A 115,343-nucleotide genomic window follows, 5' to 3' on the forward strand; every position below is an offset into this window, starting at 1 on the left:
TCGTCCATCAGGGCCAATTGCAGTGCGGCGAGGGCGAGGAGCGGCCGTTGTTGGCGACGATCCCGTGCGGGCATGGCCGCTGCCGCCTCGCTGATGGCAACGCGCGCGCGCGCGTGCTGAAACTTCATGAGTTCGACGAACGCGGGGGAGTACTTGCCGTTCTGGAGATCGGCGGCGGTCACACCGAATTGCTGTAGCTCGTTGATGGGGAAGTAGACGTAACCGGCACGGGCATCGACGCCGGCGTCGGTGATACGTCGACCGAGCGTGATCGCGTGGCCGAGCGCGTGGGCGCTGGCTGGCGTTTGCGAGTCGTCGAAGCCATAGACATGGGCCGCGAGTACGGCGGGCGCACCGCCGGCGGCGTCGCAATAGTGGGAGAGGCCTGCGAAGTCGAGATAGCGCATTTGGGCGAGATCCATCTCCGCGCCATGCAGGACGGCGTCGAACGTGGCGTGGGCGAGGCCGCGCTGTTGGACGACGGGAGCAAGCGCTCGGGAGACGGGGTGCGCCGGGGAGCCGGAGAAGAGTCGCGCGAGTTCCTGGCGCCACCAGTCGAGCTTTGCGTGGGCGACGCCGGGGTCATGCACGGCGGCGTGGATATCGGCGATTTCCTGACAGAACGCGTGGGCGGCGTAAGCGGCGTCGCGTTGGGACGGCGGTAGCTGGAGTAGTGCGTAATAGAGGGCGGAGCCGGGAGGGCCGGCTTTCTGGCGGCAATATGCGTTGGCCTGCGCGGGGCTGGCGGGGGTGCCGGAAGTATCGTCGGCGGTCTCGTGGGGTTGCATGCGAATGGGGTATCGGTTGGGTCAGGTGCCCGGGTGCCGGTGCGCGGGCGCGCCCGTGGGGCAGATGCCATGAATTGGGGCGAATTCTAGCATTGAGGGGTTGGCGGTGCCGGTGGCGTTGGCGCGGAAAGGGCGGGGCGGCGTTGATGCGGCATGAGATTGCCGGTGAATATCACTTCGTGTAGAATTCTCGCCTGCTTTGACGCATGCGAGCGGGGCGGCGACGAGTCGCCCTTTTTCATGTCCGACAGGACGCATGCCGTCGACCCGATGCTGGGGTGTCGTGCCTGACCAGGGCGACCGACGCCCACGGGCTGCGAGGATGGCGAAATTGGTAGACGCACCAGGTTTAGGTCCTGACGCCCGCAAGGGTGTAGGGGTTCGAGTCCCCTTCCTCGCACCAACTCCCCGTTTTGGCATCGGTTACGTAGGTCTCACTTCTTCCCGGAAAATCTCGCAAACGCTCGCTGAATAAGGCGGAGCGGGGGCTGGGAGTCCTCGCTCGTATCAGGCGTGAATAGCTCGATCTGGCATCGTCGACAGCTTGATGCCCAGCGCATGCATGACGCGCAGTATCGTGGAGAAACGCGGCTGTGCGTTTGGGGCGAGTGCCTTGTAGAGACTCTCTCTGCCGAGCCCTGCCGCGGTTGCGACTTGCGTCATGCCTTTCGCTTTGGCAACGTCTGCAATCGCGGACAGAAAGATCGCCGGGTCATTTTCTTCGAGCGCGGCGTTGAGGTATTCGGCGATCATTTCGTCGCTGTCCAAATACTCGGAAGCATCAAAGCGTGTGATGTCGGCTTTACTCATTTCGATCACTCCTTCGTGGTGGTTTCCCACAGTGCCCTGGCCCGCGCGATATCGCCTGGCTGAGTCGACTTATTCCCTCCGCACAAAAGCAGGTAAGTGATCTCACCCGCTTGCCCGTAATACACGCGGTATCCCGGACCAAAGTCGATTCTCATTTCCCAAAGCCCAGCCCCAAGCGATTTCGAATCGCCAAAGTTGCCGAACTCTGCGCGCTTAAATCCCGATGCAAGACCAGAAGCTTAGAAAGTGCCAACGCCGCTGAGGTTACTGGCGAGCAAATGGTAGCGGGTCTGGTGCCCGCTTCGCCTCCCCTGCCACGTCCACCGCCCACCTCGGGGAGCTCAGGCGATGACCGGCTGCTCCGCGGCAGCCTGCTCGCGCATGCGACGAGCTTCGTCGCGCAGGAACTGCTGGTAATCGTCCAGATCGCCGTCGAAGGGCTCGACGCCGCCCTTGGTGACCAGCCAGAACTCATCACACACGGCGCGCAGGAGCGCCCGGTCGTGACTGACCAGCATCACCGTACCCTCGAATTCGTTGAGCGCCACGGCGAGCGCTTCGCGTGTGGCCAAGTCGAGGTGGTTGGTCGGCTCGTCCAGCAGCAGCAGGTTGGGGCGCTGCCACACGATCATGCACAACACAAGCCGCGCTTTTTCACCGCCGCTCATCGTGCTGACCACCTGATGGACCATGTCACCACTGAAGTTGAAGGTGCCGAGGAAGGTCCGAAGCGATTGTTCTGTGCCACTCTGGCCCGGGGCGCGCATGTGCGTCGGTGTGTCCCTGGCAAGGCGAATCATGTGTTCCATCGGCGTGTCGAGCGGACGCAGCACGTCGAGTTCCTGCTGTGCGAAGTAGCCGATGTTCAGGCCCTTGCCTTCGCTGATCTCTCCGTCAATCGGCGCCAGCGCGTGCGCCACCGTCTTCACCAATGTGGACTTGCCTTGGCCATTGGCGCCAAGAATCCCGATGCGCTGCCCCGCCAGCACCGAACGGTTGATGCCCCGCACGATGACCGTGGGCGGCGTGCCCGGCAGCGCGCCGGTCGGCGCGGGGTAGCCAAAGCTTGCGTCCAGCATCGACAACAGCGGGTTCGGGACGTTGAGAGGTTCCTTGAACTCGAAGTTGAACTCGGCATCGGCAAGCACCGGTGCGATCTTCTCCATCCGTTCGAGCGCCTTGACCCGGCTCTGCGCCTGTTTCGCCTTCGAGGCCTGAGCCTTGAAACGGTCGATGAATTTCTGTAGGTGGGCCATCTTCTCCACCTGCTTGGCCATCGCGGCCTGCTGCAACACGAGCTGCTCAGCGCGCATGTCTTCGAACTTGCTGTAGTTGCCGCCATAACGCACCAGCTTGGCGTTGTCGACGTGCACCGTCACCTGCGTCACTGCATCGAGGAATTCGCGGTCGTGGCTGATCACGACAAGGGTTCCCTGATAGCGCTTGAGCCACGCTTCCAGCCAGACCAGCGCGTCGAGGTCGAGGTGATTGGTCGGCTCGTCGAGCAGCAGAAGGTCGGATGGGCACATGAGCGCGCGCGCCAACTGCAGTCGCATGCGCCAGCCGCCGGAGAAACTGCTGACCGGCTGGCTAAGCTGCGCCGCACTGAAGCCCAGACCCAGGATCAGCGCTTGGGCACGTGCGGAGGCATCGTGCGCCCCGGCGTCGTGCAGGCTCATGTAGGCGTGCGCCATGCGCATGCCGTCGTCGCTGGCCTCGGCGGCGGCCACTTCTGCCTGCGCGGCCAGCAGCACGGTGTCACCCTCGACAACGAAGTCGGTCGCGCCCTGCTCGGTCTCCGGCATCTCCTGCGCGACCTGGCCCATCTTCCACGTAGTGGGAATCGAGAACTCCCCGCTGTCTTCATGCAGCGTGCCGTTGAGAAGACCGAAGAAGGAGGACTTGCCGGCACCATTGCGGCCAACGAGGCCAATTTTTTCGCCGGGGGCGAAGGTGACGGACGCGCGGTCGAGTACGACATTGGCGCCGCGGCGCAGCGTGAGATTACGGACGGAAATCATAAGGGGCTACTTCAGGGAGGACTGGCATGATAGCCGACCGGACGTGCAGGGCGTCGATTTTCTGATCCGCTTGCGCTTTGCTTAGCGAGCGAAATAGTGGGGAATGACAGCGCTTGGCCAAACCCGGAAGGTCGTCATCAGAATCTCCCAGGCATTTAAGAGGGCTCCATTCGCTCAAGTGTTTAGGTCCCGTCAAATCCCGAGGTGGTTCGCGTTCGACGCCCCTCGCGTCGCAACAACGCTGCTTCCGCGCGGCATTTGAGGGCTGCCCGGGTCTTGCTGGGGGAAGTCCAGCCAGCACCGCCAAGTGACGCCCCGGATACCCTGCCAAGCATCGGAAATCTGCGTTTGTGCTATTCTTGAACTATTCATGAATTATTTAATTTGCCGCGAAATGGGGGGCATATGGCTGATGAGCTGCTTCGTGTGGACGAGATGCGTCGTCTGCTGCGGCATGAGCCACGGACGGCGCAAGACATCATGTCGGCGTTGTCCATCAGCCAACCGACGCTATCGCGAACGATTCGGGGAGCCTCCGAAGTATTCACGAGCTTCAGGGTTTCCGGTGAAAGAACGCCAAAGTATGGCCTGTTAAGGCAGCTTCCAGGGGGGCTCAATCCGCGACAAACGGTATATCGCGTGTTGACCGACGGGGCGATCGAGCCGTTTGCTGGCGTCGAGTTCTTCAGTGGTGGCACCACCCTGGAAGTCTCCGGTCACGCAAACACGCTGTACGACGGTTTGCCGCCATACATGGCGTTTGTTTCCCCCTCGGGATTTCTCGGTAGAGAAGTCGCTCGGACGGCGGCGCTGGAAATGCACTTTCCGGAGAGCCTTAGAGACTGGCGCGACGAACATCGCATCGCCTACCTTTTTATGCGAGGACTGAACCTGCCCGGGAATCTGGTGTACGGGGACACGTCCTTGCAGAAGGAGATGGAGTTTCGTCAGCTTCTGCCAATCCCGTCCGAGCAAAAAACAGAGCAGTACGACGGCATGGCCAACCAGCTCAAAGACGCCGCGTTTGGGTCGAGTGCTGGCGGAGAACAGCCAAAGTTTCTCGCACTCACCGAAGACGCAGGGCATGTGATCGTTAAGTTTGCCAGGCGGGGGAGTCGCATGGCCGACCTCCTTTCGTTGGAGCAACTGGCGTCGCAATCGCTTCGCGTCGCCTCGGTGCCGGCCGCGGAGTCGACGATCATCGCTTCGGATGATTATGTTTTTCTGGAGGTGCGGCGCTTTGATCGTGTGGGGCGCCATGGTCGTATCGGGATGCTGTCCGCAGGGGCGGTCGACGACGAGTATTTCGGGAAGCGCGACACATGGTCGGAATTTGCGGCGCGCTGCGAGCAGGCGCGATACCTCTCCGAGAACGATGCATCGACGATTCACGTCATGGCAGCGTTCAGCGAACTTATCGGGAACGGAGATAGGCACTTCGAGAATATTTCAGTGCTTTTGGACGAGCGCGGGAGGTTCGATCGCGTGGCCCCGGCGTATGACATTCTGCCAATGCGTTATGCGTCATTGGGGGGAGGCGTGGATCCCGATCTTTTGCCGATCACCCCGAAAGTCGGCACTATCGGCGCAAGGCCGTTCGTGTGGGGCAGGGCGATCGAGGCAGCCAACGCATTTTGGGCAAGTGTTGCGCAAAGCGATTCCCCGTTGATTTCTCGCGAGTTCAAAGCGCTTGCGCTAATCAATCTGCAGGTGGCGCAGGACTTCATCGCGCCATTGGTGCCTGGCGGGCGCAATGCCAACAGGTAACGTCGCTTTGAATCCCCTAGGGGAAGGGGACAGTTACGTGTCAGATTCTCGTTGCCACCGCGCGATTCATGTATCGCCACTTGCGGCCGCGGGCGACAACCGGGTACAGGTCTGGTAATATACGTTTCATAGCCATTTCGTATATAAAGGTCCCCAACATGGGTATCGTCAAGATATCGGAGCAAATGCACGCGGCGTTGCGAAACACCAGCGGCGCGCTCAGCCGCTCGATCAACGCGCAAGCCGAGCACTGGCTGCGCGTCGGCATGCTCGCCGAACTCAATCCCACGCTGAGCTACGGCGACATCTGCCGCAAGCTCATCGAATCCGATGGCGTCCAGACCGGTGAGGTCGAGGTCGCCGCTTCCCCAACATCCGGTGCCCCCGTCACCGTATTCAACAAGGTGGCGTAATGGTGCGCGAACGCGTTGTCATCCGATCCCAAGAAGAAATTGCGCTGTCGCGTCGCGCAGGCGACATGGCCGCGCAGGTGCTTGCGATGATTGCCGAGCACGTCAAGCCCGGCGTCACGACCGATGCGCTCGACCGCCTCTGTCATGATTTCATCGTGGACGAACTGAAGGCGATTCCCGCCAATATCGGCTATCACGGCTATCCGAAGACCGTGTGTGCGTCAGTGAATCACGTCGTCTGTCACGGCATTCCCGGTGAAAAGACGCTGCATGACGGCGATATCGTGAACATCGACGTCGCCCTCATCAAGGACGGCTGGTTCGGCGACACGAGCCGCATGTATTACGCCGGCAAGCCGAGCATTCTTGCCAAGCGTCTGGTCGATACGACCTTCGAGGCGATGCTCGCAGGCATCCGGGCCGTGCGTCCGGGTGCAACGCTGGGTGACGTCGGCTACGCGATCCAGACGGTGGCGCATCGCGAAGGCTTCAGCATCGTGCGCGACTATTGTGGGCACGGCATCGGCACGACCTATCACGACGATCCCCAAGTGCTGCACTACGGGCGTCCGGGTACGGGGCTTACGCTGCGCCCCGGGATGATCTTCACCATCGAACCGATGGTCAATGCCGGCAAGCCGGACACGAAGCAACTGGCGGATGGCTGGACAGTCGTGACGCGCGACCGTTCGTTGTCTGCCCAGTGGGAGCACATGGTGGCCGTGACGGAGACTGGTTTCGAGGTGCTCACGCAATGGCCCGACGGCCTTGGCGAGTACGCTCGCTTCGGCACGCTCGACGGCAGCGCGGCAACCGCCAACGCCGCCTGACAACGGATGGCAGCGGCTGGGGCGCGCTGTGCGCGCCTCAGACGTCGTCCGGTGCGTCGTCGAGCGTCAGCAGTTGATTGGCGAAGCGACGGTACAGCCATGCGGCGCTCCCCGTGGAGACCGCGATCCATGCCACCGACATCACCGTTTGAAGCACTAGCGTGCCGAGCGCTACCGACTTGGCGGCCGGCGCGACGCGCAGCAATACGGTGAACAGGGCCGTCGCGACAATGCCCGCAATCATCAACGGCAACACCGTCCCTATCGTTGTGCCGAACATCGTCCAGAAGTGCCCGCGCGAATCCTGCCAAGCGGCGCGCCAGCGCTTGCTGCGTCCCGCGCCAATCTGCGCAAAGATCAGCGATACGCGCGTCAGCACGTAGAGCACCGTACAAATCAACAGCACGCAAAACGTGGCAAGCCCGGCATACGAATTGCCGTGTCCCGTCGCCCGCAGCGCCAGCATCGCACCGACGCCGACGATCAGCCAAACCGTAGCGAAGCCGACGAAGACCTGGGTCGATGTCCAGAGATAGCGCCAGAGATCGCGCCCATACCACCGGCCTTGCCGTGCGGCGTCGGGGCCGAGAATCGTGTAGCGAAAGACATGGATGACGAGCACGGAGAACGCGACCACGTTCACGAAAAAGACGCCGAACGACATGAGCGCAATGCGCAGACGGTAGAGGGCGGGTTCGCCGACTTGCGATGCGGTCCGTGCGAGCTGATCGAGCGAAACGCTAAGTCCAGACGTCACGAGGAACACGACGGCAATCGCCAGGCATAGCCATGGCCGTTGGCGCAACGCGTTGAAGCCGTCGCGCCATGCCCCCTTGAAACATTGTTTGAACGTGATCGGTTCCATGCTCTCCCTTGAGCGAATTTCGCTTCGTTAAACGAAGCACTGCGGCGTCGGTACGTCACGCTGCCGCCATTCTTGCAGATCGGCTCAGGACTGACAATTGCACGCAGGGAGGAGGGGGCCGGCGGCGCCAGCACCACGACGGGCGTCGGATCAGGGTGGGGCGGAGGAAGCTACGCCTGCGCTGCTTGATGCGCATCGCAGGCGTTTGATGCTCAGTGCTCAGTGCTCAGTACCTGGCGCCTGGCGTTTCACGCGGCCATGACCTTGCGAAGCACTTCGGCGTGCGTGACAACGCCCACGAGCCGGGCGGCTTCGTCGAGCACGGGCAAGGTGCCGTGACGTTGCGTCATCAGCAGCGGCACCAACTCCGAGAGCGGCATGCCGGCCGTCGCCGACGGTGGCTGCGCTTGCATGACGTCGCGAACCGCCGGGCGCTGCCCCGTGCCGATAGACATGCCAAAGCGCGGCCAATGCTGACGGCGCGCACGGCGCGTGTGAAGGTCGTGGCGCGTGATCAATCCAATGACGCGGGCGTCGCCGTCGACGACCGGCAGGGCCTCCAGCCCGTGGCGCTGCAACAGACGCCACGCCGCCGGCGCTTCGTCGTGCGCCTGAACCTTCGCCAGCGGCGGCGTCATGACATCGGCACAGGTCAACTCGCGGGCGCGGCGCGCATAGGCCTCGCGCTGGGTGTCGCGGAGCAGGCTGGCGAGATCGTCAGCGGAAATGTCGAGCAGTTCGCTGCGGCGAGCCAGCGCCTTCTCGGCGTCGGCCGTCGTGACCGGTATGGCGGACGCGTTGACCGGACGCACCGTGGCCTGCGCACGCATGGCGTGCGGGTAACGATGGCCGGTGAGCGCGTGATAGCCGATGGCCGCGCTGAGCAGGACCACCGACTGGACGGCAATCGGCTCGAGGACGAAACCGTATCCAAGGGCGTGGACAGCCGGGCCGCCGAGCACGGCGGTCAATGCCACGGCACCCGACGGCGGGTGCACACAGCGCAGCGTAAACATCAACGCGATAGACACGCCGACCGCCGTGGCCGCCGCGGCGATCGGCGACGGAATGTATATTGCGCACGTCACCCCGACGATGGCGGCGACCAGATTGCCGCCGAGTATCGACCAGGGCTGGGCCAGAGGACTGGCCGGCACCCCGAAGAGCAACACGGCGGACGCGCCCATCGGCGCAACGAGCCAGGGGATATACGTCGCGGGGCCGAGCATCCACAGCATCAGGCCGCCGGTCAGTGCAATCCCGCACAGCGCACCAAAGCCCGCGCGAAGCCGTTCGCGCCAGTGAACGGCCACCACGGCAGGCAGGAAACCTGCCAGCCAATCCCTCACGTCGCGTCGTGTCATTGCCATGTCGTCCCGCTCCACCATCTGCACCCGTTTAGGGCGGCGTGTTGATATTTTGTGCATGATATATCGTATATCGATGGATTGGGAGAGTATGAGCGCGAGATTTTAATGCTGCGCCGCAGCGAAATCTCGGACAGGAACCGGTTGACACTGAAGCGGCGCACCAAAATCAGGAAAACGAGACGCGAAAGGCGTGAACCTTGCCGGCAGGGGAAGCGGGGGCACTTTCCGGCGGATGGGCAGACGCGAGACGTGTGCGTTCATCCGGTGTGCGCCCGTAAAAAAAGCCCGGGCATGCCGAACGTCGATTGACGCAGGGCAGGCACCGGGCAAGCAGGGACGCAGGGAAGAAACTTTGACGCAGATGAAATCTATCGGGCGGCTACCGTGGCGTTGGCAGCGGAAGTCGCCGCCGTCGGGCCGTTGGCCGGCCCGTTGGGCGCCCCCGGTGTTGTCGACGTCGCTGGGGCATCGGCCACTGGCGCGTCACCCCAGCCGCCGCCGAGGGCGCGGATCAGGTTGACGGTCGAGACCGCGTTCGCGCCGGCGAGTTGGACCGCACTGCGCCGCGCCTGGAGCACCGTACGTTCCGCATCGATGACATCGAGATAGGCAATCGAGCCTTCCTGATACTGCATGCGCGAGAGTTGTGCGGCACGGTTGGACGCTGTCACCGCCTCGTTCTGCGCCCGCGTCTGCGCGGCAAGCAAGCGGAGGTTGGACAGGTTGTCCTCGACTTCCTGGAACGCGACGAGGACTTGCTGGCGATAGTTCGCGACGTCTTCCTCGTAGCGCGCCCGCGCCCGCGATAGATTGCCGCTGCGCGCGCCGCCATCGAAGATCGGCATCGAGAGCAGTCCGCCCACCACCGGTCCGAGCAGGAAGGTACGGCTCGACCAGTTGAACAGGTCGCCCAGCGTGGCCGCTTCGAAGCCACCCGCGCCAGTCAGTGACAGCGACGGGAAGAACGCGGCTTTCGCCACCCCGATGCGCGCATTGGCGGCTGCCATGGCACGTTCGGCCGCCGCGATATCCGGACGCCGTTCGAGCAAGGCAGACGGCAGACCCGCCGGGATGTGCACGGCGACCGGCGTGAGCGGCGACGGCGCGAACGTGAACTGCGCGGGCGCCTTGCCGAGCAGAATCGCGAGGCTGTGTTCCGAGGCTGCCCGCAGACGCGCGACCGCCAGCGCGTCGGATTGCGCCGTGGCCAGCTCGGCCTTGGCGCGCGCCACGTCCAGCTCGTCGATATCGCCTTCGGCAAAGCGTCGCTGTACCAGCTTGAGCGCTGCTTCGCGCAGCGTCACCGTTTGCGTGTAGAGCGCCTGTTCCGCGTCGAGTTCGCGCAGACTGAAGTAGTTCTGCGCGACATCGGCTTGCAGCGCAAGCTGCACCGAACGGTAGAGCGCTTCGCTCTGCTCGGCGTCCGCGCGGGCCGCGGCCACGTTATCCGACACGCGTCCGAATAAATCGACTTCATAGCCAACGCTCGCTTGTGCGCGCCACAGGGTGTAAGGCGCGATGTTCGTGCCGTCGGGCTGCATCTGCGAGGCGGGCGAGAGCTTCTGCCGCGTGGGGCCGAACCCGGCGTCGAGCGTCGGGAACAGCGCCGCACGGGCCTGACGCTGCACCCCTCGCGCTTCCTGCACGCGGGCGGCGGCCGCCTTCAGGTTCTGGTTGGCCGCCAGCGCATCATCCTCGAGCGTGTTCAGCGTGGCGTCGCCAAATACCTTCCACCATTGGCCGCGCGCCATTGCTTCGGCAGGCTCGGCAGGCTTCCACGTCCCGGCTTCACCCGCCGGGAGCGACGCTTCCTTGAATGCCGTCGGCGTCCCCTTGTCGGTCACCGTCGGCACTTCGTACGTGGGGGCCATCGAGCAGCCCGCCACCACCAGCAGGGCCCCGAGCAGGCTCGAGATACCCAGACTTCGTTTGATCCATTGCGATTGCATGATTGGCATCCTTCAGACTTCGGCCTTGACGTTGGCGGGCATGGTCGATGCGTGAGCGCTGTGCAGCGGCTTCTTGCCCGCCAGCGTGCGCAGCAACACGTAGAACACCGGCGTCATCATCAGACCGAAGCCGGTCACGCCGATCATGCCGAAGAACACGGCAACCCCCATTGCGTGACGCATTTCCGAGCCGGCGCCGGTCGATGTCACCAACGGCACCACCCCCATGATGAACGCGATCGACGTCATCAGAATCGGTCGCAGACGCAGGCGGCTTGCCTCGATCGCGGCGGCCACGGGACTGCGGCCTTGCATTTCCAGCTCTCGTGCGAACTCCACGATCAGGATCGCGTTCTTCGCGGAGAGCCCCACCAGCACCATCAGACCGATCTGCGTGAAGATGTTGTTATCTCCTCCGGTCAGCCACACGCCGAACAGCGCGGACAGAATGCTCATCGGCACGATCATGATGACGGCGAGCGGCAGCGTCAGGCTTTCGTACTGTGCGGCGAGCACCAGGAACACCAGCAGCACCGAGATCGGGAACACCCACAGCGCTGAGTTGCCCGCGAGAATCTGCTGATACGTCAGGTCCGTCCATTCGAACTTCACCCCGCGCGGCAGCGTCTCGGCCGCAATGCGCTCCACGGCAGCCTGCGCCTGACCCGACGAATACCCGGGGGCCGGGCCGCCGTTCACGTCGGCGGCGGTGTAGCCGTTGTAACGCACCACCATTTCCGGGCCGAACGTTGGCGACACTTTCACCAGTGACGAGAGCGGCACCATGTCGCCATGGCTGTTGCGCGTCTTGAGCAGTCCGATGTCATCGGCATGGGCGCGGAACGGCGCATCGGCCTGGACACGCACCTGATACACGCGCCCGAACTTGTTGAAGTCGTTTACGTACAGCGAGCCGAGGTAGATCTGCATGGTGTCGAACACGTCGGTGATCGGCACACCCAACTGCTTGGCTTTCACGCGGTCGAGATCCACGTTCAACTGCGGCACGTTGATCTGATACGACGAGAACGTCGGGCCCAGTTCCTTCGTTTGCGAGGCCTTCTTGATGAACGCCTGCGTGGCGTCGTTCAAGGCGGCGTAGCCGAGCGCACCGCGATCTTCGATTTGCAGCTTGAAGCCGCCCAGCGTTCCCAGACCCAGCACCGGCGGGGGCGGGAAGACGGCGATGAACGAGTCCTTCATCTTCGAATACGCGCCGTTGAGCTGCCCGGCGATGGCTGCCGCCGAGAGCGTCTTGTCGTGACGCTCGGCGAACGGCTTGAGCGTGACGAATACGATGCCGGCCGACGACGAGTTGGTAAATCCATTGACCGACAACCCGGGGAAGGCCACGGCGCTCTGCACGCCCGGCGTTTTCAAGGCAACGTCGGTCATGTCGCGAATCACCTTTTCGGTACGATCGAGCGACGCGCCGTTCGGCAACTGGGCGAACGCGACCAGATACTCCTTGTCCTGCGCCGGCACGAAGCCGCTCGGCACGACCTTGCTCATCAGCATCGTGGCGCCGAGCAGGACGGCGAAGATCGCCATCATGATCGCCTTGCGCCCGATCACGCGCGTCACACCTTGACCGTACTTCTCCGAGCCGCGATGGAACACGCGGTTGAACGCGTTGAAGAAGCCCCCCAGGTATCGGTTCATCTGCCGCGTAAGCCAGTCGGGCTTGGCGTGATGGTCCTTGAGCAGCAGCGCGGCCATGGCCGGCGACAGCGTGAGCGAGTTGAAGGCCGAGATCACCGTCGAGATGGCGATGGTCATCGCGAACTGCTTGTAGAACTGGCCCGTGAGGCCCGACATGAAAGCGAGCGGCACGAACACGGCCACCAGCGTGAGCGCGATCGCGATAATCGGACCGCTCACTTCGCGCATGGCCTGATACGTCGCCTCCTTGGGCGAGAGCCCGGCCGCAATGTTGCGCTCCACGTTCTCGACCACCACGATGGCGTCGTCCACGACGATACCGATGGCGAGCACCATCCCGAACAGCGACAACGCGTTGATCGAATAGCCGAAGCCGAGCAGCAGGGCGAACGTCCCCACAATCGATACCGGCACGGCGAGCAGCGGAATGATCGACGCGCGCCACGTCTGCAGGAACACGATCACCACCAGCACCACGAGGGCGATGGCTTCGAGCAGCGTGTGCACCACGGCCTTGATCGACGAACGCACGAACTGCGTCGGGTCATAGACGATGCGGTATTCGACGCCCGGAGGCATGTCCTTTTGCAGCTCCGCCATCGCTTCGCGTACTTGATCGGAGATCTGCAGCGAGTTCGCCCCCGGCGACTGGTTGATCGCCAACGCCACCGCCGGCTGGTTGTCGAGCAACGAGCGCAGGCTGTATTGCGAAGCGTCGAGCTGCACGCGGGCCACGTCGCCCAGGTGCGTGACGGCACCGTCCGGCGAGGTCTTCAGGATGATGTCGCGGAACTCGTCTTCCGTGTTCAACCGGCCACGCGCGTTGACATTGAGCTGCAACGGCGTGTCTGGACCGGCCGGCGATGCGCCGATGACACCCGCCGCGACCTGTACGTTCTGTTCGCGAATGGCCTTCACCACATCAGAGGCGGTCAGGCCCCGTTGGGCCACCTTCGCCGGATCGAGCCACACCCGCATCGAGTAATCGCCCGCGCCCCACAACTGCACTTCCCCCACGCCCTTGATGCGCGAGAGGCGATCCTTGACGTTGATGAGCGCGTAGTTGCGCAGATAGGTCATATCGTAGCGCTGGTTCGGCGAGAGCAAGTGCACCACCATCGTGAGCGTGGGCGAGGACTTGATCGTCGTCACACCCAGACGCTGAACGTCGTCCGGCAGACGCGGCAGCGCTTGCGAGACACGGTTCTGCACGAGCTGCTGGGCCTTGTCCGGGTCGGTGCCCAGGCGGAAGGTCACGGTCGTGGTGAGATTGCCGTCGCTGTTGGCCTGCGACTGCATGTAAAGCATGTTCTCCACGCCGTTGATCTGCTCTTCGAGCGGCGCGGCAACGGTCTCGGCGATCACCTTCGGGTTGGCGCCGGGGTATTGGGCATGTACCACGACCGACGGCGGAACCACTTCCGGGTACTCCGAGATCGGCAACTGGAACACGGCGATCAGGCCGGCCAGCAGCGTGATGACCGAGAGCACCCCCGCGAAGATGGGCCGGTCGATAAAAAATTTTGAGATGTTCATGACGAGACTCTTGGGGGTCGTTCAGGACGCGGTTCGTGCGTGCGCAGGCGTGCCTGGGCGCATTTCACGAACGCGTCGCCGTGGTGGCCGTGGCGACCGATCGGGTCGTGCCCGGCTTGGCGCTCGCGCTGTCCTTGGGAGGGGCCTGAGGGGGCCGGCTGGCGGTGCCGGTATCGGTGGCGTTGGTGGCCATGGCCGGCGCGACGATGTCGTGCCCGTCGCCCGTGTCGCCGGCCATCTTCACGGCTTTCGGCGTGACGGGATCGCCCGGACGCACGCGCTGCAGACCGTTGACCACGATGCGCTCGCCGTCTTTCAAGCCACCGGCGATCTCGATGAGGCCGCCGTGGCGCTCGCCCAACTGGACTTCGCGATACTGCACCTTGTTCTGCGGGTCGACGACGAGCACAAACTTCTTGCTCTGGTCGGTGCCGATGGCTGCCTCGTCGACGAGCAGTGCCGGGTGAGGCTCGCCCCCGCCCACGCGAATGCGGGCGTACAGGCCCGGCAAGAGCGCGCCGTCGGCGTTATCGAAGCGCGCACGCACGCGGATCGTGCCCGAGGTCGTATCGAAACGGTTATCGACCGAATACACGGTGCCCTTGCGCGAATAGCCGGACTCGTTGGCCAGGCCCAGGTCGACGGGGACGCCGTTCGGCTTCGCGGTATCGCGCGCGAGATAGCGCAGATAGGTCTGCTCATCGACGTCGAACGCCGCGTAGATCGGCGAAACGGAGACCACGGTGGTCAGCGCAGGCGATTGGGCGCCGGCCGATACCGTATTGCCCACCGTGATTTCCGCGCGCGAGACGCGACCTGCGATCGGTGCCACGATTTGCGTATAGCCGAGGTTGATGCGAGCGGTTTCGAGCGCGGCGCGCGCCGCTTTCACGTTGGCGGCGGCCTCGCGCGCGGCGTTTTCCTTCTGGTCGAAGTCCTTCTTCGCGATGGCGTTATCCGCGATCAGCCGCTGCGCGCGGGCGAGGTCGGTGCTGGTGAAGACGTCGCGCGCCTGCGCCGACGCGAGTTGTGCCGCCGTGCGGTCGACTTCGGCCGCGTACGGACGCGGATCGATCGTGAAGAGCGCATCGCCCTTTTTCACGAGCTGTCCGTCCCGGAAATGCACGGCGGTGATGGTGCCCGACACGAGCGGCTTGATGTCGACGCGATCCACAGCGTCGAGGCGGCCGGAATAGCTTTGCCAATCGGTCACGGTGCGTGAGATCACGTTGGCTACGTCGACTTCCACTGTCGGCATGACTTGCGCGCTGGGAGGCGTGCTGGCGTCGACGCGCACGACCGTGAGCGTGCCCAGGGCCACGAGCGCGACCGTAACGGCGGCGGCAATAAGAACGGGTTTGCGAGCGAGGGTGGTCATTTTTTTAAAATCTCCGGAATCGGATGGACTCACTGGGTGGCACCGGTGGCGGGTGGCGCCAGCCGGCGTGTCAGGAACGCGGCCACTTCCCGCAGTGCGGCGGGCAGGGCGGCCAGGCCGTGATGGGACGCGCTGCGATGGCGCGTGACCTGTGTCGGCACGCCGGCGGCGATGAGCTCCGCCGCGTATTTTTCGGCTTCGACGTGCAGCAGGTCATGTTCGGCAGAAGCGATCAGCGTGGGCGGAAGGCCCGCGAGACGGCGCGATTCGAGCGGCGCGGCATACGGATGCAGACGCTGTGTGGCGTGCGGCAAATAGGCCCGATAGCAGCGGGCGCACTCGCTGGCTTCGATATCGCTTGGCGTGCGCCCGTCGGCCAGGCGCGTCATGCTGGGGTCGAGCAGGGGGGCGAGCAGTACCTGTGCCGAGATGGCAATTTCACCGCGATCGCGCGCCATCATCGTCAACGCTGCGGCGATGTTGCCGCCGGCGTCGTGCCCGGCCACGGCAAGACGGCGCGGACTGGCACCGTAGCGCCGGGCGTTGCGGTGCAGCCAGCGCGCGGCGCACCACGCATCTTCCGGCGCGGCGGGGAACGGGTGTGCCGGGGCGAGCGAATACCCCACCGAGACCACCAGCGCGGGGATGTGCAGGGCAAGATAGCGGGCCGCGGCGTCGCCGTCGTTGAGCGAACCGTGGCAGAAGCCGCCGCCGTGGAAGTACAGCACCACCGGCAAATGCGCTTCGAGCGGCACCACGACGCCCGCCGCCCCGGCGCGCGCGGCGTCGGCGCCGGCGTGGCCGGTCGGCCGATACAGACGCAGGGTGACCGGGCCGGCATGACCGGCGATGCTCACCTCTTCGATGCGCAGTCCGTCGTCGGTGCGGTGCGTTTGGCCCGGACGTCCCGAGGGCGACTTGGGGGTGGCTGACATATGGCGTTGGGCTCGCGAGCGCGATACCCCTCTGATGACATTCGATGGATCGAAGTCTAGAGGCGACGGACATCGGGATAAACGCCTATAATTTGGCAACACTATTCGGTCAGATCGACTAATCGATGTCGGCCTTGCCGGTATTGGCTTCTCCCGCCGACCAATTTGCTTATGCACTTGCGATGCGCGTGAAATAAGCCGGATTGGCTGATGCAACCACGTTTTCGAATGGGGAAATGTCATGGATCGCTTGCAAGCGATGCAGGTATTCACGCGCGTCGTCGAGGCAAACAGCTTTTCACGCGCGGCCGACAATCTCGGTTTGCCGCGCACCTCGGTGACCACGATTATTCAGAACCTCGAGGCGCATCTGGGGACGCGGCTGTTGCAGCGTACGACCCGGCGGCTCAACCTGACGCCTGACGGGGCCGCGTATTACGAGCGATGCCTGCGCATCCTCGCGGATATCGAGGAGACCGAATCGTCGTTCCGGGAGAGCAGCCAGCGCGTGCGCGGCAAGCTGCGCATCGACATGCCGGGTTCGCTCGGCAAGCTGGTGGTGCTGCCGGCGCTGTGCGAATTTCACGAACGCTACCCGGAAGTCGAACTTATGGTGGGCATGGGCGACAAGCCGGTCGACCTGATCCAGGAGGGCGTCGATTGTGTGTTGCGCGTTGGCACGCTTCAGGATTCGAGCCTGGTCGCGCGACGCGTGGGCCTGTTCCAAAGCCTGACGTGCGCGTCACCGGCTTATCTCGAGCGCATGGGCATGCCGCATTCGCTCGACGACCTGCAACGGCACACAGCGGTGCACTACTTCTCGAGCCGAACGGGGCGCGTCGTCGAGGACCAGTTCCTGGTGGACGGCAAGGAAGTCGAGATTCCCATGCCGGGGGCGGTCGCGGTCAACGACGCCGAGGCGTATCTGCAACTGGGACTCGCGGGGTTCGGGACGGTGCAGCTCGCGCGCTTCATGGCGCTGCCGTATCTGCAATCGGGCCAATTGGTCGAGATTCTGCACCAGTGGAAGCCGCCTCCCATGCCGATTTCGGCCGTGTATCCGCATAACCGACACCTATCGCCGAAGGTTCGCGTGTTTGTCGACTTCATCGCGGAACTCTTCGAACGTTGCCCGTTGCTGCAAGGGCTCGACGAAACCGCAGGCTCATGCAAGCCGACCGTGGCGGCCGATGACGCCGACGGTCACTGGGCCTCGTACGGCACGCAAATGGCGCCGCAAGACGTCGTGGTCTGACGGATTCGCCGGCACAGTGCCGGTCCACTTCGCAACGCTGGAAGACGCGCGCGCGCAGCCGCCCATCAGGCGCCGCGCGGGCGCTTCGTTTTGGGCAGGCCGGCGTGGAGTGGGGCGCGGGCCACGATGATGGGATGCCGCTGTCACAGTGATTGGCAATGCGGGCATGGCCGCATTCAACTCGCCAACTGTCGCTACCTTCGCGGCGACGCAAAGCGCACCGCGCTTGGGATAATTCTTAATCGAAATAAACCAAACGTGTCGCGGCCGGATTTATTTCGTATCGCGCTTGCCGCCCGGCGCCGTGTGCCGCGATGCAGTAAGGCGCCAGCGCTGCTGCGGGTGAGCAACAGTCGCACGTCCCTCTATTGCGTCTCCTTCCCGACTTGAATCGATGGCTCTCGCGGCGCGTTTGCGAGACGACACGCCGTTTGGGGCTGTCGGAATTCATCAGAATCGCTTTCGCAGGTGTCCGATGTTTAATTGATTCAAGGAGCGAAGCACCATGAACGAGAACGATCTGGAACTGCAACTCAACGAAGACCAAATCCGACACATTCAAGCGATCACCGGGCAGCGCATCGGCGCGATCCGAGTCGTGTCGAGCTTTCCCGAACTGCGCGGCGTATACGGCGGGCAAGGGGCCGGGGTGCAAGGCCATCTGAACGGTCAGGGTTTGCAAGGCGCGCAGGGCGTACAAGGTGTACAGGGCATACAGGGGGCGCAAGGAATGCAAGGTGCTCAGGGTATGCAGGGCCCGCAAGGTATGCAAGGCGTCCAGGGCATACAGGGTCCGCAAGGCGCTCAGGGCGTGCAAGGTCCTCAGGGGTATCAGCACGCTCAAGGCATTCAGGGCATGCAGGGTCCACAAGGTATGCAAGGTGCTCAGGGCATGCAGGGTCCACAAGGTGTGCAAGGTGTCCAGGGCATTCAGGGACCGCAGGGTATGCAAGGCATGCAGGGTCCACAAGGTATGCAAAGTGCTCAGGGCATCCAGGGACCGCAAGGTATGCAAGGTGTCCAGGGCATGCAGGGACCGCAGGGCATGCATGGTGCTCAGGGCGTGCAGGGCCCACAAGGTATGCAAGGTGTCCATGGCATGCAGGGCCCGCAAGGTATGCAAGGTGCTCAGGGCGTGCAGGGTCCGCAAGGTATGCAAGGTGTCCAGGGAATGCAGGGACCGCAGGGTATGCAAGGTGTCCAGGGCGTGCAGGGCCCACAAGGTATGCAAGGTGTCCAGGGCATGCAGGGCCCGCAAGGTATGCAAGGTGCTCAGGGCGTGCAGGGTCCGCAAGGTATGCAAGGTATGCAAGGTGTCCAGGGCGTGCAGGGTCCGCAAGGTATGCAAGGCGTCCAGGGCATGCAGGGTCCGCAAGGGTATCAGCACGGCCAAGGCGTGCAAGGCGCTCAGGGTATGCAGGGCCCGCAAGGCGTGCAAGGCGCTCAGGGCATACAAGGTCCGCAAGGCATGCAAGGCATGCAAGGCTCGCAAGGACTCCACTGATTCGACGTGACACCTTGGTCGGACACGGGCGCGAAACCGCAGAGGTTCTCGGCGGCTTGTGTCTTTTGCGTGTGATGCGGCTCGAACCGGTTGTGCGTCGAGTCGCGAATTCCGGGTGCTCCGGCGGGCACCCGGCATGGGAGCCGCTGTCATGTCGTCAACGCTCTTACCTTTATCAGCAGAACAGCGCTCGCGGTTGTTCAACGCGACCGGCGCGCCGTTACGCAGACTCCGTGTGGAACCTTCCACTGGCATCGGCGTTGCCGTCGATCGCTACTGTGCCCGGTGCCTGCTCACCGAAGACCTGCCTGGCGTGCATATCGAAGCCGACGGCATTTGTCAGGCCTGTCACGCGTTCGCGGCAGAAGCTGCTCGTGGCGACTACACGCAGCGCCGTCTACTGGACGTTGTGCAATCCTGTCGCGGCGAAGGCACGCCCGACGCCGTAGTGGCCTATTCCGGGGGCAAGGACAGTGCGCTCACGCTGCTCCTTGCTGTAAAGGAGTTGCATTTGCGCCCCATCGCCGTGCTCGTCGACAACGGCTTCATTCCCGATGAGGTCAAGGACAACGCGAGGACATTCTGCGCGCGCTTTGGCGTTGAGCTGGTGATCGAGACGATCGACATTCGCCAGGTGGCCCGCGAATCGCTGGCGTCCAGTTCCGGCAAGATTCCGTGTACCTCGTGCATCGGCGGCGTGTTCGCGGCGATGGCGAAGACGTGCAGAACGTACGGTGTCCGACTCATTCTCAGTGGACACCGATTTCCGCCGCTGGCGTATCCGGTGAGCGGATTCACGAAGCGTGACGCCGACAACGGCTTCTTCTGTGCCTCGCCGTTGCTCGCGCGAGGGTTGAGCGAGGCCGAGCAGATGCAGTGGATCCGGGACGCCGGTTGGCAACCCACGGCCATGGCGGGCAACACATCGAACTGCAAGCTGATCGGGGTGGTGGAGCAGCATCTCTATGACGTGCAAGGATTCAATCCCCACATCTACGAGGTGTCGAAGGAGATTCGCGCCGGCTTCTACGATCGACGCACGGGGTTTGGCAAAGTCGATCGTCCGGAGATATCCGCCGAGCAACTGCAATGGGTGCGCGAGCGAATGCTGCCGGATGCGCCCGAGACGGCGACCTCACGCGACGCTGACAATGTCCCGGGGGAGGCCGCTGTACGAGGGCGCCAGCGCGACGAACCGGCTACGCCAAAGTGAGCGCCATGCACGACTCCATCATCGTGACCGACAATTTCTATCGCGATCCCGCCGACGTGCGCGATTTCGCGTTGAAGCAGACCTTCGCGGTCAAGGGAAACTATCCCGGTGCGCGTACCGAGGCGTTTCTTCACGACGGCGTCACGTCGGCAATCCAGGACATCGTGAAGTCTCCCATCACCTATTGGCCGGTCGACACCTACAACGGTGCGTTTCAATACAGCGTGCAGCGCGATATCACGTGGGTGCATGCCGACCACACCACAGTGTGGTCCGGCGTGGTCTATCTCACGCCCGACGCACCACCGACGGCAGGAACGGCCTTCTTCCAGCATATCGAAACCGGCCTCGACCTCTACCCCGAAGACGACGACCAGCGGCAACGTTGCGACGCCGATGCCGCCGCATGGGGGCGCTGGGAGATGACCGACCGCATCGCGAATCGCTTCAATCGCCTCATCCTGTTTCGCGGTAGACGGTTTCACGCGAGCCAGGGGCATTTCGGCGACTGCAAGGAGAACGGGCGCCTGTTTCAAACGTTCTTTTTCAACACGCAGTATTGACGTTCCCCTTCCTTTCGATCGGAGGTACTTTCATGACGGCTTCGGAACTCTTCTTCCCAGTGGGTTCGCTCGACCTGAGCGAGGCGCAATCAGCAGAGATCAAATCGGCGTTCGGACATGAGATGGCGGCCGTGCCGCTCTATCGTGTAGTGCCCGTGTCGTCCAGTGACCGGTACGTTGCGTTGGAGGGCGTGCCGGGTTTGCCGGGAATTCTGGTGCACTACCGCGACGAAGATCCTGCCCAAGGCGGAAAGATCATCGCGTCGGTCAGGGCGGAAATGGCGCGCGCACCGGACGACTCCGCCGTCTTCGCGGCACACACGAAGCTGATGGCGCCGCGAGCCGAGAGCGAGTCCGCCAAAAACGGGCCGCCGGCGGCCGGCAAGCGCAAGTGAGCGGCGCCGCGCGTCGTCCCGCACCATGCTGACCTCACCCGGCGCGACGGCGCACGGCAACGCTAACGCTAACGGCGATCTGTTGGTGATGGTCAAGGTCGCCGAGCGTTGCAATATCGACTGTCGCTATTGCTACATGTATCACGGTGTCGATCAGGGCTGGCGCGAGCGGCCGAAGCGGTTGCACGCGTCCCACCTCGATGTGCTGGTAACGCGTCTGGCGGAACATCGCAGTGCGTTTCCGACGGGGCGCATGACGCTGGAGGTTCACGGGGGTGAGCCGCTGCTGCTCGGCAAATCCCATACCGAGCGCTTCTTCTCGAACTTGCGACGGCGCCTGCCGGCGTCGGACCTCGCCATCATTACACAGAGCAACGGCGTGTTGATCGACGATGACTGGCTGGATCTTTACGCGCGGTACGACGCGAGCCTGGGCATCAGCTGCGATGGGCCGCCCGACATGCATGACCGGCATCGGTACGACTTCGCGCGACAAGGTACGGGCGAGCGCGTCGAGCAGGCGATTCTGCGATGCCTTGCGCATCGCGCATCGCAGCGGGTCTTCAATGGGGTGCTGGCGGTGATCGATCCGAATCATGACCCGGTGCGCATGCTCGATTACTTTCGGTCGCTCGGACTGACGGCCATCGACTTCCTGCTCCCCGATGCCAATTTCGCAGCACCGCCCCGTCACATTCAGGCGTACACGCACGCTCGGCTGCTCAGCTTCCTGTGTCGAGGGTTCGATGCCTGGCTTGCCATCGACGATCCGGGCTTCAGCGTACGCATCTTCGAAACGTTCATTCGCGGCGTGCTCGGTCGTCGCTCGGAACTCGATGCCTTTGGCGGGGCGCTTGCGCCGATCGTCGTCGTGGAGAGCGATGGCAGTTATCGCTTGCTCGACGTGCTCGCCATCTGCGAGGAGGGGGCCACCCACACGGGGTTCAACCTCACGTCTCACCCGTTGCAGGCCTGCAGCGATTACGCGCGCACTCGCTACCCCGAGCCCCATGCGGCTTGCCAACAATGCGAGGCATTTGCGGCGTGCGGCGGGGGATACGTTGCCCATCGATTCGACGGGCGCAGTTACGACAATCCCAGTTTTTATTGTCACGCGCTGCTGGGCTTTTATCGCCACGTCAGGGCGCGGGTGCAGGGGGTGACGTCTCCGATCTCGCTCACTGCAAACCCAAAGGGCTGAGTCTGTGAAACATCGAACTCAGCCCTGCCTGGCTCAACGGTGCGAAAGCGTGTTCAGGAACTCGCCTGCGCCACACGTTCCGAGAGGTGCGCGAGGGCGTCGTCGACCTGATCGATGAGAATCAGGCAGAGATCGCCGGGTTGCAGGCGCGCGAGCGCCGTGTCGATGGCCACGAACTCGCCGTGAATCTCGTCGATGTGGCTGGCCCGTCGCGCGCCGACCAGACCTTCGCGCAACAGACCCAGCACTTCGCCGTCTTCGCGGCCGCGCTGACACTGATCCTGGTAGAGCAGCACGTCGTCGAACGCATCGCCAAGGATCTGTGTCTGACGGCGGATATCCTCGTCACGACGGTCCCCCGCGCCGGAAATCACGACTGAACGGCGTCGCGCCGGCATCGTCTCGACCGCCTGCGCAAGCGCGGCAATGGCGTCCGGATTGTGGCCGTAGTCGGCAATCACGGTCGCGCCGCGGTAGTCGAACACGTTGAAGCGCCCCGGCGCGGTGCCAGCGTCGTTCACGAAGGTGGCCAGCCCGGCCCGGATCGTCGCCGGATCGAGATTCAGCGCCCAGGCCGCACCAATGGCCGCCATCGCGTTCTCGACCTGGAAGCCGATGCTGCCGCCGCGCGTGAGCGGAATCGCGGCGAGCGCGTAGCGGGTCTGGTTGCCGCCGTGACACGTCACGATATTGCCGCCGTCGACATAGACCACGCGTTTGCCCTTCGCGCGATGCGTGGCCAGAACCGGATGTGCAATGTCCATGGCGAAGAAGGTCACGTCTCCCGGGCAGGCGTCGGCCATGCGCGCCACCATCGGATCGGCGGCATTGAGTACGGCCATGCCGCGCGGTGCCACATTGCGCACGATCACACTCTTGAGCACGGCGAGGTCTTCCACCGTGTTGATGTACGACAGGCCCAAGTGGTCGCCCATGCCGATATTGGTCACCACGGCCACATCGCAGCGGTCGTAGGCCAGGCCTTCGCGCAGCAAGCCGCCACGCGCGGTTTCGAATACGGCGGCATCCACGTCCGGATGCATCAGTACGTTGCGCGCGCTGCGCGGGCCGCTGCAATCGCCCGTGTCGATGCGCTGGCCGCTGATATAGATGCCGTCGGTGCCGGTCATGCCCACGCGCAGGCCTTGCTGGCCGATGAGGTGGGCAATCAGACGCACCGTCGTGGTCTTGCCGTTCGTGCCGGAGACGGCCACGAGCGGAATGCGGCCATCGTCACCGTCGTCGAACATCGTCGAGACGATGGCTTCGCCGACTGCGCGGCCCTTGCCGTAAGACGGCTGCAAGTGCATGCGCAGGCCCGGCGCGGCGTTGACTTCCACGATGCCGCCCGCCTGATCTTCGAACGGCTTGATGACGGTCTCGCACACGGCATCGACACCGGCGATGTCCAGCCCCACCTGCTGCGCAGCGGCGATGGCGCGCGCGGCGATTTCCGGATGGACGTCGTCGGTCACGTCGGTGGCCGTGCCGCCGGTCGACAGGTTGGCGTTGTTGCGCAGCACGATTCGCGCACCGGCCGCTGGCACGGAGTCGGCGTTCAACCCCTGCTTGGCAAGCGTGGCGAGTGCGATGTCGTCGAAACGAATCTTGGTGAGCGAGGTCGCATGGCCTTCGCCACGGCGTGGATCGGCATTGACCGTCTCGACCAACTGGCGCACGGTGTGCACGCCGTCGCCGGTCACTTGCGGCGGATCGCGGCGGGCAGCGGCGACCAGCTTGTTGCCGATCACGAGCAAACGGAAATCGTGCCCAGGAATGTAGCGCTCGATGATGACGTCGCGGCTGATGTCCTGCGCGGCTTCGAACGCTTTCTCGATCTCTTCGCGCGTGCGCAGACGCACGGCCACGCCCTTGCCCTGGTTGCCGTCGCGCGGTTTGACGACGACCGGCGCGTCGATATCCTGCACCAGCTTCCACGCGGCTTCGATATCGCGCACGGTGCCGCCCAGCGGGACCGGCACGCCGGCGGCGTGCAGCAACGTCTTGGTCAGATCCTTGTCTTGCGCAATCGACTCGGCCACGGCCGACGTGCGGTCGGTCTCCGCCGCCTGAATGCGCCGTTGCTTGCTGCCCCAGCCGAACTGCACCATCGAGCCTTCGGTCAGGCGGCGATACGGAATGCCGCGTGCGACGGCGGCATCCACGATCGAGCCGGTCGACGGGCCGAGGCGCACGTCTTCATCGAGATCGCGCAGACGATAGAGGGCATCGGCCAGGTCGAACGGACCGTCGTCGAGGGCGGCGTGGATCAGTTGCTGCGCCAGTTCGAAGGCGAGGCGTCCGACAGGTTCTTCGCTGTACTGCACCACCACCTGGAACGTACCGGGTTCGATGGTCTGCGTCGTTTGGCTGAATGTCACCGGGCACCCTGCAGCGGCCTGCAGATGCAGGGCCGTCGTGGCGAGGGCGTCTGCCAGCGACACCGGACGCTCTTCGGCGTCAGGCGTCAGCGCGGGCAGTTCGGGAAAGCGTGCACGCAGGCGAGCCTCGAAACCGGCCAGATTGCCGATCGAGTATTCCAGATCGGTGCACGTCACGATCGCCTCGATGGCGGTGTGACGGCTCCAGAGGTTGGGCCCGCGCAATGCGCGGATACGGGAGACTTCCATAAATTGCAATCCCTGTCTGTCCACTTCGCGTCCCTGTATGGCGGTGGGTTGGCGAGAAAAACGACTGTGGCTTGGGTATTCGGTAACGGGCTAAATACGCGAGGGGACGGCGGCAGATAACCCTGCACGCCGCCACTCGCGGCTCACGTCGGTCAGGCCGCCAGCGCACGCATCGGCTGGCCCATCCACTGATGCACCAGATCGAGCATCGCGGCCGGTCCGCCTTCGTCGGCTTGCAACACGAGCAGGTCACCGCTCACGAGCTGGGCGAGCGCCGCTTCGGCAGCGGCACGTCGCTCGCCGGCGTCGATCACCTGCACCTTGCGCTCGGCGTCGATGCCCGCGCGCAGTTGCGCACGCGACTCGGCCAGCGGGCGCTTGCGCTCGACGCTGAGGTCATCGCACAGCATGACTTGATCGAACGTCTGGGCCAGCAGTTTGCCCTCGGCTTGCAGGTCGTCGTCCATCCGGTCGACGCCGGGGCCGTACACCACCATGCGCCGCTCGGCGGGCAGGGTCGCCAGTGCCGCGGCCAGCGCCGTGAGCGCCGGGGCGTTATGGGCGTCGTCGACAATGACCGTCGCGCCTTGCTTTTCAAACAGCGTGAAGCGGCCCGGGGCGTCGACCTGCCCCACGTCGAACGTGGTCACGCCGGTGCGCAGGACGTCGAGCGTCACGCCCATTGACCAGGCGGCTGCGACAGCCGCGAGTACGTTTTCGATCTGGAAGCCGACACGGCCGGCATAGGTCAGCGGCATCGTGGCCGTCGCGCCGAGCGTGGTTTCCTCGGTACCGTTGGCCAGCATGACATCGCCATTGCGCACAAACACCGCGCGCTTGCCCGCCGCGCGATGCGCCACGATGGCCGGCAGGTGTTCATCCAGCCCGAAGAAGATCACGTCGCCATCGCACAGCTCAGCCATTTCCACGACGAGCGGATCGCGCGCGTTGAGCACGGCCACGCCGTCGGGCAGTACCACGTCGATCTGGGTGCGCAATACGCTGAACATCCGGTCGACGTCTTCGACGAAATACTGGCCCAGATGATCCGGCCGGTCGATGTTCGTCACGATACCGACCTGGCAGCGGTCGTACGCGAGGCCTTCCGAGAGGATGGCGGTGTTGTCGTTCTCAAAGACGGCTGCCGTCACGCTGGCATTCATCAGGACACGGTGCGCGGCGTCCCAGTTGGCACGGTCGCCGGCTTGCACCAGGCGCTTGTCGAGGAACAGGCCGTCGCTGCATGCGAGGCCGGTACGCTCGCCCGCGAGTTGCAGCAGGTGCGTGAGCAGGCGCGCGGTCACGGTCTTGCCGTTCGTGCCGGTAATGCCGACGACCGGAATGCGCCCGGCGTCGCCATCGGGGAACAGATGGTCGACGATGGCGCGACCGACGGGGCGCGGCACGCCATCGGCCGGCTTCAGATGCATGAGCAGGCCCGGGCCGGCGTTGACTTCGACGATGGCGCCACGCTGTTCGACCAGCGGGCGCGAAATGTCTTCCGCCACAAGATCGACGCCGGCGATGTCCAGACCGACGATGCGGGCGGCCAGCGACGCATGCGCCGCCACGCTCGGATGCACGCGGTCGGTGACATCGAACGCGACGTTGCCGTTGCGCTGGATCAGCACGTTCTTGCCCTCGGGCGGCACGGCATCGGCGTCGAAGCCCTGGCGCTTGAGTTCTAGGCGAGCCGACGAGTCGATGCGCACGCGATTGAGCGGCTGATCTTCGGCGCTGCCGCGGCGCGGGTCGCTGTTGATCTGTAATTCGATGAGTTCCGAGACGGTGTGCTGGCCGTCGCCGACCACCGTGGCCAGTTCCCCCATGGCCGCAGCCACGACGCGCCCGCCCACGACCAGCAGACGGTGTTCCAGGCCCGGCACGAATCGCTCGACGATCACGCCGCTGCCTTCTTCCAGCGCGACTTCGAATGCCGTGACGACTTCGTCGCGCGTGGTGAGATTGATGAACACGCCGCGGCCGTGGTTGCCGTCGTATGGCTTCACGACGACCGGCAGGCCGATGTCTTCGGCGGCTTCCCACGCATCGTCGGCGTTCTCGACCAGACGGCCTTCCGGCACGGGCACGCCGCACGATTCAAGCAGTTGCTTCGTGAGATCCTTGTCGCGCGAGATGCTCTCGGCGATCGCGGGGGTACGGTCCGTTTCGGCGGTCCAGATGCGACGGGCGGCGGCACCGTAGCCCAGTTGCACCAGATTGCCGTCGGACAGGCGAATATGGGGGATGTCGCGGTCGTCGGCGGCGTCGACAATGCACGCCGTGCTTGGGCCGAGGCAGTGTTTGTCGACCAGGCCGCGCAACGTTTCCACTGCGGCATCGACATCGTAGGGGCGGTCTTCGATGGCCGCCATGACCAGATCGCGGGCCGCGAACAGCGCGGCGCGGGTCACCTCTTCGTGCCAGGCCCGCACGATCACTTTATAGACGCCTGAGATCGGGGTTTCACGCGCCTTGCCGAAGCCCCCGGGCATGCCGGCGAGGTTTTGCAGCTCGAGCGTGACGTGCTCGAGAATATGGCCGGGCCAGGTGCCTTCACGCAGTCGCTGAAGGAAGCCGCCGCGCTCGCCGATGCTGCAACGGTGCTCGACGAGGGACGGCAGCCATGCCGACAGTCGCTCGGGGAATCCAGGGATCTTATTGGACGGGAACGCTTCGAGTTCGCCGATATCGACCCATGCCTCAAGCACCGGCCGATATGTCCACATATTCGGGCCGCGCAGCGACAGGACATCGAAAATCTCAATGTCTTTCTTTTTCATACTCAAGGCAAATTCACGCATCAAGGCGGGGTTCGGAGAAGCTGGCCAGGCCGCTTTCAGGCGGCACGGCCGCTTGTGCTCGTGCAGTTAACTGGTTACTTAACGTAAGAATCCGTAAACGGTTGACCGTCGCAACAATATTTCCATGCTGCACCGTGTCATCGCGGAACTCCACGCCGCAAAAGGCGTCGCTGTGGTTATACTTGCGGCAATTTCGCGGACTGACAGGGAAAGTCCGCCTCGCTATTTCCTCGTTTGCCTCGATGTCCGCCCCTTGAGGACACGTCTGCCGCAGCAATGACCGACATCCCCACTCCGACAGCGCCCCCCGCGGCGGCCCCGACTGCCCCTTTCGAGGGTGGCCCTTCCGGCGCGGCTGCCGAGTCCTGGTATCCCGACGTCGCTTCGCAACTGGCCGACGACGAAACCGTACTGGCCTGGTTGACGGTCGATCTCGACGCACAACTGCATTTCGCGCATGGCGTGGTGGTTGCGACCGAGCGCCGGATCCTGGCGCTCGACGCGCGTCGAGACGCGCATGCGCAAACGGGCAGCCAGCCGGGTTGGCAGTCGTGGCCCTATCGCGCCGACCTGTCGCTGACACATACCGATCATGCGGGCGTTGGGACGCTGGAATTGTGCGACGCGCGCGAAAAGCTGGCGAGCTGGCGCTATACGCTGGGCCATAATCCGGCCGCGCTGACGCTGTTGGACACGGTGTTACGGCAGCGCGACGCGCGGGTGGCGGGCCATACCGCCAGCGAGGTACCGAACGAAGTGGGCACCTGCCCGATCTGTCAGGCGGAACTGCCGCCGGGTGCCGACGAGTGTCCGCAATGCAACCCGGAAGTCGAGCCCCCACCGTCGACATGGGCATTGCTGCGCCTGTGGCGGTTCGCGCGGCCATACCGCTTCCAGTTGCTGGCCGGCTTCCTGCTCACGCTCTGCGCCACCGGGGCCACGTTGATCCCGCCGTATCTGACGATGCCGCTCATGGACAACGTGCTGATCCCGTTCCAGAACGGCAAGCCGATCGATTACCACCTGGTGGGAATTTATTTGTCGGGCCTGATGGGGGCGGGCGTGGTCGCCTGGATATTGGGCTGGGCGCGTACGTATCTGCTGGCCAAGGTGTCGGAGCGCATCGGTGCCGATCTGCGCACCGCGACGTACTCGCATCTGTTGCGCCTTTCGCTGGAATATTTCGGCGGCAAGCGCACGGGCGACCTGATGGCGCGTATCGGCTCGGAAAGCGACCGCATCTGCGTGTTCCTCTCGCTGCACCTGCTCGACTTCGCCACCGACGTGCTGATGATCGTCATGACGTCGGTGATTCTGGTGTCGATCAATCCCTGGCTGGCTGCCGTCACGCTGTTGCCACTGCCGTTCATCGCCTGGCTGATCCATCTGGTTCGTGACCGTTTGCGCCACGGCTTCGAGAAGGTCGACCGGATCTGGTCGGAAATCACCAACGTGCTGGCCGATACCATTCCGGGCATTCGCGTGGTGAAGGCATTCGCTCAGGAAAACCGCGAGGTCGCGCGCTTCAAGGAAGCCAATCGTCACAACCTGGTGGTCAACGACCGTGTGAACAAGGTGTGGTCGCTGTTCTCGCCGACGGTCACGTTCCTCACCGAGGTGGGGCTGCTCGTCGTGTGGATCTTCGGCATCTGGCAGGTCTCGAAGCACGAGATCACCGTCGGGGTGCTCACCGCGTTCCTCACCTATATCAGCCGCTTCTACACGCGTCTCGATTCGATGAGCCGTATCGTGTCGGTCACGCAGAAGGCCGCGGCCGGTGCGAAGCGCATCTTCGATATTCTCGATCACGTCTCGAACGTTCCCGAGCCGGTCAACCCGGTGCACCTGAAGGAAGTAAAGGGCGCCATCGATCTGCGCGACATCGGTTTCCGCTACGGCAACCGAGCGGTGATCCGGGGCATGGACCTGCGCATCGCGCCGGGAGAGATGATCGGTCTGGTGGGGCACAGCGGTTCGGGCAAGAGCACGCTGGTCAACCTGATCTGCCGTTTCTACGACGTGTCCGAAGGTTCGATCCAGATCGACGGCGTGGACATTCGCGCGTTGCCGGTATCGGACTTCCGCCGCAACGTCGGCCTGGTGTTGCAGGAGCCGTTTCTGTTCTTCGGCACCATTGCCGAGAATATCGCGTACGGCAAGCCTGAGGCGACGCGCGCCGAGATCGTGGCGGCCGCGCGCGCGGCACACGCGCATGAGTTCATCCTGCGTCTGCCGCATGGTTACGATTCGCTTGTCGGGGAGCGCGGACAGGCGCTGTCGGGCGGCGAGCGTCAACGCATCTCGATCGCTCGCGCCCTGCTGATCGACCCGCGCATCCTGATTCTCGACGAGGCGACGTCGTCGGTCGATACGGCCACCGAGAAGGAAATTCAGAAAGCGCTGGACAACCTCGTCAAGGGCCGCACGACGATCGCCATTGCGCACCGGTTGTCGACGCTGCGCAAGGCCGACCGACTGGTGGTGCTCGATCGCGGCAAGATCGTCGAAGTGGGCAACCACGATGCGCTGATGGCCCGCGAAGGCGCTTACTACACGCTGTACCAGGCCCAGCAGCGCAACGTCGACACGGATATCGACGCGGCCCTCGAGACGGTCGAAGCCGCCGCCGTGCTGGCGGCCGTGACCGCGGCACCGGCCCAGCCGCTTTCCGCCAACTGAACGTTCGCGAAGACACTCATGCAGATTGATTTCACCTTGTCTCGTAACGCGTTCGGCCGCCTGGTGCTGACCGACGCGGCTGGCGTCGCCCATGAGGGCGTGGTGCCCGTGCGCGCGTTTCCGATTGCGGCGCCGCAGGACGGCCTCGCGCTTGTGAGTCAGGAGGGGCGCGAACTGGTCTGGCTCGACTCGCTCGACGGACTGCCCGCCGCGATGCGCGCGCTGTTGCAGGACGAACTCGCCGCACGCGAATTCATGCCGGAGGTGTTGCGCATCAAGAGCGTTTCGACCTACGCGACGCCCAGCACATGGACCGTCGAGACGAATCGCGGCGAGGCGGCGTTCGTGTTGCGCGGCGAAGAGGACATTCGGCGCCTGGGCGGGCAGACGTTGCTCATTACCGATAACCACGGCATTCACTTCCTGATTCGGGACACCGGCACGCTCGACAAGCCGAGCCGGAAGATCCTCGATCGCTTTCTCTGACACGATGCGCGTTGCCGAATTTCGCCGTGCCGCCCGGCACTGGTAAAATCTCGGCTTTTGCTTTTTGCGGTGATGCCGATGTGGTTCAAGAATCTTCAGTTGCACCGAATTCCTGCCGGTTGGTCCATGAGCGTCGCGCAAATGGAAACGGCATTGGAGAAGCACGCCTTCTGCGAAGGCGGTAGCCTCGAAATGCAAGTGCAGGGCTGGGCGCCGCCGCGTGAGGGGGGCGAACTGGTGCACAGCATCAACCGTCAGTTTCTGCTCGCCTATCGTGCCGAGAAGAAGCTGCTGCCGTCCACCGTCGTGAATCAGGTCACGCGCGCCAAGGCGGTCGAGTTGGAAGAGCAGCAAGGCTTCAAGCCGGGCCGCAAGCAGATGCGTGAGCTCAAGGAGCAGGTCACCGACGAACTGCTGCCGCGTGCATTCGGCATTCGCCGCGACACGCGCGTGTGGATCGACCCGGCCAATCGCTGGCTCGTGATCGACGCCGCGTCGCCCGCCAAGGCCGACGAAGTGCGCAGCCTGCTCCTCAAGACGCTCGACATCACGCTCGAGAACGTGGAACTCAACGAGGCGCCCGTGGCAATGATGACCTCGTGGCTCGCGGGCAATGACGCGCCGGGCGGCTTCACCGTCGACCAGGACGTGGAGTTGCGCTCGAATACCGACGAGAAGGCGGCAGTGCGCTATGTGCGCCACCCACTCGACGGGGCGGACGTGCGTCAGCATATCGAGGCTGGCAAGCGCTGCACCAGGCTGGCGATGACGTGGAACGACCGGATCTCCTTCGTGCTGACCGACGCTTTCGTCATCAAACGTGTGACGCCGCTCGATGTCATCAAGGATGCCGCCGATCCGACGGCCGAAGGCGAAGCCGAGAAGTTCGACGCCGACATCGCGCTCATGACCGGTGAGCTCGCCCGCATGCTCGACGATCTGGTCGAGGCGCTGGGCGGCGAGCGTCAAATGGGTCAGATGGACAAGGCCGCCTGAAGCGCAGGCGTCGCTTGCCGCAGGACGACGAACGCCGCGAGGCCCCTGAGGGTGTCGCGGCGTTTTTTCGTGGCGTGCCGGGTTGAGCGTTGGTGGCTACGCCGCCGGTTCCTGCAGGTACACGCTCAGCGACAGCGCTTGCTTGACTTGTCGCGTGCCTTCGTCGACGCAGACCTCCTCTTCGCCTGCCTCGATGGCGTCGTAAGCCTGACGCACCACGTCGGCCGGGTCGAGCTTGTCGGCGTCGAACCCCCGAGTCAGGTCGGTATCGATGTAACCTGCGTGCAAACCGACCACCTGCGTATTTTGGGCACGCAACGCGTTGCGCAAGCCATTGGTCAGCGACCACGCGGCCGACTTCGTGATGGAGTATTCAGGCAGCGCGTCTGCGCTGATCCAACTCACGATCGACAGGACATTGAGCAGTGCGCCACCGCCGTTGCGTCCCAGGGCCGGGGCGAACGCCTGCGTCATGCCGAGTACGCCGAACAGGTTCGTCTCCAGCGTCTCGCGCAGCAGCTCGGTGGCGCCCGGGCCGGTCAGCCCTTCGGTGAGGCGTGCAATCCCCGCGTTGTTGATGAGCAGCGTGACGTCGCCCGCCAGACTTGCCGCAGCCGCCACCGCCTCCGGGTCGTTGACGTCGAGCTTGACCGGGATGACCCCCGGCAGCGTGACCTTCGACGGATCGCGCGACCCGGCGTACACCTTCTTCGCGCCACGTTCGAGCGCCTGTTTCGCAAACGCCAATCCCAGGCCACGGTTGGCGCCGGTCACGAATACCACGGCATCTTTGATCTTCATTTCAGAACTCCAGCAGGGTCATCGAGTCACGTCGACCCTGTGGAAGACGTGAGCGTTGGGTTATACTTCATGACGATGGTGATCGTAATCGTCATCGTTGACGCATTGTGCCGAGTCTGGCATCGATATGTCAATGGTGATCGTCATTGTCTTTGTCGATGACGACGATAGTTCGATGGTGAGAGCGCGTCTGGACGAGCGTTGCGAGTCCTGAGGAGCGGGGGATGGGAATTTCAAGAGAGCAGGCTGCGGAAAACCGCGAGGCGATCGTCGCGGCGGCGGAACGGCTGTTTCGTGAGCACGGCGTTGACGCCGTGGGGCTGACGGCGCTGATGAAGGCCGCGGGGTTCACGCAGGGGGGCTTCTACAACCACTTCAAGTCGAAGGACGCACTGGTTGCGGCCGTGATGTCGCGCGCGGTGGCGGCGAGCAACGGGTTGCTGGCAGGCGGCGACGCGGCGGCGGAGGCGGTGTTGTCGCCCACGGCGCGCGTCGAGCGGTATCTGTCGATGGCGCACCGCGATGACGTGGCGTGTGGCTGCCCGATGGCTGGATTTGCGGGGGATGCCCCGCGCATCGGCGACGAAGCGCAAGCATGGTACGCGAAGGGGCTGGCCGACATGATCGAGCGAATGACGCAGGCCGGTATCGAGCAAGGCCTGAGTCGGGCGCACGCGAATCGGGCGGCGATGGCGCGCTTCGCGCAAATGGTGGGCACGCTCGTGCTGTCGCGCGCGGTCGTCAGCGCAGATCCGGCGCTCTCGGAGGCATTGCTGGCCGCCGGACGTGACGCGCTCAACGGACGCGACACCGACGGCGTCAAGTGAAAGCCGCGAGGCAGCGCGCCGTGGGGGAGGCACGCCAGACGCTGCGCAATGCGTGAATCCCTAGTGCTGGGGCCAGCGCCATGCGGCGCGCAACCCGTCCCGTAGAAAGTCAACGAAGGCGCGTGTGCGCGGTGCGAGATGCCGGCTGTGCGGATACACGGCATGCAGCGGCGACGCCGGCATTTGCAGCGAGGGCAATACGCGCGCAAGACGTCCCGCCTGGATATCGTCCCCCACGTCCCAGATAGATTTCTGTGTGATGCCCGCACCGTGCAGCGCCAATTCGTGCGCGGTATCCCCATCGTCGACAACGTAGGTATCGCGGACCTGGATGCGCAACGTTTCGGATTGCCACACGAATCGCCAGTCGCCGTGCGGCGCGTGGCCGAACAGAATGCAGTCATGCTGTTGCAGATCGCCAGCGTCATGCGGCGTGCCACGCCGCGCCAGATAGGTCGGAGACGCGACCAGCACGCGGTAGTTCGGGGCGAGTTCCTGCGCGACGAGGCTGGAATCGGGCAGGGTGCCGACGCGGATGGCCACGTCGATGCCGTGCGCGACCAGATCGACCCATAGGTCGCTGAGTTCGAGATGCACTTTCAGGGCGGGATGCCGTTCGCGAAACGCGACCAGCAGCGGCGCCAGATGACGACGGCCGAAGGCGCGCGGCGCGCTGATGCGAAGCACGCCACCGACGGTGCCCGCCTGTCGCGTCATCAGCCGCTCGGTCTCGGCAATTTCCGCGAGGATTCGCTGGCAGCACGTATGAAACACCTGCCCTTCGTCGGTGAGCGCCTGTTTGCGGGTGGTGCGATTGAGCAGGCGAACGCCAAGGCGCTGCTCGAGCAGCCCGAGCCGCTTGCTCACGACGGCAAGCGACAGCCCCATCTCCCGCGCGGCGGCCGACATGCTGCCCGTGGTAACGACACGGTCGAATACGGTGAGATCCAGCGTCTGGTCGATCATCTTGTGCAGATTCTCAATGAATTGTAGATAGTCATTCAGTTTTCAACGGGATTATCGTTCCATGAGATGAGTATCACAATAGCGCCGTGACATCGCGTGCCGGGGCTGGACGGTCAATCCACCGGCGGCCACCGGCAGGTGGCGCGATTCCGCCCTCGTTCCGATCGTTTTCAGGAGTTTCATCATGTTCAATTTCGAAGGTCAGCGTGTGTTGGTCATCGGCGGCAGCTCCGGCATTGGTCGTGCCGCCGCCCAGGCGTTCGCCAAGGCAGGCGCGGCCGTGACCATTGCCTCGCGTAGTCAGGCGAAGCTCGACGACGCGCTTGCCACGCTAGGCCCGACCGCCCGCGCTCTGGTACTGGACACGGAAGACGCGGCTGCCGTCGAACGGTGCTTCGCCGACCACGCCCCCTGGCAACACGTGGTCGTCTCGGCCGCGCAAACCCCGACCGGGCAGGTGCGCAAGCTCTCGCTGGACGACGCGCATGCCGCCTTTGACAGCAAGTTTTGGGGCAGTTACCACGTCGCGCGCTATGCGCGCATTGAAGACGGCGGTTCGCTCACGCTGACGTCGGGCTTTCTGAGCGTGCGCCCGAGCACGTCGTCGGTCGTTCAAGGCGCAATCAACGCCGCCATCGAGGCGCTGGCGCGAGGGCTGGCACTGGAACTGTCACCCGTGCGTGTGAACACCGTCTCGCCGGGGCTCACCGTCACGCCGCTATGGGACAAGCTGTCAGAGGCCGATCGCGAGGCGATGTATCGCAACGCGGCGGAGCGCTTGCCCGCGCGCCGTGTGGTCGCTGCGGAGGACGTGGCCAACACGATTCTTTATCTGGCGGGCACGCCGAGTGCCACGGGTTCGACCGTGCTGATCGACGCGGGCGGTGCGATCGCCTGACGGCGAGCCTCTCGACGATGCGAATCCTGCGTCTCGACGGCAAAAATGCCATTAAAAAGCGAACGATATGTTGCGTCGCAGCAGGTGAGCAACGCGATGATGTCGAGGCGCTTGATGTCGCGCAAACACGGTATACCCGGATCACTTTCGGGTACCTATTTCGATAGGGATTGCCTAGAATGAAAGCGTGCCATCCCGCCATGTCGAAGTTAGGAGGCCGCTATGCTGACAGGGAGCTTGATTGCCATGTTGATCATCGTGCTGGTCGTCGGCGCGGCGGTTGCGTGGCTCGTTGATCGCAATTGGTGCCGGGAGCATCCGGCGGCGCGACACACGTGGCGGCGTCACTCTCGGGACGTCCGGCACGGTTGAGCGCGCAGGTATCGAGGGGGCGATCCCCTCACCCAATGAAAAGCCCGCCTTCCGGCGGGCTTTTACATCTTACGGACACCTCAACAGCAGGCTGGGCGCTCAGGCAACGGCCTGAAGGACATACTTGCCCTGGACGGTCAGTCGCGGGGACTTCTCACCCGACGCCAACTCTTCCCATTCGATCAATTTGCTTTCGAGCAATGACTCGAGGTCCAGGCGATCATGCTCCACTTGCTCAGGAGCGTCCTTGACCAGCATCAGGGTGGCAAATTCATGATGACTCAGCATCGTCGTCTCCCGGTTTGCGGTTCCACAGGGGGTCCCTCGTCAGGGAATTTAAGGATAGGTCACGAATATGGCACTTGCGCGACAAAATTCGCACTTTCGATGCTGCTTCGCAGCACGTCTTTTACGACACTTTCCCACTGCCAGCATAGCCCTTCCTCATGTCACTGGCATGTCAGCAGCCCCCGTTCCTTACTGTCGGAACCGTTGGTTCATGATACAAAATGCTGCAATGCGACAACAGTGATTTTCCCGTCAATGACGGAGGCGACCCGTTGATTTGCGGTTGGCGTCTCGTCAAGGGACGGTAGAATGGCCCAATTTGCCAGCAATTCGCGCACAACAACCTGACATGCCGCAAAAGAAAACCCCGTACTTCGAGTTACGCAGCGGTGCCATCGATACCCTGCATTTCGTGGTCAAGACGCCGCAACTGGAGACGCTGCGCACCGAACTATCGCAACGTTTCGAAGCGACCCCGGAGTTTTTTGCCGGCGACACGGTCGCCATCGACGTTCGACGCCTGACCGGCGACGAGCGCGTTGCCGTGCCCGCGTTGGCCGACATGCTGGCCGAATTCCGCATGAAGCCGATCGGGGTGGTCGCCAACGCCGAGCAAGCCGAGTGGGCGGTGGTGGAAGGACTGCCACGGCTCGACAGCCACGAGCGGCGCCTGTCGCGTCCGGCCCGGGAGAGCGAGGCGCCAGCCGAGACGGCGGTCGAGCCAGCCCAGGCGGTATCGGAACCGGTGGTGCCTGACGCCGTTGCCGTCCCTTCGACCATCATCGACAAGCCGTTGCGTTCGGGCCAGCAGGTCTACGCGAAGGGCGATCTGATCATCCTCGATTTGGTCAGTTATGGGGCCGAGGTGATCGCGGAAGGTAATATCCACATTTACGCACCGCTGCGGGGGCGGGCGCTGGCAGGCGTGAAGGGCAAGCTCGATGCTCGCATCTTCTGTACCTGCCTCGAGCCCGAGCTGATTTCCATCGCCGGTATCTACCGGACCGGTGAGCATGCACTGCCGCCTGATGTGCAGGGGCGTTCGGTGCAGGTGCGGCTGGTAGACGACAAACTGATTTTCGAGCCCCTCGGGCTCAAATGATTCGTAGCTAAATTCATCCTCAAGTTTGGGAAGGCATCGACAGATGGCAAAAGTGATTGTGGTGACCTCTGGCAAGGGTGGCGTCGGCAAGACGACGACCAGCGCCAGCTTTTCCGCCGGCCTCGCCTTGCAGGGGCACAAGACGGCAGTCATCGATTTCGACGTCGGCCTGCGCAATCTCGACCTCATCATGGGTTGCGAGCGCCGCGTCGTGTACGACCTGATCAATGTGATTCAAGGCGAAGCGAACCTCAATCAGGCGCTCATCAAGGACAAGGCCTGCGAGAACCTGTTCATCCTGCCCGCGTCGCAGACGCGCGACAAGGACGCCCTCACGCAAGCCGGCGTCGAGAAGGTCATCAAGGATCTGGCCGACATGGGATTCGAATACATCGTGTGCGATTCGCCGGCCGGTATCGAATCGGGCGCGCTGCTCGCCATGCATTTCGCCGACGAGGCGCTCGTGGTGACGAACCCCGAAGTGTCGTCGGTGCGCGATTCGGACCGCATTCTGGGCATTCTCTCGTCGAAGACGAAGCGCGCCATCGAAGGCGGCGAGCCGATCAAGGAGCACCTGCTCATCACGCGTTACAACCCGAAGCGGGTCAACGACGGTCAGATGCTGTCGCTCGACGACATTCAGGAAATCCTGCGAATCAAGCTCATCGGCGTGATTCCGGAGTCGGAGTCTGTGCTGCATGCCTCGAACCAGGGCACGCCGGCCATTCATCTCGACGGCACCGACGTGGCTGACGCGTATCGCGACGTGGTGAGCCGTTTCAAGGGCGAAGACAAGCCAATGCGCTTTACCGACTATCAAAAGCCGGGACTGTTGCAGCGTATTTTCGGCTCGAAGTAAGGAGTGCCCATGTCATTCCTGTCTTTCCTCCTGGGGGAGAAGAAAAAGACCGCTTCCGTCGCCAAAGAGCGCCTGCAGATCATTCTGGCGCACGAACGCGCGGGCTCGTCGCCGCCGGCGGACTACCTGCCGGCGTTGCAACGTGAGCTGGTCGCCGTCATCTCCAAGTACGTCAAGATCGCACAAGACGACATCAAGGTCAGCGTTGAGCACCAGGACAACCTGGAAGTGCTCGAAGTGAAGATCGAACTGCCGCAGACCTGATCGGCCCCGGCAGGCCGGCGTTGCTGCGAGCTCGCGACCTCGCGGATGCCGGCATCCGATGTGCGCATGGGCGAAAGCCCGCCACCTCCGTTCAGAGGCAGCGGGCTTTCGTCGTTCATTTGTCGCGCACCGTCACACCGATGCGATCCACCGGTGCCAGTCGTCGCCGACATCAAGTGGGCAATCAGAACTTATAGTCGGGATTTTTCGGATCGAACGTTGCGTCGGTCCACGAGGCCTTGCGCACCTTCTCGAAGCGCATTTCCTCGACCTTCTGTCCCGACGCATTCCACGCTTCGATACCGCGCGGACGACCGGTCGTCAGGTCGAGCAGCACGCGCGACTTGTACGCGTAATGTTGCGGTGGACCGGCGGGGGCGTCCCATTCCAGAGCTAGCACGCGCATGCCATTCGATTCGGATACCGAAATTCTTGCGGGCGTCGCGGGGAGTCCTTCGGCGTGGAAGCTGCGGCCGTCATGCGCAATTCGCTCGGCAATGAACGCGAAGCCCAGATCGCGCACGGTGTGGTTGGACTGCGAGCGCGCAAGCGGGCCGTCGATACTGCTCCAGATCGATGCGAAGCCGAAAATGCCACCGAGATGGCCGTACATCTCCTTGAGATTCTTCGTCTCGTCATAAATGATTTCCTGACCCGCGTGGGCGCCGCCCGGCAGCCATTTCGCATAGATCTGCAACGGCGTCTCGCGAATCTTCACGAGCATGCGGTCGGGCGTGGTTTGCCACTGGTCATTGATACGTTCATGACGTGTTAGCTCGTACTGGTATTCGGGCAGCGCGGCCGACTCCGTCTTCAGAAACCGCACGAGCGCGTCGGCGTGGATCGCCTGCATGCGAGCGACGATCCGGTCGTCGCTCAGCTTCGCCAACTCGCCGGACTTGATCGTGTGGGACAGCCATTGGGCTTGCGCGGCGACAGGCATGGCGGCCAGCTTGGCGACCTCGGCATCCGCGACAGCGGTGTTTGCCGTCGCGTGGGGCGTGGGCGGTGCCGCAGGGGCGGAGGACGTGACGGCCGATAGGCCTGCATCCGACGAGACGTTGCTCTGGGCGAGGGCATTCGACGCACTCAGCGCGCCGGCAACGAGCACCGTGGGTGTCAAGGCGATGGCTAGTGCGACGCGGTCGAGGCGGCCGGCGTGAAACGCGTGGTGCTTGGGCATGTTGTTCGTCTCCCTTACGCGTGACCGAGCGGCGCGCGCAGTTCGCGCCGCAGAATCTTGCCGACGGTCGACTTGGGCAGTTCGCCGTCACGGAATTCGACGATGCGCGGCACCTTGTACGCCGTCAGGTGTTCGCGGCAGTGGGCGAGCAAAATCTCGGTGGTCACCCCGGGGTCTTTTGCGACGACCACGAGCTTTACGCGCTCGCCGGCAACCGGATCGGGCACGCCGACCACCGCGGCTTCCCGAACCCCTGGGTGAAGCATCACGACGTCCTCGATTTCGTTCGGGTAGACGTTGAAACCCGACACGAGAATCATGTCCTTCTTGCGGTCGATGAGCCGTACGTAACCGCGCGCGTCCATCACGCCGACGTCACCTGTCATCAGCCAGCCGTCGGCGTCGAACGTGTTGGCAGTGTCTTCCGGGCGCTGCCAATAGCCGCGCATGACTTGCGGCCCCCGCACGCATAACTCCCCCGGCTCGCCGAGATCGGCCCACGTGCCGTCATCGCGCTTGAAGCGCACGTCGGTCGACGGGGCGGGCAGACCGATGGATCCGGTGAAATCGACCTCGTCCATATGCGAGAGGTCGACCGGGTTCATCGTGACGATGGGCGAGCATTCGGTGAGGCCGTAGCCCTCGATGATCGGCTTGCCGGTGACCTGTTTCCATCGCTCGGCAATGGCACGTTGCGTTGCCATGCCACCGGCAAGCGAGAGCTTCAGCCGGGAGAAGTCGCGCGCACAGAAGTCCTGGTTCTCGAGCAGACCGTTGAACAGAGTGTTCACGCCCGTGACGCCGGTGAATGTCTCGTTGCGGATGATGTAGACGACTTTCTTCACATCGCGCGGATTTGCAATCAGGATGTTGCGCCCCCCCAGGCTCATGAACACCAGGCAGTTCACCGTGAGCGACAGGATGTGATACATGGGCAGCAGCGACAGATTCACCTCGATGTCCCCGTCGAGCTGGCCGGCGGCCCATGCCTCGGTTTGCAACAGGTTGGCCAGCACGTTCCCGTGCGTCAGCATCGCCCCCTTGGCCACGCCGGTCGTGCCCCCCGTGTATTGAAGGAAGGCGAGGTCGTCGCGCGCGAGGGGCACCGGCGCAGGCGTGTGCTTTGCGCCCTCGGCGAGCGCTCGGCGCAGCGGGATCGCCTGCGGAAGATCGTAGGGCGGCACTTGCTTCGCGATTCGCCGCATGAGGAAGTTGACGAGGCGTCCCTTGACGTTCAGGCCGGTGCCGAGCAAGTCGCCGATCTGCGTGACGAGCACGTGGCGCACCTCGGTGCCAGGGATCGCGTCCTGCACGGTTTTCGCGAAGTTCTCAAACGCGACGATCGTACGTGCGCCGCTGTCCTGCAATTGATGTTTGAGTTCGCGAACGGTGTACAGGGGATTGACGTTGACGACCACGGCCCCGGCGATCAGCGTGCCGAACAGGCCGATCGGGTACTGGAAGCAATTGGGCATCATGAGCGCCACGCGCTCTCCCTTCTGCACGCCGTGGGCTTGCAGCCACGCGGCAAAGGCATACGCCTGGCGGGCGACCTCGCCATAGGTGATTTCGCTCCCCAGACTCACGAACGCAATGCGTTCGCGGTACTTGTCGATCCATTCGTCGAACGCCTGCACCAGCGACGTGTAGCGTGTCGTATCGATGTCGGCGGGAACGCCAGGCGGGTAAGCATCTAGCCACACGCGTTCGTGCTGAACAGCTGAGTCCATCGTTGTCTCCCTTGAGGTCTTTTGGCACGGGCACCCGAGATCAGGCGGTGGCTCTGTTGGCGACTCGCCTGCTGCGGCGGGGCCGTGCTTGTGACTGCCCCTGTAACGTCGTCTGCGTTATCGTTCCAGCATGGCGACCACGCCTTGTCCGCCGGCCGCGCAAATCGAGATGAGGCCACGCCCGCCGCCACGCTCGGCGAGCTGTTTGGCGAGGGTGGCAAGCAGGCGTGCACCGGTGGCCGCGAACGGATGCCCGCAGGCAAGCGAACTGCCATTCACGTTCAGCCGCTGCCGCTCGATGGTGCCCAGCGGCGCGGCGAGGCCCAGCCGATCGCGGCAGTATTGCGGGTCTTCCCACGCTTTCAATGTGCAAAGCACCTGCGCCGCGAACGCCTCGTGAATTTCGTAGAAGTCGAAGTCCTGCAGCGTGAGGCCGGCCTGGGCGAGCATGCGTGGCACGGCGTACGCCGGCGCCATGAGCAGTCCTTCGCGCCGGGTTTCATCGGGATGAAAGAAGTCGACGGCCGCGGTTTGCGAGTACGTCAGATAAGCGAGCACGGGAATGTCGTGCGCGTGTGCCCAGTCTTCGCTCGCGAGCAGCACGCACGAGGCGCCGTCCGTCAGCGGGGTCGAGTTGCCCGCCGTGAGCGTGCCCGCGGCACTGCGATCGAACACCGGCTTGAGGGCGTTCAAGGTCTCCAGCGTGACGTCGGGGCGCAGGTTGTTGTCGCGTTGCAGGCCGCGAAACGGCGTCATCAGATCGAGGAAGAACCCGCGTTCATACGCGGCGGTCAGATGTTGATGGCTCGCGAGCGTGAGTTCGTCCTGTGCGGCGCGCTCGATTTGCCAGCGCTTGGCCATCTGCTCGCAATGCTCACCCATCGACAACCCGGTGCGTGGTTCGCCGTTACGAGGTAGCGCCGGCTTGAACAACATGCCGGGACGCGCCTTCGCTAGCGCACCGAGCTTGCCCCCAGCGCTGCGCTGTCGGTTGGCCTCCAGCAGAATCCTGCGCAGTGTCTCGTTCACGGCGATCGGGGCGTCCGAGGCGGTGTCGACCCCGCCGGCGATCGCCACGTCGATCTGGCCGAGCGCAATTTTGTTGCCGGTCAGGATGGCGGCCTCGAGGCCCGTGCCGCACGCTTGCTGAACATCGTAGGCGGGCGTTTGCGGGGCGAGCGTCGTCGACAGGACGGATTCGCGCGTCAGGTTGAAATCGCGCGCGTGTTTGAGCACGGCCCCCGCGGCGACTTCCCCCAGGCGCTGATCATGCAGCGCAAACCGGTCGACGAGTCCCTGAATCGCGGCGGTGAGCATGTCCTGATTTGACGCCGTGGCATATGCCGTGTTGGCGCGCGCAAACGGGATGCGGTTGCCGCCGAGAATGGCAACGCGGCGCAAGGCGGGGGGCGGCGCGGTAGGCGTGAAGGCGCTCATGAAGGGTCCGGGTCGAGGGGGGAAGACGACACGGTCGGCGCGTGTTGCCACCGTCCGCGCAGATGGGGCACCGTGCCTGCCGCGTCGCGCAATTCGAAGGCGCCGCCGCAAGCATCGCGCCAGAGCGTGACATCGCCCGGCAGCGGCAGCGGCCTTTTGAACTCCACGAGCAGATCGAGGCAGGGCGCGTCGGCCGGTAACACGGCCGCTAGGCTTCGGGCGAAGCTCCACATGCCGTGAATGATGGGGTGCGCAAAGCCGAACAGCCGGGCCGTGACCGGCCAGAGATGGATCGGGTTGTAATCGCCGGACACCCGCGCGTACTGGCGGCCAAGGTCGCCCGGCACATGCCATGCGGCGGTCTTCGCGAGCGATGGGTCGGCGCCCAACGCGGCGCGATACGGTGCGCCGAGCGGGTCGGGCACACCGGTGCGCAGGTATCCGCTCTCTCCCGACCACACGACAACCCCATCGCGTCGCGCCGTGGTGAGGACCGTAAAGACCTGTCCCTTGTCATGGGCGAACAGCGGGCCGCACCGGACATCCAGATCGAGCCGCTCTCCCGGCGTGAGCGAAGCGTGCTGACGAATGCGATTATCCAGATGCACCATGCCGAGCATGGCGAACGGAAATGCGCGGTCGGTCATCAGCAACATATGCAGCGGGAAGGCGAGCAGATGCGGCCACGTGGGTGGCACCCCGTGCGCCGCGGTGAAGCCGCACAAGCGCGCGTAACGGGCGATGGCGTCGGCGTCGAGCGTGACATTGCGTCGCGCGAATGCCAAGGGTGGGAGCCGTTGCGCGTTCGCTGGCTTGCGGGACGAGAGCAGTGCCCGCAGAAACAGCGTGTGCGGGGAGGGCAGGCGTGTGACGTCGATCGGGGCGAGCCCGGCGTCCGACGGCAACGCCTTGCCAAGCGGATCGCGAGGGCGGTCGTTGGGCATGGTCATGCACCTAGCAGGCTCTGGCCGCACACGCGCACCACCTGTCCGGTCAATGCGCCCGATGCGGGGTGCGCCAGCCAGGCAATGGCCTGCGCCACGTCGACCGGCTGGCCGCCCTGGCCGAGGGAGTTCATCCGGCGCCCGGCTTCGCGAATGGCGAACGGCACAGCGGCGGTCATCTGCGTCTCGATGAAGCCGGGAGCGACGGCATTGATGCTGATGTGGCGCTCGGCGAGCACCGGCGACCAGGCTTCGATCATGCCAATCACCGCCGCCTTCGACGCCGCGTAGTTGGTCTGCCCCCGATTTCCCGCAATGCCACTGATCGACGCCACACCGACGATCCGGCTGTTGGCGCGCAGCACCCCAGCATCGAGCAGCGCCTGATTGATGCGTTGCGGCGCACCGACATTGATGTCGAGCACGCTCTGCCATTGCGCTTCGCTCATGCGCACGAGCGTCTTGTCGCGCGTGATGCCGGCGTTGTGCACGAGGATGTCAAGGCCGCGTGGCGCATGCGTGGCCAGATGCGCGAGCAATGTCGCCCCCGCTTCGGGCGCGGCAATGTCGCACATGAGCGCGCTGCCGTCGAGACGCATCGCCACAGCCTCGAGCGCGCTCTGTGCTTGCGCGATGTCGACGCACACGACATGCGCGCCGTCGTGTGCCAGCACGGTGGCGATCGCTTCGCCGATGCCGCGCGCCGCGCCTGTCACAACGGCGACCTGTCCGGCGAGTGGACGATCGTCGTGAGTCGGCGGCGTTGTGAATACCGGCGCTTGCAGGGTGATGGCCTGACCGCTTACGTAGGCGGCGCGCGGCGAGAGAAAGAAGCGCAGCGTGGAGTGCAGGGCGTCCCGAGCGTGCGGCGCGACGTAGAGCAACTGCGCCGTGGCCCCGCGCTTGAGTTCCTTGGCGAGCGATCGCACGAAGCCTTCGAGCGCGCGCTGCGCCACGCTGGCCTGGGGTGTCGGTGCCAGCGCGGGCGGCACGCCCAGCACGAGCACGCGGGCGCATCGGTCGAGGCAGGCGAGGGTGTCATGGAAGAACGTATAGAGCGCGCTGAGCCCGTCGGTGCTGGCGATGGCGCTCGCATCGAACAGCAACGCCTTGGCACGTACGCCTTCGCTGGGATTGAAGCGTCCGCTCATCGTACCCGCCTGGTTGGCGTGCGAGATCCAGTCGAGTCGCTCGGCGTGCGCAAGGCTAGACATGCCGAGCCGATGCAGCTCTCGTGCGAGGTCCGGCAACAGCGGGGCGTCGCCCGCGCCGCCCACGACCGCGGGCGGTGTGGGCATGGCGCGTGGCGACGCATCGGTGTCTGCCTCGGTGCGGCTGTCGTCGCGCGACGGCATCCGCTCGAGCGGCACGGGGCGCGGTAGCCCCAGCGCATTGGCCAGGCGGCTGCCCACGGCGGAGTTGGCGAAAGCCAGATATCGGTCGGACGTCGTCACGGCGCGGAAATCCTCAGAGTGATAGGCAGCGGCAGGCGGGCGAGCTCACGGCGTGAGCGCTTCGTCGGCCGCTTCCTGTTGCTGGGCGTGCTGCATGTCGGCAAGGCGACCGAAGTCGGGCGGGAAATCGTCGACGGCCACGGCCCGCGCCGCAAAGTCGGCGTACTGCGCCAGCACCTGGCGCTCGCCGTCGCTCACGAGATGCAGATGCGCGGCCTGCTCCACCCACTCGGAGAATTCGGGCAGGCTTTGGGGCATCGTCGGCAGGCGGCCCTCCTTGACTGCCGTGCGCAAACGCTGCTCGATGGCGGTGACCTGCGGCGTCATCTGGAAAACGATCTCCCCGTAAGCCAGACCGTCGATTTCGGGGCGCGGCGAATAGCTGCCGGTGATGAGGCGCTCGCGCGCGTCGCCCGGCGTTTGCATCAACTCGGCGACCTGAGTGGCCAGCGCATCGGACGGTTTGGCATAGGGCAGGCCGAGCGGCATGAGTTTCCAGCGCATCCACCAGGCGACGGCGCGCGACGGATAGTTCGCAAGCACGCCTTCGAACGCCTCGCGTGCCTGCCAGAGCGCGTCCTGCGCGGCCCAGTGCACCAGTGGCAGATCGGCGGTGGGGCGGCCTTCGTCTTCGTAACGCTTGAGCGTCGCCGTCAACAGGAACAATTGAGAGAGGATGTCGCCGAGCCGGCCAGTGAGGCGCTCGCGCCGCTTGAGCGAGCCGCCGAGCACCGCCATCGAGACGTCGGATGCAATGGCGAGCAGCGTCGATAGACGATTCGCGGCGCGGTAGTACCCATGCAACTCCGGCGCGGCGTTCGACGGCACGGTGGAGAAGCGCGCATGCGTGATGCCGTGCAGGGCACCGCGCACGATGTTGCTCGTGACGAAGCTCAGATGGCCGAAGAGGGCGTCGTCGAAGGCGTGCATGGCCGCCGCTCGATCCGCCATTTGCGCGGCGCTCAGCTCCTTGAGCACATACGGATGGCAGCGGATCGCGCCCTGACCGAAGATCATCAGGCAGCGCGTCATGATGTTGGCGCCCTCCACTGTGATCGATACCGGGATCTGCTGGTAGGCGCGGGCAAGGAAGTTGTTCGGGCCCATGCAGATGCCTTTGCCCGCGACGACATCCATGCCGTCGTTGACCACTTTGCGGGCGCGTTCGGTCACGTGGTATTTCGCAATGGCGGAGATCACCGAGGGCTTCTCGCCAAGATCGACGGCGAGCGCTGCCATGCGGCGTGCGGCGTCCATCGCGTAAAGGTTGCCGGCCATGCGCGCAAGCGCCTCCTGCACCCCTTCGAACTTCCCGATCGGCGTGCGGAATTGACGCCGTACCGCCGCATAAGCCCCCGTGGCACGCACGGCAAGCTTCGAGTAGCCGACGTTCGAGGAGGGCAACGAAATTGCACGGCCCGCCGCGAGACATTCCATCAGCATGCGCCAGCCTTTGCCGACCTGTGCCTGGCCGCCGATCACCCAGTCGAGCGGAATGAAGACGTCCTTGCCGGCATTCGGGCCGTTCTGGAAGACGGCGTTCAGCGGCCAGTGGCGACGCCCGATCACCACGCCCGGATGGTGCGTGGGAATCAGTGCGCAGGTGATGCCTGGGGCGTCGTCGTCACCGAGCAGATGGTCGGGATCGAGGGCTCGGAAGGCGAGGCCGAGCACCGTCGCGATCGGCCCCAGGGTGATGTAGCGCTTGCTCCACGTGACACGGAACCCAAGCGTTTCGCGGCCCTCGTGAACGCCTCGGCAGACGATGCCGACGTCGGGGATGGCGGCGGCGTCCGAGCCCGCGTATGGGCTCGTGAGTGCGAAGCAAGGGACTTCGTCCCCCTTCGCCAGGCGCGGCAGATAGTAGTTCTTCTGGGCTTCGGTGCCATAGTGAAGCAGCAGTTCGGCGGGGCCGAGCGAGTTCGGCACCATGACCGAAACGGCGGCCGCCGAGCAACGCGAAGCGAGCTTCATCACCACTTGAGAGTGCGCGTACGCGGAGAATTCGAGGCCACCGTAGCGCTTGGGGATAATCATTCCCAGAAAGCCGGCATCCTTCGCGTATTGCCATGCGTTTGGCGGCAGGTCCTGCCAGACCTGGGTGCTTTCCCAGTCGTTGGACAGGTCGCACAGGTGTTCGACCTCGGTGTCCAGGAAGGCCTGCTCTTCGGCGGACAAGGTGGGCGCGGGCAGCGCCATGAATTTTTTCCAGTCGGGACGGCCGGAGAACAAATCCGCATCCCACCAGACGGTGCCGGCTTCAATGGCGTCTTTCTCCGTCTCGGACATCTCCGGCATGATCGTGCGGAATTTGGCGAGCAGCGGTGCGGTGATCCAAGCGCGCCGCAGCGGGCCAATGCTGAGGACCAGTGCCGGCAAGACGAAGATGACGGCGAGTAAGACGGTCGCCACCGTCCCCGTCAGCCCGCTCACCGCGCCTGCGCCCGCCCACACCACAGTCGCCAACAACCACTGCCAGGCGTGCGCACGATAAAAGAGCAGGGCGCTTACGCCCGCGACCCACGCAAGAATCCATAGAGCCATCATGCTGTCCTCCCTCTCGGTTCATCCTCCCGGCCGGGGGTGCCGTAGCACCGGTCGGGGACGCCTCAGCGTCGATTGGGCCTCGCCTCCCGATTGGCGTTCGGGCGTCTGTTCAGGTTTGGCCTTCGTGTTCGATCGTCGTCGACTGGCTCGGACCTTCTCCGGCTGTCGGTGATCGGTATTCAGGCATTGGCGAGCGAGCGGTCGTCGGCGCCGGGGATCCGAGGCGCGGCATTCGCTTCTGCGGTTGTCGTGGGCGGGGCGGCGACGTATCCGGCGTCGCGTGGCGGCGTAATGTCCGCGGCCTTCGCCAGCGCGAAGACGTCGGCGAAGCTCGCCAGTTGCTCCTCGCCCGGCATCGGCGCCCTGAGCGCCGCGACCATGAGGGCCGTGAGCCGTGCCACGACCTGCAGGTCGCCCATCGCCTGGCCTTGGGCGAACGTGTCGATCAGTCGAGCGGTGTCGCTGCTCGCGAGCACGCCGGACAGGGCCTGAAGCGCGAAGTGCAGACGCCAGCCCAGTTCCTGGCGCGGCAGCTCAGGTAACGCGCGGGCGAAGGCGTCGAAGAAGCGCTCGAAGACGGGGGCGTAATGCTGCTGCAAATAGTCGCGGATGAACGGCGACGGATCGGCGTACACCCGCCCGAGCAGGCGCAGGAACGCCGGGCCGCCGATATCGCGATGATGCGAGATGGCAAGGGCGGGGATGAACATTGCCCCCAGCACGTGTTCGCACGTGAGCTGCGGTGCCGGCCACTCGGCTTCGGCGCGCGTCAGCAGCGCGAGCCGCTCGTCGTTGAGCCGGTCGAGCCGACGCGCCAACATGGCCTGGAGCAAGGTCTCCTTGCTGCCGAAGTGATAGTTGACGGCGGCCAGGTTGACGTCGGCTCGCGACGTGATCTGACGCAAGGACATCGCTTCGTAGCCGTATTCGATGAAAAGGTCTTCTGCGGCATCGAGGATGCGTAGCTTGGTGTCGCCGACGTGCCGGCCGGCGGAAAGGCGTGGGCTCACGAAGCACCTCCAGTGTGATGCGGCGCGAGGCCGCGCCATCGGATGGAACCGATGTTTCATTCAAACGTACGAATGAATCCTAAGCCGTAAGTGGGCTTCCCCCAAGATCTTTTTCTGGACGCGATCCTCTAAAGCGTAATGCCGGCCTGTACCGACCTGTTGCGACATGCCCGGCAGGGCGGGCGGCGTCGGGAAGGCACGTGAAGGCAAAATGGTCCGATTTCCCTGATATCGGGGCGGAAAGTCTGGAGGCGGGGCAATAGTTTGCTAAAATGTTCCGCTTTGTGTTCAAAACCGTTTTGGCGCTACCCCGCATGTCGGGGGCGGAGGGAAGCCGGCGTCGCAACGTCGGTTCCGGCCCAAGGTTGATTAACTGACAGGGTCCGCTTGTGGCATTCCCTCGCCGCAACACAGAACGACCCTCTGGAAGGACGAATATCCTCATGACTATCGCTGTTGAAAACCTCGGCAAGCTCGAGCGTCGCTTTACCATCGCCCTGCCCAAGCAGGAAGTCGAAAAAGAAGTTGCGGCACGCATTCAGAAGCTGTCGAAGACGGTGCGTATGCCGGGCTTCCGCCCGGGCAAGGTGCCCCTGAAGATGGTCACCCAGCAGTACGGTGGTCAGGTCGAAGCCGAAGTCGTGAGCGACAAGGTCGGCCAGCAATTCTTCGACATCAGCAAGGAACAGGATCTGCGCGTCGCGGGTCAGCCGCGCTTCGCGCCGAAGGTCGACGCGGGCGAGGCCGAGTACGCATTCGATGCCACGTTCGAGATCTACCCGGAAGTCAAGATCGGTGACCTGGCCACGGCCGAGGTGAGCCGTACCACGACGGACGTCTCGGAAGCCGAGATCGACCGCACCATCGACATCCTGCGCAAGCAGCGCGTGCACTACCACGTGCGCGGCGAAGTCGGCGCCCACGGCGACGGCGGCTCGGTCGAAGCCAAGGACGGCGACCGCGTGACGGTCGACTTCGTTGGCAAGATCGACGGGGAAGCGTTCGCCGGCGGCAGCGCCGAAGACTTTGTGTTCGTGCTGGGCGAAGGCCGCATGCTGCCTGAGTTCGAGACGGCCACGCTGGGCCTGAAGGTGGGCGATTCGAAGGATTTCGAACTCAAGTTCCCCGACGAGTACCACGGCAAGGAAGTGGCCGGCAAGACCGCTACGTTCACCGTGACGCTGAAGAAGGTCGAGTGGGCGCACCTGCCTGAAGTCGACGGCGAGTTCGCCAAGTCGCTCGGCATCGCTGACGGCAGCATGGAAAAGATGCGCGCCGATATCAAGGAAAACCTGTCGCGCGAAGTGAAGCGTCGTACGCAGGCCTTGCTCAAGGATCAGGTGATGAACGCGCTGATCTCGGTGTCGGAGCTCGACGTGCCGAACGCATTGGTCGCACAGGACCAGGAGCGCCTGGTGGCAATGGCCCGTCAGGATTTGACGCAACGCGGCGTGCCGAACGCCGGCAACGTGCCGATTCCGGCGGAAATGTTCAAGGAGCAAGCCGAGCGTCGCGTGAAGCTGGGTCTGATTCTGGCCGAGCTGGTCAAGCAGAATGACCTGCAAGCCAAGCCGGAGCAAATCAAGGCCGAAGTCGAAGAGTTCGCGAAGAGCTACGAAGACCCGCAAGAAGTCGTCCGCTGGTACTATGGCGATCAGCAGCGCATGGCGGAAATGGAAGGTTTCGTCGTCGAGAACAACGTGGTCGAATTCGTCCTGGGTAAGGCCAAGGTGACCGACAAGCAGGTCAGTTTCGAAGAGCTGGCCGGCAACTCGCAAGCCTGATCGAACGCGACACGACCGATTGAACCGCCGCGGCCGCAATGCCGTGGCGGTTCTTTTCCAAATGGCCTCCGGGCCTCCTCCCTGCGGCGCGCAAAACCATCTCGATAGAAGGGTCGAACCGATATGATTACCCGTTCCGAATTGCTCGCCCAACTCGCCTCCCCGACGTACAACTCCGCACTCGAGACGCAAGGCCTTGGCCTCGTGCCGATGGTCGTCGAGCAAAGTGGTCGTGGCGAGCGCGCTTACGATATTTACTCGCGACTCCTCAAGGAGCGCATCATTTTCCTGGTGGGCGAGGTCAACGACCAGAGCGCCAACCTCGTCGTCGCACAGTTGCTGTTCCTCGAGAGCGAAAATCCGGACAAGGAAATCTCGATGTACATCAATTCGCCGGGCGGTTCCGTCTCGGCGGGCCTGGCGATTTACGACACGATGAAGTTCGTCAAGCCGGCGGTCTCGACGCTGTGCCTGGGCATGGCGGCGAGCATGGGCGCATTTCTGCTGGCGGCCGGTGAGAAGGGCAAGCGCTTCGCGCTGCCGAACGCGCGCATCATGATTCACCAACCGCTGGGCGGCGCTCGCGGTCAGGCGTCGGACATCGAGATCCACGCCAGGGAAATCCTGCTGCTCAAGGATCGGTTGAATCGACTGTTGGCCGACAACACCGGCCAGTCGCTCGAGGTCATCGCGCGCGACACCGATCGCGACAACTTCAAGTCGGCGGCCGATGCCGTCGAGTATGGGTTGATCGACCGCGTGCTCGAAAAGCGTCCCTGATTCGGTTTCGAGTTCGAGAGCGCGCAACGACAAAAGGTTGGCGCGACACCGGGCGGCGTCGTTTTTGAAAGCCAGGTGTTCGTGCCAAGTCTTTGTCGTAAAAGGGAAATTATTGCCGATGCGGCTGGGTCACACGCTCGCACGGCATGGCGTTACAATGAGATTCACGTATGCCGCGTTTGCCGCCCCCGGCGGGGGACGACCGGGGCGCAAATTGCTAGCAGGCTGACACAGATATGGTGGATAAAAAAAGCACTTCCAACGGCGAAAAGCTGCTCTACTGCTCGTTCTGCGGAAAGAGTCAGCACGAGGTCAAGAAGCTCATCGCGGGGCCGTCGGTCTTCATTTGCGACGAGTGCATCGATCTGTGCAATGAGATTATCCGCGACGAGGCCGCTGCGGCCGAAGACGAGAGCGGCAGCGGCGGCAAGTCCGATCTGCCGTCGCCGCTGGAAATTCGCGAGAGTCTCGATCAGTATGTGATCGGTCAGGACCGTGCCAAGAAGATTCTGGCCGTGGCGGTCTACAACCATTACAAGCGACTGAAGCACCTCGGCGACAAGCGCGACGAAGTCGAACTCGCCAAGAGCAACATCCTGCTCATCGGGCCGACCGGCTCGGGCAAGACATTGCTCGCGCAAACGCTCGCCCGCCTGCTCAACGTGCCCTTCGTGATTGCCGACGCCACCACGCTGACCGAAGCCGGTTACGTGGGGGAAGACGTCGAAAACATCATCCAGAAGCTGCTGCAGAACTGCAATTACGAGATCGAGCAGGCGCAGAAGGGCATCGTCTATATTGATGAAATCGACAAGATCAGCCGCAAGTCGGACAATCCGTCGATTACGCGCGACGTGTCGGGCGAGGGCGTGCAGCAGGCGCTGCTCAAGCTGGTCGAAGGCACGATGGCGTCGGTGCCGCCGCAAGGCGGTCGCAAGCACCCGAACCAGGATTTCATCCAGGTCGACACGACGAACATCCTGTTCATCTGCGGCGGAGCGTTCGATGGTCTCGAGAAGATCATCATGAACCGTACCGAGAAGACAGGCATCGGATTCGGTGCAACGGTCAAGACCGGTGAAGAGCGCGACGCCAGCGAGTTGCTGCGTGACGTCGAGCCGGAAGATCTGATCAAGTTTGGCCTGATTCCGGAGCTGATCGGTCGTCTGCCGGTGGTTGCCACGCTGGGCAAGCTTGACGAGGACGCGCTGGTGACGATCCTCGTCGAGCCCAAGAACGCGCTGGTCAAGCAATATCAGCGCTTGTTCCTGATGGAAGGCGTGGAACTGGAGATTCGGCCGGCCGCGATGCACGCGGTGGCGCGCAAGGCCATCAAGCGCAAGACGGGCGCGCGCGGCTTGCGCTCGATCATCGAGCAGGCCTTGCTCGAAGTGATGTACGAGCTCCCGTCGCTAAAGGGCGTCACCAAGGTGATCCTCGACGAAAACGCGATCAGCGGCGACGGGAAACCGCTTTTGATTTACCAGGAGTCGCCCAAGGTTGCCGGCTCCAATTGAACGGTCAACTCAGCGCTACCCGAAGCCGTTCATGGAAACATGGACGGCTTTTTTTCCTTCATACTAGTGCCGCGGGCAATGAAACCCCGAGCGGTGCAACTTACCGGCGAAAGGGCTGTTCCACTCCCCCTTGTAATTCCCGTCGGCGGCCTCAATTAGCTGGAACACAACGGTATCGTTAAATATGGGGAACGAGATGTCAGGCACCCAAATCCTCCCGCCCGAAGCGATTCAACTGCCCCTGTTGCCTTTGCGCGACGTGGTCGTGTTTCCGCACATGGTGATTCCCCTTTTCGTGGGGCGTCCAAAATCGATTAAAGCGCTTGAAACCGCCATGGAAGGCGGCAAGCACATCATGCTCGTCGCCCAGAAGGCGGCGGCCAAGGATGAGCCCACGTCGAAGGATCTCTACGAGATCGGCTGCGTGGCGAACATTCTGCAAATGCTCAAATTGCCCGATGGCACCGTCAAGGTGCTCGTCGAAGGGATTCAGCGCGCCCGCACCCTGAGTGTGGACGAAGAGGAAACCCAGTTCACGTCGGAAGTGATGCCGCTCGAACCGGACGACGGCAACTCGCCGGAATCCGAGGCGCTGCGCCGCGCGATCGTGGCCCAGTTCGATCAGTATGTGAAGCTCAACAAGAAGATTCCGCCGGAGATCCTGACGTCGCTCTCGGGTATCGACGAGGCGGGTCGTCTGGCGGACACGATCGCCGCCCACCTGCCGCTCAAGCTGGAGCAGAAACAGAACATCCTGGAAATGTTCCCGGTCATCGAGCGTCTCGAGCACCTGCTCGCGCAGCTCGAGAGCGAGATCGACATTCTTCAGGTGGAAAAGCGTATCCGTGGCCGCGTGAAGCGCCAGATGGAGAAGAGCCAGCGCGAGTACTACCTGAACGAACAGGTCAAGGCGATCCAGAAGGAGTTGGGCGAGGGTGAAGAAGGCGCGGATCTCGAAGAGCTCGAGAAGCGGATCAAGGCCGCGCATCTGCCCAAGGAAGCCAAGAAGAAGGCTGACGCCGAACTCAAGAAGCTCAAGCTGATGTCGCCGATGTCGGCCGAGGCGACCGTCGTGCGTAACTATATCGACACGCTGGTCGGTCTGCCGTGGCGCAAGAAGAGCAAGGTCAACAACGACCTGTCGAACGCCGAGAAGGTGCTCGACGAGGATCACTTCGGCCTGGAGAAGGTCAAGGAACGCATCCTTGAGTATCTTGCCGTGCAACAGCGCGTCGAGAAGGTCAAGGCACCGATCCTGTGCCTGGTGGGGCCCCCCGGTGTGGGCAAGACCTCGCTCGGTCAGTCGATCGCGCGTGCGACGAACCGCAAGTTCGTGCGCATGGCGTTGGGCGGCGTGCGTGACGAGGCCGAGATTCGCGGTCACCGTCGTACGTATATCGGGTCGATGCCGGGCAAAATCCTGCAGAGTCTGTCGAAGGTGGCCGTACGCAATCCGCTGTTCCTGCTCGACGAAGTGGACAAGATGGGCATGGATTTTCGCGGGGATCCGAGTTCGGCGCTGCTCGAAGTGCTCGACCCCGAGCAGAACCACACGTTCTCGGACCATTACGTCGAAGTCGACTTCGATCTGTCGGACGTGATGTTCGTGGCCACGTCGAACTCGCTGAACATTCCGGCGCCGCTGCTCGACCGTATGGAAGTGATTCGCCTGTCGGGCTACACGGAAGACGAGAAGGTCAACATTGCCCAGCGTTATCTGCTGCCCAAGCAGAAGAAGAACAACGGGCTGAAGGAAGGCGAGATCGATCTGGCCGAAGCGGCGATTCGCGACATCATCCGCTACTACACGCGCGAAGCGGGTGTGCGTTCGCTCGAGCGTGAGATCTCGAAGATCTGCCGTAAGGTCGTGAAGATGCTGTTGCTCAAGAAGGTTGAAGGTACGTCGATCAAGGTCGATGCGGGCAATCTCGACAACTTCCTGGGCGTGCGCAAGTTTGACTTCGGTCTGGCCATGAAGGAAAACCAGATCGGTCAGGTCACGGGTCTGGCGTGGACGGAAGTGGGCGGCGATCTGCTGACCATCGAAGCCGCGTTGATGCCGGGCAAGGGCAACATCATTCGGACGGGTTCGCTCGGCGACGTGATGAAGGAGTCGGTCGAGGCCGCGCGCTCTGTCGTGCGTTCGCGTGCGCGCCGCCTCGGCGTGACGGATGAGCAGTTCGAGAAGAAGGACATCCACATCCACGTGCCGGAAGGGGCGACGCCTAAGGATGGTCCGTCTGCCGGTATCGCCATGACGACGGCGCTGGTCTCGGTGCTCACCGGTATTCCGGTGCGTGCGAATGTGGCGATGACCGGTGAGATCACGCTGCGCGGTGAAGTGTTGCCGATCGGCGGTCTCAAGGAGAAGTTGCTGGCGGCTCACCGTGGTGGCATCAAGCTCGTGTTGATTCCGGAGGAGAACGTGAAGGATCTCGCAGAGATTCCGGATACGGTCAAGAACGCGCTGGAGATCGTGCCGGTGCGCTGGATCGACAAGGTGCTTGAGCTGGCGTTGGAGCATGCACCGACGCCGCTGCCCGAGGAAGAGGCGAAGGCCGCGCCTGTCACGCCGAATGCGGATGCCAGCGGCAAGCAGGAAGTCATCAAGCACTGACGATAATTTTTCGTGTAGTGGGCAACGGGCGGATTGGCCGCCGATCGCTACGCGGGAAGTGCGTAAATTGCCCGGGGGTTTCCCCGGGCTTTTTTTTGTTCAGACGATGCGCTCGAAAATGACACCGGGGAAGCGCAGATTCAGGAGTGCTTCCTAAGCCGCCCAAAGGGCGCAAAACGGCTTGACATAAGGGTTTCCGGCTTGTCTAATGGCAAAGCCGACGGACCTAGCAGATCAAAGTCAAGGCGCGCAAAGAGCGCCTCCGCGGCTCAATCGCCTACTATCCTTGCAAGGGGGTTACAGTGAACAAGACGGAACTGATCGATCATATCGCGGGTGAAGCAGACATCTCGAAAGCGGCTGCCGGTCGGGCACTTGAAGCATTGGTGGGTGCGGTAAAAAAATCGCTGAAGAAGGGAGATAGCGTGACGTTGGTCGGCTTCGGCACCTTCCTCGTGGCCAAGCGTGCGGCGCGTACCGGACGCAATCCGCGCACGGGGGCCGCGATCAAGATCAAGGCAGCGAAGGTTCCGAAATTTCGCCCTGGCAAAGTATTGAAAGATACGTTAAACTGATCAGCTTCCCTGTTTCGGCGGGGAGTTGCAGCAAGAACAACACTTGAATCGGGAACGGGTGCTTAGCTCAGTTGGTAGAGCGGCGCCCTTACAAGGCGTAGGTCGGGGGTTCGAGCCCCTCAGCACCCACCAGTTCCAGATCTTGGGGAGCGGTAGTTCAGTTGGTTAGAATACCGGCCTGTCACGCCGGGGGTCGCGGGTTCGAGCCCCGTCCGCTCCGCCAAATTGTGAAAAGGCGAACTTCGGTTCGCCTTTTTTGCCATATGGCGTCTTAAGACGCATCCAGACGACTATTCCGATTTCGTATGTTCGACTTCATCCGCCGTCATCAACGATTGGTTCTCATCTTCCTGACGGTGTTGATCGTGCCGTCGTTCGTGGTGTTTGGCGTACATGGCTGGCAGGAATACGCCGCGGACGCCAGCACCATCGCCAAGGTCGGCGATCAAACCGTGACACGTCAGGAATACGACAGTGTGCTTCGCGCGCAGACCGAGCGCATGCAACAGATGTTTGGCGGCGCTGTCGATCCCAACCAGATCAACACCCCCGAAATGCGCGCCGCGGTGCTGGATAACCTGATCCAGCAGAAGCTGCTCACGCAGGAAACGCTCAAGAAGAATCTCTCGGTGCCCGATGCCCAGGTGCGTGAGGCGCTGCTCGCCATTCCGGCGATTGCGCAGTTGCGCCGCCCGGATGGTTCCATCGATGAAGCGAAGTACGCGCAATTGCTTTCTGCGCAAAACCTCACGCCGCAGCGCCTTGAAGCGCAAATTCGCTTCGAGCTGGCGTCGAACCAATTGCCGTCGAGCGTGCAGGCGAGCGCCATGCTGCCGAAGACGGTGCTCGAACGCTTCGCGCAACTGCGTGCTCAACAGCGTGACGTCTCGGTGCTGACCTTCCCGGTCACGGACTACGCCGGCAAGATCGTACCGACGCAGCCGCAGATTCAGGCGTATTACGATGCGCACAAGGCCGCCTTCCAGACGCCCGAATCGGCTGAGATCCAGTATGTCGTGCTCGACCCGAAGGCCATGCCGGCTTCGGCACAGACGCCCGCGAGCGATGACGTGCTGCGCAAGATGTACCAGGACAACCTGAAGCAATACACCACGCCGGAGCAGCGCCGCGCATCGCACATCCTGATCGCGTCGCCCGCCGACGCATCGCCGGCCGATCACGCCAAGGCGAAGGCGAAGGCCGACGCGCTGCTCGCCGAGATCAAGAAGCATCCGGATGATTTTGCCAAGCTGGCCAGCGCCGATTCGGAAGACCCGGGCTCGAAGGCCAACGGCGGCGATCTGGGCTTCTTCGCACGCGACGCAATGGTCAAGCCGTTTGCCGATGCCACGTTCGCGCTCAAGCACGAGGGTGACGTGAGCGATGTCGTGAAGAGCGATTTCGGTTATCACATCATCAAGCTGACCGGCATCAAGCCCGAGCAGACCAAGTCGTTCGATGAAGTGAAGGCGCAGCTTGCCGATCAGTATCGACAGCAGGAGTCGGCGAAGGCCTATGCGAAGTTGGCCGACCAGTTCACCAACGCCGTGTACGAACAACCCGACAGCGTGCAGCCGGCGGCCGACAAGCTCAACCTGAAGGTGCAGACGGCCACGGTCACGCGGACGCCGGATCCGTCGCAGGCGAAACTCCCGATCGGCAATGAGAAGTTACTCAAGGCCGTGTTTGGCGACGAAGCGCTCAAGAACAAGCGCAACACCGAGGCGGTGGATGTGGGTCAGGGCGTACTGGTGTCGGCGCACGTGGTGACTTATCACCCGGCCGCCACGCCGCCGCTCGCGCAGATCGAGGCGCAAGTCAAAGAGAAGGTCGTGGCCGATCTGGCCGAGCAGGCAGCGACGACGGCCGGCCAGGCCAAGCTCGAAGCGCTCAAGAAGGGGGGCGACGCCGCATTCGGCGCTGCGCAAACCGTATCGCGAGACAACCCTGGCAAGCTGCCGGCGACGGCCCTGGGGGCAATCTTCAGTGCCGATACGACCCGGTTGCCGGCGTATGTCGGTGTCGCGTTGGGCGAAGGTCAGGGCTACGCCGTGTATCGCATCGGCAAGGTCACGCAGCCGGCCGAGCAGGACGCGCAGCATCTTGCCGCCGAGGCGCAGCAACTCAACCAACTGGCGGCGCAGGCCGAATGGAACGCCTGGCTGGGCGACCTGCGTGCGCGCTCGAAGGTGAAGATCGTGAACGATGTCACCAAGTCGGGGGCCTGAATGGGCGGCCGGCACCATCGCTGAATGAAACGAGAAACGCGGCCAACCGGCCGCGTTTTTTATGTGCCGGACGTCTTCGGCGTTCGTGGTTGCGCGGGGCGCGAGGGCGCCTTGCCGGCGGGCTTGAGAAGTGGTTTGACCGTCGGCCAGACATTCTGCAGGATTTGCGGGTGCGCCTTGGCCAGAGGGTGAATCTGATCCTGCTGGAACCAGTCGGGGTGTTCAATGACACCCGCCAACAGGAACGGCACGTAGCCCGTTTTTTCCTGCTTGGCCACCAGCGAAAACATCGTGAAGAACTGCTCGCTGTAGTCGAGCCCGTAGTTAGGCGGAATGCGCATGCCGACGACGATCACACGGCTGCCTGCCTTGCGTGCCGCGCCGATCATCTCGCGCAGATTGCTGCGTGTGAGGTCGAGTGAAATGCCGCGCAGCGCGTCGTTGCCGCCGAGTTCCAGGATCGTGATGGCGGGATGATAGCGTTCGAGCAGCGGCGCGAGGCGCGCGCGTCCGCCGCTCGTCGTGTCGCCGCTGATGCTCGCGTTCACGACGTTATAATCAAACCCGCTTCGCGTGATCGTCTGCTGCATCAGATTGACCCAGCCGGTGCCGCGCGCGATGCCATATTCCGCCGAAAGGCTGTCGCCGACGACCAAAATCGTTGGCGTCCCCGAACTTGCCGCGTGCGCCGCGGTCCCTGACAGCATGCACCCGCCTACGAGGGCGGAGGCGGCCATTTTCAAGAACTCTCTTCTAACCATGTCGTTTTCCGAAAACGTGATTGAGGTGCGGGGGCTGGGCAAACGGTTGCGCGACGCGACCGGCGAGCTGGTCATTCTGCAGGATATCGATGTCAGTGTCGCCAAAGGTCAAAGCGTGGCCATCGTCGGCGCGTCGGGGTCCGGCAAGTCTACGTTGCTAGGCCTGATGGCGGGGCTCGACACGGCAAGCGACGGCAGTATCACGCTGCTGGGCAAGTCGCTCGGCGATCTCGACGAAGAGGGCCGGGCCGCGTTGCGACGCGGTGCCGTCGGTTTCGTCTTTCAATCGTTTCAACTGATGCCGCACCTCACCGCGCTCGAGAACGTGATGCTGCCGCTCGAGTTGCTGGGTGAGACACGCGACGTGCGCGATCGTGCCATCAAGTTGCTTGATCAAGTGGGGCTGGGCTCGCGTCTGGCGCATTATCCGAAGCAGCTCTCCGGCGGCGAACAGCAGCGCGTGGCGCTGGCGCGTGCTTTCGTCACCGAACCCGCCATACTGTTTGCCGACGAACCGACGGGCAGTCTGGACACGGCGACGGGGGAGCGCGTGATCGACCTGATGTTCTCGCTCAACAAGGCGCGTGGCGCAACGCTGGTGCTCGTGACACATGATCAGGCGATCGCGCAGCGTTGCGACACGACAGTGCAACTCGCCGGCGGACGAAGGATCGATGGCCCGTCGGACGCACGAGACGCAGGGTCGAAAACGCCGCAGTGATGTTGCCGCGGCGATCGCGCGTTTCAGTGCTTGCGTTTCAGGGCGTCGCCTGCAAGGCGAATCAACGACGTGGTCGAGGCGTCGTGCGCGTCGGGCGTGAGCAAGTGCGGATCGGCGAGTTCGGGCTCGATGGCGCGGCTCAGCGTCTTGCCCAGTTCAACCCCCCACTGGTCGAACGGATTGATGTTCCAGATGGCGGCCTGCACGAACACCTTGTGCTCATAGAGCGCGATCAGCGCACCCAGGCGCTCGGGCGACAATTGATCGATCACGAGCGTGTTGCTCGGACGATTGCCGTCGAAGCGGCGTTGTGCGCCCAGCGGTCCTCCAGCTTGTTCCGCCGTGGCCATCGAGCCGCCTTGCAGCAACGCTTCGCTTTGCGCGAAGCAATTGGCGAGCAGCTTGCGGTGATGATCGAGATAGGCGGGCGCATCGTATTGCGGATTCAGGACGGCGATGAAGTCCACCGGCACCAGCGTGGTGCCCTGGTGCAACATCTGAAAGTAGGCATGCTGACCGTTCGTGCCTGGCTCGCCCCATAGGATCGGCGCGGTTTGCCACGAGACAGGCGTCCCGTCGAGCTGCACCGACTTGCCATTGCTCTCCATGTCCAACTGCTGCAGATACGGCGGCAGTTTCTGCAATGCGTCGGTATACGGCGCGATGGAAATCGTCTGGGCGTCGAAGAAATTCCGGTACCAGATGCCGAGCAGGCCAAGCAGCACCGGCATGTTGGACTCGAGTGGCGCACTGCGAAAGTGTTCGTCCATGGCATGCGCACCGGCGAGCAACGCGTCGAAATGCTGCGGGCCGAGATAGAGCATGATGATGAGCCCGATCGACGACCACAGCGAATACCGCCCGCCGACCCACTCGCCAAACTCGAACACGTTCTCGCGGTGAATGCCGAAGCGCATCGCTTCCTCGGCATTCGTCGACACCGCCACGAAGTGCTTGCCGAGTTCGCCCTCAGGAATGCCATGCGCGACAAACCAGGCGCGAATCGTGCGCGCGTTGGTCATGGTTTCGAGCGTGGTGAAGGTCTTCGAGCACACCACGACGAGCGTGGTTTCGGGGTCGAGCGAGGGCAGCGTGCGTGCCAGTTCGGTGGGATCGATGTTGGCGATGAAGTGCGCGCTCAGATCTCGCCGCCCGTAGACGGCTAGCGCGTCGCACACCATGCGCGGACCCAGGTCCGATCCGCCGATCCCGACATTGATGAGATGTCGAATGGGCTTGCCCGTCGCACCGACCCAGCGCCCGTCGCGCACGCTTTCGCTGAAAGCACGCATGCGCGAAAGGGTCTCGCGCACCCCGCGGCTGACGTCGCCGGCCGCGTCGCGAAAGGCCATGTCCTGCGGTGCGCGCAGCGCAACGTGCAACGCCGCGCGGTTTTCCGTGATGTTGACGGCGTCGCCGGCCCACATCGCATCGCGCTTGGCCGGCAGGCCGCACTCGCGCGCGAGTTGTGCGAGCAGCGTGCGTGTTGTGCCGGTAATGCGGTTCTTCGAGTAATCGAGATACAGACCGGCCGCACGCAATGAGAATTGTTCGACGCGTGCGTGGGCGCCGGTGCTCGCGAACCAGTCGCGCATGTGCTGCGCGGCAATGTCGTCGCGGTGCGTGAGCAGGGTACGCCAGGCAGGGAGTTGATCCAGACGAGTGGAAGGCGCGGATGGCTTGTACGGCATGTGCGATAAGGACATTTCGATAAAGCGGAGTATAACGGGAGTCGTCGCGAAATCACGTAGAAACGCGACGGTGGACGACCATCTGGCGGTCCTGCATCCTCGTGAAGCGAGATGTCAGGGCTAGCCGGCCGGCGCCGTGCGGCGCGTTTGCGTGCTTCGCTTGGCGCACCCCGCCTCGTTCAGCAAGTCAGCCAGTTCGGCGCGCATGGCGGGCAAAAGTTCACTTGCGGTCAGTCCAGCGGGACCGGCCCCTGCGGCGGCGCACCGTTCCGCAGCCCGGCCGTGCAGCCAGACCGCGGCCAGTGCGGCTTGCGGCGCTGGCATACCCTGCGCGAGCAGCGCACCGATCGCGCCCGTGAGTACGTCGCCCGTGCCCGCCGTCGCCAGCCCGGCATTGCCCGTCGTATTGATCCAGGCGTGCGTTCCGTCGTCGATGACGCTGCCTGAGCCCTTGAGCACAATCGTTGCGTCGAAGCGTTGGGCGAGCGCCCGTGCGCAAGCCAGCCGATCCGATTGAACGCGCGCGACGTCGCCCCCCGCCAGGCGCGCCGCTTCGAGCGGATGCGGTGTCATGACGGTGGGACCGGCGCGACGGCGCACGCGCTCGGCGAGCGCGGGCTCGGCGGCCAGCAGATTGAGGGCGTCGGCATCGATGACCAGGGGCGTGTCGTCCAGGGCGAGCGCGCGCGACAGGCACGCGGCCGATGCGGCGGAGGTCCCGAGCCCGGGGCCGACGGAGACGGCCTGCATCGTCGCGAGGTCAAGGTTTTCCGCATGACGCAGCATCAGTTCGGGATGCTGCGGATCCCAGGCGGGTGCATCGTGCGCGACGAAGCCCACATAGACACGTCCCGCGCCCGTCATCAATCCGGCACGCGCGCAAAGCAGCGGCGCACCGATCATGCCTTCATGGCCGCCCAGCACCGCCAGCGATCCATAGCTTCCCTTGTGCGATGCATGATGACGCTGCGGCAAATGCGCACCGAACGCGGCCGGCGCGCTCGTCGCGATGGCTTGGCCGTCGGGGCGTCCGGACCGCACCGCGGCCAGCACCTCGTCCGTTCCCAGGGTGGCAATGAGCACGTCCCCGGCAACGTCGCGCCCCATCCCGGTGAGCAGCCCGGGGCTGGCGCCCAGCATTGCCATCGTAACGTCGGCGTGTATGACCGGTCCGTCGACGACGCCGGTGGCCGCCGCCAGTCCGCTGGGAATGTCGATGGCGAGCACCGGTGTGCCCTGTGCGTGGGCCTCGACGATGTGCGCAACGAGCGCCGCGGCGGGGCCGTCGAGAGGGCGCGTCAGGCCGATGCCGAAGAGGCCGTCGACAATCCAGGCGTAGCCCGAGGAGGGTTGAGGCCAGAGGGCCGGGGCAGGCTGGATGGGTACGCCGGCGGAGAGGGCGTGGGCGTGCGCCCAGCGGGCGTCGTCGGTTGACGGCGCCCCAAGTTGCCACACATCGACACGCACCCCGCGCCGATGCAATTCGCGCGCCGCAACGTAAGCGTCGCCCCCGTTGTTGCCGGGCCCTGCGAGCAACAACACGGGTTGACGTCCCGCGCTCGCGAGCGCGGGCAATCGACCGATGAGCCACTCGGCGACGGCGGCCCCGGCGCGGGCCATGAGCGTATGGGCAGGGAGTTGGGCGGCAGCGGCTCGCTCGACCTCGCGCAGCGTGTCGGGAAGCCATAAGTCGAGGGTATCGCGCGCGCATGCGGCAGTGGATGACGTCGCACAATCGTGTGGCGACCCGATGGATCGTGTCAGGGGATCCACGCCGACAGTGGCGCTGGCAGCGGCAGGGGCGTCAGCAGCAGCGGCAGCAGGGGCGTCGGCGCGCAATGAATCGGACATGACAGACAAGGCTCCCGGTATCGAGGGGCGGCGAACGCTGCACATCGTCGCATGCCGGCATCGACGGCTTGGGCGCGGTGTGTTCTGCGGGCCATTCGGAGATTATGCCCTCAACGCAACATTCTGCCTGCCGGTGTGAATCTGGACGCGGTGTCGGTGGTTTACGACAAGGCCCTGCCGGACCGGGGCTGGCTACCGACGATGCCGGCCTGTGAACGCGCTTACGAGCGTCGGGCCGGGCCAGCCCTCGTCATGGGGTGGCCCGCAGGCATCCTCGCACGCCAGCATGCGTATATCAGTGCGCGTAACGAGCGAGTGTCAGACCGTTCAGATCGATTTCCGGCGTTTGTCCGGAGATGACGTCGGCGAGCACGCGACCGGAACCGCAGGCCATCGCCCAGCCGGTCGAACCGTGGCCGACGTTCAGGAAGATGCCGGGCAGCGGCGTCGCGCCGAGCACGGGCGGGCCGTCGGGGAGCATCGGACGTGCGCCGACCCAGGCGCGCGCCTCCCGGTACTTGCCTGCACCCGGGAACCAGTCCGTCGCCACTTTGTAGAGCGTGGCGATGGCGCGCTCGCGCAGCACGAGTTCGGAATCGCCCAGTTCGGCCGTGCCTGCAATGCGCAGACGGTTGCCTTGCGGGGTGATGGCGGTCTTGTACGACTCGTCCATGACGGCGATGCGAGGGCTGAACAGTTCGGTCTTGACCGGCACCGTGATCGAATACCCTTTGATCGGCCAGAGCGGCAGGTCAATGCCCAGCGGACGCAGCAGCGCCGTGCTGGCCACGCCGGCCGCGATCACGACGGCATCGGCGTCGAGTGCCGTGCGATGCGCAAGCTGCGCGGTGCTGGCCGTCTCGACGGTGACCCCCGATCGCCCCACGTTCGGACGCACCGACAGCACCGTCGTCTCGGTCGCGAGCGTGACGCCCATCTCGCGGGCGATCTGGGCGAGGCGCTTGGTAAAGAGCGGGCAGTTGCCGGTCTCGTCACGCGGCAGGTGCAGGCCACCCGCCAGTTGGGCGTCGGTCGAAATCGCTGGTTCGAGCTTGCGGCACTCGTCGGCCGTGAGCAAGCGGTGCGGCACTTCGTTCTCGGCGAGCATGGCGCGCGCCGGTTCGTTCATTTTGACGTCGCGTTCGGTGCGGAACAGTTGCAGATAGCCTTGCGTGTGCTCGTACTCGAAGACATGGGTCTCGCGCAGTGCATGCAGGCAGCGCTGGCTATAGAACGCGAGACGCTGCATCCGCTCGCGGTTGGCGCGGTAGCGTTCGAGTTTGCATTCACGCAGCCAACGGGCGGCCCAGCGCCAAGTGCCGGCCGACAGGCCCGGCCGGAAGATAAGCGGGCTGGCCGAGCTGAACAGATGGCCGAGCAGCTTGCGCGGCATGCCCGGCGCTGCCCATGGCGTGACGTAGCCGGGCGCGATGACGCCGGCGTTGCCGAAGCTGCTCTCTTGCGCCACCGTGCTGTTGCGCTCGACTAGCGTGACCGTATGCCCCGCGGCGGCCAGATAGTAGGCGGTGCACGTACCAATGACCCCGCCGCCGATAACGATGACCTTCATTCCCAACCGTCTGGTGTGTGGCGAACGCCCGTACGTTCGCTTGTTAGTGTCGTTTTATGCCGTGCCGCACCCGAATGCCGGTTTCGCGGCCCGTGTAGATGACGGGGCGCATAGGTTACCAGAGAGACGCCCTCGCAGGGCGAGAGGCTCCCCATAATGCGTGTGGCGCACTCGGGTATAACCCGGGGTAAGCAGGGTATAATCTCGCTTTGTCGTTCCCCCGCGTTTTGAACGCCTCGCCTTCCGTCCTTCCATGACTCACATTGCCTGCTTCGCCGGCGCCTTGGCGCTCTCCGAATTCCGCCAGCAACGTCTTCTGCAGACCCTGCAAGCCATCGACAGTTCGATCGTGCGTGTCGACGCCCGCTACGTGCATCTCGTGGCCAGCGCCGAACCGCTGTCGAGCGAAGACGTGGCCCGCGTCGCCGGTCTGCTCACCTATGGTGAGCCGGTGCGTGAAGAGCCGGTGGGCGACCAGGTGCTCGTGATCCCGCGTCTGGGCACGATTTCCCCCTGGGCGAGCAAGGCGACGGATATCGCCCGCAACTGCGGCATCGATCACGTGCGCCGTATCGAGCGCGCGGTCGAATACACGATCGGTGTGAAGTCGGGCCTTCTTGGCGGCAAGAAGTCGCTGGCGGCCGATGTCCTGGCGCGCGTGGCCGGCGTGCTGCACGACCGCATGACCGAGACGGTCGTGGCCACGCGCCACGACGCCGAGGCGCTCTTCGTCGAGTTGCCGGCCAAGCCGCTGCAGACGATCGACGTCATCGGCGTGGGCCGCAGCGCCCTCGAAGCCGCCAACCGGGATCTGGGTCTCGCGCTGGCCGACGACGAAATCGATTATCTGGTCGACGCCTTCACGAGCCTGAAGCGCAATCCGACCGATGTGGAACTGATGATGTTCGCGCAGGCCAACAGCGAGCATTGCCGTCACAAGATCTTCAATGCGCAATGGACCATCGACGGTCAGGCGCAGGACAAGTCGCTGTTCCAGATGATCAAGAACACGCACCAACTGCACCCGCAGGGGACGGTGGTGGCCTATTCGGACAATGCTTCGGTGATGGAAGGCGCCGAAGTCGAGCGCTGGTATCCGCGTGGCGCCGACGGCCAGTATGGCCGCAGCGTTGAACTCACGCACACGCTGATGAAGGTGGAGACGCACAACCACCCGACGGCCATTTCGCCGTTTCCGGGGGCGTCGACGGGGGCGGGCGGCGAGATCCGCGACGAGGGCGCGACCGGCCGCGGCTCCACGCCGAAGTCGGGTCTGACCGGCTTCACCGTGTCGAATCTGGCGCTGCCGGACGCGCGCGAATCGTGGGAGAACGATCTCGACGTGGCGGTGCCGCCGTCGCTGCGCAATCCCGGCGATACGGGCGCCGACTATGGCCGCCCGGACCGCATTGCGTCGCCGTTGCAAATTATGGTCGACGGCCCGCTGGGCGGCGCCGCGTTCAACAACGAATTCGGCCGTCCGATTCTCGGCGGCTATTTCCGTACGTACGAGCAGAACGTGGCCGGCCGCGTGCGCGGCTATCACAAGCCGATCATGATCGCGGGCGGCATGGGCAACATCGCCGCGCAGCACACCCACAAACACAATCTGCCGGCCGGAACGCTGCTCATTCAGATCGGCGGCCCGGGCATGCGTATCGGCATGGGCGGCGGTGCCGCCAGCTCGATGGCCACCGGCACGAACACGGCCGAGCTCGACTTCGACTCGGTGCAGCGCGGCAATCCGGAAATCGAGCGTCGCGCGCAGGAAGTGATCAATGCGTGCTGGCGTCAGGGGGAAGCCAACCCGATCCTGTCGATTCACGACGTGGGCGCGGGCGGTCTGTCGAATGCGTTCCCGGAACTGGTCGACGGCGCCGACAAGGGCGCGCGCTTCGATCTGCGTCAGGTGCAGCTCGAAGAGTCGGGCATGTCCCCGGCGGAAATCTGGAGTAACGAAGCGCAGGAGCGTTATGTCCTGGCGATCGCGCCGGACAGCTTCCCGGCCTTCCAGGCGATCTGCCAACGCGAGCGTTGCCCGGTGGCGGTGGTCGGTATCGCCACCGATGAGCGTCAACTGAAGCTGGTCGATGCGATGCATCCGGAGTCGCCGGACCCGGTCGACATGCCGATGGACGTGCTGCTCGGCAAACCGCCGCGCATGCATCGCGACGTCACGCGTGTGGCGACGACGCTCCCGCCGGTGGACGTGACGGGCCTGTCGCTCGACGACGTGGCACGTGCCGTACTGCGTCACCCGACGGTGGCCAGCAAGTCGTTCCTCATCACGATTGGCGACCGTACCGTGGGCGGCTTGACGGCCCGCGACCAGATGGTCGGCCCGTGGCAGGTGCCGGTGGCCGATTGCGCCATTTCGCTGATGGACTACACGGGCTATCGTGGCGAAGCCATGACGATGGGCGAGCGCACGCCGCTGGCCGTGATCGACGCGCCGGCGTCCGGTCGCATGGCGGTTGGCGAAGCCATCACCAACATTGCGGCGGCGCCGATTGCGTCGCTCGACCAGATCAAGCTGTCGGCCAACTGGATGGCCGCGTGCGGCACCGAAGGGGAAGACGCTGCGTTGTTCGATACGGTCAAGGCGGTCGGCATGGAACTGTGCCCGGCGCTGGGCCTGTCGATTCCCGTCGGCAAGGATTCGCTGTCGATGCGCACCAAGTGGGAAGACGCCGGCCGCAGCAAGGACGTGGTCGCGCCGGTGTCGCTGATCGTCTCGGCCTTCGCACCGATCGAGGATGTGCGCGGTCATCTCACGCCGCAACTGCGCTCGGTCGCGCAAGTGGGCGAGACGGTGCTGATCGCCATTGATTTGGGTCGCAACAAGAACCGTCTGGGCGGCAGTATCCTCGCGCAGGTCACACAGCAGATCGGTGACGTCGTGCCGGACCTGGACGATCCGGCCGATCTCCAACGCTTCTTCGACGCCATCCAGACACTGAACCGCGACGGCAAGCTCCTGGCGTATCACGATCGTTCGGACGGCGGCCTCTTCGCGACCGTGGCGGAAATGGCGTTTGCGGGCCACGTTGGCGTCTCGCTCAATGTCGACATGCTCACGCTCGACGACGGCTTCGAATCCGATTACGGCGATGCCAAGGATTGGGCCAAGCAGACGGTGGGCCGTCGCGAAGACAAGACGCTGCGCGCGCTTTTCTCGGAAGAACTTGGCGGGGTGATCCAGGTGCGCGCCTCGGAGCGCGATGCGGTGTTGCAAATGCTGCGTGAAGCCGGATTGTCCGCCTGCTCGCACGTGATCGGTAAGCCGAACACGAATGACGTCATCGAAATCTATCGCGATGCAAAGAAGGTGTTTGGCGCGCCGCGCGCGGCGCTGCAACGCGAGTGGTCGGAAGTGAGCTGGCGCATCGCGCGTCTGCGCGATAACCCGGCCGCGGCCGATGCGGAATACGAAACCCTCAACGACACGAGCGACCCCGGTCTCTCGCCGAAGCTCACGTTCGATGCCAGCGAAGACGTCGCGGCCCCGTTCATCGCGACGGGCGTGCGTCCGAAGATGGCCATCCTGCGCGAGCAGGGCGTGAATTCGCATCTGGAAATGGCCTACGTGCTGGACAAGGCCGGCTTCGATACCTACGACGTGCACATGAGCGATTTGCTCGCCGGCCGTCACTCGCTCGAAGCGTTCAAGGGCTTCATCGCCTGCGGTGGATTCTCGTACGGCGATACGCTCGGGGCGGGCGAGGGTTGGGCCAAGACGATTCTGTTCAATCCGGCGCTGGCCGAACAGTTCGCCGGCTTTTTCAACCGTGCCGACACGTTCGCACTGGGCGTGTGCAATGGTTGCCAGATGATGAGCAACCTGTCGAACCTGATCCCGGGGGCGGCGGCCTGGCCGAAGTTCACGTACAACCAGTCGAAGTACGAGGCGCGGCTTACGCAGGTGGAAGTGCTGGATTCGCCGTCGCTGTTCTTCAAGGACATGGCCGGCTCGCAACTGCCGATCGTGATCGCGCACGGCGAGGGCTATGCCAACTTCGGTCAGCAAGGAAACATCGATCAGGCGATTGCCGCCGTGCGTTTCGTCGACCATCGGGGACAGCCGACCGAGCAGTATCCGTTCAACCCGAACGGTTCGCCGCGCGGCCTGACGGCGGTGACCACGGGCGACGGGCGCTTCACGGTGATGATGCCGCACCCGGAGCGCGTGTTCCGCACGGTGCAGATGAGCTGGGCGCCCGAGCAGTGGGGCGAGGACAGCCCGTGGATGCGCATGTTCCGCAACGCGCGCCGCTGGGTGGCTTAAGCGACGATATTCTGCACGTCAGCGCGTGTGGAATACCACGCTGGAAACGAAAATCCCGCCGGAAGGCGGGATTTTCGTTTCAAAGCCGAACTGATAGCCGGTAACGCTTACTGGATCTTGGCCTTCTTCTCGAGGCCGTCGATGAAGCCTTGCAGCTTCTCTTCCTGCATTTGCTGCACGAGCTGCGGCTTGACATCGTTGAGCGCCGGGATCTGCGCGTCGCGAACGTCGTCCAGTTCGATCACGTGATAACCGAACTGCGTTTTGACCGGCGTCTGCGAGTACTGACCCTTTTGCAGTTTTTGCAGGGCGTCGGAGAACTCGGGCACGTAGGCGTTGGCCGGTGACCAGTCGAGATCGCCGCCGTTCTGTGCCGAACCGGGGTCCTTCGAGTACTGCTTGGCGAGGTCGGCGAACTTCGCGCCGCCCTTGAGCTTCGCGATGATGTCCTTGGCGGTGTCTTCGCTCGGCACCAGAATGTGACGGGCGTGATATTCCTTGTCGCCGAACTGCTTCTTGAGCTGGTCATAACGCGCCTGAACCTCGGCGTCGGTGACCGGCGAGGTCTTCTGGAAGTCAGCGATCAGGGCGCGAATCAGCACGCCTTGCTCGGCCAGCTTGAGCTGCGCCTTGACGTCCGGCTTGGCAGCCAGTCCGCTGCTGACGGCCGCTTGCGCGAGGATCTCGCGCTTGACCAGCTCTTCGCGCACTTGCTGTTGCAGTTGCGGCGAGTTCGGCTGACCCTGTCGGACCATTTCACGCACCATGGCGTCGGCACGAGACACGGGCACCGGCGTGCCATTCACGACGGCGACGTTCTGAGCGAGAGCGGGGAGGGAGACGGCGGTCAGCGACACGGCGGCGCCGAGCGCCAGTGCCGTGCGGGCGAGTTTCAATGCCATGCTGTTTTTCCTAACGAATGACGAAGGCAAGGTTAATCGACGGGGGATACGTCGCATGGTCGCATGCGAGTTACGCTTCGCCGGGGGCGAGCGCAACGATGGCGAGGGCGTGAATGCCGTTTTGCATCAAATCGGCTAGCGCATCATACACCAGGCGGTGCCGCGCCACGCGGTTACGTCCGGCAAACGCTGCAGACACGATTCTGACGTTGTAATGCCCGCCCGACGTCGCGCCGGCATGACCGGCGTGACGGGCGCTGTCGTTCTCAAGGGCGAATTCCAGGGGGGCGAGCGCCGCGGTGAGGCGCGCTTCGATTTGCTGTTCCATGGTCATGGCTGTGACTTCCTGACGGACGTTATTCGTCCTGCTTGATGTACTTCGAGAGCCACAGGCTCTGCACGACGATGAACACGACCATCAGGCCCATGCCGCCGAAGAGCTTGAAGTTGACCCATGTATCGGTCGAGTAATGGTAGGCGATGACCAGATTCAGCGCGCCCATTGCGAGGAAGAACAGCGCCCAGCTGAAATTCACCGCCCGCCACAGGGGGTCGGGCAATGCCATCTGCTTTTCCATCATGGCGCGAATCAGATTCTTGTCGAAGATGAGTTCGGCGACGAACAGGGTGATCGAGAAGAGCCAGTAAAGCGCCGTGGGCTTCCACTTGATGAAGGTCTCGTCGTGCAGCAACATGGTCGCGCCGCCGAACACCACGATGATCGCCAGACTCACCCACTGCATGGGCTCGACCTTGCGGTGACGCAGCCACATCCAGATGACTTGCGCAATCGTCGTCGCGATCGCGATGCCGGTGGCGACATAGATGCCGGCAAACTTGAAGGCGACGAAAAACAAGATGACCGGTAACAGGTCGAAAAAGAATTTCATGAAGTCTCGACTCGGGGGCTTCGGGAGAAATCGCCCTCGGGCAACAGGCGCCGGGGCAAACCCACATTATATTTCAAAGGCCCGTGGTGGGACGCTGTACATCGCCAAATGCGCGTCGCGGCGTCTGTGCCGCCGCTTCACCCCGGCTTGCCTCCGGTTCGCGGGGTCGCGGGATCGCTTCCCGAGGCCGGCGGCCGCGTGCCTTACGGCAGGATGTCGATGCGCTTGACGTCGATATCGTTGGCGCGAAGGTGATGGCGGTCGACTTCGCCGGTGATGCGCACGCGCGTCTTGTCGTTGATCTGGTGGCCGGGCGGCAGGTATTTGTCGTCGAGTTCGATGACGATGGTCCGGCCCGTGTCGTCGCGGAACGTGTAGTGCTCATGCCGGAGTCGGTTGACGATGTAGCCCTCGATGACGGTCATGGCATCGTCGGGGGCGGCCAGTGCCTGACCGACGGTCGCGACATGCGGCATGGCCGATGGCACGACCACGCTGCCGGTCGTCGCAACACTGGCCGCCGGGCCCATGTACTGCGCGATGGCTGGCGCGGCACTCAAGGTGCCGAACGATGCCGCTGCAGAGAAAAGCAGGGGTGCGAAGCGAATTGTCGGACGGGTCATCGGCGGCGTTTCCTGTGTTCCATTGAGGGAGCGCCAGCTTAGCAGACGGGCGCGTCACGCCGGGACGCCCGCCCGCGAGGGATGTCCCAAAGCGCGCGGCGCCCGCTGCAAATTGATCGAATTCACGGATCGGGCGCGTTGAAGCGGCGCGCTGACGGGACGCCGAGGGGATTCTCGGGTCAGTCGTCGACCGGCTTGTCGGCCTGGCCGTCCTTGTCCTCGAAGTCGAGCGACGCCGAGTTGATGCAATAGCGCAGTCCAGTCGGCTGCGGGCCGTCTTCGAACACATGTCCGAGGTGGGCGTCGCAGTTGTGGCACCGCACCTCCACGCGTACCATGCCGTGGCTGTAATCCATCACCTCGTCGATGCCGGATTTGTCGATGGGCTTCGCATAGCTCGGCCAGCCGCAACCCGCATCGAACTTCTCCGTCGATTCGAACAACGGCGCGCCGCAGCAGATGCAGCGGTAGGTGCCGTCTTGCCAATGATCCCAGTAACGGCCGGTGAAGGCGCGTTCGGTGGCAGCATGACGCGTGACCTGGTATTCGACGTCGTCGAGTTGGGCACGCCAGTCGGCGTCGCTTTTTTCCACTTTGCTCATGAATGAGAGTCTCCTGATGGGCGGCGGCCCCGGTGTTGCCGCCGCGCGTCGTCTATGGTCAGACCTGGCCCAGATGGGGGCGACGCGCCGTTTTGCAATGCGTGACACCTCGCTGATGCATCGCTGACGCCCGCGTCCCGTCGGTGCCGCGCCGTGCCGTCGATCAAGACGAGCAACTGACCTCGAGTTGCCCGGCCCAGTCGGGCGGCAGCTCGGCATAGCGTTCGAATTCGGGCTGTTCGTCGTAGGGGTGCGAGAGCACCTTGAGCAACGTGTCGACTTCCGAAAAGTCCTTTTCGCGCGCACGCCGGATTGCAATCTCCGCCAGATGATTGCGCAGGATGTACTTCGGATTGACAAGCCGCATCGCGACCGCACGCTTCGCGTCGGTGCTGGCCTCGTGGCGCAGTCGCGCGCGGTAATCCACGGCCCAGGCATCGAAGCCGGCACGATCGATGAACATGTCGCGCAGCGGGGTGTCGGCGGCCGGGTTCTCCAGCTCAAGCCCCGCCAGCGTGCGGAACAGGTGCGTGAAGTCGACCCGTCCCTCGTGCATCAGCTTGAACAGACGGTTGATGAGCGCTTCGTCGTCGGCATGCGATTCGCGCAATCCGAGCTTCGCACGCATGCGCAGATCGATCTCCTCGGCGAACCGGGTCTTGAACGCGGGCAGCACCGACTGCGCCTGCTCGATCGCCGCCTCGCCCTCGCCGAACAGCGGCAACAGGGCCTGGGCGAGACAGAAGAGGTTCCAGTACGCCACGTTCGGCTGTGCCTGATAGGCGTAGCGTCCCTGCGCGTCGGAGTGATTGCAGATGTGATGCGCGTTGAAGCCGTCGAGGAAGCCGAACGGGCCGTAATCGATCGTCAGACCGAGGATCGACATGTTGTCGGTGTTCATCACGCCGTGACAGAAGCCCACGGCCTGCCAGTGCGCGACCAGTTCGGCCGTCGCATCGCACACGGCACTGAGCAGAGCGAGGTACGGATTGGCCTCGTCGCGGCAATGGGGGTAGTGATGATCGATCGTGAAATCAGCCAGCTGACGCAGCGCGCCATACTGATCGCCTGCCCAGAAATGTTCGAAGTGTCCGAATCGGACGAAGCTGGGCGACAAACGCGTGACCACGGCCGCCGTCTCGATGGTTTCGCGACGCACCGGGGCATCGGAGCCGATCACGCATAGGGCGCGCGTGGTCGGCACGCCGAGATGGAACATGGCCTCCGAGCCGAGGAACTCGCGAATCGACGAACGCAGCACGGCGCGTCCGTCACCCATGCGCGAGTAGGGCGTGAGTCCGCCGCCCTTGATCTGGATTTCCCAGCGCCCGCCGGGGCCGTCCGACTCGCCGAGCAGCAGTGCCCGGCCGTCGCCCAATTGGCCGGCCCACACGCCGAACTGGTGGCCCGAATACACGCTGGCGAGCGGATCGCCGCCGGGCAGCGGCGTATTGCCGGCGAACGTGGTCACGAACTCGGGATCGCGTGCGGCTTCGGGCGACCAGCCGAGCAGGCGGGCCGCGTCGGCGGAAAAGCCGACCAGGTACGGCGCGGGCAACGCCTGTGGCGCGAGGCGCGTGTAGAAGTCGGGGCCGAGTGCGGCAAAACGGTTCGACAACGACAGCGGTCCGTAGGGCTTGAGTGAGGCGGAAACAGCGGCGGAGCGGTCGGTAGCCGGCATTGGGGACGTTCCTGAAGGTGAACAAACATTCTACTTGAGGTGTCCGTCGCGTGCTGCCGGCGTGCGGCCGCGCACGCGCGTGCGCCTGTGCTGCGGCGCACAAGCGATCGGCGTTGACCCGGCGCGCGCGCGCGTCAAGAATGATTCAGCGCGATTCGGTGAAGCGCGCCCAACGACGTGCTTCAGACGTGTCGACTGGCGAAGCACGAAATCACGACCGTCGTCCCACGACGTACTCCGTCATACAGGCTGTCCCGACTTTTCTGGAGATTCGACGCATGGCAACACCGCTTCTCGGCCAGATGATGGCTGCGCCGCTCCTGATTTCCACATTGCTCACCCATGCCGCGCGTCATCACGGCGATACCGAAATCGTGTCGCGTCGCATCGAAGGCGACATCCACCGTTATACCTGGCGTGACGTCGAGCACCGGTCCCGCCAGCTCGCGCAGGCGCTGCGCCGGCTGGGCGTGGGCGACGGCGAGCGCGTGGGCACCTTGGCGTGGAACGGCTATCGCCACCTCGAGCTGTATTACGCCGTCTCCGGCATGGGCAGCGTGGTGCATACGGTGAACCCGCGCCTGTTTCCTGAGCAGATCGCCTACATCGTCAATCACGCCGAAGATCGGTATGTGGCCTTCGACATCAACTTCATTGGGCTGATCGAGACTATCGCGCCACAGTGCCCCGGCGTGCAGGGCTGGATTGCGATGACCGATCGCGCGCATCTGCCGACATCGAGTTTGGCGCTACTGTGCTACGAGGATCTTATCGGCGTTGAAGACGGCGACTTCCCGTGGCCGTCGATGGACGAGAACACGGCCTCGGGACTTTGCTATACGTCGGGCACGACGGGCCACCCGAAAGGCGTGCTCTACAGTCATCGCTCGACGGTGTTGCATGCCTTCGGTGCAGCGCTCCCCGACGCGATGGCCATGTCGGCGCGTGACGCCGTTTTGCCCGTGGTGCCGATGTTTCACGTCAATGCATGGGGGCTACCGTATTCGAGCGCGTTGGTCGGTGCGAAGCTGGTTTTCCCCGGCAAGGATTTGGACGGCAAGTCGCTGTATGAACTCTTCGAAGCGGAGGGCGTTACGTTTTCCGCCGGCGTGCCGACGGTCTGGCTGGGATTGCTCACGCATGTGAAATCGATCGGCGCGCGCTTCTCGACGCTCGAGCGCACGGTGATCGGGGGTTCGGCGTGCCCGCCGGCCATGTTGCACACGTTCGAGACCGACTACGGGGTGCGCGTCATCCATGCGTGGGGCATGAGTGAGATGTCGCCGCTGGGCACGCTGTGCCATCTGCGCAAGCATCATCGCGACCTGCCGGCCGAGGCGCAGCAGCATATTCTCGAGAAGCAGGGGACGGCGATCTACGGCGTCGATCTCAAAATCGTGGGCCCCGACGGCAAAGAACTGCCGTGGGACGGCAAGGCGTTTGGCGATCTGTACGCGCGCGGGCCATGGGTGCTGGATCGTTACTTCCGCTCGGATACCCCGCCGCTGGTCGACGGCTGGTTCCCCACGGGCGACGTGGCCACGATCGATCCTGAGGGATACGTGCAGATCACGGATCGCAGCAAGGATGTGATCAAGTCGGGGGGCGAGTGGATCAGTTCCATCGACGTGGAAAACGTCGCGATGGCGCATCCCGAGATCCACGAGGCGGCCTGCATCGCGATTCGTCACCCGAAATGGGAGGAGCGGCCGCTGCTGGTGGTCGTTCGCAAGCCTGGCTCGACGCTCACACGCGAGGACGTGCTGGCGTTCTACCAAGGCCGGGTCGTGAAATGGTGGATCCCTGACGATGTGGTCTTCGTCGACGAGATTCCCCACACGGCAACCGGCAAGATGCTCAAGCTCAAATTGCGAGAGGCGTTCCGCGATTATCAGGCGGCATCCTAGGCGTCGTGTTGCCGTCTCCGGGGTGGGGGGCGTCGGCCGAGAGCCCGCTCGGAAACGTCTCACCTGGCGCGCGGATGGTGCCCGAAATCCAGCATTGACGCCGTTTTTCGGGCGATCCGGCGCCGCCGTGGTCGCCCGTCCCCTCTATAATGTCAGCCTGAAATTCCCCTGGATGCGGCCGTCTCTGCCGTGTCGTTCATTGGTCTTCCCGAAGGAGTTGCAGTGCATCTGCTGAGTGCCACCGCCGGCCTCGTGCTTGTGAATGGCGTGAGCTACGGCCTGCTGCTGTTCATGCTGTCGAGCGGACTCACGCTGATTTTCAGCATGCTGGGCGTGCTGAACTTCGCGCATGCCAGCTTCTACATGCTTGGGGCGTACTTTGCCTACACGTTCTCGGCAGCGGTCGGGTTCTGGCCGGCGCTGTTCGCCGCGCCGCTGATCGTTGGCCTGATCGGGGCTGCGTTCGAGCGCGGCGTGTTACGGCGATTGCGTGCGCGCGGTGCGTTGGCGGAGTTGCTGGCGACGTTCGGCCTCGCGTATATCGTGGTGGAGCTGGTCCAACTCGCATGGGGCCGCGGCCCGGTCGATTACGGCGTACCAACGGTCTTCGAAGGCGTGCTCGTTCATGTGGCGGGCATCGCGGTGCCCGCGTACCGGCTGTTTCTGATGGGGCTCGCGTGCGCCATTGCCCTGCTCGTGTGGGGCGTGTTTCGCGCGACGCGGGCGGGGTGGATACTGCAGGCCGCCCTATCGCAGCCAGCGATGACCCAGGCCCTCGGTTACGACGTGCCTGCGCTTTACACAGGCGTTTTCGCCTGTGGCGCGGCGCTGGCGGCGCTTGCGGGGGCGGCGGGGGGCAACGTGCTGGTGACCGAGCCGGGCATGGCGGCAACGGTCGGCAGCGTGGTGTTTGTCGTGGTCGTGGTCGGCGGGCTGGGTTCGCTGGGCGGGGCGTTTGCGGCGTCGTTGCTGATCGGCCTGCTCCAGACATGGGCCGTGACGAGCGATGCGAGGCTCGCACGGTGGTTGGCGCAGAGCCCTGGGGGAACCGACGGCACCGCTGGTGCTGCGGGTGCCATCATGAAAGCCGTGGCGCCCCTGTCGCACCTGACCGTGGCGCAGCTCGCGCCAGCGGTGCCGTATCTTCTGATGGTGGCGGTGCTGTTATGGCGTCCGCGCGGGCTTTTCGGCGTGCGGGAGGGGTAATGGACAATGTGATCGCCCGTTCGCCGGTGGCGCCGCCCGTATCCTGGCGCCGCCACCTGGGCGCGTGGTCGGCCTTTGCCGCTATCCTCGGCCTGGCGCCGTGGTGCTTTCCTTCCGATGGGGCGCTCACCCTGATGACGCAGATGGGGACCGCGGCCATTCTGGCGCTGTCGTTCAATCTGCTGCTCGGTTCGACCGGCTTGTTGAGCTTTTGTCATGCGACGTATGCGGGTGTTGGGGCGTATGCGGGCGTGTGGTGCATGAATCGTATTGGGGCGCACGGGCTGCCGGTGTCGATGGCCCTCGTGCCGTTCGCCGGTGCGCTCGCGGCAGGTGTGGCGGGCGCTACGCTCGGTTACGTCACGACACGACGCGCGGGAATGACGTTCGCGATGATTACACTGGGCGTGGCGGAGCTTGTCTGGGTCATGGCCGGGATGCTGCCCGAGTGGTTCGGCGGCGAGCGCGGCATTCCGACCGACCGCACGCTCGGTGCGGCGTGGTTCGGGGTGACGTTTGCAACGCAGCGCGAGGTCTACGGGCTGGTTGCCGTTTGGGTGTTCGTCTGCGCAGCCTTGATGTACGGCATCACGCGCACGCCGCTGGGGTTCCTGGCGCGCGCCGTGCGCGACAATGCGGCGCGGGTCGCTTTCCTTGGGCCATCGGCATCGGCGGTGCGCTACCGCATGCAGATCCTGGCGGCGGCTTTCGCGGGGGTGGCGGGCGCGCTGGGCGCATTGAATTTCGAACTGGTCAGCGCCGACGCCTTCAGTCTTGAGCGCTCCGGCGTCGTACTCGTCTTCACGGTGCTTGGCGGGACGATGTACTTCGCGGGGCCGATATTGGGCGCCGTCGTCGGTGTGTTCGCGACGGTGATGCTGGCAACACTGACGCGCGCCTGGCAGCTCTATCTCGGGTTGGGATTCCTCGCCGTCGTGCTGTTCGCGCCGGGCGGCATCGCCGGATTGATCGCGGCACACGGGCGCGCCTGGCGCACCGGCATGGCACGTGCGTTGTGGCGCCCCTACGCGGTGGTCTGTGTCGGTCTGGCGATGTGCACCGGCGGGCTGATCGGCATCGTCGAAATGACTTACGGCGCGCGCCTTGCGAGCGACGCCGGGCCGGAGGCGGTGGGGGGCTTCGGCGCATACGCAGGGCCGGGGGCTTGGGCGCTGGCAACCGTGGCGCTCGTGGCGGGGGCGGTGGTCGTCGCGCGCGCCGGGCATTGGTTGCGCCACACGGCGGCGGGCGCCCAACACTCGGTGGAGGACCGGCAATGACGCAAGCGGTGACGCAAGCGGCGAGGCCAACCCTTCCGTCTGGCGCGGCACTCAGCGTGCGAGGCGTGCGCAAATCGTTCGGGCCCACGTCGGTGCTGTGCGGCGTCGATCTGACGCTCATGCCCGGCGAGCGGCTTGCCATCATCGGGCCCAACGGCGCCGGCAAGAGCACGCTGTTCGACGTCATCACGGGCAGGACACGGCCCGACGACGGGCGTGTTCTGATGAACACCTGCGATGTCACCGGTCGGGCATCCCATGTCATCAGCCGGCTTGGCCTGTCGCGCAGTTTCCAGACGTCGCAGTTGTTCGGGCAAATGAGCGTCATTGATCATTTGCGTTGCGCCGGGCTCTGGCCGGAAGGTCATCGCTACACGTTCTGGCGGCGGATGCAGGGGCTGAGCGACGTCACACGGCGTAGCGAGCTGTGGTTGACGCGTCTCGGGCTGTCGGCGCGACGTGACGTGCCCGCGGCAGCCCTGAGCTACGCGGAGCAGCGCGTCCTGGAGATCGGGCTGTGCGCTGCATCGGCGGGCAGCGTCATGTTGCTCGACGAGCCGACGGCGGGGATGAGCCAGTCCGAGTCGGCACGGATGGTCGCGTTGATCGCCGACCTCAGTCGGGAGCGCTCGCTGTTGATGATCGAGCACGACATGCAGGTGGTCTTCTCGCTGGCCGACCGGATCGCCGTGCTGGTGCGCGGGGTCATCATCGCGTGCGATACGCCCGAGCGGATTCGTGCGCATCCCGACGTGCGTACGGCGTATCTCGGCGAATTTGCGGATGCCATCGATGAGACCGCCCGTGCCGGGGAGGCACGCGATGCTTGAGTTGATCGACGTGCGGGCCGGGTATGGCGGCAGCCGGGTGCTGCACGGGGTGACGATGCGCGTTGCGCCGGGCGAAATCGTGGCAGTGCTCGGGCGCAACGGGGCGGGGCGCTCCACGTTGGCGCGCGCGATCATGGGGCAGTTGCCGCGCGAGGGGGACATTCGCTGGCAGGGTCGATCGCTGACGTCGCTGGCACCGCATCAGATTGCGCGGCTGGGTGTTGGCTATGTGCCGGAAACGCGTGATGTGTTCGGGCCGCTGACCGTCACGCAGAATCTATGGCTCGGGCAGCGGGCCGGGAACGGGCGTACAGTGCGGCCAACGTCCGGCAACCATCGCGCACTTACACTGGCCCAGGCGTTCGAGCGCTTCGAAGAGCTGGCACCGCGACGCGATGCGCCAGCCGCATCGCTGTCCGGCGGCGAGCAGCAACTGCTTTCCCTGTGCCGGGCGATGATGGCCGGGCCCGATCTGCTGATCGTCGATGAGCCGACGGAAGGCCTCGCACCGCGTGTGGTTGCGCGCATTGGCCGGATTCTGACCGATTTGCGTGCAACCGGGGTCGCCATTCTGCTCATCGAGCAGAAGCTATCGCTCGCGCTCAGCTGCGCGCAGCGTGTCGCCGTGATGGGCCGGGGCGCACTAGTCTTCGAGGGCACGCCCGATAGGCTGGCGGAGGCTTGCGCGATACGCCGTGAATGGCTCGAGGTGTAGCGCTGCGCTAGAATCCACGGATCGTCTTGCCGCTGCTTGCCCACCCGCAGCGCGCCCAACGACGCACCGCGTCACCGCACATAGCCCCCAAGAATATAAGGAACGAGACAACGATGAGCACGGTTTATGAGGTTCGTGACGGCGTGGCCGTCATCACGCTGGACAATCCCCCGGTGAATGGCTTGGGACACGCCACGCGCTCCGGCATCGCCGACGGGCTCGCGAAAGCCCAGGCCGACGCTCAGGTGCGCGCCGTAGTACTGATCGGCGGTGGCAAGGCATTCTCCGGCGGGGCCGACATCCGCGAATTCAATACGCCGAAGGCAACCCAGAGCCCGCTGCTGGTCGAGGTGATCGCCGCGCTCGATGCCTGCGCGAAACCCGTTGTGGCGGCCGTGCATGCGGTGGCGATGGGGGGCGGACTCGAATTGGCGCTCGCCTGCCACTATCGCGTGGGGTTGCCCGGCGCGCAGATCGCGCTGCCCGAGGTCAAACTGGGCCTGCTGCCTGGCGCGGGGGGGACGCAGCGCCTGCCGCGTGCCATCGGTGTGGCGCGTGCGCTCGACATGGTGGTGACGGGGCGTGTGGTGAAGTCGGAAGCGCTCGTCGGTACGCTCTTCTCGACAATGTTCGAAGGCAACCGCGACGACCTGCTTGCGGGCGCCATCGCCTTCGCCGGCAACATCGCCTCGCAAGGCGGCGCGTTGCCGCGATTGCGTGACGTGGCGCTCGATGACGCCGACGGCTCGGCGCAGGCCGCGATCGATGCCGCACGTGAAAAGGTGCAACGCGAGCAACCGCATTTCCCCGCGCCGCAAAAATGCGTGGCTGCCGTCGAGGCGGCGCTTCAACGCCCGTTCGATGACGGTGTGAAGTTCGAGCGCGAGTGTTTTGTGGCGTTGGTGAGTTCGCCGGAGTCGAAGGCGCTGCGTCATGCGTTTCTCGGCGAGCGCGCGGCCGCCAAGATTGCGGACGTACCGGACGACACGCCGGTGCGCAACATCGAGCGCGTGGCCGTCATCGGGGCCGGGACGATGGGCAGCGGCATCGCCATGACCTTTGCCAACGCGGGGATTCCGGTGACGCTGGTCGACACGACCGACGCGGCGCTTGCCCGCGGTATCGAAGCGATACGAGGCAACTATGCGCGTGCAGTCACGCGTGGAAAGCTCACGGCAGACGACGCGCAGATGCGGCAGGCACGTATTCACGGCAGTACCGATTTCGCGTCGGTGGCCGATGCCGATCTGATTGTCGAAGCGGTGTTCGAGGAGATGGCCATCAAGCAGGTCGTTTTCCGTGAGCTCGACAAAGTGGCCAAGCCGGGGGCAATCCTGGCGTCGAACACGTCGACGCTCGATCTCGATGCCCTGGCCGCGACCACATCGCGGGCGCAGGACGTCGTCGGCATGCACTTCTTCAGCCCGGCGAACGTCATGCGCTTGCTCGAGGTCGTGCGCGGTGCGCAGACCGGCAAGGACGTGCTGGCAACGGTGATGAAGCTGGCCAAACGCATTGGGAAGCTTGCCGTGGTGGCACGCGTCTGCGACGGCTTTATCGGCAATCGCATGCTCGAGCCGTATTTCAAGCAGTCTCAGTGGATGGTCGAGCAGGGCGCGACGCCCGCGCAGATCGACGCCGCCATAGAGCGCTTCGGCTTCGCGATGGGGCCGTTCCGCACCAGCGATCTGGCCGGAAACGACGTTAGCTGGGCCATTCGCAAGCGCCGACATGCCGAACATCCCGGCATCGTCTATCCCAAGATTGCCGACGTCGTATGCGAAGCCGGACGCTTCGGCCAGAAAACGCACGCGGGTTGGTACGATTACGCCGAGGGCGATCGCTCGCCTCGTGAATCGGCCAAGGTCGGGCAGATGATCGACGACTATCGCAAGGCGAACGGTATCGCGCCGCGCCCCTTCTCGGACGAAGAGATCGTGGATCGCCTCGTCTACGCGCTGGTGAACGAAGGTGCGAAAGTGTTGGCCGACGGCACGGCGGCACGCCCGTCGGACATCGACATGGTGTATCTGAACGGCTACGGCTTCCCGTTGTGGCGTGGCGGGCCGATGCACTATGCCGATGCGGTGGGGCTCGACAAGGTGCTCGCACGGGTGCGCGAGTTTGCGCAGGACGCGCACGGCGAAGATTGGATGCCTGCCGCGCGGCTTGTTGAACTTGCCGACGCCGGCAAGCGCTTCAACGGATAAGCGGGACGCGCGCGATGGGGCCAGAATGGGGCGGTCGCTGCGACGAATGAGGGGCAAACCCATGAAACCGATGGACGAAGTGCTGCTCGTGATCGACGTGCAGAACGATTTCATGCCGGGCGGCGCGTTGGCGGTTCCCGAGGGCGACGCCGTGGTGCCCGCGATCAACGCCTTGGCGGGCAAGTTCGCGCGAGTGGTGTTGACGCAGGACTGGCATCCCGCGGGGCATGTGTCGTTTGCCGAGAATCACGCGGGGCGTCGGCCGTTCGAGACGATGGTTCTGCCGTATGGCGAACAGGTCTTGTGGCCGACGCATTGCGTTCAGGACACGCCTGGCGCCGCATTGCATGCCGGGCTACGAATTCCGCATGCGCAGGCGGTGGTGCGCAAGGGGTATCACGCGCACGTCGATAGTTATTCGGCGTTTCTGGAGGCGGATCGCAAGACGCCGACCGGTCTGGCGGGATATCTGCGCGACAAGGGCGTGAGGCGGGTGCATTGCGTAGGATTGGCGACGGATTTCTGCGTGGCATGGAGCGCGCTCGACGCGAAGGCGGCGGGTTTCGATGTCTGTGTGATCGAGCACGCCTGTCGTGCCATCGATCTCAATGGCTCGCTCGCCAACGCTTGGGCTTCGCTGAGCGCGGCCGGCGTGTCGCGCGAGTGAGTCGAAGGCGACTGATTGAATACCAGACGCCGCGCATGATGCGCGGCGTCGCAAGCTGATGAAATGACGATGGACAAGCTTTACCGTAATGGCCGGTGCGGCCGGAGTGCCCGATGAGTACGCTATCGATTCGTTCTGGGTTTACCGACCATCTCGGCATCGAACTGCTGCGCGCTGAAGGAGGCGAGTCGGAACTGCGTCTCCCGCTGGCGCCTCACCATCTCAATAGCTGGGAGGTCGTGCATGGCGGCGCGACGATGGCGCTGCTCGACATTGCAATGAGCACCGCCTGCCGGAGCGTGGCGCCGGAAGGCACGGGCGTCGTGACGATCGAGATGAAGACGAGCTTCATGCAGCCGGGTGCCGGTGAGATGCGGGCGTTTGGTTGCCTGCTGCACCGCACGACAACGATGGCGTACTGCGAGGGCGAGGTGCGCGACGCCGATGGCAAGCTCGTCGCCAAGGCGATGGGCACCTTCAAGTATTTGCGTCGACTCGCGGTGGGGCGCGCCGTGCGCGAGCAGCGACGTCCGGACGAAGCGCGCGGCGACTGACTGCGGTCGATGCTTTGCGTCGTTGCCAGACGACTCATCAACGATGTCACTGAGATGATGTCACCGCGAGATAACGCGCATTCGAGATGTCGCGGCGACTCACTAACGTGGAGGAAAGGCCATGACGATTAATCGACAGATTCTGCTGGTTTCACGCCCGAAGGGCGAAGCCACGCTTGACAATTTTCACCTGGCGGCGCCCGAATTGCCGGAGATCGGCGAAGGGCAGTTGCTGGTGCGCAACTTCTATCTTTCCCTCGACCCGTACATGCGCGGGCGGATGAACGACACCAAGTCGTACGCGCCGCCGCAACCCCTCGACACGGTCATGATCGGGGCGACCGTGGGTGAGGTGATCGAGTCGCGCCATCCGGACTGGCAGCCGGGCGACGCCGTTGCCGCCATGTTCGGCTGGCAGGAATATGGCATTTCGGACGGCAGCAACCTGCGCCGTATCGACGATGCACGCATTCCGATGAGCGCCTATCTTGGCGCAGCGGGCATGCCCGGCGTGACGGCCTGGTATGGCCTGAATCGAATCATCGCGCCGAAGGCCGGAGAGACGGTCGCGGTCAGCGCGGCCTCGGGGGCCGTGGGCAGCGTGGTCGGTCAACTGGCGAAGCGCGCCGGTTGTCGCGTGGTCGGGATTGCGGGGGGCGCCCAGAAGTGCGCCTACGTCGTGGAGACGCTTGGCTTCGATGCGTGCGTCGATTACAAGGCGGGTCATCTCGACGAAGCACTGCGCGCTGCTGCGCCGGATGGCATCGACGGCTATTTCGAGAACGTCGGCGGCGACGTGTTCGACGCGGTCATGCGCAACCTCAATGCCCACTCGCGTATCGCGCTGTGCGGCATGATCTCCGGCTACAACGGCGAGCCCATTCCGCTGAAGTACCCGGGGCTGCTGTTGACGAACCGGGTGCGGCTCGAGGGCTTCATCGTGACCGAGCATCTGGACGTCTGGCCACAGGCACTGAAGGAGCTCACCGACGCCATCGCCGCAGGTGAGCTGCGCTATCGCGAAACGATGGCGCAAGGGATCGAGAACGCGCCTGCCGCATTCCTCGGTCTGCTCAAGGGCGAGAACTTCGGCAAGCAGATCGTGAGGCTCGTGTGATTCGGGATTTTTCTCGAATTTAGAAAGCATCCCTGAATTTCAGGAGTATTGCACTTTACGTACTTCTCATGGACTCGTGCAGTGGGCACAATAGCGGGCTTCCACCCGATAAGCCGCCAGGGCGGTATTCGCTATTGTGACCACTGCTGCCAAACCGCCTCCCGCACCGCCTGCGCTTCCCCCGCGCCCCGAATCGTGCGCAAAGGCCTTTGTTCCCGAGACCCGCTTCGGGAACTGGTTTCTGAAGACCTACACCTGGCGTCATCACGTGCTGCGCGTCGCCATCGAAGACCTGATGAGGCTGGCGCACGGTGCGATACCGCAGGCCCCCGTCATTCTCGATGCGGGATGTGGCCACGGACAATCTCTGCCGCTTCTGCATCGCTATTTCGCACCGTCGCGCCTGATCGGGTTCGACTGCTTCGCCCCGGCGCTGAGCGAAGCGCAGACACACGTGCGAAGCGCGGGGATTTCCGTCGATCTGCGCGCGGGCGATTGCGCCGCGATCCCGCTGCCCGATGCCAGTTGCGACATCGTGTTCTGCCATCAGACCTTCCACCACCTCGTGCACCAGGAGGCGGCTCTGTCTGAGTTCTATCGGGTGCTGAAGCCGGGCGGTTTGCTGTGTTTCGCCGAGTCGACCGAGGCCTATATCCGCTCGTGGGTGATCAGACTGCTGTTCCGGCATCCGATGCACGTTCAGCGAAGCGCAACGGGGTATCTCGACATGATCCGCGCGGCGGGATTTACCTTTGGTCCCGAGAACGTGTCTTATCCGTACCTGTGGTGGAGCCGAGCCAAGGACTTCGGGCTGCTGGAGCGGTTGAAGTTGCAGCGTCGCCCGGCATTCGGCGCGCGTGAGGAGACGCTGGTCAACGTCGTTGCGAGAAAGCCGCTCGCGTAAGCGTTTAACGGGTTTGACGTGTTTAACGTGTTTGTCGCGTCTAAGGTCTAGTGCGCGGAAGGTCGGGCACGGGCGCTAAACTCGTGCGAGCGTCAGCGCGCCGTAAGTGCCGCCGAAGCCAAAGGTGTTGATCAGCACGCGGCTTACCAGCGTCTCTTGCAGGGCTGTCTGGATCGGAAAGGGTGCGGCGGCGGCGTCCAGGCATGCCAGATTGGCTACGCCCGGCACGAAACCCTCGTGCATCGCCCAGATCGCGCACGCGATCTGCATTGCCCCCGCGGCCGCCACGGTGTGTCCCGTCAGGCCCTTGATCGAGGTGATGGCCGGGACCTCGGCCACCCCACCGAAGGCGTGCGCCAGCGCATGCAGTTCCGCGATATCGCCGTCGATGGATCCGTTGGCGTGGGCGCTGATGAAGGTGGGCGGTGCCGTCAGCCCACGACACGCTGTTTCGACCACCGCGCTCATGGTCGGGATGTCGACACCGAACGCTCGCGACGCGCAGGTGGCGGAACCGACCCCCGTGATCTCGGCGAGCGGGCGTGCGCCTCGCGCCATGGCGTGGGCGAGTGTTTCCAGGACGAGGATGGCGGCACCACCGCCGAGGACGAAACCGTCGCGTTGGGCGTCGAACGGGCGCGAGGCGCCCTCGGGCGTCGCATTGTGGGCGCGCGAGAGTACCCCCATCGCATCGAAACACATCGCCGCGCCCCAGGGGGCCTCTTCGCTGCCGCCCGCGAGCATCACGTCCTGCCGTCCGAGCTGCAACACATCGACGGCGTGCCCCACGCAGTGAATCGATGTCGAACACGCCGACGAAATGGCATAGCCGACCCCGCGCAGGTCGAAGAGCGCGGAGAGGGCGGCTTGCGCGGTGCTCGACATGGCGCGTGGCACCACGTAGGGCAGCACCCGCGCCGCGCCGCTTTCGCGCGCGACGTCCAGCGCCGCTTCAAAATCCTTCATCGCCCCGGTGCCGGAGCCGACGACGACACCACATCGCCCGCGACTCAATGTCGCGGTATCGAGCCCGGCGTCGGCCACGGCGCGAAGGCCGGCATGGCAGGCATACAGCGCCGTGTCCCCCATGAAGCGGCGCAGCTTGCGCGGCACCACCGCGTCGTCGAGCGATCCGGCGTGAGGGCGTCCGGTGACTGTCGTGCGCAGGTCGTGGGCGACATAATCGGGCGCCTCATGAACGCCGCTCGTCCGATGTCGCAGGGCGTCCACGATGGCATCGCGCGTGTGACCGGCGGCGGACACCATCCCGATGCCGGTGACGACGACCCGGGGCAATCCGTCGGGGCGATGAAAGGACGTCATCAGAGACGGCGCAGCTCCGTGTTGATGTCGCGGATGAGCGTGTCGACCCAGCGGTTGTAGTTGGGATGGATCAACGGCGTATTGGGGGGCGGCGCCGAGGGGAAGTCCTCGCGGCGCGCCGAGGCGTTCGGGTGGGAGAGTTGGTACTCAAGATTGGTGCTGTCGCGATAGGTCACCGAGTAAGCCGTTTCGGTGTATTTGATCGTCACCGAGGCAAAGTGCTTGTTGCGCACGTTCAGCGAGGCCACGAGTTCTCCCGGATGCACGGGGCTTACCGTCCAGTCGTGCACGGCGGCGCCGCGCGCAATGGCGCCGCGAATCTCGTCGAGCGAGAGTGTTTTGCCGCTGCCGGAGACGATCGGCACGTTATCGTGCGGCACGATGGGCACCGCCGGGCGCGCCGCGTGGGCGGTGGGCGCGAGGACGGCCGAAGCGGTGATGGCAAGCGAGGCGATCAGCCAGTGTCGACGAGTCTGCATAGGTTCTCCTTCTCCGTTGTGAATGGACGTTGCGCTGCGCAACGCCCGTCAACCCGCAAATCGATGAAAGATCAGCGACGTGTTGATGCCGCCGAACGCAAAGTTGTTGCTCATGATTCGCTGCGTTTCCAGATCGCGGCCCTGAGCGCCCGCGATGTGATCGAGCGGCGCACAGGCCGGATCCGGTGTGTCGAGATTGAGCGTGCCGGCAAACCAGTCGCGACGCATCATCTCAATGGCCCACCATGCTTCGATGGCGCCGCACGCACCGAGGGTATGGCCCAGATAGCTCTTCATGGCGCTGATCGGCACGTGCGTGCCGAAGAGGCTGCCGGTGGCTTCGCTCTCGGCAACATCGCCGCGGTCCGTGGCCGTGCCGTGTGCGCTGATGTAGTCGATGGCCTGCGGGGCGAGACCCGCATCGTCGAGCGCGAGCCGCATGGCGCGTGCCATCGTGGCCGCGGTCGGTTGCGTGACGTGATTGCCGTCGGTGTTGCAGCCGAAGCCGACGATTTCCGCGAGAATCGTGGCCCCTCGCGCTCGCGCATGTTCGAGCGATTCGAGCACCAGCGTGGCCGCGCCTTCGCCGACCACGAGGCCATCGCGCGCCGCATCGAACGGGCGCGGCGTGAGCTTCGGTTCGTCATTGCGCGTGCTCGTCGCGTACAGCGTATCGAAGACGGCGCTACCGGGGCCGGACAATTCTTCGGCACCGCCAGCGAGCATGACTTTCGCGCGGCCGAAGCGAATGGCTTCATATGCGTATCCGATGGCCTGGCTGCCCGACGTGCAGGCGCTCGACGTCGGGATGATGCGGCCTTGGAGTCCGAAGTGCACGCCGATGTTGACAGCCGTCGTGTGCGGCATCATCTGGATGTAGCTCGTCGACGTCACGCCGGCCATCGATCCCGTGTCGACCATGACGCCAAAGGCTTGAATCGGCGCGATGCTGCCCGATGACGACCCGTACGCCACACCGATATCGCCGGGGTCGCGCGCGGCGACATCTAGCGCTGCGTGGGTGAGGGCATGTTCCGTGGCCCGAAGCGCGAGTTGGGCAACCCGTCCCATGGAACGCAATTGCTTGCGCGGCCAGTGCGGCGGCGCAGCGAAGTCTTCCACCGGGCAGGCGAGGCGCCCGTTGAGCATTTCGAAGTAGTCCCACTCCGGCATGCGGCGCACGGCGTTCTGCCCGGTGCGCAGCGCCCGCTCAATGTCTTCCCAGCGGCTGCCAAGCGCTGTCACTCCGCCATATCCAGTCACTACGACGCGTGTCATCAGACGATCCCTCCATTCACGCCGATGACTTGGCGAGTCACGTAGCTGGCCCCGTCCGACATCAGGAACGACACCACATGCGCCACCTCGTCAGGGCGGCCGACGCGTTGCATGGGCACCATGCGCAGCGCTTCGTCGAGCGCCACGCCCTCGAGCATGCCGGTGTCGACCAGCCCCGGCGCCACGCAGTTGACGGTAATTCGGCGCGACGCCAATTCGACCGACAAGGCTTTCGTGGCGCCGATCAGACCGGCCTTCGCGGCGCTGTAGTTCACCTGGCCGCGATTGCCCATCACCCCGGAGACGGACGCCACCGTGACGATGCGACCGCCGGCGCGCAGTCGCACCATGGGCATCGTGAGGGGATGGACGACATTGAAGAAGCCGTCGAGGCTGGTGTCGATGACACTGTCCCAATCGTCGTCGGACAGCGCGGGGAACGCGTTGTCGCGCGTGACGCCTGCGCCGCAGACAATGCCGTAGTACGCGCCGTGTTCGGCAACGTCGGCGTCGAGCACTTGTCGGCAGGTATCGCGATGACGGACATCGAACGACACGAGTGTGGCTGTGCCGCCCGCTTCGCGAATCTGCGCGACGGTGGCTTCGCCTGGAGCGATCTGCTCACGGCAATGAACGGTGACGGCAAAGCCGTCCTGCGCGAGGCGCAGGGCGATGGCCCGTCCGATGCCCCGGCTGCTGCCGGTGACGAGAACGCGTCGGGTCATGATTGGGGCTCCATCAAGAAGGCAGAGAAATCGGTTGGCTGATGCACCTTGATCGTGGCATCGACCACTGTCTCGTCGTCGGCCTGCACGCAGCAGTCGTAGGCACCGTTGCCGTTGTCGTCGCGTAGCACGCATGTGGCACGCACGAGAACCGGCACGCCGGCGCGCAGCGAGGCCACACGCGCTTCGAGGCGGCGTGTGCCGAGCAGCACGCCCGGCGCGGGGGGCAGGCCTTCGATACGACGGGTGAGCGCTTCGTGCGCGGCAATCGCCTGCGCCATGAGTTCGATGACGATGTGAACGGGCATGTTGCCGTGCGCATCCGCATACCAGGCGTGAGCATCGGGCGTTGCCTGCACGCAGATCGACTCGGCGTCGTGCTCGCAAACGTTATCGATGAGCAGCATCGGCGGCCGGTGCGGCAGCAGCGTCTCGATCGGCGGCCAGACAGAAGCGGCGGGCATCACAGGGCCTCCGCGCGCGAGAGGATGACGCTGACGTTGTTCCCGCCAAATGCATAGGCGTTCGTCATGACGTGGCGAGGGGCGCGACCGAGCGTGGTGCCGGGGGTGACGAGCCGCAAGGCGCTGAGCTCGGGGGCGGCGTCTCCATCCCAGACGTGCGGCGGGAGGCGGCCATCGCCTGAAAGCGTGAGCCAGCACAATCCGATGCCGGTCGCGCCCGCGGCGCCGAGCAGATGTCCGGTCATGGGTTTGGTGCCGCTTGCCCACGCGGTGGCACCCAAGCAGGCATGTGTGGCAAGGCTTTCCATCGCGTCGTTCTTCGGCGTGCCGGTCGCATGCAGATGAACATAGTCGATCTGCGAGGGCGCCAGGCAGGCGTCGTGCAAGGCGGCCCGCATGGCGTCGATGGCGCCACGGCCGTCCGGCGCGGGGGCCGAGATGTGATAAGCATCGCTCGATTCGCCAATGCCGGACACGACGATGTCGCCGGGCGCTCGCGACATCAGGCAGAGCATCGCGCCTTCCCCGATGTTGATGCCGTCGCGCTGGCGGCTCATCGGGCGCGCGAGCCCCTGCGAGAGCGACTCGAGCGCGCCGAAGCCGCCGAGGGTCAGATCGCATAGCGTGTCCGCACCGCCGGTCACTACGGCATCGCAGATCCCGCTGTCGATGAGGCGACGCGCCGCACCGAATGCCTTTGCGCTCGACGTGCACGCGGTCGAGATTGTGTAGGCGGGGCCGTGCACGCCGAGCAACTCGGCAACGAACTGCGCCGGTGCCCCGAGGGCTTGCTGGACGTAGTGATACGCCGCCGGTAACGCGCCCCGGTCCGCGAGCGTGCGCAGCGCGGCTTCGCCTTCGGCGATACCCGACGTGCTCGTACCGATCACGACCCCGATGCGCGTTGCCCCATGGCGTGCGATATGGCGTGCGAGGGTGGGGTGCAACGGTTGCGCTGCGGCGACCAGAAACCGGTTGTTGCGACAGTCGTACCGCTGTAGCCGGGCGGGAAGCGAAGGCAGCGCGTCAGTGGTCACGCGCACGGCGCCCACCACGGGGGCGGGGGACGTAAGCGGCGCGGGCACCTCGTCACGAACCCGCATACCGGACGTATCGCCGGCGAACAGTCGCGCGGCGATGCCCGGCAGGTCGTGACCCAGCGCATTGATCATGCCAAGAGCGTGGAGATAGACAGGAGACTTCATGAGCGCAGTTCCGGGTAGCGCAGGCTATAGGGGGCGAGCCACAACGCAAATGCGATGCCGATCGTCAAGGTCAGGCCGAAGGCATGCAGGCTCGGCATGGCGCTGAAGGCGAGCAGGCCGAACGACAGCAGGGTCGTCGCGGCCGACATCAGCGTGCCGGCGACCGCAATCGCGGCCATGCGCGGGTCGCCGCCGGCACGTAGTTCGCCCTCACGCAGAAAGATCGCGTAATTCACGCCGACGCCCAGGACCAGCATCAAGCCCATCTGCGCGAACAATGTCAGCGGCAGGTCGAGATAGCCGAACGCCGCGAACACTGCCGCGGTGGCGAGCAATGTCGGAGTGATGGTGGCGATGGCGCCGCGCCACCCGTAGCGACGCGTGAGCAGTCCAGTCACCACGATGAGGGCGGCGGCGAACCAAATTCCGCTTGCGACGCGATACCGGGCAAAAAGCGCCGAGATGGATGCGGCCTTGTCGACGTAGGTCACGCCGGGCAAGTCGACCGCCACGCGCCCGGCTGCGGCGCTGTCGCGCAGGCCGTGGGGGCGCACGAGGCTGGCGAAATGACCGGCCTTCGCCGGGGCGGACGCCGCTCCCGCCGACGTGCTTACCCGGCCCATCCAGAGCATGCGTAGCGGCGTCGAACCGGGCCACGCGAGCCATTGGTCGACCCGAAGCGGCGGCGTGTCGCCCTCGACGGCGTAGGCATCGGCGTATTGCCGTGCGAATGCCGGGCGGAACCCGGCCCGCGTCATGGCGTCGACCAACGCGTCGGGCGCGTCGAAGCGAGCCGCGCCCAACAGCGCCCGATTGTCGAGTTGACGTTGCATGGACGGCACGAACTGGGAGACGCCGGTCCATCCGTCGAAGGGGGCATCGCGGCGGGCCGCCGCGTCGTCGAGGCGCGCGCCGAGTTGTTCCTCGCGCCGGAGCAGCGCTTCTTCGCTGTCGGCTTGTACCAGCCAGAACTGCGTGGCTCCGTCGATACCGGTGATGCGCGAGATCGCCTGCTCTTGCGCGACCAGTGCGGGATCGCGGGCAATGAGCCGGCGAACGTCGTCGTCGACGCCCAGCCGCCACCAGCCCGGCACGCATGCCAGCAGGATCAGCCCCCCCACCGCCGTGCCGCGCCGCCCGGCAAGCGCGCCGCGCCAGATCGCCAGCCAGCGTTGGGCAAGGGCGACGACCGGCGCGCGCAGCGCAGGCACCTCGCGCGGCAGAAAGGCGGGCAAGGCCCAAACGACGAACACATAGGACGAGAGCAGGCCCGCCAGCGCAAACACGGCGATCTGACGCAACGCAGGGAACGGCACAGTGCCGAGAATCGCGTAGCCCAGCACGCTGGTCGCGAGGGCGATGCGCAATGCCGGACGCAGCATCGGCAGGGTGCGCTGGGCTGCCTCGCGCGTCAGACCGCCAACGCCGACGAAATACTGAATGGCATAGTCGACGGTTTCGCCGATCAGGGCCGCGCCGAAGACGAGCGTCAGCAAGTGCAGCTCACCGAAGATCAGCAGCGTGGCGAGCGCAGCGCACAGCGTGCCGAAGGCGATGGTCGCGAGCCCCATGGCGAGCAGGCGGCCCGAACGGAACGCCCAGAGCGTGAGCAGCGCAATACCGAGCGTTGCAACGATGCCGATGCGATGCAACTCCGTTTCCGCCTGCGATCGTGCCCCTGCCGCATGGAAGACCGCGCCGCTGCGCAGCACTTCCACGCCGGGCGAGAGGTCTACGATCCGCGCTTGTGCCGTGTCGAAGAATTGAGTGATTCGCTGCTGCACCGCGCTGTCGAAGGCCGGGCCTTGCGTTTGCAGCAACACGAGCACCCATGTCTTCCCCGCTTGGCGCGCGCTCAGCCAACCGTCGTCGGGCAACATCCGAAGCTGGCCGAACGGCAGCCGCGTGAGCCAGCGGTCGAGCCAGCCAAAGGGGTCATCGGCCGCGTCGGTCAGGCCGAAGGGGGAATGGGCCAGCGATAGCGGCGGCAAGCTCGCGTCGCCAGACGCATGTCGGCGAAGCTGCGCCTCCAGGTCGCCGCGATCCGCTGGCGAGAGGAGTTGGAAGCGATGCGGCCGATAGAAATTCGAGAGGAAGGCCGGGTCGAACGGCGGCACCCGACCCTGCACGCTCGCGAAAGCGCCGCTCGCACGGGCCAGCGCGTCGAAACGCGCAGCGGCGGCGCGGGCCGCGTGGGCGTCGGGCGCGCCGATCAGGACCACGACACGGTCGCTGACGCTGCCCGCCAGATGGTCCACGGCTTGCTCCGCGACGGGATCGCGCTCGGTCGTGGGCAACAGCGCGAGCACATTGGTCTGCAGCGGCAGATGGCGCACCGCTAGCAGCCAGATACCCAGCAGCACGAGGCCCGCGACGAGGGCGAAGGTGAGTGTGCGGCGCAATGCCCGAGTGCGTGGCGTCATTCGACCATTCGCAGCAGGCGTTGCGCTTGCACGTCGAGCGTGTCGCCGGTGCGCACCTTGTCGAACTGCCACTGGACGGTCTCACCGCGCCGGGTCTCCAGCGTCACGGTGCGCACGGTCGTGTCGCCGCTGAGCGTGAGACGCCGCATCGCTTGAGCGATCTGTGGTTGTGCGGGCGTGAGCACCACCTGCCAGCGACGCAGGGTGCCCGTGACGGAAATGCCGAATTGGGAGGCGAGTCCGCTGGTGTCGCCCTGCATGAATGCATTGGCCCATTCGTTGATCTGCTGCGAGATGGCCGACGGCTGCCCGTCGAGCGACAGCAGCTTGCCGTCGGCATCGATGCGCGCGCTGCGTTGCCGGCCGTAGACATACCCTTGCGGCTGCGGCGAACGCACTTGCCAGATCACGCCGCGCTCGCGCGCGAAAACCAGCGTGCCGCGCGTGAGCGCAGGCGCCGTCAGCAAGGCCGAGGTTCGCGTCTGGACGAAATCGGCGTGCACCACGGGATGCGCACTGACCTGCGCGAGGATTCGCTGGAGCAACGCCGAATCGGCCGCCGCTGATGCCGCAACGGGGGCGGTCTCGGTTTCGGTCGCGACGGCGGGTGCCGACGACAGCCCGACGCCGACCAGTAGGGCGAGGGCAAGCACGCTCGTAGCACGCGGCATCAGATGGCGGCCCATACGGCCTCCAACTTGCTCAGTACGACGGGGGGACTCACGAATTGCAGTTCGCCGTTGCGCGCGTCCACCGCGACCTGGACGGTATATCCCTTGGTCATGCGCGTTTCGGTAGCGATGTCGTGAATCTCGTAGGCGATGCGAAGCCGATTCTCATACTCGGTCAGTGATGCCGTGACACGCACCCGCTGCCCGTAGCGCGCGGAGCGAACGTACTTGAGATGGCACTCGACGATGGGCCAGAGATAGCCGGACGCCTGCATCTGTGGATAGTCGTAGTCGAAGCGGCGCAGCAGCGCGCAGCGTGCGATCTCGAAATACTTGACGTAGTGGCCGTGCCAGGCGACTTCCATGACATCGACGTCATGGAACGGAATCTCGACGTCGGCGAAAGCGCTGAGCCAGGGGGCCTTTTCCGGTCGGCGACCGGTCGTCTCAGTCGTCATTAGGCAGATCGCCTCCATCGGCAAGCCAGGCACGCACGGCGCGCAATTCATGTTCAAGCGCGCGATCTTCGTCGACGAACGGCGATTGGGCGGTGACCGTTTCGAGCCACGCCCGCAGTGCGGCGGGCAGCGGCGCGGCGTCCGGCGAGTGCCGCAAGCGTAACTTGACGGCCTGCGCCACCGCGAGCGTGTGAGCGGCGCCGACCTGTTCGGTGAGCGTCAGCACGCGAAGGCAATCGCGTGCGGCGATCGTTCCCATGCTGACCTTGTCCTGATTGTGCGATTCGGTCGAGCGTGAGAATACGCTGGCCGGCATGGTGTGCTTGAGCGCTTCCGCCGCCCACGCCGATGCGCCGATCTGCACCGCCTTGAAACCATGGTTGATTGGTGCGCGAGGGCCCGTCGCGCCGCTGAGATTGCGGGGCAGGCCGTTGTTGAACTTGTCGTCCACCAGCAGGGCGAGTTGGCGATCCATCAGGTCGGCGAGGTTGGCGACCGCCGTCTTCAGGCTGTCCATGGCGAAGGCGATGTGCCCGCCGTAGAAGTTGCCGCCGTGATGGACTTCGCCGGTGTCGGGATCGATGAGCGGGTTGTCGTTGGCACTGTTGATCTCGTTTTCGACGTCGCGCCGGACCCAGCTCAGCGCGTCGACGAGCACGCCGATGACGTGCGGAGCGCATCGCAACGAATAGCGATCCTGGAGGCGCGCCTCGGGCGGTTCCGTGCGTCCGGACAAGTCGTCGCGAATCCATCGGGCGGCGTCGCGCTGACCGTCGTGCGGCTTGGCGTCGAACAGCGTCGGATGGAAGTGCGCGGCGCGGCCGTCGAGCGCTACGGTCGTCAACGCTGTGAGCCGGGCGGCCAGACGCGCCAGCGTGCGACTGCGTGCGAAGGCGAGACTCGCCAGCGCGGTCATGACGGCCGTGCCGTTCATGAGCGCGAGGCCTTCCTTCGGGGCCAGCGTGATCGGCGCGCCCCCCGTGGCGGCCAGGGCCGCCGACGCTGCGCAGAGGCGGCCGCGATACGTCACGTCGCGCTCGCCGATGAGCGTAGCCGCGACGTACGACAGCGGCGTGAGGTCGCCGCTCGCGCCGACTGAGCCTTCGGACGGAATGCGCGGCAGCACGTCGTGGGCGAGCAGGTGGACGAGTGCCTCGAGGAGTTCCGGGCGCACGGCCGAGTACCCCTGGGCGAGCGACGCCAGCCGGCACGCGAGCACGGCGCGCACGGCCGGGTCGTCGAGCCATTCGCCCATGCCGCACCCATGGTAGCGCGTCAGTTGTGCGGGCAATGCTTCGATGAGCGACATGGGCACGTCGACGACACAGGCATCGCCGTAACCGGTCGTGACGCCGTAGACGGGACGACCGGCCGCAAGGTGCGCGTGCAGCGCGCTCACGCCGCGGCGTATGCGGTCTTGCCACACGGGGTTGGTGGACAGACGCGCGCTGCGGGTGCGTCGGGCCAGCGCGAGAATGTCTTCGATCGTCAGACGGGCCTGGCCGAACACGACGGCCGGCGCTGTCGCGCGGCGCGCGTCGGCGTCAGGGGGCGCATCGTGAAGCCCATGGCGCGGGGATGTGCCGGCGCGCGCATCGGCGTCGCTCAGTGAAGTCGGTAGTTGCATCATGATTGTGGCGACTTGCCTCGCCAGAAATCGAAAAAGTTGAACCACTGCATCGGGTACTGACGGCAGTAGTGCTCGAGCCGACGCGCATAGCGCTCGGCGTAGGTGCGCAGGGCGACCTCGCGTTGGGCGCGCGGCAACGCCACGGCATCGGCGAACGGTTCGAAATAGAGTCGGTAAGACGCTTTGTCGCGCAGGCAGAAAAGCAGATACACCGGGCACTCGAGCAAGGCGGCGAGAATGAACGGCCCTTGCGCGAACGGCGCCGATGCGCCGAGGAACGGGGCCGGCACGACCCGACCACCCTCGGTGGAAGGCACGCGGTCTCCGACGATGACAAGCCAGTCGCCCCGGTCGATGCGCTCACGCAGCATGATGGCCGTGGCGGGGCCGATGTCGTCGACCTCGATCAGGTTCTCGGCAAACGCGTCGTTCGACCCGGCGAGCATCGAGCGGAATCGCTGGGCGTGACGGGTGTAGACCACGGCATGGATGCGGTCGATGCCGCGCGAACGGGCGAGTGCGCGGGTCATCTCCAGGTTGCCGAGGTGCGAGCCGATGACGAGGGCGCCGCGCGCATCGCTGGCCGCCGCGTCGAGCGTGGCACGGTCGTCGATCTGGACATGGCGCTCGCCGAGGAGTCCGCGCCAGGCGGCGAATTTATCCAGTGCCGCGTTGGCAAACGCCAGAAGATGCCGGAACGTGTGCCATCGCGTGGGCGCCGGCAGCCCGAGTTCGGGGGCTGCGTTCCGGAGCCGCTGCTGATAATCGCGCGAGGCCGCGCACGCTTGTGTGTCCTTCAGCGCGAAATAGGCCGCCACGGGAATCAGGCAGACGCGCGCCGTGCGCAGACCGAAGCACCGGCAAGCCAGTGCCAACAGGCGCATGCCCAGCAAGCTGCCGCGCTCGGGGCGCCGCCACCACGCCAGGCCGTCGTCGACGGTGGGCGTTGCGGAGGATGTCGCGGAGGATGTTGCGGCGGCCGGCATGGCTGCCACCGCCTGGGCATGTGCACTCGGCTTGCGGCGGCACTTCCGCCACAGCAGTCCCGGCGCGCGCGGGATCATGGCGCATACGAGCCGCGTGTGCATCCAGGAAATGCCGACGTTGTCGCGCAACATCTGGAAGTGCGAAACCCCGTTCTCCGGATAGACGACGCGTGTGCGCCGGCTCTGGATCGGCACGCCGCGCCAGTACAGACGCACCAGAATGTCGGTGTCGAAGGCCATGCGCGATGGTGGCCGGTGGCGCGCCAGCAGCGCGGTGGTGGCCGAAAGCGGATAGACCCGGAAGCCGCACATCGAATCGGCGATGTCGAACGACAATGTCTCGATCCACACCCAGAAGTGCGTGATGTAGCGGCCATACAAACGCCCCTTGGGCACGGACGCGTCGTAGCGTGGCGTGCCGCAGATCACGGCGCTCGGGTGCTGGCGGGCGTCTTCGAGAAAGGCGGAGACGTCGCACAGATCGTGCTGACCGTCGGCATCGACTTGCAGGGCGTGCGTAAATCCGAGCGCGTGGGCGCGGCGCAATCCGTGGGAGACGGCGCCGCCTTTGCCGACGTTGCGCGGTAGCCGTTCCAGCGTCACGGTCTGCGGGTGGTTGGCCTGAATGGCCACGAGCAAGTCGCGCGTCGGGGCGTCGCTCCCGTCATCGACCAGCAGCACCGGAAGGCCTTGCGCGAGCAGCGTGTCGACGATGCGTGCGATTTGCGCCGGGTGGTTGTACACCGGGATCAGCACGCACGGCAGGAAAGGGCATGGCGACAGGCTGGGACCGAGTGTTGTCGTCATCGTTGCGCCTCTCCGGCAAGCGCGGGCGGCGCGGCGTAGACGAGATATCCGGTCGCGGCAGGTCCGCGGGCACCTTCGTAGGCGTAGTGCACGCGACGGCGTGAGGTATCGAACGTCAGCGTGAGGTCGAAGCGTGTTCCCGGCAATACGGGCGCGGAGAATTTGACTTGATGTAACGACGTTGGCGCGACCGCCCAGCCATGACGTGCGGCGTCTTGCGACGCATGCGCTGCGGCAAACCGCGTTGCCCAGTCGATCAGCACCACGCCGGGCAGCAGCGGCAGTCCTGGAAAGTGACCGTTGAAGTGCGCCAGCTCGGGCGGCACGCGCAGGGACATCACGAGCGAACCGTCGAGTGCGGTTGCGGGGGCAGGGTCGTCGGCATCGTTCCACCGAACGCCCAGCACCGAGGGCAGCCACGGGGACGCCGGTGTGAAAAGTGCCGCAATGTCGGCGGCCGTGCGCTTGCCGCGTTCATTGACGGGCAATGTCATCAGGAAACGCCAGCGCTTCGGGAGCATCGTCGCATCGAAGGTCGCGGCCAACGCGTGACGCAGCGTCTCACGCACGGTCTTGAGCGAGCGCTCTCGCCAAGCGCACCGGCCGGCAGGGCTGAGGACGACGGCGACGGCGAGGCGTCCCGCGACCACGGCCGCGGCGGCATCGTCGATCCATTCGTGGCGCAGCAGCGCCGCTTCAACGCCGGGCAATGAGAGCCGCTTGCCCTCGATCTTGACGGTGCGATCGAGGCGCCCCGTCAAGGCGAACGACCCGTCGGGATGCACGACGGCGCCGTCGTCGGTCGGCCACCAGCGCCCGTGGTTGACACGCGGCGAGCAGATTGCCAGTGCACCCTCGTCGGTCAATCGCACGCGTGTGTCGTCGAGCGGGGTCCAGTCGGACGTGCGATCCTGCTGACGCCACGCGATGCCGCCTGTTTCCGTACTGCCGAACACTTCGACCGGGGCGTGCGCCACGTCTGCCGGCAACGAAGGCCGAGCGGTTCGCACGAGGTGGGCGCATTGCAGCGCCGCGTCCTTGGGCAGTGGACCGCCCGACGAGAAGGTGAGGCGGGGCGCATCGCGCCAAACGTCGTCGCCCAGCCATGCGGGCCAACGCGTCAGCTGCGCGGGGCCAGCGATCCAGACGACGGCAGGCCACGTGCGCCACTGCTGCGTTTGCGAGGGCTCCGCGAAGGTGTGCCGAGCAAACGGCACGCCAGCGGCCAACGGCCAGAGCATGCGAAACCACAGCCCGTAGATGTGATGGCACGGCACGCTCGCGACGACGAGCGCCGCTTGCAATTGCGCACCCCAATGCCGGTGCAGCATCTGCACTTCGTCATCGAGTTGCGCGAGCGTCTTCGTGATGGCTTTCGGCTCGCCGGTACTTCCCGAGGTGTAGACAATCAATTCGCTCGAGGCGGGCAGCGCTGCGGCGAGCGCCGTGTGCGCGATCCCTGGCACGACGTTCATGTCATCACGACGATCCGCACAGGAAGCCAACGTGGCCGCATCGATGGCCTCGTCGAAGGCGAAGGCGAAGTCGCGGCGTGTCTGGGTCAGTGCGTTGGGTAACACGACCGGGGTTCGCCCCGCGGCCCACGCGGCGAAAAGGGCGCAGCTCATGTCGTACGGATCGTCCAGACACATCGCCAGTCGCAGGGCAGGGCGTGCCGCAAAGACAGCGTGCAACGCCCCGACGCGTTCGCGCCAGGCGCGCGTGGTGAGCGAGCCAAACGTGCCGAGCCCATGCACGTCGTCTGCGGCGGATCGGCCGTCCACGCATACGACGAGCGACGGCGCGCGAGGCGCGCGCAGCAGTTCGGCTAGCGGCGTGCACGCGCAGGGCGCCAGTCCTGCGGAACGCTCGTGTGAGGCAGGCGATGCTGACGGGGCGGACGATTCGATCGAGGCGGGAACGCTCATGCCGCGCCCTCCGGCGGCGACGTGCCTGCCGCGCAAGCGGACGCTTTTCGCGCCAACATGCGCCGACGCCACCACCATTCCGCCGCAAACAGCAGGCCGATCAGTACGTATGCGATTCCGCCGTTATAGAGCGACCAGATCTCCCGCGACGCCCAAAGCGCCGTGGCGAGCGCGACGGCGCCGTTGAAGATGAAAAATACGATCCACACGCGAGTGACGTTGCGCAGGTAGGGCGTCGCGTCCACCGGCAGGTCGGGCTGATGCAACCGCGCGATGCGCTCGACCATCGACATGGGGGCGCGGAGCGACATCGCAAACGTGAGCCCCATCCCGAGATTGACAGCGACCGGATAACACCGCAGCAACAGCTCGCTGTTGCTCAGCGCTGTCGCGAACGCGAGCGCGGCCAATCCACCGGCCACCGCCCATTCGACGGGCATAAGCAGCCGATGGGCGCGCAAGTTGTGCCGGTATCGCAGGCCGAGGCCGGCAAGGAGCAGCAGTGCCAGATAGCGCGGCGGAACCAGCGAGATTCCGGCGAGGATCAGCACCGGGTAGGCGAGTGCCGCGACGACAGATGGCCAGCGGACTCGGGCTTGTGGGGTGCGCGGCAATGACGCTGGCGCGTCGGCGTGAAGTCGGGGCATGCCGGACGATCAGTCGTTGAGCAACGTACGCACGGCCGCCACAACGTCGTCGACGGTGCGCACGCTCTTGAACTCGTCGGGCTTGATGCGTTTGCCCGTCAGGCGCTGCAGTTGGATGGCAAGGTCTACGGCATCGATGCTGTCGAGGTCAAGCTCCTCGAACAGGTGCGCCTGCAAGGTCACCCGTTCGGGTTCGATCTCGAAGGTGTCGTGCAGGATGGTGCGCAAACGGGAAAGGATGTCTTCGTCGGACAAGGGCAACGTCAATGAACTCATCATTCGGTTTCCTTACTGGGTGCAGCCGCGCTCGCGCAGCAACTGGGCGAGGGTGGCAACACTGCGGAACTGGGCGCGCGCGGCGTCGTCGCCCGCTTCGATTTGCAGGCCGAAGCGCTTGCGCAGGGCGATGCCCAACTCGAGCGCATCGATGGAGTCCAGGCCGAGGCCATCGCCGAACAAGGGAATGTCGTCGGCGATGTCGTCCACCGCAATGTCTTCCAGTTCAAGGGACTGGACGATCAATTGCTTGATTTCAAGTTCTAGTGAAGCCATGTTGAGAAATCTGATCGATGAAAAAATGTTCGGCGAGCGCCGTCAGGCGTCTCGCCGCCAATGGGGCAAGCACGTCCTCGTTGGCGGGCGCGAAGCGAACCGGCGCGGCGGCCACGTGCTCGCTCAAGTCGTCTTCCAGCACACGAACGCGCAGGGTCGGCGTGGAGGGGGGGAGTGAGTGCCACCGGTGTTGTTTCGTATAGGCAGGCGGATCACAGTCGATCAGCACGGGCAGGATCGGGCAGTCATGTGCCAGCGCGATGTGCGCGAAACCCCGGGAGAACTTGCCGAGCTGGCCTCGCGACGGGCTGCGTGTGCCTTCGGGAAACACGATGAGGGGCACCTCGTCGGCCAGCGCCGCTTCGCTGGCACCGACGAGCGAGGGTCCGCCGTCGTTACGGAGATAGCCGGCCGCGCGTACGATGCCGGCGAACAGCGGGTTGCGCCAGTGCCGACTGGTGACGATGCAGCAGGCGCGCGGCATGAGTGAGAGCAACACCATGACGTCCATGTACGACGGGTGATTGGCGATCACGATGGCGCGGCCCAGGTGCCGCAGTTTCTCGGCATTCTGGATGTCGAAGCGGATGACGCCCAGGGCACGCGAAGCCGCGACGAGCGCGGCGAAGCCGTGATGCACGATAGCCATGGCGCAGCGGCGGCGGCGGCGCGTGGACATCGGAAGCAAAAGGAGTGCGGGGAATACGATCAGCGAAAAGAGGAGACCGCCGACGGCGAAGCACGACCATAGCCACAGCGACGCCGTGCGCCGCCGCAGGAGCTCCCACCGTAGTTGTGTACAAGAATCAGACATTGGCATGCCGTGCGTCCTCGTGCCATTCCCACTGCCAATCGTGGCGTTCGCCGCGCCAGAGGTCGCTGCCGCCCTCCAGCAGCGACGTGACCAGACTCTGACATTGCGCGCGGCGCTCCGCGTGCGCCTCGCGAGCGGTCGGCAGATGCATCGTGCAGGTCAGGCGCGCGGTGGCACCGGATTCGATCAGTAGCGCCAGAGCGCTCGCGCTGTCGTCGATCTGGCGCGACGTCGGGCCAAAGCAGGCCGGCGGCGCTTCGAAGGCGTAAATCACCAGCAGCGGCGCGTCGGGGGCCTCCCGATGTTGCGTCCATGCGTCGAGCAATGCGTAGCCAAGCGTATCGTCGAGCGCGGCGATGGCATTGATGGCCGAGCGGTCGTCGCGCGCAATGCTGAGCACGCCGGGGGTTGCATTGAGGACCGACAAGCTGAACGCGGTTGGCGAGGGCGGCTCGCCGCGAACCAGCGCGTCAAGCATTTGCGTGGTGCGCTGGATCTCGCCGTGCTGAGAGGCGTACACGACCCGGCACTTGGGCGGCAGCGGACCGCACGCCGTGGCGGCCGACAACGCCAGTCGGGCGAGCGGGCTCAGACGCCGGCGCAACATGGGATCGATGTCGCCGACCTCCGGCTTGCGGGCCGACGCTGCGTCACGTTGACGATAGGCCCACCGGCGCACAGGCAATGCCCAGTGGGCAACGGTGCGGGACGATCCAGCCGTCGCCGAGTGCGCGGGCACCGTGGGTAGCGGCGTCGATTCCCCAGCGGGAACGGCTTCCGAACTCCATAGGGCTGTGCGACGCATCGTTCGCGGGTCGATGTTGTCTGGCATGGCGTTTGAGTGAAAAAAAGCGATTGCCGCTTTGCTGAGCCACGCGCTGTTTCGCTAAATGCGTTGTCACGGCCGTCGCTCGATACGGCCGGATATGGCGGGAGATTCGATAATGAATCGGGTCGCCCTTCCATAGCCCCCCAAAAATGGTTGGCGAGCAATTATAGCCAAATGTAAGACACCGAAATATCTGTCAGGCGAAATTTGTGGCGTTTCCGCAGGAAATCAGGAAATGCCTAATGACAGTTTTGGGCGAACGTCTCGGGCGTCATCCAGAAACGGCGGGGCGCATCCCCTTGAGGCGACAAGCGTGAAGGGGTCGCACTATCGAGCGAGTGTGGCCTGGGCGGTGAAGGTGAAATCGCGACGGCCGGACAAGACCGTGGGCGACTGACCTGGCGTTACGGTGACTTCCGTCATGTCGACGGTGCCGTCACGATGGTAGCGAAGCAGGGTGGTGCATCGGGTCCCGTACGCGGGCGACGCAATGAATGCCGCCGATAGCGAGCGTTCCCACGCGCGTGAGACGCCCGTCTCCGGCAACGCGCTGTCGGGCGCTTCGCTGGCGTCGCGCATGATCCGCAGCAGGCTGGCGTCGTCGGCATGGTGTGTCAGTGCATGGGCGAAAGCCTCGCGACGGCTGACCAGCTTGGGCCAGGGCGTGTCGAGCACGGCGTTGGACAGACCGTGGACGCCGGGCGCGATGGCCTGAGCGAGTGGAATGGCGAAGGCGGCCGGTGCCGTGCCGCCGACGTGGTGGGCGCGATTTCCCAACCAGAACAGCTTGCCCGCCGGCAAGTCTCCCGCGAGAAGATTGAATCCTGTGTACTCGTGCGCGTGCCGTTCAATGCGCACCAGATCGTCGTCGAACGAAGTTGCATCGAGCATGGCCGAGACGAGCAGGCCACGCGATGGCGAGTCTTTCGGCGCCATTGGGGCGCGCCCGTCGCGAAAATTCGTCAGTGCGCTGAAGCGTCCCGCACGATTGACGCCCATCCACGTTCCACCGCCGCGTAGATCTCGGCCGGCAAGGACGTCCGGGCGATCGCGCCACCAGTGCAACGGTTCGGCGGGACGCTCGAAGAACTCATCGCGATTGGCGAGCAGGACCAGCGGCGTGGCGGCCTCGGGCTGCCAGGAGAAGACGATCAGGCACATGGTGGCTCGGCGTCGACAAAGCACTCGGCGTGACGCTCGCCGTCGATGCGCATCGTCAAGCCGGCCTCGGCGGCCAACGGCGTCAGCGCCGCGACGAACGCGTCGCTGACGCCGTCGTAGCGCTCCATCCACGTTGTGGTGCCGGCGGCGGTGTCGTGGGCGGAGGCGTCGGCGCGCCATTGCAGGCGCCCCGTGACGCCGAAGCGCGCTGCCGTCAGCGCGAAAAGTTGCGCGACGGCCAGACGAGCCGCGCCGGCGTTGTGCGATGAAACGCGGTAGTAGACGTAACAGTCCATTCTCGGGCGCCGCGGCGGCCGGGTCAGGACGCCGCCGCAGACGACGCGGGCGACTCCGTCGGGTCCACGATGTCGTACGGCAATTCGGCGAAGGTCAGCGCGGGGCCATCGGCGGCGCCAAGGCGCACATCGTCGGCTTCGCGCGCGGTGAGCTTCACTTCAACGAGCGCGTCGTAGCCGCCGTTCGGTGCCGGTGCCGCGTGCACGACCATGCCGCATGGCTGGTCCGGATCGCTTGTCTCGACGAGTTCCTGGCCCGGTGCGGGTTGCGTGGCATCGACGTGCGCCAGATGCAGACGCCGTTTGATGGTGCCGCGATACTGGCTGCGCGCGACAACCTCTTGGCCCGGATAGCAGCCCTTGCGGAAGTTCACGCCACCCACGACCTCCCAGTTCACCATCTGCGGAACGAACTGCTCCTGCGTCGCGCTCGTGACGCGCGCCACGCCGCTATGCACATCGAGCCATGCCGCGAGGGCTGGGGCAACGGCGACCACCCCGGGGGCTTGCGTCAGCGAGGCCCAGACCTCGGCGACACGCGCCACCGGCACGCTCCAGAGGAAGCGCGAGAGCGAGCGTGCCGTGCCGGCCGCCGGCAGTCGGATCAGGTGGGTCGCGTCGTCGCCGAGGGTTGCGTGGGCAACGGCCAGCGATTCGGTGGGCAGTGCGGCGAACGTGTTCGCGAGGACGGCCTCCGCCGCCGGGCCACCGACCTGCAGCAACACGTGCGTGGCAGCACCGTCGGTCAGCTTGACCTTGGCCCGCAGGACGAACATCGACAGTCGTTTCTGTACGGCAGCCTGCACCGTGGCGTCGCACGCCAGATAGATCGTGGCGTCGGCGGACGCATCGCGCCACATCAGGAAGGTGGCGAGCAGGCGCCCCTTTGCCGAGCAGTAGCCGGCCAGCCGCGCCTGTGCGGGCGCCAGGCGCTCGACGTCGTTGGTCAGTTGGCCGTGCAGAAAGCTCGCGGCATCGGCGCCGCTCAGGGCGATCAGGCCGGTGTCGCTCGCCAGCGCGACGAAGCTGCCGGTTTGCAAGGCGTCGAACTGGGCGGCGCGTGCGCTCGCGTTGGACAAAATATCGGGGGAATTCACGTCTGCCGCTTGCGGCAGGAGATCACGCCATTGGGAGGTCATAAACGAAGGTGGCTGTCAATCTGTGAGGGTTCGGCAAGTCAAAGTATTATATTGGGTCTTCCGCCAGAACGTGCGAGCTCGGTTCGACGCGCAAAACGCGCCGCTCGACGCCGTCGGCGCCACGCTGTCTGACCGAGTCCCCCGAACCCGCTGCCGTCGCTGGATGGCTTACCCTGCAATTCATGTCTTTCATCAAACGCCTGTTCGTACTGTTGATTGTCGCTGCGCTCGCGGCGGGCGGCGCATTCTATTATTGGGCGCAAGCCCCCTTGCAGTTGGGCAAGCCAACGCTCGACGTCACGATCAAACCCTACAGCTCGGTGCGCAGCGTGGCGACGCAATTGCGTACCGGCGGCGTGCCGGTACAACCGCTGTTGTTCAATCTGCTGGCTCGCGTCATGGACGTGGGGACCAAGCTCAAGTCGGGCAACTACGAGTTTGCGACCGGCATCACGCCATTCGAGGTGATGGAAAAGCTCGCGCGTGGTGACGTCAACCAGTATGTCGTGACCATCATCGAAGGCTGGACCTTCAAGAAGATGCGTGCCGAACTGGACGCGAACCCGGCGTTGCGGCACGACACGGCCGGGCTTCCCGACGCGGATCTCATGCAGCTCGTGGGCGCCGATCGTGCGGAAGCCGAGGGCATGTTCTTTCCCGACACCTACCTGTTTCCAAAAGGCACGAGCGACGTCGATATCTACAAGCGGGCCTATCGCCTGATGCAGAAGCGCCTGGACGAAGCGTGGGCCGCGCGTGCGCCGGGGTTGCCCTACACGACACCGTACGAGGCGCTTATCATGGCGTCGCTCATCGAGAAGGAAACCGGGCAGGCGGTGGAGCGCGGCCAGGTCGCGGCCGTGTTCGTCAATCGGCTGCGCAAGCGTATGTTGCTGCAGACCGATCCCACGGTGATCTACGGCATGGGGGATCTGTATACGGGGCGCCTGCGCAAGCGCGACTTGCAGACGGACACGCCCTACAACACCTACACCCGCGCCGGCCTGCCGCCGACGCCGATCGCGCTACCGGGCATGGCGTCGCTTGCGGCAGCGTTGAATCCCGCGTTGACCGACGCGCTGTACTTCGTGGCGCGCGGCGACGGCACGAGCCATTTCTCGGCGAACCTCCAGGAGCACAATCGCGCCGTGGACAAATTTCAGCGAGGTGAGCAATGACGCATTCCCCCGAGGCCACGGCCACTGTGCCGGGCAGGTTCGTCACGTTCGAAGGCATCGACGGCGCCGGCAAGAGCACGCACGTCAACGCCTTTGTCGACACGCTGCGTCAGGGCCTCGCCAGTGTGGGGCGCAGCGTCGTCGCCACGCGCGAGCCGGGGGGCACCCCCTTGGGCGAGGCGTTGCGCAAGCTCGTGCTCGATGAGCCGATGGATCTCGAAACCGAGGCGCTGCTGATGTTCGCCGGACGTCGCGAGCATCTGGCGAAGGTGATCGAACCGGCGCTCGCGCGCGGCGACTGGGTCGTCTCCGATCGCTTCACCGATGCGACGTTTGCCTACCAGGGCGGCGGGCGGGGGCTGTCACGCGACAAGCTGGCGATCCTCGAACAATGGGTGCAGGGCACGCGTCAACCCGATCTGACGATTCTGTTCGATCTCGATCCGGCGATTGCCGCCGCGCGGCTGGCGGGCGCCCGGGCGCCGGACAAGTTCGAGCGCGAATCGGCGGCGTTTTTCACACGGGTGCGAGATGAGTACCTGCGTCGTGCCAAGGCCGCGCCGGAGCGATTCGTCGTGATTGACGCCGCGCAAAGCATCGAGGCCATTGCCGGACAACTCGCGGGCGTATTCGCCCGTCTGGGCGTGCCCGGGCACGGGCCGCGCTGACGCGCGATAATCCGCTTGTTCGACCGACTCGCAGCGTCGGTATTTCGCGAATTCGCCATGGCGTAATTTCGCTGTCTCGCCCGACGCATTTATCGGCCAAGGAGCCCATATGCTGTATCCCTGGCAGTCACAGGACTGGACACGCCTGAACGACCTGCGCGCCCAGATGCCGCACGCGCTGCTGTTGCAGGCGGTGCCCGGCATTGGCGAGCTGGCGCTCGCCCGCACGTTCGCGCAGGCCCTGCTGTGCGAATCGCCGCGCGCCGACCACCTGCCATGCGGCACGTGTGGTGCGTGCCAGTGGTTCTCCAGCGGCAATCACCCAGATTTTCGTGCCGTCTGTCCTGAAATATTGGCCGATAGCCTGCCTGGTGCCGACGCCCGTGCCGACGCCGAGGGCGACAAGAAAACCAAGACACCGAGCAAGGAAATCAAGATCGAGCAGGTCCGCGAAGTGATCGACTTCGCGAGCCTGGGTTCGCACCGTCAGGGGCGACGCGTGGTGCTGCTCTATCCGGCGGAGGCGCTCAACGTGCATGCGGCGAATGCCCTGCTCAAAACGCTCGAAGAGCCGCCCGAGGGCGTGGTGTTCCTGCTGGTGACGACGCAGCCGGACCGTCTGCTGCCGACGATTCTGTCGCGTTGCCGCCGCATGGTGTTGACCCGGCCCGATCACGCGCAGGCAACGCAATGGTTGATGGGCGACGCGGGACTCGACGCCGCCACCGCCGCCGCGGTACTGGCCGAGACCGGCGGGGCGCCGCTTGCCGCCCGCGCACTCGCCGAGCCGGACGAGCGCGCCTGGCGCGACTGGCTGATCGGCCAGCTCGCGCAGGGCGCCGCGATCGACGGCTTTGCCTGTGCGGAACAACTGCACAAGGGCAATTTGCCGGGCATTCTGGAGACGCTGCAACGCTGGTGCTTCGATGTGCTCGCGCAGCGCATGACGGGCACCGTACGCTTCTTCCCGAGTCATGCCCAGGCGTTGCGCCGTTGCGGCGACGCGACGGACGACGTGCACCTGCTCGGCTTCCTGCGTGAGCTGGCGCAGCAGCGTCAGGTGCAAAATCACCCGCTCAATACCCGCGTGCTGCTCGAGGCCCTTTTCCTGCAATACCAACAGTTGTTCGGTGGGCCGGCGTCGCGTTGACGCAGGGCACCGGACACCGATCGCACATCATGTTCATCGATTCGCATTGTCATATCAATTTCCCGGAACTGGCCGAGCAGATGCCCGACTTGCTCGCGCGCATGCGTGAGAACAAGGTGAGCCACGCCCTGTGTGTCTCGGTCGACCTGCCGACGCTGCCGCAGGTGCTGGACATCGCAGCACAGCACGACAACGTGTATGCCTCGGTCGGTGTCCATCCCGATTACGAAGACACGCCCGAGCCGAGCGTCGACGACCTCGTGCGTCTGGCCGCCCACCCGAAAGTCGTGGCCATCGGTGAAACCGGGCTCGACTACTACCGGCTCGAAGGTCGCAGCATCGAGGACATGGCGTGGCAGCGCGAGCGCTTTCGCACGCATATTCGTGCCGCGCGCCTCACCGGCAAGCCGCTCATCATTCACACGCGCGCGGCCGCCGAGGATACGCTGCGCCTCATGCGCGAAGAGCAGGCGGGCGAGCCCGCCGGGGTGATGCACTGCTTCACCGAGAGCTGGGAGGTCGCACAAGGCGCGCTCGATCAGAACTTCTATATCTCGTTCTCCGGCATCGTCACGTTCAAGAGCGCCCGCGATTTGCAGGACGTGGCGCGGCGCGTGCCGCTCGAGCGCATGCTGATCGAGACCGATTCGCCGTACCTCGCGCCCGTGCCCTATCGCGGCAAGCTCAATCAGCCGGGCTACGTGCGGCATGTGGCCGAATTTATCGCCGATCTGCGCGGCGAGCCGCTGCAGAAGATCGCCGATGTCACGACGGAGAATTTCTTCCGCCTGTTTGCCACGGCAAAGCCCTGAACCGTAAGACCCGTACCCCTAATCGACCGAACTGCCTTTCCGTTATTCACCGGACTACCGACAGGAGCTCCCAATGCGCAAATTTTCGATGATCCGAGCCTGGATGTTGCTCAGCGTGCTTTGTCTGACGGCATGCGCCACGGCGGCCACTTCCAATAGCGCTCTGGTCAAGGCGGTCGTCTTCAACGACACAAAATCCATCGCCCAAGCGCTCAAGGCGGGGGTCGACCCGAATTCGACGGACGAAAAGGGCAACCCGCTGCTGGTGATCGCGATGCGCGAAAAGTCGGTGGACGTGGCGCGCCTGCTCATCGACGATAAGCGCACGGATCTCGATGCGACCAACGCGGCAGGCGAGAACGCGATGATGATCGCCTCGCTGCAAGGCCTCACGCCGATGGTCAAGCTGCTCATCGACAAGGATGCCGAAGTCAACAAGAAGGGTTGGGCGCCGCTGCATTACGCCGCGACCAACGGGCACGATGACATCGTGCAGATCCTGCTGGACGCGTCGGCTTACGTCGATGCCGAGTCGCCCAACGGCACCACGCCGCTCATGATGGCCGCTCGCGGGGGGCACATCACCACGTGCAAGGTGCTGCTCGATGGGGGCGCGGATGTCCGTCTCAAGAACCAGATCGGCATGACGGCCATCGACTTTGCCAAGCAAACCCACCAGAAGGAAATCGCGGACGGCCTGCAAAAACGTTTGGCACAGGTGCAGCAGTCGCGTCCGGCGGGCAAGTAAGACCGTCCGCCCGTCGCGACCTTATCGTGGCAGATCATGGCGGCGCGTCGTGCGGCTCGCCGCGCCCTCTGGCGACGTTCACCCGTCGACTGAGGCCGCGGCCGGTTGCGTACGCAGCAAGGCTGGTTTAGCGGCGGTCGTCGGCGGTCGCAGATCGGCGATGAACCGGTTGCGCCACGTCGACAGATTGTGCTCGCGCAGCGTCGCCATCATGCTGGCGTGGCGCGTCTGGCGCTCCGAAAGTGACATGTTCAGCGCCGTGCGCAACGCTTCGGCCATGCCGTCGATGTCATAGGGATTCACGATCAGCGCGCCGTCCAGTTCCTGAGCGGCGCCCGCGAAGCATGACAGCACCAGCACGCCGGGATCCGCCGGATCCTGCGACGCCACGTATTCCTTCGCCACGAGATTCATGCCGTCGCGCAGCGGCGTGACGTAACCCACCTGCGACGCCCGGAAGAACGACATCAGGACTTCGTGAGCGTAGCGTTTGTTGATATAGCGAAGCGGCGTCCAGGCCAGATCCGAGAAGCGCCCGTTGATATGCCCCGCCTCGGTTTCCAACTGTTGGCGAATTTCCCCATAGCCCGCCACGTCCGAGCGGCTGGGCGGTGCGACCTGAACGAAACTCACGGTTCCTTGCTGGTTCGGCCACAGTTCGAGCAGGCGCTCGAACGCGCGAAATCGTTCGAGCATCCCCTTCGAATAATCGAGGCGATCCACGCTCATGATGAGCTTGCGGTCCTGCAGCCCCTGTTTCAGATCGAGGATGTGCTTGACCGTCGCGCGCGCGGTCGCCTGCTGCGCAATCTCGTCGGGATACACGCCGATCGGGTAGACGCCCGTGCGCAGCGTGCGACCAAAGGCCGTGACGGTGCCGTCGTCGTGCAGGGTCGCACCGGCGTGGCGTACCAGATAGTCGGTAAACGCCGTGCGGTCGGTTTCGGTCTGGAAGCCGACGAGGTCGTACTCGCACATCGCGCGCACCAGCGCTTCGTGCGGCGGCACGGTCATGAGGACCTGTGGCGAGGGGAACGGAATGTGCAGAAAGAAGCCGAGTCGCTGCTGTACGCCGATCTGGCGACACGCCTGCGCGAACGGCAACAGGTGGTAGTCGTGCACCCAGATCAGGTCGTCGGGCTCAAGCAGCGGTGCGAGCAGCGCGGCAAAGCGCGCGTTGACGTGGCGGTAGCCGTTGTAGTCGTCGCGCTGGTAGCGCGTGAGGTCGTCGCGGTAATGGAAGGTCGGCCACAGGGTCGCGTTCGAAAAGCCACGATAGTAGGTGTTGTAGTCGCGGCGCGTGAGCGGCACGGTCGCGAACGTGACGTTGTTGCGGTGGGCGATCTCGGGCACCGTGGCCGGCTCGGCGTCGATTTCCCCATTCCAGCCGAACCACATGCCGCCGGTATCCTTGAGTGCTTCGTACACACCGATCGCCAGTCCGCCTGCGGTCGGTTTGCCCTCGGTGATGGGGGCGACCCGATTCGATACGATGACCAAGCGACTCATGCTCCGTTCTCCTTTGAGGGTGGGGGCGGGCTGGCGGGGGGCAATGTCAGCAGCCAGGCCGTGAGGGCCTCGGGCGACGGCAGACGGTGGCGGGCACACGTCTCGCCGTCGCCGATCTTGATCGTGATGCCGCCCAGCGCATTCACCTCGGCAAACCCGGCCTCGTCGGTCAGGTCGTCGCCCGCGAAGAGCGGCGTTCGACCGGCGAACGGCGCCTCTTGCAGCAAGGTGGTAATGGCGCGGCCCTTGCTGACGTGGCGCGCACGCAGCTCGAAGACCAGCTTGCCGGGTTGCAGCACGAAGCGCTCGGCATGCAGTTCGGCCAGGGCGCGCATGGTATCGCGCGCCACGCTTGCCAGTTCAGGGGCCCCACGGTAGTGCAGCGCCAGCGCGCTGCCCTTGTTCTCCAATAATAGGCCGGGGTGCTGGGCGACGAGCGCGTGCAGCGGCGCGATCATCGACGCAATTCGCTCCGCGTCGACGGCATAGCCCTCGGCGCGAACGCGTTCGCCGTCGGCATGGCGGATTTCCGCCCCGTGCAGGCCGGCGGCGGGCACGCGTAACGGGGCGAGCAGGCCGTCGATATCGTCGATGGCGCGCCCCGAGACGACGGCGATGGCGCCGCACGCGCGGTGGAACAGGCTGGCGAGAACATTGGCCGTGTCGAGCGGCAGTCTGACCGCGTCGGGACGCGGTGCGAGCGGGGCCAACGTGCCGTCGAGGTCGAAAAAGAAGGCGACCGTGGTGACATCGACGTGGCAAGTGTCGGCCGGTGTCGTGTCGCGTGTCGCGGGCGGGGAAGACGCTAGGGGTTGCATGGCACTCCGTCGCTATCGTGCCGCAGGTCGATAGGTCATCGCCGGGGCCGAGCGGCGGGCGCAGGGGAGGGCAGACGAGACGTGACGTGCGGCGGTTCGGTGGGCGGGAGCGCGGACATCCGCGCGGAAGACATCATCCTACCCCGTCAAAAACCGACAGGAAGTCGTCCGTTCAATGAAACGCTTGTCGGATGACGCCTACAAGGTTTGGAAAGTTAAATTGGTATTGAATATGAGAATCGTTTGCAATAACATTCCACAATTGCCGTAAAGTTGACGATCGGGGACGGCGGCACGGCATACCTGCCGCGCATGCGCCGATTCCGGCGCTCGAATGTGCGCCGGACGATAACGATGATGAAAAGACTCTGGTTTCAGTTGCATTGGGCTTTCGGCATTACCGCCGGGCTGGTGTTGGCCGTCGTCGGTCTGACCGGCGCGCTGCTTTCTTATGACGACGCCCTGACTCGGGCCTTCAGTCCGGGCGTGATGACCGTAGCGGTGCGCGACACGGCGCCGCTGCCGATTCCCGAGTTGCTCGCGCGCGTGCATGAGGCGGCGCCCGACCGGCGCGTTCTGCTCATGACGATGACGCGCGCGCCGCAAGACGCGGTCGGCGTGCGGCTGTCCGTGGGCGATGGGCCGCGCGGCGAGACGTATTTCGTCGACCCCTACACCGGGCAGATGCTTGGCCGGTCGCAGGCCGATGCCGTCTTCCGGTTCATTATGGATATTCACCGTTTCCTCACGGTGGACGGAATCGGCAAGCAGATTACGGCGGCGGCCACCATGCTGCTGTTCGTGCTGGCGCTGAGCGGCCTGTATCTGCGTTGGCCGCGACGGGTAGGTCACTGGCGAGCCTGGTTACATATCGATCTCAAGAAGCGCGGTCGTCCATTCCTTTGGAACCTGCACGCCGTGATCGGCACGGTGGTGCTGGTGCCGTATCTGCTTTCCGCCACGACAGGCTTGTATTGGTCATACGACTGGTGGCGCGGCATGCTGTTTTCCATCGCGGGTGTGTCGCCGCCGGTGCGCAATAAGCCGGCTGCCCCGCCGACGCGGCGCGCGCACGGCGAAGGCAAGCCGGCGGCGCTGCCGGATCTGGCCGCGACGACGACATCCGAGATGACCACGGCGTGGCGCTGCTTCACCGGGCACGTGCCGGACTACACCAAGGTGTCCCTGCGTCCGGCGCAGAAATCCGGTGGTCCGCTGCAGGTGACGTGGCTCGACACGTCGGCGCCGCACGAGCGGGCGTTCAACCGTCTGGAGATCGATGCGGCGTCCGGCGCGATTCGCAACGAAGACCGGTACGCTCAGAAAACCACGGGCGGCCAATGGATGGCGAGCATCTACGCGCTGCATCGCGGCAGCTTCTTTGGACCCGCGGGCGTCGTTGTCATGATGCTCTCGAGCCTGATGATGCCGGTGTTTTTCGTCACGGGCTGGATGTTGTATCTGGACCGCCGCAGGAAGCAGCGCACGCTGGCGGCATCGCGCCCGGTCGTGGCGAGGTCTGGCTCGCCGGCCGCTGCGGGGGGGACGTTCGCGGACGATGGGGTGCTGATCGGCTACGCCAGTCAGAGTGGCGTGGCGGAAGACCTTGCGTGGCAGACCGCCGGCATGCTCGAAGGCGCGGGCGTCCGGGCCCAGATCCAGCCGCTGGCGCGCATCGGTCAGGCGCAACTCGGCTCGGCCAGGCGGGCGCTGTTCATCGTCAGCACGTTCGGCGATGGCGAGCCGCCCGACAGCGCGCGCCGCTTTGCACAGCAATTGATGAATCGGGCGATGGCCTTGCCGACGTTGCGCTTCGCGATGCTCTCGTTGGGGGACAGTCATTACGACCGATTCTGCGGATTCGGCCGCAAACTCGATGGTTGGCTGCGTGCGCAGGGCGGCGTGGCGGCATTCGAGCCCATCGAAGTCGACCGTGGCGATCCGGGCGCGTGGGTGCGCTGGCAAGACCGGCTTGGCGAGTGGTTCGGCCATCCGCTGGCGGCGTCGAAGCCACACGACGGCCCCCGCTTTCAGCCGTGGACGTTGGTCGAGCGCGACCTGCTCAATCCCGGCAGCGCTGGTTTGCCGGCCTTTCACCTGGCGTTCACCCCGCCGTCGGGCGTGCAATGGATGGCGGGCGATCGGGTCGACGTGCGGCCGCGCCACTCGGTCGCACGCGTGGACACTTTCCTCTCGAGGAGTGTCTGGGCACGCGACGTGCGGGTGAGTGTCGCTGGGCGCGAGACGACGCTGGGCGACGCGTTGCGCGAACGCCTGTTGCCCGACACCGCTCCGCCGGCAGGCATCGATCTGCACGATTGGCTGGCGCGTCTGGCGCCGTTGCCCGTGCGCGAGTATTCGATTGCATCGACCTGCGACGAGGGGCGACTGATGTTGCTCGTGCGCCAGGTTCGCCATCCCGATGGCTCGCTGGGCCTGGGTTCCGGCTGGCTCACCGAGGGCGTGGCGTTGGGCGAGTCTGTGTCGATGCGGGTGCGTCCGAATCCCGGCTTTCACGGCCCGGCGGCGGGGCGCGGCATGATCCTGATCGGTAACGGCACGGGATTGGCCGGACTGCGAGCGCACCTTGCCGAACGTATCGCTAACGGACAGCGGCGCAACTGGCTGATTTTCGGTGAGCGTCACGCGGCGCACGATGATTTCCACGACGCGACGTTGTGTGCATGGCACGCGCAGGGCGGCATTGCCTGCCTCGACCGCGTGTATTCGCGTGACCAGGCGCAACGCCGCTACGTCCAGGATCGGGTGCGCGAAGCCGCACAGGACATTGCGGCCTGGGTGGCGCGCGGCGCGTCGATTTATGTGTGCGGCAGCCTCTCCGGCATGGCGCCCGCAGTGGATGCCGCGCTGGCCGACGCCATCGGAACGGACGTCCTGCTCGACCTGTCGGCGCAGGGACGCTATCGCCGCGACGTGTATTAGACGTGCCGAGGCGGTGTGCTAACGTAGTGACAGGGCCCGGTCTCGATCGGGCCCCTCGTCCGTTGGTTTCGCGTGGACTTGCCCATCGTCCATCACCGTAGGAGGGGCCATGACGGCAACGTGGCAGATCGTAGTGCATGGGCTGGTGCAGGGCGTCGGCTATCGCGCCGCGTGCGTGGACGAGGCGCGCCGGATCGGACTCCGCGGTTGGGTACGCAACCGGCGCGACGGTACGGTCGAGGCCATCGCGCAGGGGGAGCCCGATCAGCTACTCGCGTTGTGCGAATGGATGCGCGAGGGGCCGCAGCACGCGCAGGTCTCGTCGTGCGAAGTCGACAAGGCCTGGGTTGCGGATTCGCCGATCAAAGGCTTCGAGCAGCGCGCGAGCATTTGATCGGCGGTGGCGATCCTCAAGCCGCGAGCGCCAGTCTGCCCTGGGGCGTGTCGAGCGTCGCGACGGTCTCGTTGAGCGCGGGGGGCCGCGCGGCTTCGTGAGCCGACA

General features: G+C 64.9%; 96 protein-coding genes, 3 tRNA genes and 1 pseudogene (2 of these 100 only partly in view). 44 read left to right on the forward strand and 56 right to left on the reverse strand.

The genetic code is table 11. The features are described from left to right. Positions 1 to 788, reverse strand: partial view of a squalene/phytoene synthase family protein gene (locus PanNE5_RS17220; RefSeq protein ID WP_051060192.1) — the 5' portion only. It extends 88 nt beyond the left edge of the window; 788 of the gene's 876 nt are visible here — the first part of the coding sequence; the start codon lies at positions 786 to 788; its stop codon lies beyond the left edge, outside the window. A 316-nt stretch (positions 789 to 1,104) separates the two neighbouring features. On the opposite strand from PanNE5_RS17220, the gene PanNE5_RS17225 reads away from it, so the two are divergent. Beyond that, positions 1,105 to 1,191, forward strand: a tRNA-Leu gene (locus PanNE5_RS17225). A gap of 104 nt (positions 1,192 to 1,295) precedes the next feature. Here the strand turns inward: PanNE5_RS17225 and PanNE5_RS17230 are convergent. The 3 genes and pseudogenes from PanNE5_RS17230 to PanNE5_RS17240 form a co-directional block, all read right to left on the reverse strand. Next, positions 1,296 to 1,598, reverse strand: a complete 303-nt coding sequence (locus tag PanNE5_RS17230) for an addiction module antidote protein (RefSeq protein WP_150562912.1) — start codon at positions 1,596 to 1,598, stop codon at positions 1,296 to 1,298. Positions 1,599 to 1,603: 5 nt separating this feature from the next. Beyond that, a pseudogene (locus PanNE5_RS17235) lies at positions 1,604 to 1,756 on the reverse strand (type II toxin-antitoxin system RelE/ParE family toxin); the annotation flags it as partial. A 183-nt stretch (positions 1,757 to 1,939) separates the two neighbouring features. After that, a complete protein-coding gene (locus PanNE5_RS17240) occupies positions 1,940 to 3,619 on the reverse strand; it encodes an ABC-F family ATP-binding cassette domain-containing protein (RefSeq protein WP_017234090.1) in 1,680 nt (559 codons plus the stop codon). Between the two features lie 405 nt (positions 3,620 to 4,024). On the opposite strand from PanNE5_RS17240, the gene PanNE5_RS17245 reads away from it, so the two are divergent. The 3 genes from PanNE5_RS17245 to map all read left to right on the forward strand — a co-directional run bounded on the left by PanNE5_RS17245 (position 4,025) and on the right by map (position 6,629). Continuing rightward, positions 4,025 to 5,386, forward strand: a complete 1,362-nt coding sequence (locus PanNE5_RS17245; RefSeq protein ID WP_150562914.1) for a HipA domain-containing protein — start codon at positions 4,025 to 4,027, stop codon at positions 5,384 to 5,386. A 158-nt stretch (positions 5,387 to 5,544) separates the two neighbouring features. Further along, positions 5,545 to 5,799 (forward strand): ParD-like family protein, encoded by a 255-nt coding sequence (locus tag PanNE5_RS17250; protein WP_026131976.1) that lies wholly within the window; start codon positions 5,545 to 5,547, stop codon positions 5,797 to 5,799. Continuing rightward, complete coding sequence (gene map / locus PanNE5_RS17255) at positions 5,799 to 6,629, forward strand: type I methionyl aminopeptidase (protein ID WP_017234093.1); 831 nt, start codon at positions 5,799 to 5,801, stop codon at positions 6,627 to 6,629. The genes PanNE5_RS17250 and map overlap by 1 nt, the downstream gene beginning before the upstream one ends. Positions 6,630 to 6,666: 37 nt before the next feature. On the opposite strand, the gene PanNE5_RS17260 is transcribed toward map, so the two are convergent. The 6 genes from PanNE5_RS17260 to PanNE5_RS17285 all read right to left on the reverse strand — a co-directional run bounded on the left by PanNE5_RS17260 (position 6,667) and on the right by PanNE5_RS17285 (position 16,324). Beyond that, the gene (locus PanNE5_RS17260) at positions 6,667 to 7,494 is read right to left on the reverse strand and encodes a hypothetical protein (protein ID WP_261938464.1); all 828 of its coding nucleotides are present in this window, start codon (positions 7,492 to 7,494) and stop codon (positions 6,667 to 6,669) included. Positions 7,495 to 7,742: 248 nt separating this feature from the next. Continuing rightward, on the reverse strand, positions 7,743 to 8,858 hold the full coding sequence (locus PanNE5_RS17265; RefSeq protein WP_026131977.1) for an HPP family protein: 1,116 nt from the start codon (positions 8,856 to 8,858) through the stop codon (positions 7,743 to 7,745). 374 nt (positions 8,859 to 9,232) lie between these two features. Then, a complete protein-coding gene (locus PanNE5_RS17270; protein ID WP_261938465.1) occupies positions 9,233 to 10,813 on the reverse strand; it encodes an efflux transporter outer membrane subunit in 1,581 nt (526 codons plus the stop codon). A gap of 12 nt (positions 10,814 to 10,825) precedes the next feature. Then, entirely contained in the window at positions 10,826 to 14,011 is a 3,186-nt protein-coding gene (locus PanNE5_RS17275; protein ID WP_017234097.1) for an efflux RND transporter permease subunit, read from the reverse strand. Between the two features lie 64 nt (positions 14,012 to 14,075). After that, complete coding sequence (locus PanNE5_RS17280; protein ID WP_017234098.1) at positions 14,076 to 15,389, reverse strand: efflux RND transporter periplasmic adaptor subunit; 1,314 nt, start codon at positions 15,387 to 15,389, stop codon at positions 14,076 to 14,078. 29 nt (positions 15,390 to 15,418) lie between these two features. Further along, positions 15,419 to 16,324, reverse strand: a complete 906-nt coding sequence (locus PanNE5_RS17285) for an alpha/beta hydrolase (protein WP_261938466.1) — start codon at positions 16,322 to 16,324, stop codon at positions 15,419 to 15,421. Between the two features lie 241 nt (positions 16,325 to 16,565). Between PanNE5_RS17285 and PanNE5_RS17290 the strand changes: the two genes are divergently transcribed. Next, on the forward strand, positions 16,566 to 17,579 hold the full coding sequence (locus tag PanNE5_RS17290) for a LysR family transcriptional regulator (protein ID WP_017234178.1): 1,014 nt from the start codon (positions 16,566 to 16,568) through the stop codon (positions 17,577 to 17,579). A gap of 238 nt (positions 17,580 to 17,817) precedes the next feature. Here the strand turns inward: PanNE5_RS17290 and PanNE5_RS22975 are convergent, their stop codons facing one another. Then, a complete protein-coding gene (locus tag PanNE5_RS22975) occupies positions 17,818 to 19,062 on the reverse strand; it encodes a hypothetical protein (RefSeq protein WP_315973439.1) in 1,245 nt (414 codons plus the stop codon). Between the two features lie 256 nt (positions 19,063 to 19,318). On the opposite strand from PanNE5_RS22975, the gene PanNE5_RS17300 reads away from it, so the two are divergent. Genes PanNE5_RS17300 through PanNE5_RS17315 form a run of 4 tightly spaced genes read left to right on the forward strand, consistent with a single transcriptional unit; the run spans position 19,319 to position 22,455 of the window. Further along, complete coding sequence (locus PanNE5_RS17300; protein ID WP_017234176.1) at positions 19,319 to 20,296, forward strand: hypothetical protein; 978 nt, start codon at positions 19,319 to 19,321, stop codon at positions 20,294 to 20,296. A gap of 5 nt (positions 20,297 to 20,301) precedes the next feature. Next, the gene (locus PanNE5_RS17305; RefSeq protein ID WP_261938467.1) at positions 20,302 to 20,859 is read left to right on the forward strand and encodes a DUF6445 family protein; all 558 of its coding nucleotides are present in this window, start codon (positions 20,302 to 20,304) and stop codon (positions 20,857 to 20,859) included. Positions 20,860 to 20,891: 32 nt separating this feature from the next. Then, on the forward strand, positions 20,892 to 21,254 hold the full coding sequence (locus tag PanNE5_RS17310; protein WP_017234174.1) for a hypothetical protein: 363 nt from the start codon (positions 20,892 to 20,894) through the stop codon (positions 21,252 to 21,254). Positions 21,255 to 21,279: 25 nt separating this feature from the next. After that, on the forward strand, positions 21,280 to 22,455 hold the full coding sequence (locus PanNE5_RS17315; RefSeq protein WP_017234173.1) for a radical SAM protein: 1,176 nt from the start codon (positions 21,280 to 21,282) through the stop codon (positions 22,453 to 22,455). Positions 22,456 to 22,508: 53 nt separating this feature from the next. On the opposite strand, the gene cphA (PanNE5_RS17320) is transcribed toward PanNE5_RS17315, so the two are convergent. Both cphA (PanNE5_RS17320) and cphA (PanNE5_RS17325) read right to left on the reverse strand, forming a co-directional pair. Continuing rightward, positions 22,509 to 25,085 (reverse strand): cyanophycin synthetase, encoded by a 2,577-nt coding sequence (gene cphA / locus PanNE5_RS17320; RefSeq protein ID WP_150562924.1) that lies wholly within the window; start codon positions 25,083 to 25,085, stop codon positions 22,509 to 22,511. A 152-nt stretch (positions 25,086 to 25,237) separates the two neighbouring features. Next, on the reverse strand, positions 25,238 to 27,868 hold the full coding sequence (gene cphA / locus PanNE5_RS17325) for a cyanophycin synthetase (protein ID WP_261938468.1): 2,631 nt from the start codon (positions 27,866 to 27,868) through the stop codon (positions 25,238 to 25,240). A 297-nt stretch (positions 27,869 to 28,165) separates the two neighbouring features. On the opposite strand from cphA (PanNE5_RS17325), the gene PanNE5_RS17330 reads away from it, so the two are divergent. From PanNE5_RS17330 to PanNE5_RS17340, 3 genes are all read left to right on the forward strand, one after another. Continuing rightward, positions 28,166 to 30,568 carry an ABC transporter ATP-binding protein gene (locus PanNE5_RS17330; RefSeq protein ID WP_261938469.1) on the forward strand — a complete coding sequence of 801 codons (2,403 nt, stop codon included), beginning with the start codon at positions 28,166 to 28,168 and terminating at the stop codon, positions 30,566 to 30,568. 18 nt (positions 30,569 to 30,586) lie between these two features. Beyond that, complete coding sequence (locus PanNE5_RS17335; protein WP_261938470.1) at positions 30,587 to 31,054, forward strand: DUF1854 domain-containing protein; 468 nt, start codon at positions 30,587 to 30,589, stop codon at positions 31,052 to 31,054. A gap of 78 nt (positions 31,055 to 31,132) precedes the next feature. Beyond that, positions 31,133 to 32,050, forward strand: coding sequence for a recombination-associated protein RdgC (locus PanNE5_RS17340; protein WP_026131992.1), 918 nt, complete (start codon positions 31,133 to 31,135; stop codon positions 32,048 to 32,050). 96 nt (positions 32,051 to 32,146) lie between these two features. Here the strand turns inward: PanNE5_RS17340 and PanNE5_RS17345 are convergent, their stop codons facing one another. Continuing rightward, positions 32,147 to 32,851 (reverse strand): SDR family oxidoreductase, encoded by a 705-nt coding sequence (locus PanNE5_RS17345; protein ID WP_150562926.1) that lies wholly within the window; start codon positions 32,849 to 32,851, stop codon positions 32,147 to 32,149. A gap of 224 nt (positions 32,852 to 33,075) precedes the next feature. On the opposite strand from PanNE5_RS17345, the gene PanNE5_RS17350 reads away from it, so the two are divergent. After that, the gene (locus PanNE5_RS17350) at positions 33,076 to 33,678 is read left to right on the forward strand and encodes a TetR/AcrR family transcriptional regulator (protein ID WP_017234166.1); all 603 of its coding nucleotides are present in this window, start codon (positions 33,076 to 33,078) and stop codon (positions 33,676 to 33,678) included. Between the two features lie 60 nt (positions 33,679 to 33,738). Here the strand turns inward: PanNE5_RS17350 and PanNE5_RS17355 are convergent, their stop codons facing one another. Then, positions 33,739 to 34,644: a LysR family transcriptional regulator gene (locus tag PanNE5_RS17355; protein WP_017234165.1), complete on the reverse strand. Its 906-nt coding sequence runs from the start codon at positions 34,642 to 34,644 to the stop codon at positions 33,739 to 33,741. Positions 34,645 to 34,825: 181 nt separating this feature from the next. Between PanNE5_RS17355 and PanNE5_RS17360 the strand changes: the two genes are divergently transcribed. Further along, a complete protein-coding gene (locus PanNE5_RS17360; protein WP_174975046.1) occupies positions 34,826 to 35,542 on the forward strand; it encodes an SDR family oxidoreductase in 717 nt (238 codons plus the stop codon). A 471-nt stretch (positions 35,543 to 36,013) separates the two neighbouring features. Here the strand turns inward: PanNE5_RS17360 and PanNE5_RS17365 are convergent, their stop codons facing one another. After that, entirely contained in the window at positions 36,014 to 36,202 is a 189-nt protein-coding gene (locus tag PanNE5_RS17365; RefSeq protein ID WP_017234163.1) for a hypothetical protein, read from the reverse strand. A gap of 349 nt (positions 36,203 to 36,551) precedes the next feature. On the opposite strand from PanNE5_RS17365, the gene minC reads away from it, so the two are divergent. From minC to minE, 3 genes are read left to right on the forward strand one after another with little or no spacing between them, the layout of a single operon-like run. Beyond that, positions 36,552 to 37,304: a septum site-determining protein MinC gene (gene minC / locus PanNE5_RS17370; protein WP_017234162.1), complete on the forward strand. Its 753-nt coding sequence runs from the start codon at positions 36,552 to 36,554 to the stop codon at positions 37,302 to 37,304. A 43-nt stretch (positions 37,305 to 37,347) separates the two neighbouring features. Continuing rightward, entirely contained in the window at positions 37,348 to 38,163 is an 816-nt protein-coding gene (gene minD, locus PanNE5_RS17375; RefSeq protein ID WP_017234161.1) for a septum site-determining protein MinD, read from the forward strand. Between the two features lie 9 nt (positions 38,164 to 38,172). Beyond that, positions 38,173 to 38,427: a cell division topological specificity factor MinE gene (minE, locus tag PanNE5_RS17380; protein ID WP_017234160.1), complete on the forward strand. Its 255-nt coding sequence runs from the start codon at positions 38,173 to 38,175 to the stop codon at positions 38,425 to 38,427. 184 nt (positions 38,428 to 38,611) lie between these two features. Here the strand turns inward: minE and PanNE5_RS17385 are convergent, their stop codons facing one another. The 7 genes from PanNE5_RS17385 to PanNE5_RS17415 form a co-directional block, all read right to left on the reverse strand. After that, positions 38,612 to 39,610 (reverse strand): DUF1571 domain-containing protein, encoded by a 999-nt coding sequence (locus tag PanNE5_RS17385; RefSeq protein ID WP_261938471.1) that lies wholly within the window; start codon positions 39,608 to 39,610, stop codon positions 38,612 to 38,614. A 14-nt stretch (positions 39,611 to 39,624) separates the two neighbouring features. Beyond that, positions 39,625 to 41,340: an AMP-binding protein gene (locus tag PanNE5_RS17390; RefSeq protein WP_150562929.1), complete on the reverse strand. Its 1,716-nt coding sequence runs from the start codon at positions 41,338 to 41,340 to the stop codon at positions 39,625 to 39,627. Positions 41,341 to 41,457: 117 nt separating this feature from the next. Beyond that, complete coding sequence (locus PanNE5_RS17395; protein ID WP_017234157.1) at positions 41,458 to 42,777, reverse strand: acetyl-CoA C-acetyltransferase; 1,320 nt, start codon at positions 42,775 to 42,777, stop codon at positions 41,458 to 41,460. Continuing rightward, positions 42,774 to 43,721, reverse strand: coding sequence for a MaoC/PaaZ C-terminal domain-containing protein (locus PanNE5_RS17400; protein WP_261938472.1), 948 nt, complete (start codon positions 43,719 to 43,721; stop codon positions 42,774 to 42,776). The genes PanNE5_RS17395 and PanNE5_RS17400 overlap by 4 nt, the downstream gene beginning before the upstream one ends. A 2-nt stretch (positions 43,722 to 43,723) precedes the next feature. Then, positions 43,724 to 45,175, reverse strand: a complete 1,452-nt coding sequence (locus tag PanNE5_RS17405; RefSeq protein ID WP_261938473.1) for a 3-oxoacyl-ACP reductase — start codon at positions 45,173 to 45,175, stop codon at positions 43,724 to 43,726. 45 nt (positions 45,176 to 45,220) lie between these two features. Further along, positions 45,221 to 47,719 (reverse strand): acyl-CoA dehydrogenase, encoded by a 2,499-nt coding sequence (locus tag PanNE5_RS17410; RefSeq protein WP_410007594.1) that lies wholly within the window; start codon positions 47,717 to 47,719, stop codon positions 45,221 to 45,223. A 182-nt stretch (positions 47,720 to 47,901) separates the two neighbouring features. Beyond that, positions 47,902 to 48,771, reverse strand: a complete 870-nt coding sequence (locus tag PanNE5_RS17415; protein WP_051060198.1) for a TetR/AcrR family transcriptional regulator — start codon at positions 48,769 to 48,771, stop codon at positions 47,902 to 47,904. Positions 48,772 to 49,175: 404 nt separating this feature from the next. Between PanNE5_RS17415 and tig the strand changes: the two genes are divergently transcribed. From tig to PanNE5_RS17455, 8 genes are all read left to right on the forward strand, one after another. Continuing rightward, on the forward strand, positions 49,176 to 50,516 hold the full coding sequence (gene tig, locus PanNE5_RS17420) for a trigger factor (protein WP_017234152.1): 1,341 nt from the start codon (positions 49,176 to 49,178) through the stop codon (positions 50,514 to 50,516). A gap of 126 nt (positions 50,517 to 50,642) precedes the next feature. After that, positions 50,643 to 51,296 carry an ATP-dependent Clp endopeptidase proteolytic subunit ClpP gene (gene clpP, locus PanNE5_RS17425; protein ID WP_026131988.1) on the forward strand — a complete coding sequence of 218 codons (654 nt, stop codon included), beginning with the start codon at positions 50,643 to 50,645 and terminating at the stop codon, positions 51,294 to 51,296. Between the two features lie 236 nt (positions 51,297 to 51,532). After that, complete coding sequence (clpX, locus tag PanNE5_RS17430) at positions 51,533 to 52,813, forward strand: ATP-dependent Clp protease ATP-binding subunit ClpX (RefSeq protein ID WP_017234150.1); 1,281 nt, start codon at positions 51,533 to 51,535, stop codon at positions 52,811 to 52,813. 196 nt (positions 52,814 to 53,009) lie between these two features. Further along, a complete protein-coding gene (gene lon, locus PanNE5_RS17435; RefSeq protein WP_261938475.1) occupies positions 53,010 to 55,430 on the forward strand; it encodes an endopeptidase La in 2,421 nt (806 codons plus the stop codon). A 302-nt stretch (positions 55,431 to 55,732) separates the two neighbouring features. Beyond that, complete coding sequence (locus tag PanNE5_RS17440) at positions 55,733 to 56,005, forward strand: HU family DNA-binding protein (protein ID WP_017234148.1); 273 nt, start codon at positions 55,733 to 55,735, stop codon at positions 56,003 to 56,005. A 56-nt stretch (positions 56,006 to 56,061) separates the two neighbouring features. Then, positions 56,062 to 56,137: transfer RNA gene (locus tag PanNE5_RS17445), tRNA-Val, on the forward strand. Between the two features lie 14 nt (positions 56,138 to 56,151). Continuing rightward, positions 56,152 to 56,228, forward strand: a tRNA-Asp gene (locus PanNE5_RS17450). A gap of 82 nt (positions 56,229 to 56,310) precedes the next feature. After that, positions 56,311 to 58,233, forward strand: a complete 1,923-nt coding sequence (locus PanNE5_RS17455) for a SurA N-terminal domain-containing protein (protein WP_017234147.1) — start codon at positions 56,311 to 56,313, stop codon at positions 58,231 to 58,233. 59 nt (positions 58,234 to 58,292) lie between these two features. Here PanNE5_RS17455 and PanNE5_RS17460 read toward each other — a convergent pair whose 3' ends face one another. Beyond that, a complete protein-coding gene (locus PanNE5_RS17460) occupies positions 58,293 to 58,940 on the reverse strand; it encodes an arylesterase (protein WP_017234146.1) in 648 nt (215 codons plus the stop codon). Positions 58,941 to 58,992: 52 nt separating this feature from the next. Here PanNE5_RS17460 and PanNE5_RS17465 point away from each other — a divergent pair, with 52 nt between their 5' ends. Continuing rightward, positions 58,993 to 59,715: an ABC transporter ATP-binding protein gene (locus PanNE5_RS17465; protein ID WP_017234145.1), complete on the forward strand. Its 723-nt coding sequence runs from the start codon at positions 58,993 to 58,995 to the stop codon at positions 59,713 to 59,715. Between the two features lie 23 nt (positions 59,716 to 59,738). Here the strand turns inward: PanNE5_RS17465 and pgi are convergent, their stop codons facing one another. From pgi to PanNE5_RS17480, 3 genes are all read right to left on the reverse strand, one after another. Beyond that, positions 59,739 to 61,406, reverse strand: a complete 1,668-nt coding sequence (gene pgi, locus PanNE5_RS17470; RefSeq protein WP_261938476.1) for a glucose-6-phosphate isomerase — start codon at positions 61,404 to 61,406, stop codon at positions 59,739 to 59,741. Between the two features lie 120 nt (positions 61,407 to 61,526). Then, the gene (locus tag PanNE5_RS17475; protein WP_261938477.1) at positions 61,527 to 63,257 is read right to left on the reverse strand and encodes an NAD(P)H-hydrate dehydratase; all 1,731 of its coding nucleotides are present in this window, start codon (positions 63,255 to 63,257) and stop codon (positions 61,527 to 61,529) included. A 295-nt stretch (positions 63,258 to 63,552) separates the two neighbouring features. After that, complete coding sequence (locus tag PanNE5_RS17480) at positions 63,553 to 64,827, reverse strand: D-amino acid dehydrogenase (protein ID WP_017234776.1); 1,275 nt, start codon at positions 64,825 to 64,827, stop codon at positions 63,553 to 63,555. Between the two features lie 253 nt (positions 64,828 to 65,080). Between PanNE5_RS17480 and purL the strand changes: the two genes are divergently transcribed. Further along, the gene (gene purL, locus PanNE5_RS17485; RefSeq protein WP_017234777.1) at positions 65,081 to 69,112 is read left to right on the forward strand and encodes a phosphoribosylformylglycinamidine synthase; all 4,032 of its coding nucleotides are present in this window, start codon (positions 65,081 to 65,083) and stop codon (positions 69,110 to 69,112) included. 107 nt (positions 69,113 to 69,219) lie between these two features. Here purL and PanNE5_RS17490 read toward each other — a convergent pair whose 3' ends face one another. The 6 genes from PanNE5_RS17490 to PanNE5_RS17515 form a co-directional block, all read right to left on the reverse strand. Beyond that, positions 69,220 to 70,014, reverse strand: coding sequence for a peptidylprolyl isomerase (locus PanNE5_RS17490; RefSeq protein ID WP_017234778.1), 795 nt, complete (start codon positions 70,012 to 70,014; stop codon positions 69,220 to 69,222). 70 nt (positions 70,015 to 70,084) lie between these two features. After that, positions 70,085 to 70,348, reverse strand: coding sequence for a BolA family protein (locus PanNE5_RS17495; protein ID WP_017234779.1), 264 nt, complete (start codon positions 70,346 to 70,348; stop codon positions 70,085 to 70,087). A gap of 22 nt (positions 70,349 to 70,370) precedes the next feature. Beyond that, entirely contained in the window at positions 70,371 to 70,904 is a 534-nt protein-coding gene (locus tag PanNE5_RS17500; RefSeq protein ID WP_017234780.1) for a septation protein A, read from the reverse strand. 203 nt (positions 70,905 to 71,107) lie between these two features. Then, entirely contained in the window at positions 71,108 to 71,527 is a 420-nt protein-coding gene (locus tag PanNE5_RS17505) for a YgiW/YdeI family stress tolerance OB fold protein (protein WP_017234781.1), read from the reverse strand. 179 nt (positions 71,528 to 71,706) lie between these two features. Continuing rightward, on the reverse strand, positions 71,707 to 72,129 hold the full coding sequence (gene msrB / locus PanNE5_RS17510) for a peptide-methionine (R)-S-oxide reductase MsrB (RefSeq protein ID WP_017234782.1): 423 nt from the start codon (positions 72,127 to 72,129) through the stop codon (positions 71,707 to 71,709). A 163-nt stretch (positions 72,130 to 72,292) separates the two neighbouring features. Then, positions 72,293 to 73,810 (reverse strand): protein adenylyltransferase SelO, encoded by a 1,518-nt coding sequence (locus PanNE5_RS17515; protein ID WP_261938478.1) that lies wholly within the window; start codon positions 73,808 to 73,810, stop codon positions 72,293 to 72,295. Between the two features lie 278 nt (positions 73,811 to 74,088). On the opposite strand from PanNE5_RS17515, the gene PanNE5_RS17520 reads away from it, so the two are divergent. The 10 genes from PanNE5_RS17520 (at position 74,089) to PanNE5_RS17565 (ending at position 85,200) form a co-directional block, all read left to right on the forward strand. Further along, positions 74,089 to 75,717: a 3-(methylthio)propionyl-CoA ligase gene (locus PanNE5_RS17520; protein ID WP_150562941.1), complete on the forward strand. Its 1,629-nt coding sequence runs from the start codon at positions 74,089 to 74,091 to the stop codon at positions 75,715 to 75,717. Between the two features lie 291 nt (positions 75,718 to 76,008). After that, positions 76,009 to 76,923: a branched-chain amino acid ABC transporter permease gene (locus PanNE5_RS17525; RefSeq protein WP_261939864.1), complete on the forward strand. Its 915-nt coding sequence runs from the start codon at positions 76,009 to 76,011 to the stop codon at positions 76,921 to 76,923. After that, on the forward strand, positions 76,923 to 78,203 hold the full coding sequence (locus PanNE5_RS17530) for a branched-chain amino acid ABC transporter permease (protein ID WP_150562942.1): 1,281 nt from the start codon (positions 76,923 to 76,925) through the stop codon (positions 78,201 to 78,203). The genes PanNE5_RS17525 and PanNE5_RS17530 overlap by 1 nt, the downstream gene beginning before the upstream one ends. Then, on the forward strand, positions 78,200 to 79,033 hold the full coding sequence (locus tag PanNE5_RS17535) for an ABC transporter ATP-binding protein (RefSeq protein WP_261938479.1): 834 nt from the start codon (positions 78,200 to 78,202) through the stop codon (positions 79,031 to 79,033). The genes PanNE5_RS17530 and PanNE5_RS17535 overlap by 4 nt, the downstream gene beginning before the upstream one ends. Then, complete coding sequence (locus PanNE5_RS17540) at positions 79,026 to 79,748, forward strand: ABC transporter ATP-binding protein (RefSeq protein WP_261938480.1); 723 nt, start codon at positions 79,026 to 79,028, stop codon at positions 79,746 to 79,748. The genes PanNE5_RS17535 and PanNE5_RS17540 overlap by 8 nt, the downstream gene beginning before the upstream one ends. 113 nt (positions 79,749 to 79,861) lie before the next feature. After that, on the forward strand, positions 79,862 to 81,958 hold the full coding sequence (locus PanNE5_RS17545; protein ID WP_261938481.1) for a 3-hydroxyacyl-CoA dehydrogenase NAD-binding domain-containing protein: 2,097 nt from the start codon (positions 79,862 to 79,864) through the stop codon (positions 81,956 to 81,958). 61 nt (positions 81,959 to 82,019) lie between these two features. After that, the gene (gene pncA / locus PanNE5_RS17550; protein WP_261938482.1) at positions 82,020 to 82,625 is read left to right on the forward strand and encodes a bifunctional nicotinamidase/pyrazinamidase; all 606 of its coding nucleotides are present in this window, start codon (positions 82,020 to 82,022) and stop codon (positions 82,623 to 82,625) included. Positions 82,626 to 82,738: 113 nt separating this feature from the next. Further along, the gene (locus tag PanNE5_RS17555) at positions 82,739 to 83,179 is read left to right on the forward strand and encodes a PaaI family thioesterase (RefSeq protein ID WP_017234792.1); all 441 of its coding nucleotides are present in this window, start codon (positions 82,739 to 82,741) and stop codon (positions 83,177 to 83,179) included. Between the two features lie 121 nt (positions 83,180 to 83,300). Then, a complete protein-coding gene (locus PanNE5_RS17560) occupies positions 83,301 to 84,296 on the forward strand; it encodes an NADP-dependent oxidoreductase (RefSeq protein ID WP_017234793.1) in 996 nt (331 codons plus the stop codon). A gap of 268 nt (positions 84,297 to 84,564) precedes the next feature. After that, positions 84,565 to 85,200, forward strand: coding sequence for a class I SAM-dependent methyltransferase (locus tag PanNE5_RS17565; protein WP_017234794.1), 636 nt, complete (start codon positions 84,565 to 84,567; stop codon positions 85,198 to 85,200). Between the two features lie 75 nt (positions 85,201 to 85,275). On the opposite strand, the gene PanNE5_RS17570 is transcribed toward PanNE5_RS17565, so the two are convergent. The 20 genes from PanNE5_RS17570 to PanNE5_RS17665 form a co-directional block, all read right to left on the reverse strand. Continuing rightward, positions 85,276 to 86,523 (reverse strand): beta-ketoacyl-[acyl-carrier-protein] synthase family protein, encoded by a 1,248-nt coding sequence (locus PanNE5_RS17570; protein WP_261938483.1) that lies wholly within the window; start codon positions 86,521 to 86,523, stop codon positions 85,276 to 85,278. After that, entirely contained in the window at positions 86,523 to 87,002 is a 480-nt protein-coding gene (locus PanNE5_RS17575) for a hypothetical protein (protein ID WP_261938484.1), read from the reverse strand. The genes PanNE5_RS17570 and PanNE5_RS17575 overlap by 1 nt, the downstream gene beginning before the upstream one ends. A gap of 48 nt (positions 87,003 to 87,050) precedes the next feature. Continuing rightward, positions 87,051 to 88,280: a beta-ketoacyl-ACP synthase gene (locus PanNE5_RS17580; protein ID WP_261938485.1), complete on the reverse strand. Its 1,230-nt coding sequence runs from the start codon at positions 88,278 to 88,280 to the stop codon at positions 87,051 to 87,053. Then, positions 88,280 to 89,005 (reverse strand): 3-ketoacyl-ACP reductase FabG2, encoded by a 726-nt coding sequence (locus tag PanNE5_RS17585; protein ID WP_261938486.1) that lies wholly within the window; start codon positions 89,003 to 89,005, stop codon positions 88,280 to 88,282. The genes PanNE5_RS17580 and PanNE5_RS17585 overlap by 1 nt, the downstream gene beginning before the upstream one ends. Continuing rightward, positions 89,002 to 89,469 (reverse strand): beta-hydroxyacyl-ACP dehydratase, encoded by a 468-nt coding sequence (locus PanNE5_RS17590; protein ID WP_261938487.1) that lies wholly within the window; start codon positions 89,467 to 89,469, stop codon positions 89,002 to 89,004. The genes PanNE5_RS17585 and PanNE5_RS17590 overlap by 4 nt, the downstream gene beginning before the upstream one ends. Next, a complete protein-coding gene (locus PanNE5_RS17595) occupies positions 89,469 to 90,674 on the reverse strand; it encodes a beta-ketoacyl-ACP synthase (protein WP_017234800.1) in 1,206 nt (401 codons plus the stop codon). Before PanNE5_RS17595 ends, PanNE5_RS17590 begins: the two co-directional genes overlap by 1 nt. Further along, entirely contained in the window at positions 90,671 to 93,097 is a 2,427-nt protein-coding gene (locus PanNE5_RS17600; RefSeq protein WP_261938488.1) for an MMPL family transporter, read from the reverse strand. The genes PanNE5_RS17595 and PanNE5_RS17600 overlap by 4 nt, the downstream gene beginning before the upstream one ends. Beyond that, entirely contained in the window at positions 93,094 to 93,783 is a 690-nt protein-coding gene (locus PanNE5_RS17605) for a LolA family protein (RefSeq protein WP_017234801.1), read from the reverse strand. The genes PanNE5_RS17600 and PanNE5_RS17605 overlap by 4 nt, the downstream gene beginning before the upstream one ends. Beyond that, positions 93,768 to 94,226: an acyl-CoA thioesterase gene (locus tag PanNE5_RS17610; RefSeq protein ID WP_017234802.1), complete on the reverse strand. Its 459-nt coding sequence runs from the start codon at positions 94,224 to 94,226 to the stop codon at positions 93,768 to 93,770. The genes PanNE5_RS17605 and PanNE5_RS17610 overlap by 16 nt, the downstream gene beginning before the upstream one ends. Beyond that, entirely contained in the window at positions 94,216 to 95,856 is a 1,641-nt protein-coding gene (hutH, locus tag PanNE5_RS17615; protein WP_261938489.1) for a histidine ammonia-lyase, read from the reverse strand. The genes PanNE5_RS17610 and hutH overlap by 11 nt, the downstream gene beginning before the upstream one ends. Then, a complete protein-coding gene (locus PanNE5_RS17620; protein WP_017234534.1) occupies positions 95,853 to 97,649 on the reverse strand; it encodes a glycosyltransferase family 2 protein in 1,797 nt (598 codons plus the stop codon). Before PanNE5_RS17620 ends, hutH begins: the two co-directional genes overlap by 4 nt. Further along, on the reverse strand, positions 97,646 to 99,577 hold the full coding sequence (locus PanNE5_RS17625; protein WP_261938490.1) for an AMP-binding protein: 1,932 nt from the start codon (positions 99,575 to 99,577) through the stop codon (positions 97,646 to 97,648). The genes PanNE5_RS17620 and PanNE5_RS17625 overlap by 4 nt, the downstream gene beginning before the upstream one ends. Then, positions 99,574 to 100,128, reverse strand: coding sequence for a hypothetical protein (locus PanNE5_RS17630; RefSeq protein ID WP_017234536.1), 555 nt, complete (start codon positions 100,126 to 100,128; stop codon positions 99,574 to 99,576). The genes PanNE5_RS17625 and PanNE5_RS17630 overlap by 4 nt, the downstream gene beginning before the upstream one ends. A 105-nt stretch (positions 100,129 to 100,233) precedes the next feature. Then, the gene (locus PanNE5_RS17635) at positions 100,234 to 100,479 is read right to left on the reverse strand and encodes an acyl carrier protein (RefSeq protein ID WP_026132055.1); all 246 of its coding nucleotides are present in this window, start codon (positions 100,477 to 100,479) and stop codon (positions 100,234 to 100,236) included. A 33-nt stretch (positions 100,480 to 100,512) separates the two neighbouring features. Beyond that, on the reverse strand, positions 100,513 to 100,776 hold the full coding sequence (locus tag PanNE5_RS17640; RefSeq protein WP_026132056.1) for a phosphopantetheine-binding protein: 264 nt from the start codon (positions 100,774 to 100,776) through the stop codon (positions 100,513 to 100,515). Beyond that, positions 100,757 to 101,425, reverse strand: a complete 669-nt coding sequence (locus PanNE5_RS17645) for a lysophospholipid acyltransferase family protein (protein WP_017234539.1) — start codon at positions 101,423 to 101,425, stop codon at positions 100,757 to 100,759. Before PanNE5_RS17645 ends, PanNE5_RS17640 begins: the two co-directional genes overlap by 20 nt. Positions 101,426 to 101,582: 157 nt before the next feature. Beyond that, positions 101,583 to 102,395, reverse strand: a complete 813-nt coding sequence (locus PanNE5_RS17650) for a beta-ketoacyl synthase chain length factor (RefSeq protein ID WP_261938491.1) — start codon at positions 102,393 to 102,395, stop codon at positions 101,583 to 101,585. A 351-nt stretch (positions 102,396 to 102,746) separates the two neighbouring features. After that, positions 102,747 to 103,580 carry an NRDE family protein gene (locus tag PanNE5_RS17655; protein WP_261938492.1) on the reverse strand — a complete coding sequence of 278 codons (834 nt, stop codon included), beginning with the start codon at positions 103,578 to 103,580 and terminating at the stop codon, positions 102,747 to 102,749. After that, complete coding sequence (locus PanNE5_RS17660) at positions 103,571 to 103,876, reverse strand: DUF4936 family protein (protein WP_017234542.1); 306 nt, start codon at positions 103,874 to 103,876, stop codon at positions 103,571 to 103,573. Before PanNE5_RS17660 ends, PanNE5_RS17655 begins: the two co-directional genes overlap by 10 nt. A gap of 23 nt (positions 103,877 to 103,899) precedes the next feature. Continuing rightward, positions 103,900 to 105,015: a YgfZ/GcvT domain-containing protein gene (locus PanNE5_RS17665; RefSeq protein WP_017234543.1), complete on the reverse strand. Its 1,116-nt coding sequence runs from the start codon at positions 105,013 to 105,015 to the stop codon at positions 103,900 to 103,902. A gap of 182 nt (positions 105,016 to 105,197) precedes the next feature. Between PanNE5_RS17665 and mltG the strand changes: the two genes are divergently transcribed. The 5 genes from mltG to PanNE5_RS17690 all read left to right on the forward strand — a co-directional run bounded on the left by mltG (position 105,198) and on the right by PanNE5_RS17690 (position 109,571). After that, positions 105,198 to 106,193, forward strand: a complete 996-nt coding sequence (gene mltG, locus PanNE5_RS17670; protein ID WP_150562954.1) for an endolytic transglycosylase MltG — start codon at positions 105,198 to 105,200, stop codon at positions 106,191 to 106,193. After that, positions 106,190 to 106,861 (forward strand): dTMP kinase, encoded by a 672-nt coding sequence (tmk, locus tag PanNE5_RS17675; RefSeq protein ID WP_150562955.1) that lies wholly within the window; start codon positions 106,190 to 106,192, stop codon positions 106,859 to 106,861. Before mltG ends, tmk begins: the two co-directional genes overlap by 4 nt. Positions 106,862 to 106,970: 109 nt before the next feature. Continuing rightward, complete coding sequence (gene holB / locus PanNE5_RS17680; protein ID WP_017234546.1) at positions 106,971 to 108,011, forward strand: DNA polymerase III subunit delta'; 1,041 nt, start codon at positions 106,971 to 106,973, stop codon at positions 108,009 to 108,011. Between the two features lie 29 nt (positions 108,012 to 108,040). Then, entirely contained in the window at positions 108,041 to 108,823 is a 783-nt protein-coding gene (locus tag PanNE5_RS17685; RefSeq protein WP_261938493.1) for a TatD family hydrolase, read from the forward strand. Between the two features lie 73 nt (positions 108,824 to 108,896). Next, the gene (locus tag PanNE5_RS17690; RefSeq protein ID WP_017234548.1) at positions 108,897 to 109,571 is read left to right on the forward strand and encodes an ankyrin repeat domain-containing protein; all 675 of its coding nucleotides are present in this window, start codon (positions 108,897 to 108,899) and stop codon (positions 109,569 to 109,571) included. Positions 109,572 to 109,649: 78 nt separating this feature from the next. On the opposite strand, the gene otsA is transcribed toward PanNE5_RS17690, so the two are convergent. After that, the gene (gene otsA, locus PanNE5_RS17695) at positions 109,650 to 111,080 is read right to left on the reverse strand and encodes an alpha,alpha-trehalose-phosphate synthase (UDP-forming) (protein ID WP_261938494.1); all 1,431 of its coding nucleotides are present in this window, start codon (positions 111,078 to 111,080) and stop codon (positions 109,650 to 109,652) included. Next, positions 111,077 to 111,898: a trehalose-phosphatase gene (otsB, locus tag PanNE5_RS17700; RefSeq protein ID WP_150562957.1), complete on the reverse strand. Its 822-nt coding sequence runs from the start codon at positions 111,896 to 111,898 to the stop codon at positions 111,077 to 111,079. The genes otsA and otsB overlap by 4 nt, the downstream gene beginning before the upstream one ends. A 354-nt stretch (positions 111,899 to 112,252) precedes the next feature. Here otsB and PanNE5_RS17705 point away from each other — a divergent pair, with 354 nt between their 5' ends. Beyond that, positions 112,253 to 114,841: a sulfite reductase flavoprotein subunit alpha gene (locus tag PanNE5_RS17705; protein ID WP_261938495.1), complete on the forward strand. Its 2,589-nt coding sequence runs from the start codon at positions 112,253 to 112,255 to the stop codon at positions 114,839 to 114,841. 109 nt (positions 114,842 to 114,950) lie between these two features. Next, entirely contained in the window at positions 114,951 to 115,235 is a 285-nt protein-coding gene (locus PanNE5_RS17710; protein ID WP_017234551.1) for an acylphosphatase, read from the forward strand. A gap of 16 nt (positions 115,236 to 115,251) precedes the next feature. On the opposite strand, the gene PanNE5_RS22980 is transcribed toward PanNE5_RS17710, so the two are convergent. Then, on the reverse strand, positions 115,252 to 115,343 hold the end of the coding sequence (locus tag PanNE5_RS22980) for a methyl-accepting chemotaxis protein (protein WP_026132061.1). 1,552 nt of this gene lie beyond the right edge of the window; 92 of the gene's 1,644 nt are visible here — the last part of the coding sequence; its start codon lies beyond the right edge, outside the window; its stop codon occupies positions 115,252 to 115,254.

The sequence above is a fragment of the Pandoraea sp. NE5 genome (genome assembly GCF_024363545.1).
Lineage (GTDB): Bacteria > Pseudomonadota > Gammaproteobacteria > Burkholderiales > Burkholderiaceae > Pandoraea > Pandoraea cepalis.

Excerpts from the sequence above, each read along its gene's own strand:
- PanNE5_RS17610 (WP_017234802.1), bottom strand. The coding sequence starts at position 94,226 with ATGACGACTGAGACGACCGGTCGCCGACCGGAAAAGGCCCCCTGGCTC.
- PanNE5_RS17245 (WP_150562914.1), top strand. The coding sequence starts at position 4,025 with ATGGCTGATGAGCTGCTTCGTGTGGACGAGATGCGTCGTCTGCTGCGG.
- minD (WP_017234161.1), top strand. The coding sequence starts at position 37,348 with ATGGCAAAAGTGATTGTGGTGACCTCTGGCAAGGGTGGCGTCGGCAAG.
- PanNE5_RS17350 (WP_017234166.1), top strand. The coding sequence starts at position 33,076 with ATGGGAATTTCAAGAGAGCAGGCTGCGGAAAACCGCGAGGCGATCGTC.
- PanNE5_RS17365 (WP_017234163.1), bottom strand. The coding sequence starts at position 36,202 with ATGCTGAGTCATCATGAATTTGCCACCCTGATGCTGGTCAAGGACGCT.
- pncA (WP_261938482.1), top strand. The coding sequence starts at position 82,020 with ATGAAACCGATGGACGAAGTGCTGCTCGTGATCGACGTGCAGAACGAT.
- PanNE5_RS17340 (WP_026131992.1), top strand. The coding sequence starts at position 31,133 with ATGTGGTTCAAGAATCTTCAGTTGCACCGAATTCCTGCCGGTTGGTCC.
- PanNE5_RS17260 (WP_261938464.1), bottom strand. The coding sequence starts at position 7,494 with ATGGAACCGATCACGTTCAAACAATGTTTCAAGGGGGCATGGCGCGAC.
- PanNE5_RS17355 (WP_017234165.1), bottom strand. The coding sequence starts at position 34,644 with ATGATCGACCAGACGCTGGATCTCACCGTATTCGACCGTGTCGTTACC.
- PanNE5_RS17315 (WP_017234173.1), top strand. The coding sequence starts at position 21,280 with ATGCTGACCTCACCCGGCGCGACGGCGCACGGCAACGCTAACGCTAAC.
- PanNE5_RS17515 (WP_261938478.1), bottom strand. The coding sequence starts at position 73,810 with ATGCCGGCTACCGACCGCTCCGCCGCTGTTTCCGCCTCACTCAAGCCC.
- PanNE5_RS17395 (WP_017234157.1), bottom strand. The coding sequence starts at position 42,777 with ATGAGCGCCTTCACGCCTACCGCGCCGCCCCCCGCCTTGCGCCGCGTT.
- tmk (WP_150562955.1), top strand. The coding sequence starts at position 106,190 with ATGACGCATTCCCCCGAGGCCACGGCCACTGTGCCGGGCAGGTTCGTC.
- PanNE5_RS17620 (WP_017234534.1), bottom strand. The coding sequence starts at position 97,649 with ATGACGACAACACTCGGTCCCAGCCTGTCGCCATGCCCTTTCCTGCCG.
- PanNE5_RS17530 (WP_150562942.1), top strand. The coding sequence starts at position 76,923 with ATGGACAATGTGATCGCCCGTTCGCCGGTGGCGCCGCCCGTATCCTGG.
- PanNE5_RS17540 (WP_261938480.1), top strand. The coding sequence starts at position 79,026 with ATGCTTGAGTTGATCGACGTGCGGGCCGGGTATGGCGGCAGCCGGGTG.
- map (WP_017234093.1), top strand. The coding sequence starts at position 5,799 with ATGGTGCGCGAACGCGTTGTCATCCGATCCCAAGAAGAAATTGCGCTG.
- PanNE5_RS17625 (WP_261938490.1), bottom strand. The coding sequence starts at position 99,577 with ATGAGCGTTCCCGCCTCGATCGAATCGTCCGCCCCGTCAGCATCGCCT.
- PanNE5_RS17240 (WP_017234090.1), bottom strand. The coding sequence starts at position 3,619 with ATGATTTCCGTCCGTAATCTCACGCTGCGCCGCGGCGCCAATGTCGTA.
- PanNE5_RS17270 (WP_261938465.1), bottom strand. The coding sequence starts at position 10,813 with ATGCAATCGCAATGGATCAAACGAAGTCTGGGTATCTCGAGCCTGCTC.
- purL (WP_017234777.1), top strand. The coding sequence starts at position 65,081 with ATGACTCACATTGCCTGCTTCGCCGGCGCCTTGGCGCTCTCCGAATTC.
- PanNE5_RS17330 (WP_261938469.1), top strand. The coding sequence starts at position 28,166 with ATGACCGACATCCCCACTCCGACAGCGCCCCCCGCGGCGGCCCCGACT.
- PanNE5_RS17280 (WP_017234098.1), bottom strand. The coding sequence starts at position 15,389 with ATGACCACCCTCGCTCGCAAACCCGTTCTTATTGCCGCCGCCGTTACG.
- PanNE5_RS17705 (WP_261938495.1), top strand. The coding sequence starts at position 112,253 with ATGATGAAAAGACTCTGGTTTCAGTTGCATTGGGCTTTCGGCATTACC.
- PanNE5_RS17660 (WP_017234542.1), bottom strand. The coding sequence starts at position 103,876 with ATGGACTGTTACGTCTACTACCGCGTTTCATCGCACAACGCCGGCGCG.
- PanNE5_RS17345 (WP_150562926.1), bottom strand. The coding sequence starts at position 32,851 with ATGAAGATCAAAGATGCCGTGGTATTCGTGACCGGCGCCAACCGTGGC.
- PanNE5_RS17575 (WP_261938484.1), bottom strand. The coding sequence starts at position 87,002 with ATGCAGACTCGTCGACACTGGCTGATCGCCTCGCTTGCCATCACCGCT.
- PanNE5_RS17595 (WP_017234800.1), bottom strand. The coding sequence starts at position 90,674 with ATGAAGTCTCCTGTCTATCTCCACGCTCTTGGCATGATCAATGCGCTG.
- PanNE5_RS17400 (WP_261938472.1), bottom strand. The coding sequence starts at position 43,721 with ATGCCCAACGACCGCCCTCGCGATCCGCTTGGCAAGGCGTTGCCGTCG.
- PanNE5_RS17525 (WP_261939864.1), top strand. The coding sequence starts at position 76,009 with ATGCTGTCGAGCGGACTCACGCTGATTTTCAGCATGCTGGGCGTGCTG.
- PanNE5_RS17580 (WP_261938485.1), bottom strand. The coding sequence starts at position 88,280 with ATGACACGCGTCGTAGTGACTGGATATGGCGGAGTGACAGCGCTTGGC.
- PanNE5_RS17645 (WP_017234539.1), bottom strand. The coding sequence starts at position 101,425 with ATGGCTATCGTGCATCACGGCTTCGCCGCGCTCGTCGCGGCTTCGCGT.
- PanNE5_RS17590 (WP_261938487.1), bottom strand. The coding sequence starts at position 89,469 with ATGCCCGCCGCTTCTGTCTGGCCGCCGATCGAGACGCTGCTGCCGCAC.
- PanNE5_RS17505 (WP_017234781.1), bottom strand. The coding sequence starts at position 71,527 with ATGACCCGTCCGACAATTCGCTTCGCACCCCTGCTTTTCTCTGCAGCG.
- otsB (WP_150562957.1), bottom strand. The coding sequence starts at position 111,898 with ATGCAACCCCTAGCGTCTTCCCCGCCCGCGACACGCGACACGACACCG.
- PanNE5_RS17570 (WP_261938483.1), bottom strand. The coding sequence starts at position 86,523 with ATGACGTCCTTTCATCGCCCCGACGGATTGCCCCGGGTCGTCGTCACC.
- PanNE5_RS17460 (WP_017234146.1), bottom strand. The coding sequence starts at position 58,940 with ATGCTGTCAGGGACCGCGGCGCACGCGGCAAGTTCGGGGACGCCAACG.
- holB (WP_017234546.1), top strand. The coding sequence starts at position 106,971 with ATGCTGTATCCCTGGCAGTCACAGGACTGGACACGCCTGAACGACCTG.
- otsA (WP_261938494.1), bottom strand. The coding sequence starts at position 111,080 with ATGAGTCGCTTGGTCATCGTATCGAATCGGGTCGCCCCCATCACCGAG.
- PanNE5_RS17230 (WP_150562912.1), bottom strand. The coding sequence starts at position 1,598 with ATGAGTAAAGCCGACATCACACGCTTTGATGCTTCCGAGTATTTGGAC.
- PanNE5_RS17285 (WP_261938466.1), bottom strand. The coding sequence starts at position 16,324 with ATGTCAGCCACCCCCAAGTCGCCCTCGGGACGTCCGGGCCAAACGCAC.
- PanNE5_RS17520 (WP_150562941.1), top strand. The coding sequence starts at position 74,089 with ATGGCAACACCGCTTCTCGGCCAGATGATGGCTGCGCCGCTCCTGATT.
- PanNE5_RS17640 (WP_026132056.1), bottom strand. The coding sequence starts at position 100,776 with ATGGCTTCACTAGAACTTGAAATCAAGCAATTGATCGTCCAGTCCCTT.
- PanNE5_RS17305 (WP_261938467.1), top strand. The coding sequence starts at position 20,302 with ATGCACGACTCCATCATCGTGACCGACAATTTCTATCGCGATCCCGCC.
- PanNE5_RS17710 (WP_017234551.1), top strand. The coding sequence starts at position 114,951 with ATGACGGCAACGTGGCAGATCGTAGTGCATGGGCTGGTGCAGGGCGTC.
- PanNE5_RS17415 (WP_051060198.1), bottom strand. The coding sequence starts at position 48,771 with ATGGCGCGGCCTCGCGCCGCATCACACTGGAGGTGCTTCGTGAGCCCA.
- PanNE5_RS17250 (WP_026131976.1), top strand. The coding sequence starts at position 5,545 with ATGGGTATCGTCAAGATATCGGAGCAAATGCACGCGGCGTTGCGAAAC.
- PanNE5_RS17480 (WP_017234776.1), bottom strand. The coding sequence starts at position 64,827 with ATGAAGGTCATCGTTATCGGCGGCGGGGTCATTGGTACGTGCACCGCC.
- PanNE5_RS17410 (WP_410007594.1), bottom strand. The coding sequence starts at position 47,719 with ATGGCTCTATGGATTCTTGCGTGGGTCGCGGGCGTAAGCGCCCTGCTC.
- PanNE5_RS17465 (WP_017234145.1), top strand. The coding sequence starts at position 58,993 with ATGTCGTTTTCCGAAAACGTGATTGAGGTGCGGGGGCTGGGCAAACGG.
- PanNE5_RS17655 (WP_261938492.1), bottom strand. The coding sequence starts at position 103,580 with ATGTGCCTGATCGTCTTCTCCTGGCAGCCCGAGGCCGCCACGCCGCTG.
- PanNE5_RS17390 (WP_150562929.1), bottom strand. The coding sequence starts at position 41,340 with ATGGACTCAGCTGTTCAGCACGAACGCGTGTGGCTAGATGCTTACCCG.
- cphA (WP_261938468.1), bottom strand. The coding sequence starts at position 27,868 with ATGAAAAAGAAAGACATTGAGATTTTCGATGTCCTGTCGCTGCGCGGC.
- PanNE5_RS17560 (WP_017234793.1), top strand. The coding sequence starts at position 83,301 with ATGACGATTAATCGACAGATTCTGCTGGTTTCACGCCCGAAGGGCGAA.
- PanNE5_RS17650 (WP_261938491.1), bottom strand. The coding sequence starts at position 102,395 with ATGCGTCGCACAGCCCTATGGAGTTCGGAAGCCGTTCCCGCTGGGGAA.
- PanNE5_RS17455 (WP_017234147.1), top strand. The coding sequence starts at position 56,311 with ATGTTCGACTTCATCCGCCGTCATCAACGATTGGTTCTCATCTTCCTG.
- PanNE5_RS17600 (WP_261938488.1), bottom strand. The coding sequence starts at position 93,097 with ATGACGCCACGCACTCGGGCATTGCGCCGCACACTCACCTTCGCCCTC.
- PanNE5_RS17555 (WP_017234792.1), top strand. The coding sequence starts at position 82,739 with ATGAGTACGCTATCGATTCGTTCTGGGTTTACCGACCATCTCGGCATC.
- PanNE5_RS17535 (WP_261938479.1), top strand. The coding sequence starts at position 78,200 with ATGACGCAAGCGGTGACGCAAGCGGCGAGGCCAACCCTTCCGTCTGGC.
- PanNE5_RS17310 (WP_017234174.1), top strand. The coding sequence starts at position 20,892 with ATGACGGCTTCGGAACTCTTCTTCCCAGTGGGTTCGCTCGACCTGAGC.
- mltG (WP_150562954.1), top strand. The coding sequence starts at position 105,198 with ATGTCTTTCATCAAACGCCTGTTCGTACTGTTGATTGTCGCTGCGCTC.
- clpX (WP_017234150.1), top strand. The coding sequence starts at position 51,533 with ATGGTGGATAAAAAAAGCACTTCCAACGGCGAAAAGCTGCTCTACTGC.
- lon (WP_261938475.1), top strand. The coding sequence starts at position 53,010 with ATGTCAGGCACCCAAATCCTCCCGCCCGAAGCGATTCAACTGCCCCTG.
- PanNE5_RS17685 (WP_261938493.1), top strand. The coding sequence starts at position 108,041 with ATGTTCATCGATTCGCATTGTCATATCAATTTCCCGGAACTGGCCGAG.
- PanNE5_RS17605 (WP_017234801.1), bottom strand. The coding sequence starts at position 93,783 with ATGGGCCGCCATCTGATGCCGCGTGCTACGAGCGTGCTTGCCCTCGCC.
- tig (WP_017234152.1), top strand. The coding sequence starts at position 49,176 with ATGACTATCGCTGTTGAAAACCTCGGCAAGCTCGAGCGTCGCTTTACC.
- pgi (WP_261938476.1), bottom strand. The coding sequence starts at position 61,406 with ATGCCGTACAAGCCATCCGCGCCTTCCACTCGTCTGGATCAACTCCCT.
- PanNE5_RS17335 (WP_261938470.1), top strand. The coding sequence starts at position 30,587 with ATGCAGATTGATTTCACCTTGTCTCGTAACGCGTTCGGCCGCCTGGTG.
- PanNE5_RS17665 (WP_017234543.1), bottom strand. The coding sequence starts at position 105,015 with ATGACCTCCCAATGGCGTGATCTCCTGCCGCAAGCGGCAGACGTGAAT.
- msrB (WP_017234782.1), bottom strand. The coding sequence starts at position 72,129 with ATGAGCAAAGTGGAAAAAAGCGACGCCGACTGGCGTGCCCAACTCGAC.
- PanNE5_RS17290 (WP_017234178.1), top strand. The coding sequence starts at position 16,566 with ATGGATCGCTTGCAAGCGATGCAGGTATTCACGCGCGTCGTCGAGGCA.
- PanNE5_RS17275 (WP_017234097.1), bottom strand. The coding sequence starts at position 14,011 with ATGAACATCTCAAAATTTTTTATCGACCGGCCCATCTTCGCGGGGGTG.
- cphA (WP_150562924.1), bottom strand. The coding sequence starts at position 25,085 with ATGGAAGTCTCCCGTATCCGCGCATTGCGCGGGCCCAACCTCTGGAGC.
- minE (WP_017234160.1), top strand. The coding sequence starts at position 38,173 with ATGTCATTCCTGTCTTTCCTCCTGGGGGAGAAGAAAAAGACCGCTTCC.
- PanNE5_RS17490 (WP_017234778.1), bottom strand. The coding sequence starts at position 70,014 with ATGGCATTGAAACTCGCCCGCACGGCACTGGCGCTCGGCGCCGCCGTG.
- PanNE5_RS17545 (WP_261938481.1), top strand. The coding sequence starts at position 79,862 with ATGAGCACGGTTTATGAGGTTCGTGACGGCGTGGCCGTCATCACGCTG.
- PanNE5_RS17265 (WP_026131977.1), bottom strand. The coding sequence starts at position 8,858 with ATGACACGACGCGACGTGAGGGATTGGCTGGCAGGTTTCCTGCCTGCC.
- PanNE5_RS17585 (WP_261938486.1), bottom strand. The coding sequence starts at position 89,005 with ATGACCCGACGCGTTCTCGTCACCGGCAGCAGCCGGGGCATCGGACGG.
- PanNE5_RS17500 (WP_017234780.1), bottom strand. The coding sequence starts at position 70,904 with ATGAAATTCTTTTTCGACCTGTTACCGGTCATCTTGTTTTTCGTCGCC.
- PanNE5_RS17385 (WP_261938471.1), bottom strand. The coding sequence starts at position 39,610 with ATGCCCAAGCACCACGCGTTTCACGCCGGCCGCCTCGACCGCGTCGCA.
- PanNE5_RS17690 (WP_017234548.1), top strand. The coding sequence starts at position 108,897 with ATGCGCAAATTTTCGATGATCCGAGCCTGGATGTTGCTCAGCGTGCTT.
- PanNE5_RS17475 (WP_261938477.1), bottom strand. The coding sequence starts at position 63,257 with ATGTCCGATTCATTGCGCGCCGACGCCCCTGCTGCCGCTGCTGCTGAC.
- PanNE5_RS17495 (WP_017234779.1), bottom strand. The coding sequence starts at position 70,348 with ATGACCATGGAACAGCAAATCGAAGCGCGCCTCACCGCGGCGCTCGCC.
- hutH (WP_261938489.1), bottom strand. The coding sequence starts at position 95,856 with ATGATGCAACTACCGACTTCACTGAGCGACGCCGATGCGCGCGCCGGC.
- minC (WP_017234162.1), top strand. The coding sequence starts at position 36,552 with ATGCCGCAAAAGAAAACCCCGTACTTCGAGTTACGCAGCGGTGCCATC.